The organism is Variovorax sp. P5_A3, from assembly GCF_056400665.1.
In genome coordinates, this window is sequence record NZ_JBFUKW010000004.1 from 223,919 (window position 1) to 335,012 (window position 111,094).

A 111,094-nucleotide genomic window follows, 5' to 3' on the forward strand; every position below is an offset into this window, starting at 1 on the left:
CGATGCCAAGCTGCGCGCGCAGACGCGGCTGGAGATCCAGAAACTCCATCGCGAGCTCGGCATTACCTCTCTCTTCGTGACGCACGACCAGGTCGAGGCCATGACGCTGGCTCAGCGCATCATCGTGATGAACGCAGGCGTGATGGACCAGTTCGGCACCCCGGAGGACGTGTATTCGCGGCCCGCGACCACCTTCGTCGCGAGCTTCATCGGATCGCCGCCGATGAATCTGCTGAGGCACGCGCCCGGGGTGCGGCCGGGCACGATCCTGGGCATTCGTCCGGAGCACATGACGCTTGATGCGAGCGGCTGGTCGGTGCAAGTCGAGCACGTCGAGTTGCTCGGCGCGGAGCGGCTGGTCTATGGCCGCATCGGCGAGGAGCCGGTGATCATGCGGATGGACGAGGGCCAGCCGCCGCCCGTCCCGGGTGACACGGTCAAGATCGCCGCGCGCCAGGACAAGCTGCACTGGTTCGACGCCGGTTCCGGCAAGCGCACGACATGAGCACGCAGGTGACAGCGTCCGATTGGCCCTATCCGCGCTGGATCGCGCATCGCGGCGCCGGCAAGCTCGCGCCCGAGAACACGCTGGCCGCCTTCCGGCTCGGCGCGGAATTCGGCTACCGCATGTTCGAATGCGACGCCAAGCTCAGCGCGGATGGCGTGCCTTTTCTCCTGCATGACAGCACGCTCGAGCGCACAAGCAACGGCCACGGTATTGCGGGCGATCAACCCTGGGCAAAACTTTCCCGCCTCGATGCGGGCGCCTGGCATTCGCGCCGCTATGCGGGCGAGCCGCTGGCCAGTCTTGAAGGGCTGATCCGCTTCTGCATCGCCAACAGCCATGCACTCAATATCGAGATCAAGCCCACGCCCGGGCTGGAGCGCGTGACCGGCGAGGCGGTGGCACGGCAAGCAGCACAACTGTGGACTGGCGCGTCCCTTCCGTCGCCCTTCCTGACATCGTTCGCGCCGGACTCGCTGCGCGGCGCGCTGGCAACGCAACCCGAACTGCCGCGCGGGCTGCTGCTCGACACACTGTGGGACGGGTGGCTCGACACGGCCACCCAACTCGGCTGCGCGGCGATCGTCTGCAACTACGCGCTGTGGGACGCGGCCACCGTCGCGCAAGTGCACGCGGCCGACATGCGCGCGCTGAGCTACACGGTGAACGACGACTGGGCCGTCCGGCACCTGGTCGCACTCGGCACCGACGGGATCATCACCGACCGCGTCGACAGGTTCGCCCCGGCGAGCTGAGCCTGCAGGCGCACCGTTTCGCCGCAGCATCGGGCCCTTTTATGATGAAGTCATGACTTGGCTCCAACGTCTCGCGGCCGTGCTGCTTGCTGCAATGCTTTGCGGCCCCGCGTTCGCCCAGGGAACTTCGCCCGAAGTCGCCCCCAGCGTCGCCGCCTTGCGGGCCCGTCTCGACAGCATTCCGAAAAGCGTCGAGAGCGACGAGAACGTCACAGTCCCAATCGCAAAGCTGCGGGACCTCAGCGCCGCCGTCGACAAGTTCATCGTCTCGCGCACGGGAGAGCTCAACGACCTCAACGCACGACTGGGAGAACTGGGTGCCGCCCCGGCCGCCGGCGCGGCAGCCGAGAACCCCGACATCACCCGTCGCCGCGATGCGCTGACCAAGGAGCGCAACGAGATCGATGCCGACATCCGGCTCGCACGGCTCGTGACAGTGGACGCCCAGCAACGGGCCAGCGACCTTCTGGCCAAGCGCCGGGCCGTCTTCGAGGCCCAGCTGACCGAACGCTCACGGTCGCCCCTCGGCATGGAGTTCTGGAGCGACATCGCCGACGCCTGGCCCTCCGACACCGAACGCCTGCGGGATCTCGGTGCCGAACTGAAGAAGGGCCTCGACGTCGCGCGACAACCGGCCCATGTCTCGGCTGTATTGATCAGTATCGTGGTGGCCTTGCTGGTCGCGTTGCTGGGTAACTGGGCTGCCGAGCGGACATTGACGCAACTGGCCGCGCGCGTCCTGCCGGGGGGGCGTCTTCGGCGTTCGCTGCTGGTGATCGCGATCGTCACGACCAACGTCCTGCTGGTCGGGTTGGCGGCGCAGGGCGTCTATGCGACTTTCGACGCCCATGGGATCTGGGGCGCGCAAACCCGCAAGCTCGGCCAGGCCGTCGTGCAGTCCAGCATCTTCATCGCGTTCGTGGTCGGCCTCGGACGCGCCTTGCTGTCCAACGGCAGGCCGACGTGGCGCCTGCCGCCGATCCCGGACGGCATGGCCTTGCGCCTGGCGCCCTTCCCGTGGCTGATGGCGCTGGTCGGGACGATGGCGTGGGCAACGTCGCAGGTGAACGCGGTGGTGGACGCCAGTTTTGCCGCTGTGGTCGGCGCTCATGTGATGACGGCCCTGACCCTCACCATCATGATCGGTGCGATGCTGCTGCGGCTGCGCGAACCCGTTGCCGCACCGGTCGAAGGCGTCAAGCCGCCCGCTTCCGACGCGACTGCGGCGACGGAAGTCGAGGAACGGCCGCTCTGGGTGGGCATCCTGCTGGGAGTAGTCGCGCTCGCGCTGGTCGTGATCTGGGTCCTGGTGGCCATCGGCTATGTCGCGTTGGCGAGCTTCCTGGCGAGCCAGCTCAACTGGACGTGCATCGTGGTGTCGGCGTTCTATGTGCTGTTCAAGTTCGCCGACGACCTGTTCATGGCCGTGGTGTCTTCGCGGAGCAATTTCGGACAGCGAATGCAGGCCAGCTTCGGACTGGAATCGCGCACCCTGGATCAGGCGGCGGTGGCGCTGTCCGGCCTGAGTCGCGTGGCGCTGTTCTTCTACATGGTGATTGCGCTGGCAGCCCCCCTGGGCACGAGCCCGGGAGAGGTGTTCCTGCGTAGCGGGAAGTTCGCCACGGGCGTCAAGGTCGGGGAACTCCAGCTCGTGCCGGGGGCGATCTTCAGCGCGGTGACCGTCCTGGTCGGCGGCTTCGTCGCTCTGCGCATCGTCAAGCGCTGGCTGGCGGGGCGCTTTTTGCCGAACACGGCGCTCGAGCCCGGCATGCAGAGTTCGATCACCACCCTGCTCGGCTATGTCGGCGGCATCGTGGTGGTCGCATTCACACTCTCGGCACTGGGCATCGGCATCGAACGCATCGCCTGGGTGGCGAGTGCGCTGTCGGTCGGTATCGGCTTCGGCTTGCAGGCCATCGTGCAGAACTTCATCTCGGGGCTGATCCTGCTCGCGGAGCGGCCGGTCAAGGTGGGCGACTGGGTGGTGCTGGGCACTGCGGAAGGGGATGTGCGGCGCATCAACGTGCGCGCGACGGAAATCCAGCTCGGCGACCGCTCGACGCTGATCGTGCCGAATTCGGAGTTCATCACGAAGACCGTGCGCAACATGACGCTTGCGAACGCCGAGGGCCGGGTTCTCATCCGCTTGCCGATGCCGCTGACTACCAATGCCAGCCGTGCGCGCGATGTGATGCTCGCGGCGTTCGCCAATCATCCGGGCGTATTGCCGACACCGGCGCCGACCGTCACGCTTGAAGGCATCGAGGTGGGCGTCCTGATCTTCCAGGCGATCGGCTACGTGCAGAGCCCGCGCCTGGCTGGCGGGGTTCGCAGCGATGTTCTCTTCTCGATGCTGGATGGCCTGCTAGCGGCCGACATGCCGTTGGCGGCCTATCCGGGCGTTCCGCCCGTGCCGGGAACGCCTGCCGCGCCGCCCGCCGCGGCCCCCGGCCCGGTGGGCCCCATCATGGCGTCCTAGCCGCGCCAAGCTCCTGCGATCAGCCACTGGCTGGTTGCGCACGCGACCACGAGGGCGACGTAGGTGGCCATTATCCCGTCGCGTCCGAAGACGAGCAGGCCGGCTGCCAGCACGGCAACACCAACTACGAAATTGATAGCGCCCTGCGCCCACCAGCCAGGGGCCTTGGGCGACCGCCGCATCGCGAATCGGCCCAGGATGGCACACAGGAAGCCGACCGCGAACGCGGGAGCAACGAAATTGAGAAGGTGGTCGAGGAGGTCCAGCGGGGCCATGGGAAACGTTGCGCAACGGGCAACCGGGGTGATCGCCGCCATGGCCACAGCCATTTTTCGGACGGCGAGCCGTCTGCGGGCTGCTGATTTTATAATCAGCGGCTATGTCAGTCTGGGCCCTTGGCTTGAACCACACGACCGCGCCGCTCGACCTGCGTGGTCGTTTTGCGTTCGCCATCGATCAGATCGCCCCGACACTGCATAGTTTGCGGCACTCGTTCGGGTCCAACCGGCACCCTTCCGTGGAGGCCGCGATCATCTCGACCTGCAACCGCACCGAGATCTACTGCGCCGCCGACCACCAGGCACTCGACCACACGGTCGACTGGCTGGCCCAAAGCGGCGGCGTCGCCCCGGCCCTCCTCCGATCGCACGCCTATGCGCTGCATGACGACCAGGCGGCACGTCACGCCTTCCGTGTGGCCAGCGGCCTCGATTCGATGGTGTTGGGCGAAGCCCAGATCCTCGGGCAGATGAAGGACGCCATCCGCGCCGCCGAGACCGCGGGTGCGCTGGGCAGCACGCTGAACCAGTTGTTCCAGCGCTCCTTCGCCGTGGCCAAGGAAGTTCGCACGGCCACCGAGATCGGCGCGCACTCCATCAGCATGGCGGCGGCGGCCGTTCGACTGGCCGGCCAGCTCTTCGAAGACCTGCAACGCACGCGCGTGCTGTTCGTCGGTGCCGGCGAGATGATCGACCTCGCGGTCACTCATTTCGCCGCGAAGCAGCCCAAGTCCATCGTCATTGCCAACCGCACGCTCGAGCGCGGCGAGAAACTGGCGTCCCGCTTCGGCGGCGAGGCCATGCGGCTCGCCGACTTGCCGGCACGGCTCGCCGAGTTCGACATCGTCGTGAGCTGCACCGCGAGCACATTGCCGCTGATCGGCCTCGGCGCCGTGGAACGCGCGCTCAAGCTTCGCAAGCACCGGCCGATGTTCATGGTCGATCTCGCCGTGCCGCGCGACATCGAGCCCGAAGTCAAGGCACTGGAAGACGTCTACCTCTACACGGTCGACGATCTCGCGCAGGTCGTGCAGCAGGGTCACGCCCACCGGCAGGCGGCCGTTGCACAGGCCGAAGTGATCATCGACGCCGGTGTGCAGAGCTTCATGCACTGGCTGGACCAGCGCGGTACCGTGCCGCTGATCCGCCAGCTCAACGCGCAGACCGACGAATGGCGCGCCACCGAACTGGCGCGCGCCCGCAAGCTGCTCGCCAAGGGCGAAAGCGTCGACGCCGTGCTGGAAGCGCTCTCCCGCGGCCTCACGCAGAAGATGCTGCACGGCGCCATGGCCGAGCTGCATGCCGGGGACGCCACCGCGCGCGAACATACGGCGCAGGCGATCTCGCGCCTCTTCCTCCGGACCGATCTCCGCGGCGACCAACGCAAAGAGTCCTAGCGACGCCCGTCGCTCCGGCGGCGCTGCCGCCATCCAGCATTTGCCGCACCCCTGCGGTCCGCCCCTTTCGCCATTCCATCGCCCTCGTGAAACCATTCCTGCGTCACCAACTCGAGCGCTACGCGCAACGCCTCGGCGAACTGGACTTCCTGCTTTCGCGGGAAGACATCATGTCCGACATGGCGCAGTACCGCACCATCTCGCGCGAGCATGCGGAGGTCACGCAGATCGCCGGCCGCTACCACCGATACGTGCAGCGAGAGGCCGATCTCGCCGGCGCGCGAGAGATGCTCGACGAGCCCGAGATGGCCGAGATGGCGCAGGAAGAAATCGCCGGTGCCGAGGCTGAGCTCGTCCAGCTCGAAGACGAGCTCCAGCGCTTGCTCCTGCCCAAGGACCCGGACGACGCGCGCAACGCCTTCCTCGAAATCCGCGCCGGCACGGGCGGTGACGAGTCAGCGCTCTTCGCCGGCGATCTCCTGCGGATGTACACACGCTATGCCGAACGCGCCGGCTTGCGCTGCGAGATCGTGAGCGAGAGCGAGAGCGAACTCGGCGGCTACAAGGAAGTGGTAGTGCGCATCGTGGGCGACGAGGTGTTCGGCAAGCTTCGCTTCGAATCCGGCGGCCACCGCGTGCAACGCGTGCCCGCCACCGAGACGCAGGGGCGCATCCACACCAGCGCCTGCACGGTCGCCGTACTGGCCGAGCCCGACGAGACGCAGGCGGTACAGATCAATCCGGCCGACCTGCGAATCGACACCTACCGGGCGAGCGGCGCGGGTGGGCAGCACATCAACAAGACCGATTCGGCCGTGCGCATCACGCACATTCCCACGGGGATCGTCGCTGAATGCCAGGACGACCGAAGCCAGCACCGCAACAAGGCCAAGGCCATGCAGGTGTTGTCGGCGCGCATCCAGGAGAAGGACCGCAGCGAACGCGCGGCCAAGGATGCTGCACTGCGCAAGGGACTGATCGGCAGCGGCGACCGGAGCGACCGCATCCGTACCTACAACTTCCCGCAAGGCCGGCTCACGGACCATCGCATCAACCTCACGCTCTACAAGCTGCTGGCCATCATGGAAGGCGACTTGGGCGACGTGCTGGCGGCGCTGCAATCGGCGCGCGAGGCCGAGCAGTTGGCGGAGCTCGAAGCCAGTCTGCCGGCGTGACATCCTCGGACACGCACTCGCCTTCGACCCCGGCCCGGATGCTGGCCGCGGCGACGGCCCTGGGGGTCGATCGCCTCGACGCCCAGCTGCTGCTGTTGCATGTACTAGGTCGTGCATCGAACGAGCGGGCATGGCTGCTGGCGCATGACACGGACGCGCTGGCGGACGAGGTGTGGCCCGCATTCGCACAGCTCTGCGCCCGACGCGCGACAGGCGAACCGGTGGCCTACCTGGTCGGCGAAAAGGAATTCCACGGGCTCGGACTGCAGGTCGACCGGCGGGTGCTGGTACCTCGGCCGGATACGGAAACGCTGGTCGAGTGGGCACTGCACTGCCTGGACGGCCGCAAGTCCCCCTCGGTGCTGGACCTCGGCACCGGCAGCGGCGCGATCGCGCTGGCAATCCAGCATGCGCGCCCGGACGCCCACGTCACGGCCGTCGACGCCAGCGCCGACGCACTGGCCGTCGCGAGCGCCAACGCCGCCCGGCTCGGGCTGCCCGTGCGCTTCGTGGAGGCCGACTGGCTGGGCGGCGCCGACACGGGTTACGACCTGATCGCCTCGAATCCGCCCTACATCGCTACCGGCGACTCCCATTTGCCGGCACTCCGCCACGAACCGCTCCAGGCGCTCGTATCCGGCGCCGATGGTCTCGACGACATCCGTCGCATCGTCCGGGCGGCACCGGCGCATCTGGCGGATGGCGGCTGGCTGATGCTCGAACACGGCTACGACCAGGCCGGCGCGGTACGCCGTCTGCTGACGGACCGAGGCTTCTCCGAAGCCCAAAGCCGCGACGACCTTGCCGGCATCGCGCGGTGCTCAGGCGGAATCTGGCGCACGGTGAAATAATCCGCGCAGCCCAATTTCCAGGAGTCCCCCATGTCCGAAGCCCAGCAACGCATTGACGACCTCGTCAAGACCAACGACCTCGTGCTCTTCATGAAAGGCAACGCGAGTTTCCCGATGTGCGGTTTCTCCGGCCGCGCGATCCAGATCCTCAAGGCCGTGGGTGTCGACACGCGAACACTGAAGACCGTCAATGTGCTGGAAGACGACGCCATCCGCCAGGGCATCAAGGAATACAGCAACTGGCCGACCATCCCCCAGCTCTACGTGAAGGGCGAGTTCGTCGGCGGTTCGGACATCCTGATGGAGATGTACGAATCCGGGGAGTTGCAGCAAATGCTCAACGCCAACCCCGCCTGACCCTCCCTGCCGCCAGACCATGAGCCACGATCACGGCGACCATGGGCGCGCGCATGACGAAGGCGCGTGGAAGCACGACGGGGTGCGGGTGATCCCGGGCAATCAGCTCGATACCAACACGGCGCAGACGCCGGGCATGAACCGGGCTGCTGCGATCAACTTCGCGCGGGTCGGTGCGCAGAAGCTCTGGGCCGGCACGGTGACCATCCATGCCAACGCCAAGACTGGTGCCCATCATCACGGTCATCTCGAATCGGTGATCTACGTTGTGCGGGGACGTGCCCGCATGCGCTGGGGCGAGCGTCTTGAGTTCACTGCCGAGGCCGGTCCGGGCGACTTCATCTATGTGCCGCCCTACGTGCCGCACCAGGAAATCAACGCCAGCGAGACGGAGGCGCTCGAGTGCGTGCTTTGCCGCAGCGACGGAGAAGCGGTGGCGGTCAACCTTGCCATCGAGCCGGTCGAGAAGCCCGAGTCGGTGCTTTGGGTCGATCCGACCCATCCTCACGGCGGTGTGTGACTGCGCCGCGACAGATTTTCAAAACCCTGGAAAGCGAGAAAACGTAGGCACCTGTCGAACCCGGGCACGGCTTATGCTGTCCAAAGCGTGTTCGAAACCGGAGGTGTCCATGGATTCCCGCAGTCTCGTCCCAGCGTCGCCGTCGTTCCAGCTGCCGGTGGCCAATCTACGCAGCGTGTTCCAGACACACGATGTCGAACGCAAGCTCGCCAAGCTCCCCGACCGCGACCACGAACACTTGCGGACCACCTACGAGCGCATGCTCGAACGTGGGCCCGACCGCTTCCAGGTCAAGCCCAGCGGCGTTCCCGAGATGGCCGCGCTCTACGCCCAGTTGCCCAACTTCACCGAAGTACTCGACGACGTCCGCCGCCATGTCGCCCTCGCGCAGGACAGCCGCGACGGCCTCGAAGTCACGCCGATGCTGCTGCTCGGCCCGCCCGGTATCGGCAAGACGCATTTCGCGAAGAAGCTGGCCGAATTGCTCGGCACGGGGATGTCGCTGGTGCCGATGAATTCGATGACTGCGGGGTGGTTGCTCTCCGGCGCATCCTCGCAGTGGAAGGGCGCCAAGCCCGGCAAGGTGTTCGAGGCACTGGTCGACGGTCAGTACGCGAACCCGGTGATGGTGATCGACGAGATCGACAAGGCCGGCGCCGACAGCCAGTACGACCCGCTCGGTGCGCTGTACAACCTGCTCGAGCATGACACCGCGCACGCCTTCGTCGACGAGTTCGCCGAAGTGCCCATCGACGCCAGCCAGGTGATCTGGATCACGACGGCGAACGACGAACGCAGCATTCCGGAGCCCATCCTGAACCGAATGAACGTGTTCGAGATCGAGGCGCCCTCGCCCGAGGCTGCTCGCCAGATCGCGCGGCAGCTTTACCTTTCGATTCGCAACGACCACGACTGGGGGCGGCTCCTGGCTGAAGAGCCTTCGGGCGACGTGCTCGACCATCTGGCCACACTTGCACCGCGCGAGATGCGCCGGGCGCTGATGACCGGCTTCGGCAACGCCCGCCTGGCCGGCCGCGACGAGGTTCGCGTCGACGACCTCCCGCGCGCCAACGTCGCCCGAAGCCGCATCGGATTCGTTCAATAGAAAGCGCCCCACGGGTCATGGCACCATGTCGGTCTTCATCGACCGACCCATGACCCTGACTCAAAGCCTGCTGGTCATCGTTGCACTGATCGCGACGAGCGCCTTTTTCTCTCTTGCTGAAATCTCCCTGGCCGCTTCCCGTCGCCTGCGCCTGCGCCAGATGGCGGACGAAGGTGACGCACGCGCGGAGCGGGTGATGCGCATCCAGGAACAGCCTGGCCACTATTTCACCGTCGTGCAGATCGGCCTCAACGCGGTGGCGATCCTGGGAGGCGTCGTCGGCGAAGGATCGCTCAGTCCCTATTTCGCGCGCTTCTTCGAGATGTGGCTCAGCGTGGAGGCATCGCAGAACGCCGCCTTCCTCGCGTCGTTTGTCACGATCATCGCGGTCTTCCTCGTGTTCGCGGACCTGTTCCCCAAGCGACTGGGCATGAGCAATCCGGAGAAGCTCGCCGTGCGCATGGTCGGACCGATGCAGGTCCTGATCACCACCTTCAAGCCGCTCGTCTGGCTGTTCACGACCTGCACGGACCTGCTGTTCAAGCTGCTCGGCATGCCGAGCCAGCGTGACGAGAAGATCACCTCGGCCGACATCCTCGCCATGACCGAAGCCGGCGCGCGCGCCGGCGTGCTCGCCGTGCGGGAGCAGCAGGTGATCGCCAATGTCTTCGAGCTCGATACGCGGCTGGTCAGCAGCGTGATGACGTCACGCGACCGCATCGCATGGTTCCTGCGGGACGACCCCGAGTCGGTCCTGCGTGCGCGCATCGTGGCCGAACCCTTTTCGGCCTACCCGGTCTGCGAAGGCGACATCGACCATGTGCTGGGCTATGTCGACGCCAAGGACATGTTCCAGCGCGTGCTGAGCGGGCAGCCGCTCTCCTTCGCCCAGGGCCTGCCGCTGCACAAGGCGCTGGTCGTCCCGGACCGGTTGTCGCTGACCGAGGTCCTCGAGCAATTCCAGCAGGCGCACGAGGACTTTGCGATCATCGTCAACGAATACAGCCTCGTGGTGGGCGTGATCACGCTCAACGACGTGATGAGCACGGTGATGGGCGACCTGGTCGGCGCGCAAGACGAGGAGCAACAGATCGTCAGGCGCGACGAGAATTCCTGGCTGATCGACGGCGTGACGCCCATCCAGGATGTGCAGCGCGCACTCGACATCGATGTGCTGCCCCACGGCGACGAATACGAGACGCTCGCCGGCTTCCTGATGGTGATGCTGCGCCGCGTGCCCAAACGGACCGACAGCGTGACCTGGGCGGGCTATACCTTCGAGGTGATGGACGTCGACAGTTTTCGGATCGACCAGGTGATGGTCACGCGCGTGGGCGCCGTGTCCAAGGGCTGAGGATCAATCCTCCAGCCGACGATCCTTGAACACCCAAAGGCGATGGTTGGCAAAGACGGCGTCGGGGTAAGGCGCCTTGCCACGGCTGCCGTTGTAGCGGCCGAGCGTCATGAAGAGGTCGCCCTGCTCGCGATCGAGGTAGTGCCTCAGGATCACGCAGCCGAATCGGAGGTTCGTCTGCATGTGGAACAGCTTGGACGGGTCGCCGTCGCCGATGACGCGCGTCCAGAAAGGCATCACCTGCATGTAGCCGCGTGCGCCGGCGCTGGAGACGGCGAACTTGCGGAAGTTGCTCTCCACTTGAACCAGGCCAAGCACAAGGCTGACGTCCAGACCGGACCTGCGAGCCTCGTACCAGACGGTCTGCAGGAATTCCTTGCGCGTCGGCCAGTCAGGCACCTTCTTCTTGAGTCGCTCGCTCATCTCGCCCAGCCAGCGCAGGTAGGCGAGCCGCGCCTCCGTGCTGCCGAACTCAGGCACGGGGGGCGCCTTGTTGTGGATCGCCGAGCTCAACGCGGTACGCACCGAGTCGATCAGCGGTTCCTCGATCTGGGCGCCGGCCAGGGCGCTGCGGGGCAGCATCAGGGACGCCACGCCTGCCGCGACACTGCCAAGGCACAGTCGCCGCGAAAGGCCGGACGCGCTCCCGTGCGTCGCCGTCAAGCTCATGCCGGAGCCAGCTTGCCGGCAATGAATTCGGCGATGCCCGCCGCAGGCACCTTGGTCGCGGCGGTGTCGCGACGGTGCTGGTATTCGAGCTGGCCTTCCTTGATGCCCCGGTCAGAGATCACGACGCGGTGCGGTACGCCGATCAGTTCCCAGTCGGCGAACATGGCGCCCGGGCGCTCGCCGCGATCGTCCAGCAGCACGTCGACGCCGGCCGCGAGCAGTTGCTCGTAGAGCGCCTCCGCCGCGGACTTGACCTCGGCGCTACGGTCCATGCCGATGGGGCAGACCACGACTGTGAACGGCGCGATCGCGTCGGGCCAGATGATCCCGCGCTCATCGTTGTTCTGCTCGATGGCGGCAGCGGGCAGCCGGGTGATGCCGATACCGTAGCAACCCATTTCGAGGAACTGGGGCTTGCCGGCTTCGTCGAGAAAGGTCGCATTCATGGGCTTGCTGTACTTGGTGCCGAGCACGAAGACGTGGCCGACCTCGATGCCGCGCTCGATCGCCAGCAGGCCCTTGCCGTCGGGAGAGCGATCGCCGGCCACCACGTTCCGGATGTCGGCCACCGCGTCGGGTTCCGGCAGGTCGCGGCCCCAGTTGACGCCGGTCATGTGGAAGTCGACCTCGTTGGCGCCGGTGATCCAGTCGACCATGACGGCCACCTCGCGATCAGCGACGATCTTCACGGACTGCTTCAGGTTGAGCGGTCCAAGGTAGCCGGGCTTGCAGCCGAAGTGATCCTCGATCTCGGTGATGGTCGCGAAGCGGAAACCCTTGTCCAGCCCCGGCACCTTGCTCACCTTGATCTCGTTCATGTCGTGGTCGCCGCGAACGAGCAGCAACCAGACCTCGGAGCCCCTGATGTTGCCTGCTGCGTCGACGACATCGGTTGCGAGGACCAGCGACTTCACGGTGGTCGACAGCGGCACGCCCAGCAGGGCGGCCACGTCTTCGCAGGTGCTCTTGCCCGGCGTCGGCGTCTTCGCGAGTGGTTGGGTGGCCGTGCCTCGCGGACCGGCTGGTGCGAGCGCCTCGGCCTTCTCCATGTTGGCAGCGTAGTCGCTGTCGGGGCAGTAGACGATCGCGTCCTCGCCGGTCGCGGCGATCACCTGGAACTCCTGGCTCACGTCGCCACCGATGGCGCCGCTATCCGCGGCGACGGCCCGGTAGCGGAGGCCGAAGCGGTCGAAGATCTTGCGGTACGCATCGGCCATGACCTGATAGCTGGCTTTCGCGGCATCGAGGTCGCGATCGAAGCTGTATGCGTCCTTCATGATGAACTCGCGCCCGCGCATCAGGCCGAAGCGCGGACGGCGTTCGTCGCGGAACTTGGTCTGGATCTGGTAGAAGTTCTTCGGCAGTTGCTTGTAGCTGCGGATCTCCTGGCGCGCTATGTCCGTCACGACCTCTTCGCTGGTCGGCTGGATGACGAAGGAGCGATCATGCCGATCCTTGATGCGCAGGAGTTCGGGCCCATAGGCCTGAAATCGGCCGGCTTCTTCCCAGATCTCGGCAGGCTGCACCACGGGCATGGCGAGTTCGACGGCACCTGCACGGTCCATTTCCTCCCGGACGATCGCCTCGACCTTGCGGATCACCCGCAGGCCCATCGGCATGTAGGTATAGATGCCGGTGCCGAGTTTCTTGATCATGCCGGCCCGCATCATGAGGCGATGGCTCGCGACTTCGGCATCGGCCGGCGCTTCCTTGAGGGTGGAGATAAAGAATCGGGAAGCTTTCATCGGTCGCGGGCAGAGGGTACGGGTAGCGGATGCTGGGGAGCAGGCCTTGACAGGACCTGGAACGGTCGCTTGCCGTGTGCAACCCGGCATGCATAATCGACTCAGTTCAAAAAATTGGGGTTTGATTATGCTCGACCGGGACGGCTTCAGGCCCAACGTCGGCATCATCCTGCTCAACCAGAGAAACCAGGTTTTCTGGGGTAAACGCATTCGCACCCATTCCTGGCAGTTTCCGCAAGGCGGCATCGATCGCGGCGAAAGTCCCGAGCAGGCGATGTTCCGGGAACTGCACGAGGAAGTAGGCCTCCACCCGGAGCATGTGCGCATCGTGGCCCGTACCCGTGACTGGTTGCGCTACGAGGTGCCGGATCGGTTCATCCGCCGTGACGCACGCGGCCACTACAAGGGCCAGAAGCAGATCTGGTATCTGCTGCAATTGATCGGTCACGACTGGGATCTGAACCTGCGTGCCACCGACCATCCGGAGTTCGACGCGTGGCGTTGGCACGACTATTGGGTCCCGCTGGACGTCGTGGTCGAATTCAAGCGCGGCGTCTACGAGATGGCGCTGACCGAACTCGCCCGCTACCTGCCTCGGCAGGATTTCCGCAACCGCTTCCTGCGCAGCAACGTGCGTGCTCGCGAATTCGAGCGCCATCCGCCGACTGCAGGCCATGAATCCCATTTCGAGTTGCCCCCCGGGGCAAGTTTCGACCCGAATCCCAATGCCTCTCATCCAGCGCCCGACCCCAGCGACCCTCTCCATCTGCAGCGCTAGGCGTGCTCTCGCCCTCGCTTTCGTCTGCTTGCTCGCTGCTTGCAGTTCGCAACCGAGGGACACCGACAACAAGGACTGGGCGCAAGCCGGATCGCCGCCGCTGCCGACCGTCACGGCCAAGGACGGCGAATGGAAGGAAAGCGAAGTTCCGCCTCCCCCTGCCTATGACGAAAAGAAGTTGCTCCCGATCGAGATGCCGCGCCATTTCAGTCTCCAGTACGGCATCGATCCGACCACTATCTCCGTGACGCGTGACGGTGTCGTCCGATATGTGATCGTGGCCAACAACAAGGCCGGCGGTGGAACCAACGCCTTCTACGAAGGCGTCCGGTGCGAGACTGATGAGGTGAAACAGTACGCCCGCTTCAACCAGGGAGCCTGGCATCACGTCTCGGACGCGGAATGGAAGCGCTTCAACGACCTCAACTCACGGTATGCCAAGGAATTGGCTTCGCAGGCGCTGTGCCGCGGCCATTCTGCCCGCCTGTCCGTGAACGATATGGTCCGGCAACTCAAGAATCCGATCCGAGAGGTCGAGTAGGCGCCTCGGACGCAGGTCAGCGACTGTCGGGCATCAGCACCATGTTGTCGCGATGGACCATTTCAGGCTCCGCGACATATCCCAGCAGGCGCTCGAACTCCGTTGACGGCTTGCGACACAACATCCGCGCCTCGGCGCTCGAGTAGTTGGCCAGGCCTCGGCCCAGTTCGGCGCCGCGCTCGTCGCGAATGGCGATCACGTCGCCGCGCGAGAACTCCCCTTCGACGGCTGTCATGCCGATCGGCAACAGGCTCTTGCCCTCTCCGCGCACCTTGGTCGCAGCGCCTGCATCCACCAGGACCGCCCCTCGCAACTGCAGATGATCGGCCATCCAGCGCTTGCGCGCCTGGTGCTTGGCCGTCTGGGCAATCAACAGCGTGCCGATGGGTTCGCCTCTCGTCAGACGCAACAGGGCGTTCGGCTCGCGTCCCCAGGCGATGACTGTCGATGCACCGGAGCCTGCCGCGCGCTTGGCCGCGAGGATCTTCGTGATCATGCCTCCGCGGCCGATGCTGCTGCCTGCACCGCCTGCCATCGCTTCGAGTGCCGGGTCTCCCGCAGCCGCCTCATGGACGAAGCGGGCGTCGGGATCCTTGCGCGGGTCGGCGGTGAAAAGGCCCTTCTGATCGGTCAGGATCACCAGCGCATCGGCCTCGACCAGATTGGCGACCAGTGCGCCCAGGGTGTCGTTGTCACCGAACTTGATTTCGTCGTTGACGACCGTGTCGTTCTCGTTGATCACCGGTACGACGCCGAGCGCGAGCAAGGTGACCAACGTGGAACGCGCATTCAGGTAACGCTCACGATCGGCGAGGTCCGCGTGCGTTAGCAGCACCTGTGCGCTGCCGATGCCGTTTTCACGCAGCTTGGTCTCGTAGATCTGCGCCAGCCCCATCTGGCCGACTGCGGCGGCCGCCTGTAGTTCATGGATCTCGTGAGGGCGTACACGCCAACCCAGCCGCTTCATGCCCTCGGCAATGGCACCGCTGGACACCATCACCACTTCGCGCCCATCCTGCACCAGCGTGGCGAGTTGTCGGCACCATTCGCCTATGGCGTTTTCGTCGAGGCCACGGCCTTCGTTGGTGACAAGGCTGGAGCCGACCTTGACGACGATGCGCCGTGCATCACGGAGGGCGCTGGAACCACTACTGGAAGTCATTTGAGCCTGTTGCGGTCGTGGAGTGCTGCAGGAATCGCTGTCTGGAGCGCCATTGAATGGCCCGGTGCTCAGGAAAAACGCGGATCGATCTCCGTCGGCGGCTGCTCGGCTACCTGCTCTGCCTTGACATGCTGGTAGATGGCCTGGACCAATGGCTCGCAGCCCTCGCGCGTCAGTGCCGAAATCTCGAACACCGGCCCCTTGAAGCGCTGCCGCTTGACGAAGTCCTTGACGCGCGCGGAGCGCTCATCCGTGGGCACCATGTCGAGCTTGTTCAGGACCAGCCAGCGCGGCTTCTCATACAGCGCCGCGTCGTACTTCTTGAGTTCGCCGACGATGGCCTTGGCCTGCGCGACGGGATCAACGCTCTCGTCGAACGGCGCCAGGTCGACCACATGGAGCAGCAGCCGGGTCCGCTGAAGATGGCGCAGGAACAGGTGCCCAAGGCCTGCGCCTTCGGAAGCGCCTTCGATCAAGCCGGGTAGGTCCGCAACGACGAAGCTTTGCTCCGGCCCGACGCGCACCACGCCGAGATTCGGGTGCAGTGTGGTGAACGGGTAGTCGGCGATGCGTGGGCGCGCATTGGAAATCGCACTGATGAGCGTCGACTTGCCGGCATTCGGCATTCCGAGCAGCCCTACGTCGGCCAGCACCTTCAGCTCGAGCTTGAGGTTCTTCTTTTCGCCAGGCCAACCGGGGGTCTTCTGGCGGGGCGCCCGATTGATAGCGCTCTTGAAGCGCATGTTGCCGAAGCCGCCATCGCCACCCTTCGCGATGGTGATCATTTCGCCCGGTGTCAACAACTCGTAGAGCACCTCGCCCGTCTCGGCGTCCGAGATAATTGTGCCGACGGGCATCTTCAGGGTGATGTCGTCGCCAGCGGCACCGAACATGTCCGAGCCCATGCCGTGTTGTCCGCGCTTGGCCTCATGGCGGCGCGAGAACCGGAAGTCGACCAGCGTGTTGAGATTCGAATCGGCCACGGCAAACACGTGACCGCCACGTCCACCATCGCCGCCGTTCGGCCCCCCGAATTCCTTGTACTTCTCATGGCGGAACGACACACAGCCGTTGCCACCGTCGCCAGCAGCAACGTCGATGAAGGCTTCGTCCACGAACTTCATGAGATGTCCAGTTTACAAATGAAGAAGCCCCGGCAAAGCGGGGCTTCGAAAAGATCGAAGTGACTGGCTCAGGCCGGGGTCACGTTGACCGTGTGCTTGTTGAGCGCACCCTTGGTACCGAACGACACGTGGCCGTCGACCAGGGCAAAGAGCGTGTGATCCTTGCCCACGCCGACATTGACGCCGGGGTGGAACTGAGTACCGCGCTGGCGCACGATGATCGAACCTGCGCTGATCAGCTCACCGCCAAATGCCTTCACACCGAGCATCTTGGGCTTCGAATCGCGCCCGTTTCGCGTTGAGCCGCCGCCTTTTTTCTGTGCCATGGAATCAGCTCCTTAGCCGGCGATCGCGCCAATTTGCAGTTCGGTGAACTGCTGGCGATGGCCTTGACGTTTCTGATAGTGCTTGCGACGGCGCATCTTGAAGATGCGAACCTTGTCGTGCTTTCCGTGCGACAGTACCGTGACTGTCACCGTTGCGCCGGACACCAGGGGTGTACCAACCTTGATTGCGCTGCCGTCGCCGACTGCGAGCACCTGGTCGATCACGATTTCCTGGCCTACGTCCGCAGCAATCTGTTCTACTTTGATTTTCTCGCCGGAAGCAACGCGATACTGCTTGCCACCGGTTTTTATGACCGCGTACATTTTGACCTCTTGAAATAAGATGGCTCTACGGCGAATTCCGCAGAGCCCTACATTCTAGCACGCGAGACGCCCCTCGAACCAGATGCCTTGGGCCGCTCCGCGTTGGCTGGGGCGGCCTCCCTATAATCTGCGACTTCCAGCCCCGCGCCATCGTCGCACTCCATGCAGCGCGCAAGCGCCCTTGTTTTGTCAGTTCCCGCCGCCGACACCTCCCCCGCCGCTGCCGTTCTGGCCCTCATCGCTGAAGACATGGCGGGGGTCGATCGCGTTATCGCCGACCGTCTCGATACTGGAGTGCCCCTGGTCCGCCAAGTATCCAGATACATCATTTCCGCTGGCGGCAAGCGGCTACGGCCGGCGTTGCTTCTTCTCATGGCGGGATCGCTAGGCTATCGCGGGGAGCAGCGATTCAACTTGGCAGCCGTCGTGGAATTCATCCATACCGCAACGCTGCTACACGACGACGTCGTCGATGAGTCCACTCTGCGCCGGGGCCGGCCGACCGCCAATGAGTCATTCGGAAACCCGGCCAGTGTCCTGGTCGGAGACTTCCTCTACTCCCGGGCTTTCCAGATGATGCTGGGTGCCAATGACGTCCGGATCATGGAAATCCTCGCGGACGCGACCAACGTCATCGCCGAGGGCGAGGTGCTGCAGCTGATGAACATGCACGACGCTTCTCTCGACGAGGAGGCCTACCTTCGCGTGATCCGCTCCAAGACTGCAAAGCTGTTTGAGGCGAGCACACGCCTCGCAGCGGTCCTGGCGGGAGCGTCGCCGGAAGTTGAACAGGCCTGCGCTACATATGGGCAGGCTCTTGGCACCGCCTTCCAGGTGATCGATGACGTGCTCGATTACGCCGGGGACGCCAACGAGACCGGCAAGAATGTGGGGGATGACTTGCGCGAGGGCAAGACCACGCTGCCGTTGATCCTCGCGATGCAAAGGGGCACACCGGACCAGCGCGATCTGATTCGCGCTGCCATCGAGGCGGGCGACGCGGCGCAATTACCCCAAGTTGTTGCCATCGTGCGCGAGACCGGCGCATTGGAAGCCACGCGGGCGGCGGCGGCGGCGGAAGCCCAACGCGCAATGGATGCACTTCGTGGTTTTCCTGCGAATTCGCACTCCGCCGGTTTGCTACAATTAGCGGCTCAGTTGCTTGAGCGACGCGCCTAAGTCACCACGAAGGACGACTCTCTTTTCTTGCAACCATCGGGGTGTAGCTTAGCCTGGTAGAGCGCTACGTTCGGGACGTAGAGGCCGGAGGTTCGAATCCTCTCACCCCGACCAGCCTTTTGGGGCTGTAATTGCCAAATGCTGCGCGCTCAAATGAGCCCGCAGCGGTTTACAGTCCTTAGGCGATCAGCGATGATCGTGAAGCAATTTTTCACGTCTCTTACATTCGTTGAATGGCCGCTGCCGAACCCCTAGTCAAAGAAAGCTCGTCGATCGCTCTTCCGGGCCTCGCACGTGCATTGGTCTCGGCTGGAAAGCTCCCCGCAAAAGTCGCCGAAGACATCTACCAGAAGTCCCTCAGCGGTCGCACCAGCTTTATCGCTGAACTGACCGGCACCGGTGCCGTGTCAGCGGCAGACCTGGCCCATACCCTCTCGAGTGCGTTCGGGGCACCGCTTCTGGATCTCGACGCCATCGACCCTCAGCGCCTTCCAAAGGACCTTCTCGACCCGAAGCTTTGTCAGGCCTATCGAGTCGTTGTGTTGAGCAAACGCAACAATCGTCTCATTGTTGCAACAGCTGACCCGTCCGATCAGCAGGCAGCAGAAAAAATCAAGTTTGCGTCCCAGATGGGCGTGGACTGGGTGATCGCGGAGTACGACAAGCTCTCCCGAATGATCGAAGCGGCAGCGGTCACCGCCTCCGAAACCATCGACAGCATCATCGGGGCCGAGTTCGAATTCGACGAGGTGTCGGCAGATACTGCCGGTGAAACCAACGACCCGGCCGTTGCCGAAGTCGAAGACGCACCGGTCGTCCGCTTCCTGCACAAGATGCTTCTCGACGCGTTCAGCATGCGCGCCTCGGACATCCACTTCGAGCCCTACGAGCACAACTACCGCGTGCGTTTCCGCATCGACGGCGAACTGCGCGAGATTGCCAGTCCGCCCACGGTCATCAAGGACAAGTTGGCGTCGCGGATCAAGGTCATCTCCCGGCTGGACATCTCCGAAAAGCGCATCCCGCAGGACGGGCGGATGAAGCTCAAGATCGGCCCCGATCGCGTGATCGATTTTCGGGTGAGTACCCTGCCGACCTTGTTCGGCGAGAAGATCGTGATTCGTATCCTCGATCCGAGCAGCGCGCGCCTCGGCATCGATGCGCTCGGCTACGATGCGGACGAAAAGGAACGCCTGCTCCAGGCGATCGGCCGCCCATACGGGATGGTGCTGGTGACCGGGCCTACCGGCTCCGGAAAGACGGTGTCGCTCTACACCTGTCTCAACCTGCTCAACAAGCCCGGCGTGAACATCGCCACGGCGGAGGACCCATCCGAAATCAACTTGCCCGGCGTCAACCAGGTCAATGTCAATGAACGGGCGGGCCTGACTTTCGCGACGGCACTGCGCGCCTTCCTACGGCAGGACCCCGACATCATCATGGTCGGCGAAATTCGCGACCTGGAGACCGCAGACATCTCGATCAAGGCCGCGCAAACAGGTCACCTGGTGCTCTCCACGCTGCATACCAACGACGCGCCGACAACGCTCACCCGGATGCGCAACATGGGCATCGCCCCTTTCAACATCGCTTCCAGCGTGATCCTGATCACCGCGCAGCGCCTCGCGCGCCGCTTGTGCACGGTGTGCCGGGCGCCGGTGGACTTGCCCAAGCAAGCATTGATCGATGCCGGCTTCAAGGCGCACGATGTCGACAACTCCTGGAAGCCCTATCACCCGGTCGGGTGTTCCGCATGCAACGGCGGCTACAAGGGTCGTGTAGGCATTTACCAGGTCATGCCGATCACCGAAGAGATCCAGAAGATCATTCTTCGTGATGGCAGCGCCCTCGATATCGCGCGGCAGGCCGAATCCGAAGGCATCCGCTCGTTGCGTCAGTCGGGCCTGAAGAAAGTCATGCAGGGGTTGACCTCACTAGAAGAAGTGCTTGCGGTCACCAACGAATAGCATTCAGAAGCGGAGATCCAATGGCAACGGCAGCAGCATCAAACCGGACCACCCTGAAGGAATACGTCTTCGAGTGGGAGGGCAAGGACCGCAACGGCAAGACGGTACGCGGTGAAGTCAGGGCAGCCGGCGAGAACCAGGTGCAGGCGGCACTCCGACGTCAGGGCGTGCTCACAACGAAGATCAAGAAACGGCGGATGCGCTCCGGCAAGGCGATCAAGCCGAAGGACATCGCAATCTTCACCCGTCAGCTGGCCACCATGATGAAGGCTGGCGTGCCCCTGCTGCAAGCCTTCGACATCGTGGGTCGCGGCAACGCGAATCCGAGTGTGGCGAAGTTGCTCAACGACATTCGAAGCGATGTGGAAACGGGCACTTCGCTGTCCTCCGCGTTTCGCAAGTTCCCGAAGTACTTCGACAGCCTCTACTGCAACCTGGTGGAAGCCGGCGAAGCCGCCGGTATCTTGGAAGACTTGCTCGATCGTCTTGCCACCTACATGGAAAAGACCGAGGCGATCAAGTCGAAGATCAAGTCGGCGCTGATGTATCCGACTTCGGTGGTCGTCGTGGCGTTCGTGGTGGTCGCGATCATCATGATTTTCGTGATCCCGGCGTTCAAGCAGGTGTTCTCTTCCTTCGGCGCGGACTTGCCGGCACCGACGCTGATCGTCATGGCCATCAGTGAATACTTTGTCTCCTACTGGTGGCTGATTTTTGGCGTGATTGGTGGTGGCGTCTACTTCTTCCTCCAGGCTTGGAAGCGCAACGAACGCGTGCAAAAGGTGATGGACCGCCTGCTTCTGCGCCTGCCGATTTTCGGCGCGCTGATCGACAAGTCGTGTGTGGCGCGTTGGACCCGGACGCTGGCGACCATGTTCGCCGCCGGCGTGCCGCTGGTCGAAGCCCTCGATTCGGTCGGCGGTGCTTCTGGCAATTCGGTGTATGCCGATGCCACCGTCAAGATCCAGCAGGAAGTCTCGACCGGGACCAGCCTCACGACAGCGATGACGAATGCCAACCTGTTCCCGTCGATGGTCCTGCAGATGACCGCCATCGGCGAAGAATCCGGCTCGATCGACCACATGCTCGGCAAGGCAGCTGATTTCTACGAGTCCGAAGTCGACGACATGGTCGCGGGCCTCTCGAGCCTGATGGAGCCCATCATCATCGTCTTCCTGGGCGTCATCATCGGCGGGATCGTGGTCTCGATGTACCTGCCCATCTTCAAGCTCGGCCAGGTCGTCTGATGCTCGTTTCGCAGGGGGTGGACGCCGCGCTGGCCGGCGTGCTGGGGCTCTTGATCGGCAGCTTTCTGAATGTCGTGATCTACCGCCTCCCGAAGATGCTGGAAGCGCAATGGGCGGTCGAATGCGCCGGCGCAGGTGGCGGGGAAGCCGCCGCGCCAACCGAACGATTCAACCTGATGGTGCCGCATTCGCGTTGCCAGAAATGCGGTCATGCAATTCGCTGGTACGAAAACATCCCGGTCCTGAGCTATCTCTTCCTTCGCGGCAAGTGCTCGTCGTGCAAGACGCCGATCAGCATGCGCTACCCGCTGGTCGAACTGGCGACCGGCGCGCTGTTCGCCTGGTGTGTCTGGCGCATGCCCGGTCAATTCGGCAGCGTGGCGTGGTGCGGCTTTGCGGCGGCACTCCTTGCCTTGGCGCTGATCGACTGGGACACCACCCTGCTGCCGGACGACATCACGCTTCCCTTGCTCTGGGCCGGCTTGCTCGCGTCCACGGCAGGCTTTACCGGCGTGCCCCTCGCCAGTGCCGTCTGGGGTGCCGTTGCAGGCTACGTCTCCCTGTGGGCCGTCTACTGGCTGTTCAAGCTGACCACGGGCAAGGAAGGCATGGGCTACGGCGATTTCAAGCTCTTCGCTGCTTTCGGCGCCTGGTTTGGATGGCAAGCGCTGGTCCCGATCGTCCTGATGGCATCGGTCATCGGCGTGATCGTCGGACTCGCTCTCAAATTCAGCAGCGGCTTGCGGGAAGGCGGCTACGTGCCCTTCGGTCCCTTCCTGGCGGGTGCCGGCTTCACGGCAATGCTCTTCGGCCCTGACGCGATCCTTCGCGTGGTCGGCCTCTGAGGGCCTGCGCACCATGCGCATCGGCCTGACCGGGGGCATAGGCAGCGGCAAGAGCACTGTCGCGAGGATGCTGGTCTCGCTCGGTGCCGCGCTGGTCGATACCGACGCGATTGCACGCTCCGTCGCCGAACCGCAGGGCGCCGCCATGCCAGCACTCGAAGCTGAATTCGGTCGATCGATCATTGCTCCGGATGGGGGTCTGGACAGGGAACACATGCGCGGCATCGTCTTCGCCGACGCCCAGGCCAGGAAGCGGCTCGAGGCGATCCTGCATCCGCTGATCGGCGCCGAGTGCGAGCGGCAGGCAGCCACTGCAGCCGCGGGGCAACCCATCGTGTTCGATGTGCCGCTGCTGGTTGAATCCAGACGCTGGCGCGCGATCGTCGATCGGGTGCTGGTGATCGACGCCAGCGAAGAGACCCAGCTCCACCGCGTCCTCGCGCGATCGGACTGGACGCCCGAGGCGGTTCGCGCAGTCATCGCGCAACAGGCCAGGCGCGACCAGCGCAGGGCAGCAGCCGATGCCGTGATCTTCAACGAGAACCTGACCCTCGCGGAACTGTCTCTGGATGTCCAGGTCTTGTGGCAGCGGTGGACAGGATTCGACGCGCGATAATCGTCGACCCCACCGGCCCGGGCGCCGGACAACAAGAATGCGGAGCGCAAACGGCCCCGCGAGCCAATTCCCCCAAAGATGCTCTTCAATTCGTACGCGTTCATCTTCTGCTTTTTCCCGATCGTCTTCTTCGGGTTCTTCCTGATCGCAAAGCAAAATGCGCGTGCAGCGGCCGGATTCCTCGCGCTGGCATCACTGTTCTTCTATGGCTGGTGGAGCGTCCAGGCGCTGCCGCTCCTGGTGGGATCCATCTGCTTCAACTACTGGGCCGGCCTGCGCCTGACCAAGGGTCCCGGGCGCACGGATGTCGGGCGAAAGCGCATGCTTGTCTTAGCGCTCGTGGTCAATCTGGGCGTCCTGGCAACCTTCAAGTACGCCAACTTCTTTGTCAGCAATGTGAACGACGGCCTCGCCGCAGCCGGCGTTTCACCGCTTCCGCTGCTCCACGTGGCCTTGCCGATCGGCATTTCCTTCTACACGTTCACGCAGATCGCCTTCCTGGTCGACTGCTGGCAGGACAAGGTGCACGAGCGCAGCTTCGTGCACTATGTGCTGTTCGTCACCTACTTCCCGCACCTGATTGCCGGACCGGTGCTCCATCACGCGCAGATGATGCCGCAGTTCGCCAATCCGGCGACGTACCGCATGGACCTGAACAAGGTATCGCTCGGCCTCGCGATCTTCGTTTTCGGCCTGGCCAAGAAGCTGCTCATCGGGGATCGGATGGGAGAGTACGCGGATCTGATGTTCACGGGCGTGCACAACGGCACGCTTCCGACGCTCTACACCTCATGGCTCGGCGTCATGGCCTATACGCTGCAGATCTACTTCGATTTCTCGGGCTACTCCGACATGGCCGTCGGCCTGTCGCTGTGCCTGGGTGTACAGCTGCCACTGAACTTCAATTCGCCGTACAAGTCGACCAACATCATCGAGTTCTGGCGCCGCTGGCACATATCACTGTCCACCTTCCTGCGCGACTACCTCTACGTGCCCCTGGGCGGAAATCGAAAGGGTCCGGCGCGCCGCTACCTGAACCTCTTCCTGACCATGCTCCTCGGGGGACTGTGGCACGGCGCCGCCTGGACCTTCGTGATCTGGGGCGCACTGCACGGCATCTTCCTGATGATCAATCACCTCTGGAATGCGAAGGTGCGCCGCAACGTGGCGCCCGGGCGCCTGGCTCGCGTGCTCGGCTGGTTCATCACCTTCATCTGCGTGATGATCGCCTGGGTGGTGTTCCGTGCCGAAAGCATGAACGCCGCGATGGACATCTACAAGGGCATGCTGGGAATGCACGGTACCGAGCTTGCAGCCTTCACTGAGTTCGGACCGGTTCCGATCCGAAAGCCGGAGTTCTTCCAGACCATGCTCGTGGGCCTGTTCATCTGCCTCGCCTTGCCGCCGACGATCACGTTGCAGCGCTGGGTGCCTCAGGCCCAGGCGCTCGCAGGCCGTCCGCGCGTTGCCCGGATCTTCACCGGACTGATGGCCCTTTCGACCGCCATCCTGCTCGGCCTTTGCGTATCGAGGTTGGGCTCCTACAGCCCGTTCCTTTATTTCCAGTTCTGATATGACGCCCGCAAAACTCTGGCTGCAGATTTTCCTGGCCGGCTTCGCCATCATCGTTGCCATGCTCGTAACCACCTTGGGCACGACAGTACCTTATGGCGATCTGTCCCGGATCGGCCAGATTTCTGACAACGAGTTCGGATGGCAACTCGCCCAGCCTCACGTCGAGCCGGAATACCTCCGCGCCTCGCCCGTCACCGACGCGGACATCCTCGTCATCGGAGACAGCTTTTCCATGACCTACCGTTGGCAATCTGTGCTGACGAAAGCGGGCTACCGCATCACGACGATCTACTGGGGCCAGATCGGCGAAGCGCTTTGCGAGGACTTCGATGCCTGGCTGGACCACGTCGGTTTTCGCGGCAAGCTGGTTGTGCTTGAAAGCGTCGAACGCTTGCTTGCGGACCGCGTGGCGAACACCGCGAATTGCGTGAAGATGAAAAAGCCATTCGAATACAAGACGGAGCCCTTCTTCAAGCCTATCGAACAGGTGCCCGGATTCGAGCTCAACTGGAAGGGCAAGCTCACCTCAGGCTACACCACCTACATGAATACGCGCAGCGCCAAGAAAACCCCTGGTGAAACCCTGGCGAGCAAGCAGACGTGGGCGCGCCCCGTGGTCGATGGCTGTGCCTACTTCAGCAATCGTCTGTGCAACAAGGCCCTGTTTTTCAGGGACGATGACGACAATGGCGAACTTACGCCGGAAATGGTCAAGCAGATGCGCGCCTTCACAGATGCTCACACCGCACGCACGATCATGTGGATGGTCATACCGAACAAGACGACGGTCTATGTCCAGCCGGATCATTCGAAAGATTTTGTGACGGCCTTCCGGCAATCGGGCCTCGGCCCCGAGCTGTTCAGCTTCGCCAAAGGGCAGAAGTCGAAGGTCCGTGACTTCTATTTTCCCAATGACACGCACATCTCGATGCACGGCCAGTTGGTCCTTGGACAGCGAATGCTGGAAGAGGTGCGCAAGATCCTGCCCGAGCCGCCCGCCAAGGCTTCTTGAAGCTATCATCCCGACCGGAAGCCGTCACGCGTGATTCTTTACGAGTACCCATTCAACGAGCGCATCCGGACCTATTTGCGGCTGGAGCACCTCTTTCGCCGGCTCGGCGAGCTGGTGCCTGCCGATTCGGCCCTCTTGCACCACTACGCACTCGTCACGATCTTCGAGATCATGGACGTGGCAGCGCGCGCGGACCTGAAGGCCGACGTGCTGAGGGATCTCGACAAGCACAAGAATGTGTTCAATAGCTATCGCGGGAATCCGGCGATCGCTGAAACGGTGCTCGACCAGGTCGTCAGCAAGCTGGAAAGCAATTTCACGACGCTCAACACGGTGCCGGGCAAGGCCGGCCAGGCGCTGACCGAGAACGAATGGCTGATGAGCATTCGAAGTCGCGCCAGCATTCCCGGCGGTACCTGCGAATTCGATCTGCCGGCCTACTACGCTTGGCAGAACCGCCGGGCTCCGGAGCGCAGAGCCGACCTCGAGCGCTGGTCGTCCACGCTTGCCCCGCTGGCCGAATCCATCTACCTGCTGCTCAAGCTGCTGCGTGATGCCGACGTGCCTTACAAGGTCATCGCAACAAAGGGACAGTTCCAGCAAACGCTGCCGCAAGGCCGAAGCTTCCAACTCTTGCGCTTGCGCATCGACCCGAAGCTCGGGCTGATCCCCGAAATCAGCGGCAATCGTTTGATGGTGTCGGTCCGGCTGATGCGACACGAGGCCGACGACCGACTTCACCACAGCACCGAAGACACACCTTTCGAACTCACTCTTTGCGCATGAGCGGCACCAACTCCTTCGGCGAGCGGATCGTGCGCTGTCCGGCGTGTGGTCACGACAGCGTCTATGCGCCGAGCAACCCCTACAGACCCTTCTGCAGTGCCCGTTGCAAGGGCATCGACCTCGGTGCGTGGGCGAGCGAAGAATTCAGGATGCCAGCCGAAGCGCCTCCGGACGACGATCCGTTCGGCGATCCCAAGCGACAGTAAGGGCCATCCGCGCCACAGCGCCGGCAACGACGCTCAGCGTGTCGATGGATCGGACAGTGCAGGCAGTCCGCGCTCGGCCGACAGCCACCCCAGGACCGGCATCGCCCCCGGTAGCACCGGTTCGACATCGAGTGGCAGTTGCTGCCAGCACATCGACTGACCTTCGCGCATTTCGAAATCGCCGTCCCAGGCTCTGACCTTGCACCAGTGCAGCCGCACCAGCGCATGCGGGTAGTCATGCTCGGTCACCTTCCAGACTTCGGCGCCCGCGATCGTGATGCCGAGTTCCTCATGCAGTTCGCGCCGCAAGGCCTGCTCGACCGTCTCGCCTGCCTCGATCTTGCCTCCAGGAAACTCCCAGTAGCCAGCGTACGGTTTCCCTTCGGGCCGGGTCGAAAGCAGGAGCGCGTCATCTTCGCGGATCAGGATGCCGACCGCGACTTCGGTGTGCTTGCGCGAATCCGTCATGGCAGGCCTCAGGCAGCAGCTCGCCCGGCGTAGTCGCGTGCGAACTGGTAGGCCACGCGTCCGCTGCGGGAGCCTCGCTCCAGCGCCCAGACCAGCGCCTCGGGCCTGGCGGCCTCGATCGCCTTGGCGTCGACGCCAAACGACGACAGCCATTGCGCGACGATCGTCAGGTATTCGTTCTGGCTGAACGGATAGAAGCTCACCCACAGGCCGAATCGCTCGGAAAGCGAAATCTTCTCCTCGATCACCTCGCCGGGATGCACTTCGCCGTCCTCGGTGTGGGTATAGCTGAGGTTTTCCTTCATGTACTCGGGCAACAGATGGCGCCGGTTGCTGGTCGCATAGATCAGCACGTTGGGCGACGCTGCTGCGATGGAGCCGTCAAGGATCGACTTGAGCGCCTTGTAGCCCGGCTCGCCCTCGTCGAAGCTCAAGTCGTCGCTGAAGACGATGAATTTCTCGGGCCGGTTCGAAACCACTTCGACGATGTCCGGCAGATCCGTGAGTTCGGCCTTGTCGACCTCGATGAGGCGCAGGCCTTGCGGCGCATAGGCCTGCAGGCAGGCGCGAATCAGCGACGACTTGCCGGTGCCGCGCGCACCTGTGAGCAAGACGTTGTTCGCCGGCTTGCCCTCGACGAACTGACGCGTATTGCGTTCGATCTTCTCTTTCTGGATGTCGATTTCCTTCAGCGCATCGAGCGGCATCGTCGCCACGTGCCGGACCGCCTCCAGCGTGCCGTGGCCCGAACTGCGGCGGCGGTAGCGCCAGGCGATGGACGCGTTCCAATCGGGTGGCGCCGACAGGGGCTGCGGAAGGATCGATTCGATGCGGCTGATCAGTTGCTCGGCTCGCTCGATCAGGCGTTCGAACTTCTCGTTCATGTCAGCGACCGCCCGGCCGCCCGAAGGGCGCTGAGCACCCCCTCGGGGGGCAGCGAGCAAAGCGAGCGTGGGGGCTTCATGATCGGTAGTCGGCGTTGATGGAGACGTAGTCGTGACTCAGATCGCAGGTCCAGACTGTGTCTGCGGCGTCGCCGCGACCCAGGCCGATGCGCACGGTGATTTCGCTTTGCTTCATCACGCGCTGACCGTCTTCCTCGCGGTAGGTCGGATTGCGCCCGCCTTTGACGGCCACATGCACATCGTCGAGATGCAGGTCGATGCCCGTCTGATCCAGGTCGGCGATGCCTGCGTAGCCGACGGCAGCCAGGATGCGACCGAGGTTCGGGTCGCTCGCATAGAACGCGGTCTTGACCAGCGGCGAATGCGCAACCGCGTAGGCCACCTGCCGGCACTCCGCCGTATCGCGCCCGCCTTCCACCCGGATCGTGATGAACTTGGTCGCCCCTTCGCCGTCGCGTACGATGGCTTGCGCCAATTGGCGCGCGACGCCCTGCATCGCTTCGAGCAATGCGCGCCCATCGGCGGATTCGAGCGAAATGATGGTGCCGTGGTCGGCCTTCTGCGTGGCAATGACCACGAAGGAATCGTTGGTCGACGTATCGCCGTCGATCGTCACCCGATTGAACGACGCGTCCGCCAGTGCCTTCGCGAGCGGTTGGATCAGCGACGCATCGACCTTCGCATCGGTGGCCATGAAGCCGAGCATCGTGGCCATGTTTGGCCGGATCATGCCGGCGCCCTTGCTGATGCCGGTGATCGTGACGGTGGCGCCGCCGATCTGCACCTGCCGGCTGAAAGCCTTGGGCACGGTGTCCGTGGTCATGATGCCCTCGGCGGCGCGCGCCCAGTTCGCGGGTGACGCATCGGCCAGGGCCGCTGGCAATCCCGCCTCGATCCGGTCGATCGGCAGCGGCTCCATGATCACGCCCGTGGAAAACGGCAGGATCTGTTCCGGCGCGAGATTGAGCTTGCGGGCAAGGGCGATACAGGTCGCTCGAGCGCGTGCCAACCCGTCCTCACCGGTCCCGGCGTTGGCGTTGCCTGTATTGATCAGCATGGCGCGGATGCCGAAGTTGGTGGCCAGATGGTCGCGGCAAAGCTGCACGGGCGCGGCGCAGAAGCGGTTCTGCGTGAAGACGCCGCCGACCACAGCGCCCTCATCGATCAGCACGACCGTCAAGTCCTTGCGATTGGGCTTGCGCACGCCAGCTTCGGCGACGCCGATGCGCACACCGGGAACCGCGTGCAACGCCGCGGGATCGGGAGCGGAAAGATTCACGGGCATGGATGAGTCCTGCTGGAGAATTTCAGGTGAGCTTGCCGTGGCACTGCTTGAACTTCTTGCCACTGCCGCAAGGGCAAGGGTCGTTGCGGCCGACGCGCGCAAAGGCGGCAGCGCCAGCACTCAAGCCGCCGGCGGCCTGTCGGCGCATGCTTTCTTCATCGACGCGAACTTCGACTTCGCCAGTTTCGGTGGGCGCGGTGTAGGTAATGTTCGCCACGTTTTCTCCGCGGCTTTCCATCGCCTCGGCGGCCTGTTCAAGCTGTTCGGTGGACTGCACGCGCACCGTCATGAGTTGACGGGTGACTTCGTTCTTGACCGAATCGAGCAGTTGGCCGAAGAGTTCGAAGGCCTCGCGCTTGTACTCTTGCTTGGGCTGCTTCTGCGCGTACCCGCGAAGATGGATGCCCTGGCGCAGGTAGTCCAGCGAGGCCAGGTGCTCGCGCCAATGCGTGTCGATGCTCTGCAGCAGGACCATGCGCTCGAACTGCGTGAAATTCTCCTGGCCGATGAGCGAGACCTTGGCGTTGAACGCGTCGTTGGCCGCGTTCACGACCTTCTCGACCACGTCTTCGTCGCCGATGGCAGTCGCGGCCTCGACTTCCTTGCGCAGTGGGATCTCGATATGCCACTCGTCGGCGAGCACCTTCTCCAACCCGGTGAGGTCCCATTGCTCCTCGACCGATTCGTTCGGAACGTATTGACGGACCAGGTCCCCGAAGCATCCCTCGCGCAACCCTTCGATCTGCGCTGTCAGGTCAGCGGCATCGAGGATGTCGTTGCGCTGCTGGTAGATCACCTTGCGCTGGTCGTTCGACACGTCGTCGTATTCGAGCAACTGCTTGCGGACGTCGAAGTTGCGTGCCTCGACCTTGCGCTGTGCGCTTTCGATGCTGCGCGTGACGATACCGGCCTCGATCGCCTCGCCGTCGGGCATCTTGAGGCGATCCATGATCGCCTTCACGCGGTCGCCCGCAAAGATGCGCATCAGCGGATCGTCCAGGCTCAGGTAGAAGCGCGAGGACCCCGGGTCGCCCTGGCGTCCGGAACGGCCGCGCAACTGGTTGTCGATGCGGCGCGATTCGTGCCGCTCGGTCGCGATGATGCGCAGGCCGCCCAGCGATTTCACGAACTCGTGGTCCTTGTCCCATTGAGCGCGCAGTTGGGCGATGTCGGCAGCCTTGGCCGCGGGCTCGAGCGCCTCGTTGGCCTCGACGGCTTCGATCGCCTTCTCGACATTGCCGCCGAGCACGATGTCGGTGCCACGGCCCGCCATGTTGGTGGCGATCGTGATCATCTTGGTCCGACCCGCCTGTGCCACGATTTCTGCTTCGCGCGCGTGCTGCTTGGCGTTGAGCACCTGGTGCGGCAGGTCGGCCTTCTCGAGCAGTCCGGCGATGATTTCGGAATTCTCGATCGACGACGTACCGACCAGCACGGGCTGACCTCGCTCGAAGCACTCGCGGATGTCCTGGATGGCCGCATCGTACTTTTCGCGGGTGGTCTTGTAGACCCGGTCCAGCTGATCTTCGCGCTTGCTCGGCCGATTGGGCGGGATGATCATGGTCTCGAGACCATAGATCTCCTGGAATTCATACGCCTCGGTATCGGCCGTGCCGGTCATGCCTGCGAGCTTGGCGTAGAGCCGGAAATAGTTCTGGAAGGTGATCGACGCGAGGGTCTGGTTCTCGGCCTGGATCTCGACGCCTTCCTTGGCTTCCACGGCCTGGTGCAGGCCATCGCTCCAGCGGCGGCCCGTCATCAGGCGGCCGGTGAATTCATCGACGATGACCACTTCGCCCTGCTGCACCACGTAGTGCTGGTCGCGGTGGTACAGGTGCCGTGCACGCAGCGCTGCGTTCAGGTGGTGCATCAGCGTGATGTTGGCCGGGTCGTAGAGCGAAGCGCCCTCGGGGAGCAACTTGAATTCCGACAGGATCTGCTCCGCCTTCTCATGGCCGTCTTCGGTCATGAACACCTGATGCGTCTTCTCGTCGACCGTGAAGTCGCCGGGCTTCGTGACGCCCTCGCCGGTGCGCGGATCGGCCTCCCCTTCCTGCCTGACCAGCAGCGGGACGACCTTGTTGATCGCCAGATACAGCTCCGTGTGGTCCTCGGCCTGGCCGCTGATGATGAGCGGCGTGCGCGCCTCGTCGATCAGGATGGAGTCCACCTCGTCGACGATGGCGTAGTTCAGCCCGCGCTGGACCCGGTCGCCCGGCTCGTAGACCATGTTGTCGCGCAGGTAGTCGAAGCCGTACTCGTTGTTCGTGCCGTAGGTAATGTCGCTGCCGTAGGCCTGCTGCTTTTCCTCGCGAGGCATCTGTGGCAAGTTGATGCCGACGCTGAGGCCGAGGAAGTTGTAGAGCCGACCCATCCATGTGGCGTCGCGACTGGCGAGGTAGTCGTTCACCGTCACCACGTGCACGCCCTTGCCGGTGAGCGCATTGAGGTAGACCGGAAGCGTCGCGGTCAGGGTCTTGCCCTCGCCCGTTCGCATTTCGGAGATCTTGCCGTTGTGGAGCGCCATGCCGCCCAGCAGCTGGACGTCGAAGTGGCGCATCTTCATGACCCGCTTGGACGCTTCGCGAACAGTGGCGAATGCCTCGGGCAGCAGGTCGTCGAGTGTCTCGCCCTTGGCGAAGCGATCCTTGAATTCCTGCGTCTTGGCACGCAGCGCGCCATCATCGAGCTTCTCGAAGGACGGCTCCAGCGCGTTGATGCGTTCAACCGTCTTGCGATACTGCTTCAGGAGCCGGTCATTGCGGCTGCCGAAAATTTGGGTCAGGAAGTTGGTGGCCATGAATGGAGATCGAAGCACACTCGCTGCATGCGACTGCTTCGACCGAAATCCCTAAGATAGACGAGAAGGAACTTGGGCGCGCTTTGCCGGAAAGCAAGCCGACCGGCCCGCAGGATTGCCGGCAAACCATTGATTTTAGCCGCCTTGTCCAAACCTCCCGACCGCAGATCTTTCCCCATGAACCGCCGCTTCAACGCCGTCACTTTGCTCGAGGCCACAGAGGGCTCGCCCACCCTCGCCGGCCTCGCCGCGCGCGCCCGCGAATCGGGCGAGCGCCTCGCCGCAGTGCAGGACTTGATCCCTCCCGAGATGCGTGCCGGCGTCAAGGCCGGCCCGGCAGAGGGCGACGTCTGGTGCCTGTTGGTCTACGGGAGTGCCGCTGCCGCCAAGCTGCGCCAGTTGGCCCCCGTGCTGCAGGCACGGCTCAAGTCCCGCGGATGGGATGTCGCGACGATCCGTATCAAGGTGCAATCGCGCCATTGAGCGCGGATCGTGCTGCGCGCTGCGTTCAGGCGGCGACGTCCAGGTTGCCGCTCGACGGATCCGCTCCCGCTGCGTAGGCCGCGGCCTGGCTGGCGGCAAGCTCGAAGGCGAGCGGTGCGGGGCTCGCCAACGGCTTGGCCGTCGTGCCATTCCAGAAGCCAACGTGCTCAATGTCGCTCATGTTCACGGTCTGGAGCGTCGTGGTCGTCACGACATGCGTGGTCGGATTGGTGATCGACTTGACCAGTTGCGCCAGCGTGCGATCCGCGTTCAGGCTCCACGTGGCACCTGCGACCGTCTTCAGGTAGACCGTGTCACTGCCTGCGCCACCGGTCACCGTGGCATCGCCGCCGAGGTAGTAGGCGTTCGTTCCGTCGCCGCCAAGGATCACGCTCTGACCCTTGGCAACGAAAGTGTCATCGGCGGCACTGCCGGCGAACTGGTCGAAGGCCATTCCGGTGGCCTTGGCGGTCGTGCCGTTCCAGTACCCGATGTGCTCGATCCCGGTCATGTCGACCGTGGACAACGTGGTGATCGTGACGACCTTCGTCTTCGGATCGGTGATGCTCTTCGTCAATGTGGCTTGTGTGCGATCGGCATTGAAATTCCAGACGGCGCCGGCAACCGTCTTCAGGTACAGCGTGTCGTCGCCTGAGCCGCCGACCACGGTCGCATTGCCGCCGACGTAGATCGCGTCGTTGCCATCGCCTGCATCGATTTCACCCTCGCCCTTCGCCACGAAGGTCTCGTTGCCTGACGTGCCGGTGAAGGCATCCCAGGCGCCACCCGTCGGCTTGGCGCTCGTACCGTTCCAGAAACCGATGTGCTCGATCCCCGTCATGTTCACCGTCTGGAGGGTCGTCGTTGTCACGACCTTGGTCTTGGGATCGGTCACGCTCTTGGTGAGAACGGCCTGTGTGCGATCGGCATTGAAGTTCCATGCCGCGCCCGCGACCGTCTTGAGGTAGATCGAGTCATCTCCCGACCCGCCGGTGACCGTTCCGCTGTCTCCGACGAAGAACTGGTTGATGCCGTCGCCACCGGACATTTCGCTCTTGCCCTTGGCTACGAAAGTGTCGTTCCCGGTGGTGCCGCTGAACTCGTCGTAGATGAAGGCACCCGTCCCCTTGATCGCCGTACCAGTCCCGGAGCCGCTCCAGAAGCCGACGTGTTCGATGCCGTCCAACGTCACCGTCGACAGGGTGGTGATCGTCGCGACCTTGGTGTTCGGGTCCGTGACGGTCTTCGTCAGCGTGGCCGTGGTGTGGTCGTCACTGAGCTTCCACACAGCGCCCGAGACGTTCTTCAGGTAGACGGTATCGCTCCCTGCACCGCCCGTGACAACGTCGTCAGCGCCGGTCAGGAAAAAGGCGTCGTCGCCGATGCCACCATCCAGATGGTTGCCTTCGCCATTCGACACGAAGGTGTCGTTGCCGCTTCCGCCCACCGCGGTCTGGATGTGGCTTCCAGTCGCGATCTTGACGTTGTTGATGCCGGTGTACGTCGGCGTTCCGAGCACCGACGAAATGGGCACGAGCTTGCCGTTGACCATCGTCTTCGTGGCCGTATAGGCGGCCTTCCCGCCGACGCTGGCGTATGCATCGTGGATGCCGATGCTGCTGAAGTTGCCCGCCCGAAGATCGACGATGTTGGTGCCCGTCTGGTTCGACAGGTCGATCGTGCTGTCCGTGTTGCTGCTCCAGATGGTCTGCGACATCGCCTGGCCGTCCGACCATGAGAAGTCCTGCGCCTCCGCGGTCCCCGGCGCGCCGTAGAGATACTGCAGCGCCATGATGTCGTTCGCCTGCAGGGTGTCGGGATTGATCGTCGATGTGACATACATCCCGCCGGCCTGCTTGATCTCCTTGACGTTGCTCGCGTCCTTGTACGACATGATCGTATTGCCGCGGTTGTCGCTCGCAGCCGGCAGGTAAGGACCTTGCGTTCCGCCGCCGCCTGCGTTGTAGTTGCCGGGATGCTTGAGTCCCAACGCGTGCGAGGTTTCATGGAGGATCACCTCCCAGGTGTAGCCGCCCTTGTCGGCGTTGGCATAGCTGCCCTGGTTGTTGGCCAGCATGACCGTCGACCCGACGGTCGCGTTGGGGTACGACGCATAGCCGGCGCTCGCGGCTTGCACGTTCGATCCGTACTTGATGTCACCGCCGGACGCCACTTCGGTGAAAGTGAGGCCTGCCACCGTCGAGACATAGGCAAGCGCGTCGCGCACCGCCTGCTTGTGCGTTTCGTCCAACGCCTGGAAGCCGCTGGCATCCGAACCGGACAAGCCGCTCGCGCTGTCGATGAAGCTGAACGTCAGTTCATGGCGCGCGACGGCGGAGGGAACCAGGCCACTCGCACCCGCCGTATGAAACCAGGCGCTACCACCTGCAAGCAGGGCATCGATGTTGATGTTGCCCGAAGGCTTGATCCTGTTGGTGTAGTCGACGGGCGCTGGCGCCGCGGCGACGGCAGCGGCTGACATTTGCGCACCAGCGGCGCTGATCGTGACGCTCGCGGCGGAAGGAGCAACGGGAGCCGCCTCGCTGTTCGCGAGCGCGGCCGGATTCGCCGCGGAGGTCCTGGTTGCTTCGGTGGCTGACGCCTCGTTTGCGTCCTGGATCCCTGCATTGAGCAGTTCCAGTCGCATCGACAAGGTGATGGAAGAAGTGGAGGACATGAAGATCGCCTTGAGGGGGTACCCCCGTTATCGGACGAACTTCCGGAATCTTTAGGCGGCCCCTCGCATTGAGCGGCCGCGACGATGCGCATCACAGTGCATTCGCGCCATGTAGCGCGGGGCACGACGGTCAAAGTTGAGCGATCACCAATCCAAGCGTGAGGACGAGCGACGTGCCGAAGATGACGAGTCCGACACGGCGGCGCCGATGGGTCAGCATCCACAGCGCCACGCCCGAGATCGACAGGAAGATCATGCTGCCTGCCAACGTATCGACAAGCAGGATCCATGCGACAGGCATTCCAACGCCCTTGTGCAGGTTGGTCAGTGTCGCGACGAAGCCGTTGCTCGTGGTCGTGACGCCGACGGACCGATTGCCGCGCCAGTAGTCGGCCTGCACGATGCTGTCGGGACCGCCGAAATTGAAGATCCAGCGTTCGGGTTGCATCAGAGGCTTCGCCGGCTCGGCCGCCTCGGCCGCGTCAACCGCCGGTGCGCGCTTGCCTTTCTCAGTCCACGCGACGGGTCTGGCTGGCTCGGTCCGCATGGAATTCGGCGGGCCGCTCTGGTTGAGCGCCACTTGCAACCAATCGGCCATTTCTTGTGCGTTGGCGGGCGCGGGTTCGGGCAAGGCCAACTGGGCGTTGATTCGTTGCTGCGCCATCGGCAACTTCAGCACGGCGCGGTGATTCAGCCAGATGCCCGCGGTGCCGAAGATCAATCCCAGGATCGCGCCCCACAGTCCGAACCAGCCATGCGTCTTGCGAATCCATTGAACGATCGTCGTGCGCCGCTGGTGCGAGCGGTTTCGGGCTTCGACGGAAATAGATGAAGTGAAAGCTGTCACGCCCGCGTCGGCGGCGCCGCCGTCAGGGTGCTGCGAGATGGCGTTTTCCATGTCGTATGCAAGCCCGAGCCAACTGGAGGCTCGAGAAACCGGGAACGATCTCGGGATTAGTGATGGTGCCGCTTGTCGGAATCGAACTGACGACCTACCGCTTACAAGGCGGTTGCTCTACCAACTGAGCTAAAGCGGCGGTGAGGGGGAATTTTAGCGGTGCGGCGTAGGCCGCAGCGCTCATTTGATCCGCTTGAGCGAGGGTCGCGATCCGCCGTTGGTCGGCGGACGCGGCGGGTCCTCGGGGTCGGTCGGCGTACCGCTGGCCTCCACGGCTTCTTCGGCGCCTTCGCCCGTCACGAGATGAACGATTTTGCTCGCGTCGCCCTCGGTGCCGCGCGACGCATCGCGCAATGGCGTGCGCGAAGCCGAGACCGAGGACGTGGGCGTTGCCGAGGCGGCTGGCGCTCCACCATCTGCCTGCGCGGGCGCGGGGGCCGGAAAGGCCATGCCCTGCCCGTTCTCCCGCGCGTAGATGGCAATGACCCGACCCACCGGCACGCTGATCTCGCGAGCCGTGCCGGCGAAACGCGCCTTGAATTCAATGAAATCGTTGCCCAGCTTGAGCGAACTGGTCGCATCGAAGCTGATGTTGAGCACGATCTCACCATTCTTGACGTACTCGCGCGGCACCTGGACGGTGTCGTCGACCTGCACAGCGACATAGGGCGTGAAGCCGTTGTCCGTGCACCACTCATACAGCGCCCGGATCAGGTAAGGGCGGGTTGAGGACGACTCGAGCGCATTGATCATGGCTGACTGCGCCGCAGGCTCACTTGCGCATGACCTTTTCGGACGGCGTCAGCGCTTCGATGTACGCGGGGCGCGAGAAGATGCGCTCGGCGTACTTCAGCAGCGGTGCGGCGTTCTTGCTGAGGTCGATGCCGTAGTAGTCCAGACGCCAGAGCAGCGGAGCGATCGCGACGTCGAGCATCGAGAAGTTGTCGCCCAGCATGTACTTGTTCTTGAGGAACACGGGCGCGAGTTGCGTCAGGCGATCGCGGATGTGCGAGCGCGCCTTTTCGAGCGCCTTCTCGTTGCCCTTTGTCGTGCGGTTTTCCAGTGTAGACACGTGCACGAACAGTTCCTTCTCGAAATTGAGCAGGAACAGGCGGACGCGCGCGCGGTCGACTGGATCGCCGGGCATCAGTTGCGGATGCGGGAAGCGCTCGTCGATGTACTCGTTGATGATGTTCGACTCGTACAGGATCAGGTCGCGCTCGACCAGGATTGGCACCTGGCCGTACGGGTTCATCACGCTGATGTCTTCAGGCTTGTTGTAGAGGTCGACATCGCGAATCTCGAAATCCATGCCTTTCTCGAACAGCACGAAACGGCAGCGATGTGAAAAAGGGCAGGTCGTTCCCGAATACAAGACCATCATGGCGAAAGGCTCCTAAAAATCAAAAAGAGTGGGTCGCGTTGGCAACCCACTCTGCGGGACCGGACGCTTGTGGCGACCGATCGGCATCGTATTACTTGACGTCTTTCCAGTACGAGGCATTCAAGCGCCAAACAAAGACCACTGCCATGACGAGGAACAACAGCACCCAGACGCCCACGCGGATGCGGGTGTTTTGCGCCGGTTCCGCCATCCATTGCAGATAGCTCACGAGGTCGCCCATTGCCTGGTCGTACTGCATTGGCGTCATGGTACCGGGCGTGAGTTGCTCCCAGCCCTTGAACACTTCGGTCTCATGGCCATGCGACTCGACCTTGTCGAAGATCGGACGGCGTTCGCCCTGGAGTTCCCACAGCACGTGCGGCATCGCGACAGCCGGGAATGCCAGGTTGTTCCAACCCGTTGCCTTCGTGTCGTCACGGTAGAAGGTGCGCAGGTAGGTGTAGAGATAGTCCGCGCCGGTGCCGCCATGGCCCGCACGCGAACGCGCCACCAGCGTCAGGTCGGGCGGAACGGTACCGAACCATTCCTTGGCCTGGCGCGGATCGATGTTCGCCTTCATCGTGTCGCCGACCTTGTCGGTCGTGAACAGCAGGTTGTCCTTGATCTGCTGTTCCGAGATGCCGATGTCCTGCAACCGGTTGTAGCGCATGAACGCCGCCGAGTGGCAGTTGAGGCAGTAGTTGACGAAGAGCTTGGCGCCGTTCTGCAGGGATGCCAGGTCATTGGTCCGGTTCGGTGCCTTGTCCCAGGCAATGCCTTCTTCCGAGGCGTGCGCGCCGGTGACGATGCCAAGCGCCGCGATCAACGTGAGGATCAGTTTCTTCATTCTTTTGCTCTCCCGGTCAATGCGCTGCGAAGGTCACGCGCTCGGGGACCGGCTTGAATTCACCGAGGCGGCTCCACCATGGCATCAACAGGAAGAAACCGAAATAGAACAGGGTGCCGACTTGCGACACGCGCTCGCCGATAGGCGACGGAGGCTGGACGCCAAGATAGGCCAGGACCACGAAATTGACGACGAACACGCCGTACAGGTACTTGTGCCAGCCCGGCCGATAGCGGATCGACTTGACCGGGCTGTGATCCAGCCAGGGCAGGAAGAACAGGATGATGACGGCGCCGCCCATGACGACCACGCCCCAGAACTTGGCGTCGATCGAGAGCATGAGCGCGGCGACGACGACCGCGGCCACCACGATCGCGGCCTTGACGAACTGGGGCACCCGCGCCTTCCAGACGCCGAAGCCCGCAGCAGCCACCACGCAGGCGATCAGCGCATACATCATCTCGCTCGTGATGGCCCGCAGCATCGAATAGAACGGCGTGAAGTACCAGACCGGCGCGATGTGGTTCGGCGTCTTCAGCGAATCGGCCGGAATGAAGTTGTTGTACTCCAGGAAGTAGCCGCCGGCCTCGGGTGCGAAGAAGATCACCGCCGAGAAGATCGTGAGGAACACCACCACGCCGAAGATGTCGTGCACCGTGTAGTACGGATGCGACGGGATGCCGTCCAGGGGATGGCCGTCGGGACCGCGGTTGGCCTTGATCTCGATGCCGTCGGGATTGTTCGAGCCCACTTCGTGCAGCGCGATCAGGTGTGCGACCACGAGGCCGAGCAGCACCAGCGGCACGGCGATCACGTGGAAGCTGAAGAAGCGGTTGAGCGTGGCATCGCTCACCACGTAGTCACCGCGGATCAGCAACGCGAGGTCCGGACCGACGAAGGGGATCGCGGAGAACAGGTTGACGATCACCTGCGCGCCCCAATAGCTCATCTGGCCCCAGGGCAGGAGGTAGCCCATGAAAGCCTCGGCCATCAGGCACAGGAAGATCGCGCAGCCGAAGATCCAGATCAGTTCGCGCGGCTTGCGGTAGCTGCCGTAGATCAGGCCGCGAAACATGTGCAGGTACACCACGATGAAGAAGGCGGACGCCCCCGTCGAGTGCATGTAGCGGATGAGCCAGCCCCAGGGCACGTCGCGCATGATGTACTCGACCGACGCGAAGGCCAGTGACGCGTCGGGCTTGTAGTGCATCACGAGGAAGATGCCGGTCACGATCTGGATCACGAGGACCAGCATCGCGAGCGAGCCGAAGATGTACCAGATGTTGAAGTTCTTCGGGGCGTAGTACTTGCCCCACTGGTCGTTCCAGAGCTTGGTCAGCGGGAAGCGGTTGTCGACCCAGTTGAGTGCCTTCTCGGTCGCGGGTGCGTTCGGGGAGATTTCCTTCAGTTCTGCCATGTCGTGGTTCTCCTCAGGCCTTCTTGTCGTCGCCGATCAGGAGGCGCGTGTCGGAGAGGTACATGTGCGGGGGCACCGGCAGGTTGTCCGGCGCAGGCTTGTTCTTGAAGACGCGGCCGGCCAGGTCGAAAGTCGACCCGTGGCACGGGCAGAGGAAGCCGCCTTCCCAGTTGTCGGGCAGCGAGGGTTGCGGACCGGCCTGGAACTTGTCCGTCGGCGAGCAGCCGAGGTGGGTACAGATACCGACGACCACCAAGACTTCGGGCTTGATCGACCGATGCTGGTTGCGGGCGTAGGGGGGCGTGAACTCTTCGGGATTGCGCTTGGACAGCGGATCGGCGAGCAGAGGATCGAGATTGGGGAGTTCGGCGACCTGGGCCGGCGAACGCTTCAGGATCCACACCGGCTTTCCGCGCCATTCGACCGTCATCTTCTCGCCCACTTGCAGGGCACTGATGTCGGCCTCGACCGGCGCACCGGCTGCCTTGGCTTTTTCGGAGGGCTGGAAGGAGCTCACGAACGGGACGGCCACCGCCACCCCGCCCACTGCGCCCGCACAACCTGATGCGATCAACCACGTCCGCTTGCTGGAGTCGATCCGGGGGCGGCCGGCGGTGCTGTCACTCATGGGGATCCTCAATGTTCTTCGCTAGGGGCTTGGGGTCAACCGACGATTGTAGCGGAGCGTAAGAAGTGAATTCAACGCGCCACGACCTCGCGGACGCAGGCGTTCCGCAGGGCTGCGGCGGCAAGGTCGCCCCCTATACTGGCCTGCGTTCAACAACCGCACATGAGAGGTACCCGACATGAGCTTTCTGAAGGAGTTCCGCGAGTTTGCCGTCAAAGGCAACGTGATCGACCTGGCGGTCGGCGTGATCATCGGCGCTGCCTTTGGCAAGATCGTCGACTCCTTGGTAAGCGACATCATCATGCCGATCGTCGGGCTGGTGTTCGGCAAGCTGGATTTCTCGAACCTCTACATCGTGCTGGGTCCGACGCCTTCAGGCGTGGCCAACAACCTGGCCGATCTCAAGAAGTCCGGGGCGCCGGTACTGGCATACGGCAACTTCATCACCATCGCCGTCAACTTCGTGATCCTGGCCTTCATCATTTTCCTGATGGTCAAGCAGATCAACAAGCTGAAGAAGAGCCAGGAGGCGGCCCCTCCACCTGCAACGCCCGAGGATGTCGTGCTGCTGCGCGAAATCCGCGACAGCCTCAAGCGCCCCTGACGCCCGCGAGCGACTTCGCCATCCTGATCGCCTCGATCAGGCTCGACGGGTCGGCCCGCCCCGTGCCTGCGATGTCGAAGGCAGTCCCGTGATCGGGACTGGTGCGCACCAGCGGCAGTCCGAGCGTGACGTTCACGCCCTTCTCCACGCCGAGGTACTTGACCGGGATCAGGCCTTGGTCGTGGTACATGGCGATCACCACGTCGAACTCGCCGGCGCCGTTCGCCCTGGCGCGCGCCCGCATGAAGATGGTGTCGGGTGCATGAGGCCCGTCGGCGGCGATGCCTTCGGCCCGCGCCGCCGCGATGGCCGGCACGATGATGTCGCGCTCTTCCGAACCGAACAGGCCACCCTCCCCCGCATGCGGGTTGAGGCCCGCAACGCCGATCCTCGGTGCCCGGCCCAACACGGCAGACAGTGCGCTGTGGGTGATCCGCAAGGTCTCGAGCACGCCATCGAAGGTCACTGCTTCGATCGCTTCGCGCAGTGACATGTGGATGCTCACGAGCACCGTCCGAAGCTCGTCGTTGGCGAGCATCATCCGGACCGGCACCTGGGCGACCGGGCGGCCGAGGTAGGCGGCGGCCTCGGCTTGGAGCAGCTCGGTGTGCCCGGGGAACGGGAACCCCGCGGCCGCCAGCGCTTCCTTGTGCAGTGGCGCGGTCACGATCGCAGCCACCTCGCCGCGCAGGGCCGCCCGCGCAGCCCAGACGACGCAGTCTCCGGCAATGCGCCCTGCAACGGCGCTGACCTGGCCCGTCGCAATCGCACCTTCAGGAGCTTCGACGACCTGCAGCACCGGAATGCAGCCCGGCGGCGCGCCGCCCACGTCAGTCGGCGACTCGATCACCGCCACTGGAAGCGCCGGCGCACCGGGTGCCGCAAGTGCCTGGGCGGCGCGCCTCATCGTGCCGACATCGCCGGCTACGAAGCATCCCTGCATGAGGCCGGCCGCGTCCCGGAACGCCTTGGCGATGATCTCGGGCCCGATGCCCGCCGGGTCGCCGAGCGTGATCGCGATGGGAAGCTGAACGCTGCTCACGCCGGGTTGTCGATGTCGATGAACTCGTGCGCCAGGCCGAGTTGCGCGGCCACATGGCCTGCGACTGCCTGTGCACCGTACCGTTCGGTGGCGTGGTGTCCGCATGCCAGGAAGGCGACGCCCAATTCACGTGCGTAGTGGGCCTGGGGCTCGGAGATCTCGCCGGTGATGAAGGCATCCGCGCCGGCCGCGATCGCGGCTTCGAAGTAGCTCTGCGCGCCGCCCGTACACCAGGCGATGCTTCGAATGGGTCGCGGGGCGCCTTCCACCAGCGTCACCGGCTTGCCGAGCGCCTTCTCCACGTGGGCGGCCAAGGCCTTGGCGCTCGTGAACCCTTCGCCGTTGTCCCGTCCGCCGATGAACCCAAGCTCCTGTTCGCCGAAACGTCCGGAGGAGCCGGGGCGCGCAGCGAGGCCCAAGCGCGCGCCGAGCTGCGCGTTGTTGCCGAGTTCGGGGTGCGCGTCGAGCGGCAGGTGATAGGCGAACAGATTGACGTCGTCTCCCAGCAGCAGGCCCAGTCGCTGGCGCATCCAGCCCGTGACCCGGCCGTCCTGGCCCCGCCAGAACAGACCGTGGTGGACGAAGATCGCATCCGCTTCGGCGCGAATGGCCGCCTCGATCAGCGCACGGCTCGCCGTGACGCCGGAGACGACCTTGCGCACCGTGGTGCGGCCTTCGACCTGCAGCCCGTTGGGTCCGTAGTCCTTGAAACGCTCGGGAGCAAGCAGCAGGTCGAACGCGTGGAGAAGTTCGTGGCGGGTCGTGCTCATCACGCCATTGTGGACCGGGCCGGCGTGGCCCGCATCGCATGGCCGCGCGACGCGAGGGGCAACAGGCCGAGCACGAAGCCCAGCACCGCGAGGGCACCGACGTAGTGGGCCGGCGCCATCGGATCCTTCTGCATTCAGAGCGTGAGGATAAGGGGCACGATACCGCCCAGGGGTCGTGCCAGATAGCCGGCGGCGAAGATGCCGAAGGTCTGCAGTTGGCGCAGCCAATCGGGCATGTCGGCGGGGAAGCACAGTGCGCCCAGCACCGTCGCGAAGAACACGTAGATGACGAAGTCATAGAACTCGAGCGCGCCCCCAAGGGCGGACAGGGCGAGCGTCTTGTAGTCGCGGGCGTCGAGCGCGCGCGCGGGCATCGATGGCGCGGGGGCGCCATCGTCAAGGGCTGGTGCAGTCATGCGCAATCGAAGAAAAGCAGAATGGAAAGACGAGGCGCTCCGGCTGCACGTCATCGAATTTCAGGGTTTCCACCTATCCCACGCCGCGAGTCCGGATCCGAAGCGGGCCAACCTCGTCGAGGTTCGGGTCACCGGGTCGCTGGGTCGCCGGGACCGTTGAGGGACAATCGGCTGTTTGGCGCTCCCGCGGGGTGAAGCGCTGTCGCTCAACGTCTTTTTCACGTCCTTCATGAAACGCACCTGGCTGCTGTTTGCCCAAGCCGTCACCGTCCTGCTCGCGGCCTATTTCGTCATTGCGACGCTCAAGCCCGAGTGGCTCAACCGTCGCGCAGGTTCGCTTGGCGGCGTTGTTGCGGTCATCGAGGCGCCGGCCACCAGCCCGAGCGCGGTCGCTCCGGGCAGCCTGAGCACCGCCGCCAAGAAGGCATCGCCTGCCGTGGTCAGCATCAACACCAGCAAGGCGGCGCAGCTTTCCCCTCGCAGCAACGATCCTTGGTTTCGCTTCTTCTTCGGTGACCAGGGGGCGGACCAGCCGCAGGTCGGACTGGGCAGCGGCGTGATCGTGAGTGCCGACGGCTACATCCTCACCAACAACCACGTCGTCGAAGGTGCGGACGAGATCAACGTCACGCTCAATGACAGCCGCCACACGCGCGGCAAGGTGATCGGCACCGACCCCGACACCGATCTCGCGGTGCTCAAGATCGAGCTCGACAAGCTGCCGGTGATCGTGCTGGGCAATTCCGACTCGCTCCAGGTGGGGGACCAGGTTCTCGCCATCGGCAATCCGTTCGGCGTCGGGCAGACGGTGACGGGCGGGATCGTCTCAGCGCTCGGGCGCAACCAACTCGGCATCAATACCTTCGAGAACTTCATCCAGACCGATGCGGCGATCAACCCCGGGAATTCGGGCGGCGCGCTGGTCGACGTGAACGGCAATCTCGAAGGCATCAACACCGCCATCTATTCCCGCTCCGGCGGCAGCCTGGGCATCGGCTTTGCCATTCCGGTGTCGACGGCCAAGCAAGTGCTGGAGGACATCGTGAAGTCGGGCAAGGTCACCCGTGGCTGGATCGGCGTGGAGCCGAACGACCTCTCGCCCGAGCTCGCCGAAACCTTCGGCGTCAAGGCCAGCGCCGGCGTGATCATCACGGGCGTCCTGCAGAACGGTCCAGCGGCGAAGGCCGGTGTTCGCCCGGGCGATGTCATCACCAGCGTGGGCGAAAAGAGCATCGGCAACGTGCAGGAACTCTTGACCGCGGTCGCCGGCCTCAAGCCGGGCAATGCGGCGCGCTTTGCACTGCAACGCGGCAGCGACAAGCTCGAACTGGACGTGACGCCGGGCCTGCGGCCCCGGTCACCGGTTCGGCGCGCGCAGAACGAAACCGAATAGGCGCAAAGCACGCCCGGACAACCCGGATCAAGGTTGCGCGGAATCCGCGCTTTCCTCGGGCGCCTTGGTGTACTTGGAGAAGTAGCGCGCACCGATGATGCCCACTTCGTACAGCAGGCACATCGGAATCGCCAGCGCGAGTTGCGAGACGACATCCGGCGGCGTCAGGATCGCCGCCACGACGAACGCGACCACGATGAAATAGCCGCGGAAGGACTTCAGCTTCTCGATGGTGACCATCTCGAAACGCACGAGCAGCATGACGACGATAGGCACCTGGAAGGCCACGCCGAACGCGATGTACAGCGACAGGATCGCTTCCACGTACGACGAGATATCGGGCGTGGCATTCACCGACGGCGGCGTGAATTTCTGGATGAAGCCGAACATCTTGTCCAGCACGAAGAACTGCACGAAGGCGATGCCCGCGTAGGCCAGCAGGCTTCCGAAGAAGATCAGCGGCAGCGCGAACTTCTTCTCGTGGCTGTAGAGGCCCGGCGCCACGAACATCCAGCACTGGTACATGAGCCAGGGCAGCGCCAGCAGCACGGCGGTCATCGCCAGCACCTTGAGCGGTACGAAGAACGGCGAGAACACGCCGATCGCGATCAGCTTCGCATCGGGCGGCATGTGGGCGCGAATCGGCACCGCGATCAAGTCGATCAGTCCGGCAGGACCGGGCCAGATGGCGAGCAGGATGCCGGCGACAACAAGGCCATAGATGCAATAGAGCAGGCGATCCCGCAGCTCCATCAGGTGCTGGACGAAAGGCTGCTCGGTGCCGGCCAGTTCGTCTTCTTTGTTCTTGTCGGTGGGATCGGCCATGTGGGGGCGCTGCGGGCGGGAAATGGATGCGCGCTGCGCGCAACCGGATCGGCGTTGCGGCTAGTTGATTTTGTGAGGGCGGTAACGGGCCACGCGCGCTGCCCCTGAAAGCGCCTTGGTGCGCACGCCGTTGCGCGCCTTGTACCACTGCGGGGTGGCGCCCTGCTTCAGGCGCCAGTTCTTGCGCGGGTGCTTGTATTCGGGATAGGAAGGCGTCGGCTCCGCCAGTTCGGAAAGCGTCTGGCCACTTTCGGAGAACTGCTTTTCGAAATCGCTGGCGCCAGACTGGATGCTGTGCTCGACATCGCGGGCAGCGTCCTGCACGGTGTCCTTCATCTTTCGCAATTCGTCGAGGTCCATCGAGCGATTGACCTCGGCCTTGACGTCGTTCACGTACCGTTGCGCCTTGCCCAGCAGGGTACCGACGGTACGCGCCACGCGCGGCAGCTTTTCCGGCCCGATGACGATCAGCGCAACCGCGCCGATCAGCGCAAGTTTCGAGATGCCGAGGTCGATCACGGATGCTGGCTCAGGACTTCTGACGCGCCTCGACGTCGATCGTCGACTTGTCGGTGGTGGCGTTGCCCGTCACCTGTGCGTTGGGAGCAACGGGTGCGTCGGGTGTCGAGCCGTCTTTCATGCCGTCCTTGAAGCCCTTGACCGCGCCGCCAAGATCCGAGCCCATGTTGCGCAGCTTCTTGGTGCCGAAAATCATCACGACGACGAGCAGCACGATCAGCCAGTGCCAGATGGAAAGTGAACCCATGGATTACTCCTGAAGAATGTGAACGATTTTAGTCGGCGGAATTGACCGCCCAGAAACGATGGCTATCGGCTTTCACCGGGAGCGCGGCGGAGCCAGTCACCCTCTCAACCAAGGTCTTGGGCCGCCCATGACGTGGACGTGGAGATGGTGGACTTCCTGTCCGCCCTCCGCACCCGTATTCACGACGATGCGAAAGCCGCCTTCCGGATACGGCCTGCAGCCCTGCTCCACCGCCAGCTTGGGCGCCAAGATCATGATCTTGCCCAGCAACGCGGCATCGTCGGCGGTGACCTGCGCCATCGACGGAATATGGCGCTTCGGCACGATCATGAAGTGAATCGGCGCCCACGGCGCGATGTCGTGGAAGACGAAAAGCTCGTCGTCTTCGTAGACCTTTCGCGAGGGAATCTTCCCTTCGATGATCTTGCAGAAGATGCAGTTCGGGTCAGAGGACATTGGAAGGCTCCATGGATCGGCCGGCATTCATTCGCACCATCCCCTTGACGATGCGATAGAGGAACCAGAGGGAAATCAGTCCCCAGGCGATCCAGCCGGGCACGAAGAGCAGCAGCCACAGCCATGAAGTCAGCACGTACAGCAGGCCGGCCCAGAGCACCGACCGGATGCGCCAGCTGAAGTGGGAAGCCTGCCACGTGCCCGCGGCGTCGTCGCGCTTGACGAGGTCGATCACCAGTGCGATCAGCAGCAGCCCGATGGAAGCCTGGGCACCCGGCAGCACAGCCCCCACCGCGACCACGAGGTGCAGGATGTAGCTGATCCAGCCCCAGGTCTTGAGCGAGTCATCGGGCTCGACGGTCACGATGTCGTTCGGCATGGTGTCCTCTCAGTCGTTGGAAGCTTCGCGATCCTGCGCCTTGCGCAGGGCCTTTTCCTCGATGCCGCTGGTGCCTTCGCGACGCTCCAGTTCCGCCACCACGTCGCGCGGCGCAAAGCCGTAGTGCGCGAGCGCCACCATGCTGTGGAACCACAGGTCCGCCACTTCGTTCACGACCTTCGTGCGGTCGCCGCCATGGTCTGCGTCCTTGGCGGCCATCACGACTTCGGTCGCTTCCTCGCCGATCTTCTTGAGGAAGGCATCGGGGCCGCGATGAAGCAGTCGCGCGACGTAGCTCTTGTCGGGGTCGCCGCCACGGGCGGGGAGCCGGCTTTCGATCACGGCGGCGAGGCGCGCCAGCGCGTCTTCGGCGTTGAGTTCGGGTGTGCTCATCTTGGGGACGATGTGTAGATTGAGTCGGGGTCTTTCAAGACCGGCTCCGTGACGATCCAACGCCCATCTTCGTATTTGCTGAAGAAGCAGCTGTGACGGCCCGTGTGGCAGGCGATACCCGGCTCATGGCCCTGCTGGGTGACCTTGAGCAATATGACGTCGTTGTCGCAGTCGATCCGGATCTCGTGAACGGTCTGGACGTGCCCAGACTCCTCGCCCTTGAACCACAGCTTTCCGCGAGACCGGCTGAAGTACACGGCGCGGCCCAGCTCGGCGGTCTTCGCGAGCGCTTCGCGGTTCATCCAGGCAAACATCAACACGTCGTTGCTGCCCCGCTCCTGCGCGATCACAGGCACGAGGCCGTTCGCATCCCACTTGACTTCATCCAACCAGTTCATCCGGCTATTGTCGGTCACAGCCGGACGGGAATGCCGCGCGCGGCCATTTGCCGCTTGGCCTCGCCGACGGTGAACTCGCCGTAATGGAAGATGCTGGCCGCCAGGACAGCATCGGCGCCGCCAGCCTGGATGCCATCCGCCAGATGTTCGAGACTGCCGACGCCGCCCGAGGCAATCACGGGCACGCTGACCGCATCGCTCACGGCGCGGGTGAGTTCGAGGTCGAATCCGCTCTTGGTGCCGTCTCGGTCCATGCTGGTCAGCAGGATCTCGCCGGCGCCGCGGCGCGCCATTTCGACGGCCCATTGCACTGCGTCGAGCCCGGTGTTCTTGCGGCCGCCATGGCTGTAGACATCCCAGCCGGGGCCGCGCGTCGCCGCGTCCTCGGCAGTTCGGCGCTTGGCGTCGATGGCCACCACGATGCACTGCGCGCCGTACTTGCCCGATGCATCCTCGATCACCCGAGGATTGGCGATGGCAGCGGAATTGAAGCTGGTCTTGTCCGCACCGGCGTTGAGCAGCCGGCGCACATCCGCGACGGTCCGCACGCCGCCGCCGACGGTCAAGGGAATGAAGACTTGGGAGGCCACCGCCTCGATGATGGGCAGAATCAGGTCGCGTCCGTCGCTGGTCGCCGTGATGTCCAGGAAAGTCAGCTCGTCGGCGCCCTGCGCGTTGTAGCGCGCCGCAATTTCGACCGGGTCGCCGGCATCCCGCAGTTCGACGAAATTGACGCCCTTGACGACACGGCCACCCGTGACGTCGAGGCAGGGAATGATGCGTTTGGCAAGCATGGGATTGTTCAGAAAGACATTCAGAGGACGTTGAGTTGCTGCCAGCCCTGCCATTGGCCGCCCGGCGCCAGCAGGACCGGCTCATCGATGCGGGCGGCCTCGACACAGAGCATGTGGCGCCAGCCGTCGTCGGGCAGATCCTCGAGCTTGGCGCTCAACACCGGCCCGGGGTTCCACACGACGGTTTCGGTGCAACTGGCGCTTTGCGAGATTTCCAGCGTGCCGGACGGCTGCACCAGGCGCAACGGGCGGGCGGGGGTGGCATACACGCTATCGAATTCCGCGCCGAAGCCGAGCGCCGGCGCCACTTCGACGTGGCGATCGTCGCGCACCGCATCCCATCGGTTGGCACCCTGCAGTCCTTCAAGCCGGGCTGTGGTGACTTCCTCCACGCGCAAATAGCTGTGCAAGGCCGCGGCGAAGGACCAGGGGCCACTCCCGGTGTTGTCGATGGTCAGGGCTATGCGCAACTGGCGCGGGCTCAGCGTGACGGAGAGCCGGGCGCGGAAAGAATGCGGCCAGATCGCCCGCGTGGCCTCGTTGGACTGGAGCGAAAGGACGAGCGTCCGCCGCCTGGCGTCACCCTCGTCCGATTCGGCCTGCCAGGCAATGTTGCGCACGAAACCGTGCTTGGGCAGCGGCCCGCGCATGTTGAACTGCGGCCAGCAGATCGGCACCCCGCCACGAATGGCGCTCTGGCCGTCGAAGCGCGCATCGGGGCTCAGGTAGAGCCGCTCCACGCCATCGGCCGTGGTCCAGGACAGCACATGGCCGCCGTGAAGGGCCACCGTGCAGCTGTCGCCCCCTGGAAGGGAGCTGCGCACTGCCGGCTGGCCGCGGAAGACGAGGGCTTGGAGGGACATGACCCGATTCTAGGTTTGGGCCGATTGGCATTGCAGCCGGCGCCTATTTCGCTTGAAATCACACCGGCACCCTCCAGAACTCGTTCCAAGGATCTCCCATGAAAAGAAAACTGCCGCCAGCCGCCTGGATCCTGATCGCGATGATCATCGGCATCGTGCTCGGCTACATGGTCTTCGTCAATTTCCCGGACAAGAAGAGCGCGACCGAAATCGCCGGCTACATCTCGATCATGTCGGACGTGTTCCTGCGGCTGATCAAGATGCTGATCGGGCCGCTGGTGTTCTCCACGCTCGTCGTCGGCATCGCGCACATGGGGGACGCCGCAGCGGTCGGACGCGTGTTCGGCAAGGCGCTGGGATGGTTCATCACGGCCTCGCTGGTCTCGCTCATCCTGGGGCTGATCATGGCGAACCTGCTGCAACCCGGGCACAACCTGGGCCTGCCGCTGCCGGACATCGGCTCCTCGGCCAACCTCGCGACCTCGAAGTTCACCCTCAAGGACTTCGTCGGCCACGTGGTTCCCAAGTCCTTCGTCGAGGCCATGGCCAACAACGAGATCCTGCAGATCGTGGTGTTCTCGATGTTCTTCGGCGTCGCGCTCGCCTCGCTCGGAGAAAAGGGAAAGACGCTGGTTGCCTCGATCGACGAACTCTCGCACGCGATGCTCAAGATCACCGGTTACGTCATGAAGCTGGCCCCGCTGGCGGTGATGGCCGCCATGGCCGCGACGGTAGCCACCAACGGTCTGCAGATCCTGGTCAAGTTCGCGGTCTTCATGGGCGGCTTCTACCTGAGCCTGTTCATCCTGTGGGGCGTGCTTGCCTTGGCGGGTTTCGTGTTCCTGGGGCCGCGCATCGTCAAGCTGCTGAGGCTCATCCGCGAGCCCTTCCTGCTGTCCTTTGCCACGGCCAGTTCGGAGGCTGCGTATCCGAAGATCCTCATCGCGCTCGACCGTTTCGGTGTCAAGCGCAAGATTTCCAGCTTCGTGATGCCCATGGGCTATTCCTTCAATCTCGACGGCTCGATGATGTATTGCACCTTCGCCGTGCTCTTCATCGCCCAGGCGTACGACATCCCGCTGACGATCGGCACCCAGATCACCATGCTGCTGATCCTGATGCTGACGTCCAAGGGGATGGCCGGCGTTCCGCGCGCTTCGCTGGTGGTGATCGCGGCCACGTTGAACCAGTTCAACATCCCCGAGGCGGGCCTGCTGCTGATCCTGGGCGTGGACACCTTCCTGGACATGGGTCGTTCGGCGACCAATGCGGTGGGCAACTCCATCGCTACGGCGGTCGTGGCCAAGTGGGAGGGCGAGCTGCTCACCGAAAGCGAGGCCGATGCGAACGCCCGCTCGATGGACGCGGAACTGGCCGCTACCCTCGCCCATCCCGCACACGCCTGAGACCATCATGCAACGTGTGCAGAAGCTGTCCATGCCCGCGGCGCTGCTTGCCGGGCTGCTCTGCCTGTCGTCCTGGGCGATCGCCCAGACGGAGCCCGTACCGGACGCGCCGGCGGCGCTGACCGGTACGCTCGCCAAGGTGCGCGAGTCCGGGGTCGTCACCATCGGCTACCGGGAATCCTCCGTGCCCTTTTCGTACCTGTCCGCCCGCAACGAGCCGATCGGCTATTCGATCGAACTGTGCAAGGCCGTGGTGGAGGCGATGAGCGACGCGGTGCACAAGACGCTGACGACGAAATGGGTGCCCGTGACTTCCGAGTCCCGCATGGACGCCGTGGCCAATGGCCAGGTCGATCTCGAGTGCGGGTCGACCACGAGCAACCTCGAACGCCAGAAACGCGTGAGCTTCTCGCCGACGATGTTCGTGTCGGGCACCAAACTGCTGGTCAGGAAGAGTTCGCCGGTCCGGTCCTTCACCGACCTGGCCGGCAAGACGGTCGCGGTGACCAGCGGGACCACCAACGAGAAGACGATGCAGGACCTGTCGGCTCGCTTCAAGCTCGGGCTGAACCTGGTGGCTTCACGCGACCACGCCGAATCGTTTGCGCTCGTGAAATCAGGAAAAGCCGACGCCTTCGCGACAGACGACGTGCTGCTGTACGGCTTGATCGCGCAGGACCGTGGCACGGCTGAGGGCCCGAGCGACTACTACGTGGTCGGCGACTTCCTGTCGTACGACCCGTATGGCGTGATGTACCGGAAGAACGATCCCCAGCTCAAGGCGGTCATCGACAGCACGTTCCACGACCTGGCCGAAGACGGAGAGATCGAGCGGCAGTACAAGCGCTGGTTCCTGCGGAAGCTGCCGTCCGGGACGAGCATCAACCTGCCCATGAGCCCCCAGCTCGAAACCATCATCCAGACGATGGCGATCAAATCCGAATAGGCGGCGGCACCGCCCCTTGAGCTACTGTTCAGCCAACTCGTCCGCGCGGGCTTGGGCGGCCGCGAAATCGAGGTCTCCCGAATAGATGGCCCGACCGCAGATCACACCTTCGATACCGTCGGGCTCGACGGCGCAAAGCCTGTCGATATCGGCCATGTTCGAGAGACCGCCAGATGCGATCACCGGGATGGTGAGCGCCTGGGCCAGCCTGACGGTGGCCTCGATGTTGATGCCCGAGAGCATGCCGTCACGGCCGATGTCGGTGTAGATGATCGACTCGACGCCGTAGTCCTCGAACTTCTTGCCCAGGTCGGCAACCTCGTGGCCGGTCAGCTTGCTCCACCCATCGGTCGCGACCTTGCCGTCCTTGGCGTCGAGACCGACGATGATGTGGCCGCCGAAGGCGCTGCAGGCGTCCTTCAGGAAGCCGGGGTTCTTGACTGCGGCGGTGCCGATGATCACGTAGCGCAGGCCGTCGTCGATGTAGCGCTCGATGGTGTCGAGGTCACGGATGCCACCGCCGAGCTGCACCGGAATGTCATCGCCCACTTCCCTCAGGATCGCCTTGATCGCCCCGTGGTTCTGCGGCTTGCCCGCGAAGGCGCCATTCAGGTCGACCAGGTGCAACCGCCGCGCGCCGGCCTCGAGCCACCTGCGCGCCATCGCGGCCGGGTCTTCGCTGAAAGTGGTGGACTGGTCCATGTCGCCTTGCTTGAGACGAACGCAGTGGCCATCCTTGAGGTCGATCGCAGGAATGAGGAGCATGGTGCGGGATTGCGTGGAACGAACGATGAAATCGCGGGGAGATCGAGCGGACGAACGGAAGTGGGTGGCGAAATGCGCGATCGTACTCAGATTCCGGCGGGCGCCGCAGGCGCAGGTCCGGGTCGAGCGGTCGATCCGTTCAAGGTGTCAGGGATTCCAGTGGAGGAAATTTCGATAGAGCTGCAACCCATGGTCCGCACTCTTCTCCGGGTGGAACTGGGTAGCAAAAATATTATCGCGTGCGACGGCAGCGGTAAAGCGCTCGCCGTATTCCGCCTCGCCGGCACTGTGGCTGGCGTCGTCCGGGCGGGCATAGAAGCTATGCACGAAGTAGAAGTAGCTCTGGTCGGGCACCCCGGCCCAGACCGGGTGGGGGCGCACCTGCCGCACCTGGTTCCAGCCCATCTGCGGCACCTTGTAGCGGCTGCCGTCCGGCTGGGTGCGGCCCGCCAGTTCGAACTTGCGGACATTGCCCGGGATCAGGCCCAGGCCGTCGGTCGGGCCCTCGTCGCTGTGCGACAGGAGCATCTGCATGCCGACGCAGACGCCGAACAAGGGTTTGCTGGCGGCCGCCTCGAGCACGGGCTCCAGCAGCCCGGAGTCGCGCAGTTCGCGCATGCAGTCGGGCATGGCGCCCTGCCCCGGCAGCACCACGCGCGTGGCCCGGCGCACGAGGGCCGGATCGGAAGTGACGAACACCTCCACCCCGACCTGGTCGGCCGCATGCTGGACCGCCTGCGACACCGATCGCAGGTTGCCCATCCCGTAGTCGACGACGGCAACGGTATTGCGGGTCATGGGATCAGAGCGACCCCTTCGTCGAGGGAATGACGCCGGCCGAACGCGGATCGAGCTCCAGCGCCGCACGCAGCGCCCTCGCGAAGGCCTTGAACACGGTTTCGCACTGGTGGTGCGCGTTAACGCCCTTGAGGTTGTCGATGTGCAGGGTGACGAAAGCGTGATTGACGAAGCCCTGGAAAAATTCGTAGGTGAGCTGGCTGTCGAAAGTGCCGATCATGCCGCTGGTGAAGGGCACGTCCATCACCAGGCCGGGGCGGCCGGAGAAGTCGATCACCACCCGGCTCAGCGCCTCGTCCAGCGGCACGTAGGCATGGCCGTAGCGCCGGATGCCCTTCTTGTCGCCCACGGCCTTGGCGACCGCCTGGCCCAGCGTGATGCCGACGTCTTCCACCGTGTGGTGGCCGTCGATGTGCAGGTCACCCTTGCAGTCGATGTCGAGGTCGATCAGCCCGTGGCGGGCGATCTGGTCGAGCATGTGGTCGAAGAAGCCGATGCCGGTCGACAGCTTCGCGCGGCCGGTGCCGTCGAGGTTGACCTGGACCGTGATCTTCGTTTCGGCCGTGTTGCGCGTGACCGACGCCACGCGCGCGGCGGCTGCGACGACTGCTTCGGGTGCCGTGAGGGTGTTCATAGTGAGGCTTCGAGTGCCGCGAGCATCCGCGTGTTCTCGTCGGCGGTTCCGACGGTCAGGCGCAGACAGTTCGCGAGCAGGGAATGCATTTTAGAAACGTTCTTGACCAGCACGCCGCGCGCCTTCATTCCCTCGAAGGCCTTTGTGGCATCGGGAACACGCACCAGGATCATGTTGGCGTCACTGGGCCAGCTCTTCACGCCGGGCAGGCGACCCAGCCCCTCGAAGATGCGGGTGCGCTGGCTCCGGATGTCGGCCGCCTGCCGCGCGAACACCTCGGCGTGCTCGAGGGCGAACAGCGCGCACTCGCAATTGAGCACGCTGATGTTGTAGGGCGGGCGGACCTTGTCGACCTCGGCGACCAGGGCGGCCGGGCCCATCATGTAGCCCAGGCGCACGCCGGCGAGGCCGAACTTGCTGAGCGTGCGCATCAGGAGCACATGGCCGTGGCGGGCCGCGCGGTCGATGTAGCTCTTGCCGGCGAAGGGCTGGTAGGCCTCGTCGATGACGACCAGGCCGCCCTGCGCACCCTGGGCATCGATGATCCTGTCGATCACGGCATCGTCCCAGAGGTTGGCGGTCGGATTGTTCGGGTAGGCCAGGTAGACGATGGCCGGCTTTTCCTGCGCGATGACGTCCAGCATGGCGCCCTCGTCCAGTTCGAAGTCGGCAGTGAGCGGCACGCCGACGAAGCGGAGGCCCTGGAGCTGGGCACTCATCGCGTACATCACGAATCCGGGGACTGGCGCGACGATTGCCGCGCCGGGCAGGTCGCAAGCCATCGCGAGAAGCGAAATCAGCTCGTCCGAGCCGTTGCCGAGCATCAGCCCGAAGCCTTCCGGCATGGCGGAGTGCGCAGCGAGGGCACGCTGCAGGTCGGCGCCGCGGTCGCCCGGATAGCGATTGATCGCGAGGGCGCCCAGGCGCTGGCCGAGCGCCGACTGCAGCTCGGCGGGCAAGCCGTAGGGGTTCTCCATCGCGTCGAGCTTGATCAGGCCGCGTGCATCCTGCACGGCGTAGGCGTGCATGGACTGCACGTCGGCGCGGATGCGGCCGAGCGCAAGGGGGGTGGCGGTCTTGGAGGTCATGGATTCAGGGGTTGCAGCGGTAGCTGTTGCGCAGTGCGGACGAGACGACGAGTTGCACCGGCATGTCGGCTTCGTAGTTGTCGGCGTTGCGCGTCAGTTCGGACTGGTAGAGGGAGCGGGCCATCGCGGGCTCGAGTTTCCGGCCATTGATGCAGAAAGGCGGCTTCTGGCCCGCGCGCTGTGCCGCCTCGCTGGCCTCTCGCAGGCCTTCCACCACGCCGACGAGATAGTAGTTGGCGTAGAGCTTGCCGTCTTTCTCATTGGCCTCCAGGGTCCGCATTTCACGAATGGTCATGGCCTGCGCGCTCGCGGCCCCGGCCAGGAGGATCAGCAGCAGCCCCAGGCGGTCGAATCGGATTCGCATCACAGCACCATCCTCCGGCACCTTCAGCGCAATCTCATGCGTGCCGCCTCGGCGTGTGCGGCGAGACCCTCGCCTTCGGCCAGGGTCACCGCGATACGCCCGAGCACCTGTGCGCCGGACTCGCTCACCTCGATGAGGCTCGATCGCTTCTGGAAATCGTAGACGCCCAGCGGCGAGCTGAAGCGCGCCGTCCCGCTCGTAGGCAGCACGTGGTTGGGGCCTGCGCAGTAGTCGCCCAGGCTCTCGCTGGTGTAGGCGCCGAGGAAGATCGCGCCGGCATGCTTGAGCAGCGGCTCCCAGCGGTGCGGGTCGCGGCTGCTGACTTCCAGGTGTTCCGGGGCGATGCGGTTGCTGATCTCGCAAGCCTCTTCCATGCTGCGGGTCTGGATCAGCGCGCCGCGCCCGCTGAGCGAGGCCGCAATGATCCCGGCGCGCGGCATCGAGGGAAGGAGCTGGTCGATTTGCTGCTGCACGCTCTGGATGTAGTCGGCGTCGGGGCACAGCAGGATGCTCTGTGCCAGCTCGTCGTGTTCGGCCTGGCTGAACAGGTCCATCGCCACCCATTCGGGCGGCGTGGTGCCGTCAGCCAGCACCAGGATCTCGCTCGGCCCGGCGATCATGTCGATCCCGACGGTGCCGAAGACCCTGCGCTTGGCGGCTGCGACGTAGGCATTGCCGGGGCCCGTGATCTTGTCGACGGCCGGAATGGTCATCGTGCCATAGGCCAGTGCTGCCACTGCCTGTGCGCCCCCGATAGTGAACGCGCGCGTCACGCCGGCAACATGCGCCGCCGCCAGCACCAGTGGATTCTTCTCGCCGCCCGGTGTCGGCACGACCATGATGATCTCGCCGACACCCGCCACGTGCGCCGGAATCGCGTTCATCAGCACGCTGGAGGGATAGGCGGCCTTGCCGCCAGGCACGTAGATGCCGACGCGATCGAGCGGCGTGACCTTCTGGCCCAGCAGGGTGCCGTCTTCGTCGCGGTAGCTCCAGCTTTCGCCGCTCGCCTTCTTCTGGGCCTCGTGGTAGCTGCGCACGCGACGGGCGGCGGCTTCGAGCGCGTCGCGCTGTACGGCGGGCAGCGACTCGAAGGCGGCGCGCAGTTCAGCCGCCGTGAGTTCGAGCGCGTTCATGCCGGCCGCGTCGAGCCGGTCGAAGCGGCGCGTGTACTCCAGCACCGCTTCGTCGCCGCGACGCTGCACATCCACCAGGATGTCGGCGACCACCTGCTCGATCGCCGCATCCGCCTCGGCGGACCAATGCAGGCGCGCCTTGAAATCGGCCTCGAAGGTCGCCGATGTGGTGGAAAGTCGGGCGGGAGCAGCTTTCAGGTTCATCGCACGTGCCGGGATCAAGAAGTGGGGATGGCCGAGGCGAAGGCGTCGACGATGCGGCGGATCGCCTCTCGCTTGAGCTTGAGCGCGGCCTGATTGACCACCAGGCGCGCGCTGATGTCCATGATGCGTTCGACTTCGACGAGGTGGTTGGCCTTGAGGGTGTTTCCCGTGGAGACAAGGTCGACGATCGCGTCCGCCAGGCCCGTAAGCGGCGCGAGTTCCATGCTGCCGTAGAGCTTGATCAGGTCGACGTGGACGCCCTTGCTCGCGAAGAAATCGCGCGCCAGGCCGACGTACTTCGTCGCCACCTTGATGCGCGAGCCCTGCTTGACGGCCGACGCGTAGTCGTAGTCGGCGCGGACCGCCACGCTGAGGCGGCAGGCCGCGATGCGGAGGTCGAGCGGCTGGTAGAGGCCCTGGTTGCCGTGTTCGAGCAGCACGTCGAGCCCGGTGACGCCCAGGTCGGCGCCGCCGTACTGCACGTAGGTGGGCACGTCCGAGGCGCGGACCAGCACGACCCGCACGTCCGGACGCGTGGTCGCGAGGATCAGCTTGCGCGATTTCTCCGGGTCTTCGGTCACCTCGATGCCGGCCGCAGCCAGCAAGGGCATCGTCTCCTCGAAGATGCGGCCCTTCGAGAGCGCCAGCGTGATCACGGCTGGACCTCGGCGGGGCCCGCCACGCGTTCGATGTCGGCGCCCAGGCCGCGCAGCTTGGCTTCCATCCGGTCGTAGCCGCGGTCGAGGTGGTAGATGCGATCGACCAGCGTTTCGCCCTCGGCCACGAGACCGGCGATAACCAGGCTGGCCGAGGCGCGCAGGTCCGTCGCCATCACGGTCGCACCAGAGAGCTGCGTGACGCCTTCGATCACCGCCACCTTGCCGTCGGTCTGGATCCTGGCGCCCAGGCGGAGCATCTCGTCGACATGCATGAAGCGGTTCTCGAAGATGGTCTCGGTCACGGTCGAGGTGCCCTCGGAGATCACGTTGAGCGCCATGAACTGCGCCTGCATGTCGGTGGGGAAGCCCGGGTATTCCGTAGTGCGGAAGGTTTGCGCCTTGAGGCGACCCTCGCTCCGCACGCGGATGCCGTCCTCCAGCGCCGTCACGCTCGCGCCGGCGGCACGAAGCTTTTCGATCACGGCATCCAGATGGTCGGCACGCCCGTGCTTCAGGACGACGTCGCCGCCCGTGGCTGCAACGGCGCACAGGAACGTGCCCGCCTCGATCCGGTCGGCGACCACCTGGTGCGTGCAGCCAGTCAGCTTCTCCACGCCCTGGATGTGGATGCGGCTGGTGCCGTGCCCTTCGATCTTCGCGCCCATGGCAATCAGCATTTCGGCCAGGTCGCCGATCTCCGGTTCCTGCGCGGCGTTTTCCAGGACGGTCTCGCCCTCGGCCAGCGCGGCGGCCATCAGGAAGTTCTCGGTGCCGGTGACCGTGACCATGTCGGTCGTGATCCGGGCGCCATGGAGGCGTCGGCGTCCGCCGCCGATGCTGGCCACCATGTAGCCGTGCTCGACCACGATGTCTGCGCCCATGGCCTGAAGGCCCTTGATGTGCTGGTCGACTGGCCTGGAGCCGATGGCGCAGCCACCCGGCAAGGACACCTTGGCCCTCCCGAAACGGGCCAGCAGCGGACCGAGCGCCAGGACCGATGCACGCATCGTCTTGACCAGCTCATAGGGTGCCTCGGGCACTTCCAGCGAGCGCGCATTGATGCGCACGGTGCCGTTGTCATCGCGCTCGGCGGCGACACCCATGTTGTGCACCAGCTTGAGCATGGTCGCAACATCCTTGAGCCGCGGCACGTTGTGCAGGATGACGGGCTGGTCGGTCAGCAGCGCTGCGCACAGCTCGGGCAATGCGGCGTTCTTGGCGCCGGAAATGAGTACCTCGCCGCGAAGCTTGCGCCCGCCGCGAATCAGAAGTTTGTCCATGAAGAATCCGGAGGTCTAGCGGGAGGGCGAGGAAGTCTGGTCTGCCCATTCGGCGGGCGTGAAGGTTTTCATCGAGAGCGCATGCACTTCGTCGGTATGCATTTTCGCACCGAGGGTGGCATAGACGCGCTGATGCCGCTGGATGGCGCGCTTGCCCTCGAACTCGGGGGAGACGATGGTGGCGTACCAGTGGCGGCCGTCGCCTTCGAGCGCGATGTGGTCGCACGCGAGGCCCGCCTCGATGATCGATTGAAGTTCTTCGGCAGTCATAGGAAAGTTATCCGCGGATCTTGTAGCCAATGCGAAGAAGATGCACAGCGATCGCGCTCACCACCAGCCAGGCGCTGCCGACGATCGCAAGGCTCGTCCAGGGCGAGACGTCGCTGACGCCGAAGAAGCCATAGCGGAAGCCGTCGATCATGTAGAAGAACGGGTTCAGATGGCTGACGGCCTGCCAGAAAGGCGGCAGGGAGCCGATCGAATAAAACACGCCCGACAGGAAGGTCATCGGCATGATCAGGAAATTCTGGAACACGGCCATCTGGTCGAACTTCTCGGCCCAGAGCCCTGCGATCAACCCCAGCGTGCCCAGGATCGCCGCTCCGAGGAACGCAAAGACCACGATCCACAACGGCGACACGAAGCCCGGCATCGCGAACAGCGCCGTGACGACGAACACGCCCAGGCCCACGGCCAGTCCACGCACGATCGACGAACCCACGTAGGCGAAGAACCAGCCCCAGTGCGACAGCGGCGTGAGCAGCACGAACACCAGGCTGCCCATGATCTTGCTCTGGATGATCGATGACGAACTGTTGGCAAATGCGTTCTGCAGCACGCTCATCATCACGAGGCCGGGCACCAGGAACGCGGTATAGCTGACCGTGCCGTAGACCTTCACGTGGTCCTCGAGCACGTGGCCGAACACCATCAGGTAGAGCAGCGCCGTGAGCACGGGTGCGCCGACGGTCTGGAAGCCGACCTTCCAGAAGCGCAGCGTCTCCTTGTAGAGCAAGGCGCGCCAACCCAAAGCGTTGATCATCATCTGGAGACCTCCAAAGGCGTCTGCTCGCCCGCCATGAGGTCGATGAAGACATCCTCCAGGTCGGCCTTGCGCATTTCGACGTCCTCGACATCCAGGCCCGCCTCGCGGATCGCGGCGAGCAGTTGCTCGACCTCGAGCGCATTCTGCGCGGGCAGTTGAACGATGCGGCCGGTGATGCGGGCATGCTGCGCGATCGCCCACGGCAGCATGCCGTCGGTCTTGAAGCGCAGCACGTTGCTGGCCGCCGACCGGAGCAGTTCGCTGGTGCGGTCCAGCGCGATCACGCGGCCCTGCTTGAGCATGGCGATGCGGTGGCACAGCGCCTCGGCCTCTTCCAGGTAGTGGGTGGTCAGCAGCACGGTGCTGCCTTGCTTGTTGAGCTTGGCCACGAATTGCCACAGCGTCTGGCGCAATTCCACGTCGACGCCGGCCGTGGGTTCATCGAGCACGATCACCGGGGGCTTGTGGACCAGCGCCTGCGCGACCAGCACGCGGCGCTTCATGCCGCCGGATAGCTGGCGCATGTTGGCGCTGGCCTTGTCGGCCAGACCCAGGCTTTGCAGCAATTCGTCGATCCAGGCGTCGTTGTTCTTGATGCCGAAGTAGCCCGACTGGATGCGCAGCGCTTCGCGAACGTTGAAGAAGGGATCGAAGACAAGCTCCTGCGGAACGACGCCGAGCTGTCGGCGCGCCTGCGCGTATTGCTTTTGGACGTCGAAGCCATGGACGCTGATCGAGCCTGCGCTGGGGCGGGACAAGCCCGCGAGCATGCTGATCAACGTGGTCTTGCCAGCGCCGTTGGGTCCGAGGAGACCGAAGAACTCGCCCTCTTCGATCTGGAAGCTGACTTCATCGACCGCTCGCAGGCCCGGGTTTCCCTGGGCCCGTTGCTGGCGTGAGGCTGGATAGGTCTTGGAGACCGATTGAAAGGAGATCGCGGGCATGGGAGGCCGCGATTTTACGGGCCCGTTGCCTGGGTCAGGGCGCGGCGGGCAAAAGGCCTGCCACGCCGTACAGCGAAGCGAGCTCCCGCAAGCGGGATGGAAGCCCCTTCACCGCGAACCCCCGGCCCATCGCCTTCGAGTCGCGCCGGCATTCCAGCAGCACCGCCAGCGCCGAGGAATCGAACTGGACCAGCGCGCTGGCGTCGACCACCGTGGAGGTGTCCGTCTGTCCGCCAAGCCCGTGCTGGAGCATGTGGACGCAGGCGGGCGCTTCGTCGTGCGTCAGTTTCGGCGGCAGGACCAGCATCGGGTCAGCTCTTGCCGTTGGACTTGTTGCGCGCCGCCAGCGCAGCGATCAGGCCATCGATGCCCTTGGCATTGATCTGCTGCGAGAACTGCGTGCGATAGGTATCGACCAGCCAGACCCCCAGGACGTTGATGTTGTAGATCTTCCAGCCTGCACCATCACCCGGCGTCTTTTCGAGCCGGTAGTCGAGTTGGACCGGATCGCCCGAGCCTCGGACTTCGGTTCGGACGAGGACTTCCTTGTCGTCGAGCGAGCCACGGAATGGCCGCACGCTCACGGTCTGGTCGCTGACCTGATCGAGCGCCCCGGCATAGGTGCGCACGAGCAGTGTCTTGAACTCTTCCTGGAGGCGCTGTTGCTGCTCCGGCGTGGCCTGGCGCCAGGCCGGACCAACCGCGGAGGAGGTCATGCGCTGGAAGTTCACGTTGGGCATGATCTTCGTGTCGACCAGCACCATGATCTTGCCGATGTCACCGGCCTTGATCGACTTGTCCGCCTTGATCGTCTCCAGCACGTCGGTCGAGATGCGCTTGACCAGTGCATCGGGTGTTTCATCCGCCGCGTGCGCAGGCCGCACGTAGGAGACGGCGGCACCGGCGAGCAGGAGCCCTGCCATCGCCAGGCGGCCGAAGGTGCGGCGTTGAAGGATCTGGTTCATCGATTGATTCCCTTGTATCTGTTTCCAAGTCGGGCGACTTGACGGATTGGAGGCAGCCCGAGCGCGAAGGGTTCCACCCTTCGCTGGACCCCCTGCAACCGAATGCAAGAAGCCCGATCCTAGTTTCCGTCGTCGGGCAGGTCACCGTCGTGGACTTCATTGCGCCTTCTCGCAAGGAAGGCATCGCGCGTGAACGAATAGCGATCGAGCGCGGCATCGTCGAGCAATGCGCTTGCCCGCAAGAGCTTGGACCGGATGTCCACAAGGCGAAGTGCGTACATCGAATTGCGCCACGGAATGTCGTTGATGTAGTACACCGGATCGCCATGCACATCCACGATGAGCGCACTGGCATCACGCACCGTCGAAGGACCGAGCAGCGGAAGAACCAGGTACGGGCCACTCGGCACGCCCCAGCGCCCCAGCGTCTGGCCGAAATCCTCGTAGTGACGATCGATGCCGAGTTCGGTGGCGACATCCAGGATACCGCCGAGTCCGAAGACGGTGTTCACGTTCAGGCGCATGAATGTCTGTGCGCTGTCCTGCAGCTTGAGCTGCGCCACGCTGTTGGCGAAGCTCCAGACGTCCGTCAGGTTGCTGAAGAAGTTGTTGACGCCCGTGCGTATCGGTGAAGGCAACACCTTCTGATAGACCGTCGCGACCGGCCGCAGGACCGCATCGTCGACGGTATCGTTGAAGCGGGCCACCTGGCGGTTGAGCGGCTCGAGGGGGTCTGCGGGATTGGCGTTCGGGCCCGTGGCGCATCCCGTCATCAGGATGAGTGCGCCAACAGCCAATACCCAGCGCAGACCGGCGGTCCTGAACGACAGGGCAAGAGAAGTTCGTGGTTTCATTTCTTGTTGGAGTTACCGGACGGCGAACTTCCATCGGCCGCCTTGCTGTAGAGAAACTGACCGATCAGGTTCTCCAGCACGACCGCCGACTGTGTCGCGGTGATGACGTCGCCAGCCTGGAGGTTCTTCTCGTCGGCACCCGCCTCTATGCCGATGTACTGCTCCCCGAGCAGGCCGCTGGTCAGGATCTTGAGCGAGCTGTCCTTGGGGAAACTGTATCGGCTTTGCAGCGCAAGGGTAACGCTCGCCTGGTAGTTCTTGTCATCGAACGTGATCGATTCGACGCGCCCGACGACCACGCCGGCGCTCTTGACTGCCGTCTGCGGCTTCAGGCCGCCGATATTGTCGAAGCGCGCGGTCACCGGGTAGGTCTTCTGGAAGTTGAGGCTCAGGAGATTGGCCGACTGGAGCGCGAGAAAGAGCAGCGCCGCAGCGCCGATCAGCACGAACAGGCCGACCCAGATGTCATTGTTGGAACGTTGCATGTGTACTCTCTGATCGATTTTTAGATGCTGAACATCATCGCCGTCAGCAGGAAGTCGAGCCCGAGCACCGCGAGCGACGCCACGACCACGGTTCGGGTCGTGGCGCGCGAGACGCCTTCGGGCGTCGGTTGCGACTGGTAGCCCTCCAGCAGCGCAATGAAGGTGACCGTGAGCCCGAAGACGATGCTCTTGACGACACCGTTGCCGACATCTCGCCACACGTCGACGCCGCCCTGCATCTGTCCCCAGAACGCGCCCGGATCGACCCCGAGCATCAGGACGCCGACGACGTAACCGCCCATCACGCCCACCGCGCTGAACACGGCGGCCAGCAGCGGCATGGTGATCACGCCTGCCCAGAAACGCGGCGCGAGGATGCGCTGGACCGGGTCGACCGCCATCATTTCCATGGCGCTCAGTTGCTCGCCGGCCTTCATGAGGCCGATCTCCGCCGTCAGCGAGGTACCCGCACGGCCGGCAAAGAGCAGTGCTGCCACGACAGGCCCGAGTTCTCGCACGAGGCTGAGGGCCACCAGCAGGCCCAGTGCTTCGGACGAGCCGTACCGCTGCAACGTGTAGTAGCCCTGGAGGCCGAGAACGAACCCGACGAAGAGACCCGACACCGCAATGATCGCGAGCGAGTAGTTGCCGAGGAAGTGGATCTGGTCACGAACAAGGCCGAAGCGGCGCAGGGCGTTGGCGCCGCGGAAGACGAGACGCAGGAACAGTCGCGCACCCAGCCCAAGATCGGCCAGCTTGCTGCGCACCGCGAAACCGACGTCCGAAGGTTTGTACCAGCTCATGCACGGCCCCCTTCGCCGTTGCCGAAATCGTCCTCGACACCCACGGCGGGGTAGTGAAAATGCACGGGCCCATCGGGCAGCGCATTCACGAACTGATGGACCAGCGGATCGGTGCTCTGCCGCACTTCGTCCGGCCTGCCCTGGGCGGCGATGCCGCCATTGGCAAGGATGATCACGTGATCGGCGATCCTGAAAGTCTCTTCGAGGTCGTGTGAAACGACGATGCTTGTGAGCCCCAGCGTGTCGTTTAGCTGCCGGATCAGCCGCGCCGCCGTGCCGAGCGAAATGGGATCGAGCCCGGCGAAGGGTTCGTCATACATCACCAGATCGGGGTCGAGCGCGATGGCCCGCGCCAGCGCCACGCGCCGCGCCATGCCGCCGGACACCTCGCTCGGCATCAATTCGCGTGCGCCACGCAGTCCGACGGCGTCGAGCTTCATCAACACGATGTCGCGGATCAGCGCTTCCGGCAGTTTGGTGTGCTCCCGCAACGGAAACGCGACGTTGTCGAACACGCTCATGTCGGTGAAGAGCGCCCCGAACTGGAACAGCATGCCCATCCGGCGCCGCGCGGCGTAGAGCGCATCGGCATCGAGCTTGCCCACGTCCTGGCCGTTGACGAGCACCTCGCCGCGCTGCGCACGCAGCTGGCCACCGATCAGGCGCAGGACCGTGGTCTTGCCGCCGCCAGAAGCACCCATGAGCGCCGTCACCTTGCCACGCGGCACGGCGAACGAGACGCCATCGAGAATCGCGCGTGCACCATAGCCGAAAGCGACCTTGCGAAACTCGATGAGGGAATTGGCGGGAGATGTGTCCATGGCAATGAAAAAAGCCGGGGCGCCTTCAGGCATCCCGGCTCGCGGTAACACACAATGATACGGGAAGCGCGAACCCGTGCCCGCGCGGGAAGTTTCCCGATTCGCGGGCATCCGTGTCCCGCAGCCCCCAGGACGTCAACGCGGCAGGTCGCTGAATCCCATCAGGAATTCGTCCACGGCGCGTGCCGCCTGGCGTCCTTCGCGGATCGCCCAGACCACCAGCGATTGTCCGCGGCGGATGTCGCCTGCAGCGAACACCTTCGGCACATTGGTCGCATAGCCGCCGACGAAATCAACAGTGGCCTTGGCATTGCCGCGCGCGTCCTTGGCGACACCGAAGGCGTCGAGCACGTTGCCGACCGGGCTCACGAAGCCCATCGCCAGCAGCACGAGGTCCGCTTTGAGTATCTGCTCGCTGCCGGCCACCTCGACCATCTTCCCGTCCTTCCACTCCACGCGGACGGTCTTCAGGCCGGTGAGTTTGCCTTTCTCGCCCATGAATTCCTTGGTCGAGATTGCGAACTCGCGCTCGCAGCCTTCTTCGTGGCTGGAACTCGTGCGCAGCTTGTAGGGCCAATAGGGCCAGGTCAGCGGGCGGTTCTCTTCTTCGGGTGGTTGCGGCAGCAGTTCGAACTGCGTGACGCTCACGGCGCCGTGGCGATTGCTGGTGCCGACGCAGTCGGAGCCCGTATCGCCGCCACCGATCACGATCACATGCTTGCCGTCGGCGCGGAGCTGGCCCTTGACCTTGTCGCCGGCGTTGATCTTGTTCTGCTGCGGCAGGAACTCCATCGCGAAATGGATGCCGTCGAGATCGCGGCCAGGCACCGGCAGGTCGCGCGATTGCTCCGCGCCGCCGGTCAGCAGCACGGCATCGAACTCCTTGTCGAGCTGCTCGGGCGTGACGATTTCCTTGGCCCAGTTCGTGACCTTGGAGCCCTTGCCCAGCGGATCCTTGGCAGCGCCGACCATCACGCTGGTCCGGAAGCTCACGCCTTCGGCCTTCATCTGCTCGACGCGGCGATCGATGTGCACCTTCTCCATCTTGAAGTCGGGGATGCCGTAGCGCAGCAGGCCGCCGATACGGTCGTTCTTCTCGAACAGCGTCACGTCGTGGCCGACGCGCGCCAGTTGCTGCGCCGCCGCCATGCCGGCCGGCCCGGAACCGACGACCGCGACCTTCTTGCCGGTCTTGTGCTTGGCCGGCCTCGCAGCCACCCAGCCTTCGTCCCATGCGCGGTCGATGATCGCGTGCTCGATCGACTTGATGCCGACCGGGTCGTCATTCACGTTGAGCACGCAGGCCGCCTCGCAAGGCGCGGGGCAGATGCGGCCGGTGAATTCAGGGAAGTTGTTGGTCGAGTCGAGCACGACGAAAGCGCTCTGCCAGTCGCTGCGATAGACCAGGTCGTTGAAATCCGGAATGATGTTGTTGACAGGGCAGCCGCTGTTGCAGAACGGCGTGCCGCAGTCCATGCAACGCGCGCCCTGCACCTTGGCCTGCGCCTCGTCGAGCCCGACGACGAATTCCTTGTAGTGCTTGACCCGCTCGTCGACGGGCTTGTAGCCCTCCTCGATGCGCTCGTGCTCCATGAACCCGGTGATTTTTCCCATCGTGCTGTCCTCTGTTCTTCGTTGTTGCGGCTGTCAGACGGCTGCCACCGGCTTGGCGGCCGTGGCGGCGTGCGGCTCCATGCCCGCGTGCGCGTTGTTGCCGCTGCTGGTGAGCTCGACCTCGCGGTCATGGATCTCGGCCAGTGCGCGCTTGTATTCGTTCGGGAAGACCTTGACGAACTTCGTCCGCGAAATGGCCCAGGTGTCGAGCAGCTCGCGCGCACGCTTGCTGCCGGTCCAGCGGTGGTGGTCTTCCAGCAGCTTTCTGAGTTGCGCCTCGTCGGTCTCGCCTTCATGCCACACCTTGCGATGCACGCTCGCGGCCTGCTCGGCGGAAGTCAGCACCTTGTCGAGCGACACCATCGAGAGGTTGCAGCGCGAGGCGAACTGGCCGTCCTCGTCATAGACGAAGGCGACGCCGCCGCTCATGCCGGCGGCGAAGTTGCGACCGGTCTTGCCGAGCACAGCGACTGTTCCGCCAGTCATGTACTCGCAGCCATGGTCACCCGTGCCTTCGACCACGGCGGTCGCGCCCGACAGACGGACGGCGAAGCGCTCGCCCGCCACGCCGCAAAGGTAGGCTTCGCCGGTGGTCGCGCCGTAGAGCGCGGTGTTGCCGACGATGGTGTTGCGCGTGGCCTCGCCGCGGAAGTCCAGGCTCGGTCGCACCACGACGCGGCCGCCCGACAGGCCCTTGCCGGTGTAGTCGTTGGCATCGCCGATCAGGTACAGCGTGATGCCACGTGCCAGGAAGGCGCCGAAGGACTGGCCGCCCGTGCCCTCGAGCTGGATGCGGATGGAGTCGTCGGGCAGGCCTTGGGGATGGACCTTGGTCAACGCGCCCGAGAGCATGGCGCCGACGGAACGGTTTACGTTGCGCGCCACCTCGATGAACTGGACCTTCTCGCCCTTGTCGATGGCCGGACGCGAACGCTCGATGAGCTTGTTGTCCAGGCTCTTCTCCAGCCCGTGGTCCTGGTTCTCGACGTGGAAGCGGGGCACATCGGCCGGCACGTTCGGTTGTGCGAAGAGGCGGCTGAAGTCCAGGCCGCGCGCCTTCCAGTGCTCGATGCCCTGCTTGGTGTCGAGCAGGTCGGCACGGCCGATGAGGTCGTCAAACTTGCGCACGCCCAGTTGGGCCATGATCTGGCGAACTTCCTCGGCGACGAAGAAGAAGAAGTTGACCACGTGCTCGGGCTTGCCCGAGAACTTCTTGCGGAGCACCGGGTCCTGCGTGGCCACGCCCACCGGGCAGGTGTTGAGGTGGCACTTGCGCATCATGATGCAGCCCTCGACCACCAGCGGGGCCGTCGCGAAGCCGAACTCGTCGGCGCCGAGCAGCGCGCCGATGGCGACGTCGCGGCCGGTCTTCATCTGGCCATCGGCCTGCACGCGGATGCGGCCGCGGAGGCGGTTGAGCACCAGCGTCTGTTGCGTCTCTGCAAGGCCGATTTCCCACGGGCTGCCCGCGTGCTTGATCGACGACCAGGGCGAAGCACCGGTGCCGCCGTCATGGCCGGCGATCACAACGTGATCGCTCTTGCACTTGGCGACGCCGGCCGCGATCGTGCCCACACCCACCTCGCTCACCAGCTTGACGCTGACGCTCGCGTGCGGCGCGACGTTCTTGAGATCGTGGATCAGCTGAGCCAGATCCTCGATCGAATAGATGTCGTGGTGCGGCGGTGGCGAGATCAGGCCGACGCCAGGCACCGAATAGCGCAACTGGCCGATGTAGTTGGAGACCTTGCCACCCGGAAGCTGGCCGCCTTCACCGGGCTTCGCGCCCTGCGCCATCTTGATCTGCAGTTGGTCGGCGGACGCGAGGTACTCGGCCGTGACACCGAAGCGGCCCGACGCAACCTGCTTGATCTTCGAACGCAGCGAGTCACCATCCTTCAACGGAAGGTCGACTTCGACGTTGGCTTCGCCGATCACGCTCTTGAGCGTGTCACCCACCTTGATGGGGATGCCCTTGAGCTCGTTGCGGTAGCGATTCGGGTCTTCGCCGCCTTCGCCGGTGTTGCTCTTGCCGCCGATGCGGTTCATGGCGACGGCCAGCGTCGAATGCGCTTCGGTGCTGATGGAGCCGAGCGACATCGCGCCCGTGGCGAAACGCTTGACGATTTCGCTTGCGGGCTCGACCTCGTCGACGGGAATCGCCTTCGCAGGATCGATCCTGAACTCGAACAGGCCGCGCAGCGTGAGATGGCGGCGGTTCTGGTCGTTGATGATCTGCGCGTATTCCTTGTACGTGTTGAAGTTGTTGGCACGCGTGCTGTGCTGGAGCTTGGCGATCGCGTCGGGCGTCCACATGTGCTCCTCGCCCCGTGTGCGCCAGGCGTACTCGCCGCCAGCATCGAGCATGTGGGCGAGCACCGGGTCGTCGCTGAAAGCGGCCTTGTGCATACGGATCGCTTCCTCGGCAATCTCGAAGACGCCGATGCCTTCCACCCGGCTCGCGGTGCCGGTGAAGTACTTCGCGACAGTGCCGCTGTTGAGGCCGATGGCCTCGAACAGCTGCGCGCCGCAGTAGCTCATGTAGGTGCTGACACCCATCTTCGACATGATCTTGGACAGGCCCTTGCCGACCGCCTTCACGTAGTTGTAGATGGCCTTTTCCGCGCTCAGGTCGCCGGAGAGGTCTTCGTGCATGGCAGCCAGCGTTTCCATGGCCAGGTACGGATGCACCGCTTCCGCGCCGTAGCCCGCCAGGACGCCGAAATGGTGGACTTCGCGGGCCGAGCCCGTTTCGACCACGAGGCCGGCGGTGGTCCGCAGGCCTTCACGCACGAGGTACTGGTGGATGGCCGACAGCGCCAGCAACGCCGGGATCGCGACCTGCGTCGGGCCGACCGCCCGATCGCTCACGATCAGGATGTTGTGGCCGCCCTTGATGGCATCGACCGCTTCGGCGCACAGCGAAGCCAGCTTGGCCTCCACGCCCTCGTCGCCCCAGCCGAGCGGGTAGGTGATGTCCAGCGTGTAGCTCTTGAACTTGCCCTGCGTGTACTTGCCGATGTCGCGCAGCTTCGCCATGTCGGCAAAGTCGAGGATCGGCTGGCTCACTTCGAGCCGCATGGGCGGGTTGACCTGATTGATGTCCAGCAGGTTCGGCTTCGGGCCGATGAAGGAGACGAGCGACATCACGATCGCCTCGCGGATCGGGTCGATCGGCGGGTTCGTCACCTGCGCGAACAACTGCTTGAAGTAGTTGTAGAGCGGCTTGTTCTTGTTGGACAACACGGCCAGCGGGCTGTCGTTGCCCATGGAACCGATGCCTTCTTCGCCGGCCGCGGCCATCGGGCTCATCAGGAACTTGATGTCTTCCTGCGTGTAGCCGAATGCCTGCTGGCGATCGAGCAGGCTGACCTGGCTCGGCGGCGCCTGCACCGTCTCGGCCTCGACGCTGTCGAGCTTGATGCGCAGGTTCTCGATCCACTGCTTGTAGGGCTTGCCGTTGGCGAGGGTCGCCTTGACCTCCTCGTCGTCGATCATGCGGCCCTGTTCGAGGTCGATCAGGAACATCTTGCCGGGCTGCAGGCGCCACTTGCGCACGATCTTCTGCTCGGGCACGGGCAGCACGCCGGATTCGGAACCCATGATGACGAGGTCGTCGTCCGTCACGCAGTAGCGCGAGGGGCGCAGGCCGTTTCGGTCGAGCGTGGCGCCGATCTGGCGGCCGTCGGTGAACACGATCGAGGCGGGGCCGTCCCACGGCTCCAGCATGGCGGCGTGGTATTCATAGAAGGCGCGACGGCGCGGGTCCATCGTCGCGTGCTGCTCCCACGGCTCGGGAATCATCATCATCACGGCCTGGCTGATCGGGTAGCCGGCCATGGTGAGGAGCTCGAGGCAGTTGTCGAAGGTCGCGGTGTCGGACTGGCCGGGGAAGCTGATCGGATAGAGCTTCTGCAGGTCCGCACCAAGGACGGGCGAGGACATGACGCCTTCGCGCGCCTTCATCCAGTTGTAGTTGCCCTTGACGGTGTTGATTTCGCCGTTGTGCGCGACATAGCGGTACGGGTGGGCCAGCGGCCACTCGGGAAAGGTGTTGGTCGAGAAGCGCTGGTGTACCAGGCCCAAGGCCGAAACGCAGCGCTTGTCTTGCAAATCGAGATAGTAGGTGCCAACTTGGTCGGCCAGCAGCAGGCCCTTGTAGACCACCGTGCGGCTCGACATGCTCGGAACGTAGTATTCCTTGCTGTGCTTCAACTTCAGGCGCTGGATGTTCGCGCTCGCGGTCTTGCGGATGACGTAGAGCTTGCGCTCCAGGGCGTCCTGAACGATCACGTCGTTGCCGCGTCCGATGAACACCTGGCGCAACAGGGGCTCCTTGGCACGCACGTTCGGCGACATGGGCATTTCGCGGTTGACCGGCACGTCCCGCCAGCCGAGGAGCACCTGACCTTCGGCCTTGATGGCGCGCTCCATTTCCTGCTCGCAGGCTTCGCGCGAGGCGTGCTCCTTGGGCAGGAAGATCATGCCGACGCCGTATTCGCCAGGCGGCGGGAGTGCGACGCCCTGCTTGGCCATTTCTTCGCGGTACAGCAGATCGGGCAGCTGGATCAGGATGCCGGCACCGTCGCCCATCAGCTTGTCGGCGCCCACCGCGCCGCGGTGATCGAGATTCTCGAGAATCTTCAGGCCCTGCAGCACGATGGCGTGGCTCTTTTCGCCCTTGATGTGAGCGACGAAGCCGACGCCGCAGGCATCGTGTTCGTCAGCAGCGGAATAAAGACCGTGTTCTTGGAGATGCTGGATCTCGGCAGCCGTCGTCATGGGCGTGCTCCTTCAGTTTTCGCAGGGAAAAGGAGCATATTGCTTTGCACAAATAATGCCAAATGGATTAAATGGGGTCAGATCAATATTAAATTCCGATTGGATTGCTCGGATTTTAAATGGGGACACATCAAAAACATGAGCACGATACTGAGGTGCCATAAGTCTCCCGGCAGGTTCTCTACTCGACCCGTCGGGTCGGCGGCCGCCCCGGACGGGCCTTGAGCACGCGCCGCTCCGTGGTTTTCTGTAACGAATGGAGAAAATCCCGGTCGCCAACGGCCCAGCCACGCAGCGTGGCGTCGGTCAACACGGCGTAATCGGCACCCGAGATGCCGTTCTGCACCAATTCGGCATATGCGGCCTCACGCGCGAAGGGCGTGTTGCCGAGTCCCCAGTAAAGGGGATGGGGAGTCAGGAACTTGTCGTGACGCAATCCGGCGTAGTGCCCGTGGCTGGACCAGGGATAGTCGCGCGCCTCGGCCACCATGCCGGCTCGAACCGGGTTGAGGTCGATGTAGGCCATGCATGGCAGCAGGTAGCGCTCGGTCTGGATCAGGGTTGATCTGTAGCGCCCTTCCCACAAGGTGCCGGTCCGTCCGTGCCGGCCATTGAAATACCGCACGTAGCGCCGCCCGACAGCCTGCATCCATTGCGGCAGTCCGTCCGCCGTCGAAGGCGTCGCAAGCAGGTGGAAATGGTTGTCCATCAGCACGTACGCGTGCAAGGCGACGGCAAATCGTGCCGCGTTCTCGCCGAGCAGGCTCAGGAAGAACTCGCGGTCATCGCGATCAACGAAGACCGCTTGCCGGTTGTTGCCGCGCTGGATGACGTGGTGCGGGTGATCGGCCAGCGTGAGACGAGGCAGGCGTGCCATGACGTGAACGGGCGCGAAGGCTCAGGGCAGCCGGAAGCGCGTCTCCAACAGCGACTCCAGTCCGAACTGGGCTAGCAATTCGCGGAGCCGCGCTGCCGCACTGTCTTTTTGCTGCCCGGTGTGGCGAGCGATGATGAGTTCGTTCTTCATGCTGTGCTCCCAGCCCACCAGTTCGGTCACCGTGACTTGGTAGCCGTTGGCCTCGAGGTAGAGGCAGCGCAGCACGTTGGTCAGTTGGCTGCCGATCTCTCGCGTGTGCAGCGGATGGCGCCACAACTCCGCCAGTGGCGTGCGAGACAGCGCGAGCGCCTTCGTCTGGCGCAGGCAGGCGGCAACCTCGGCCTGGCAGCAAGGCACCAGGACCATGAAGCGTGCCTTTTTCGCAAGGCCGAAAGCGATCGCGTCGTCCGTCGCGGTGTCGCACGCATGGAGCGCAGTCACGACGTCGATCCGGGCCGGCATGGCGGACGCATTGGCCGACTCGGCCACGGTCAGGTTGAGGAAGGACATGCGGTCGAATCCCAGTCGTTCGGCCAGCAAGCGCGACTTTTCAACGAGGTCCGCGCGCGTCTCGATTCCGTACACATGCCCGCCACCGCGTTCCCGGAAGAACAGGTCATAGATGATGAAGCCCAGGTACGACTTGCCGGCACCGTGATCGGCAAGCGTCGCGTTCGCACCGTCTCCCGGCAACTCGCGAAGAAGCTTCTCGATGAACTGGAACAGGTGATAGACCTGCTTGAGCTTGCGGCGCGAGTCCTGGTTGAGCCGGCCCTCTCGCGTGAGGATGTGCAATTCCTTGAGCAACTCGACCGACTGGCCGGGGCGCAGTTCGCTCATGACCTCCGCTTCGGCTTTCGCGGCCTTGGCCAACTTGCTCATTGCGCCCCGCCTCCAGGCCCGACGTCGAGGGCGGTCCAACCTGCCTCGCCCAGCGCCTCCAGTGTCTCGATGTTTCGACCGAAGATGGCTTCGGCATCGGGGAAGGCATCGACGGCGCGGCTCACGCTGTCCTCGCGCAGCAAGTGAAGCGTGGGATACGGTGCACGATTGGTCGCATTGGTGATGTCGTCGGCGTCGGTGCCGGCGAACTGGAAACGGGGATGGAAGGTCGCGAGTTGAAACTGGCCTTCGTAGCCCTCGCGCGCGAGTCGTCGTTCGGCACGCGCCGCGAGATCATTGAAGTCCAGAAAGTCGGCCAAGGTGTTGGGCGCGATCAAGAGTGTGGTGTCACGCTCGACCGGCTCGCATTCGGCCAGCGCGTCCGCTTCTGCGAGCAGTGCATCGATCAGGGCGCCCTCTTCGCTCGGCAGGTAGACGGCGTAGTGCACCTGCCCCCGGACATGAACCGCCTTGGCAAAGGGACAAAGATTCAGGCCGATCACCGCGCGCTCCAGCCAACGCCGCGTGTCGGCCTCGGCCTGGGTTGATGAAATGGTCACCGTGTTCATGCGACGCCCCTTCGAGCGATGACGGGCGACAGTCGCGCTGCGAGCGCCATACCGACCAGCGAGCATGCAAGCGTGATGACCCAGGTCCATTGCCATCCCCCCATCCGATGCGCGATCCAGGCAACGAGCGGCGGCGCGATGAACTGACCCAGCGACGATGCCTGCTGCATCATGCCGACGGTCGTGGACACGGTGGAAGGGCCCGGCGCGAGCCGCACGCTCAACATGAACAGCGTCGCCGGCACGACACCCCCGCCCAGCGAGAACATGCACACGGCGAGGTAGCGCAGCGCCGGCGGCAGGCTGAGTGCATCGTGGGGGTGGCCAAGTTGCGCAAAGGCGGCCACGCTGCCCAGCGCCATGACGACGAAGCCCCAGCGCAGCAGGCGATCCGGTGCCACGCCTCGCTGAAGGAGGCGGCCACCCGTCACGTTGCCGATGATGTTGGCGGCCGCTGCCAATGCGGTCAGCGCCGCGCTCCAGCCCACGGGTACGCCAGCATCGGCGTAGATGGCTGGCAGGAACCCGATCACCGCCATCCATTGCGAAGAGTAGACGGCGAAGGCGAGTGCCAGCGTCCACGGCCCGCCAGCACCGACAGTGGCACGCAGGCGCAATGACCAGCCGTCAGCCGACGCGGTCGCCTGCCGCCGGGTCTTGTCGCCGGGCACCGCCAGTGCCACCCAGATTGCTGCCGCCCCGGAGACGACGCCGAGCGCCCACCACCAACCTTGCCAGCCTGCCGAATCGATCAGCGCCGGCCCCAGCAACAGGGCCAATGCCACGCCCAGTGGCATGTACGCACCCCACATCCCGAGCGCCGCCTTCTCCGCACCGGGAGGCGTCATGGCGCGAACCAGGCCAGGGCCGGGCATCACCGCCAGCAGAAATCCAAGTCCTTCGAGCGCACGCAGCGCGAGCAACCACGGCAGAGCCTTTGCGCCGTCAGTGATCCAGACGCCCACCAATCCGCCGAGAACGCTCGCGAGCGAGACGAGCGTCAACCCCGCCAGCATGCTGCGCCGCAAGCCGATGCTGTCTGCTGCCAGGCCGATGAAGATGCCGAGCGTCATGCCTGCCACCTGGATCAGGGACAACAGGAAGCCCGCTTCGACGAGTCCGATGCCCAGACCGGATTGCAGCGCCGGCACCGCGGGCGGCAGCTTGCCGATATGCAATGCCGCGGCAACGCCCGCAGCGACAACAGCCAGCGCGGCGACGGGAATGCGAGCCTGCGGGATCGATGTGCCGTTCATTGAATCCACCGACGCCCCGTGAGGCGTTCGGATTCGCGGATCGCGAATCGATCGGTCATGCCGGCAATATAGTCCGCCACCGTGCGATGCCGGTCCATGCGCTGTCCATAGCCCTCCGGCATCTCCGCCGCATTGGCCAGGTACGCATCGAACAATGCGCGAACCACCCCTTGCGCCTGATCGGCAGTCCGCACCACGCGCTCGTGCCGATACAGGTTGCCAAAAAGGAAGCGCTTGAGCTCGGTGGATTCGGCTCGCATGGTCTCGCTGAAAAGCACCAGCGGCGTCGAACGGCGCGCCGCATCGGCGTCGATCGGTGCGACGGCTTCGAGGGCACTGCGCGTCGCGTCGATCACGTCGTACACCTGGGCGCTGAGCATTCGCCGGATCGCTTCATAGAGCACTCGCCGCCCCTGCAACTGCGGATACTCTGCCAGTGTCTCGCGACAATAGCGGTCGAACAAGGGCACCTCGCTCACACGCTCGATGCTGATCAATCCTGATCTCACCCCGTCGTCGATGTCGTGTGCGTTGTAGGCGATCTCGTCGGCAAGGTTGCACAACTGCGCTTCGAGCCCGGGTTGGGTGCGGTCACAGAAGCGTCGCCCGACGCCGCCCGGCTCCGCCGCCTCGATGCGCTCGGCGTTGGCGCGCGAACAATGCTTGAGGATGCCCTCGCGCGTCTCGAAGCTCAGGTTGAGGCCATCGTATTGCGGGTAGCGCTGTTCGAGTTCGTCCACGACACGCAGGCTCTGCAGGTTGTGTTCGAAGCCGCCGTGATCCCGCATGCAATCGTCGAGCGCGTCTTGCCCGGCGTGCCCGAACGGGGTGTGCCCCAGGTCGTGCGCCAGGGCGATCGCCTCCACCAGATCCTCGTTGAGCTGGAGTGAGCGCGCAATCGAGCGACCTAGCTGCGCGACCTCGAGCGAATGGGTCAGTCGCGTCCGGAACAGGTCACCTTCGTGGTTGAGGAACACCTGTGTCTTGTAGACCAGCCTGCGGAACGCCGTCGAATGCACGATGCGATCGCGGTCGCGCTGGAACGCGTCGCGCGTCGGTGCCGGCGGCTCGGGGTGCCTGCGTCCGCGCGACACGGCGGGATCGGATGCGTAGGGCGCGAGATTCAGGCGGAACAACATTGCGCAAGCACCTCGCGCACCATCGCTTCGGGCGCGCCTCGCACGACGGCCGAGCCCGGCTTGTCGATCACCACGAAGCGGATCTCGCCGCCTTCCGACTTCTTGTCGATGCGCATCAGTTCGAGATAGCGTTCGGCGCCGAGCGCAGGCGCGATCACGGGAAGACCGGCGCGAAGAATCAGCGCGGTCAGCCGTTGCACGAAGGCCGCGTCGATGCCGCCCAAGCGCTGCGACAGGTGCGCGGCCAAGACCATGCCGCAACCCACGGCCTCGCCATGGAGCCACTCGCCATAGCCCAGACCCGACTCGATCGCATGTCCGAAGGTATGGCCGAAGTTGAGAATCGCGCGAAGGCCCGCCTCCCGTTCGTCCTGGCCGACGACCGCAGCCTTGATCTCGCAGCTTCGCTTGACGGCATGCGCCAGCGCCGATGGTTCGCGCGCGACAAGGGCGTCGATGTGGTCTTCGATCCACGTCATGAAGGCCATGTCGTAGATGGGGCCGTACTTGATGACTTCGGCCAGCCCGGCGCTCAGTTCGCGCGGCGGCAGGCTTGCCAGCGTCGCCAGGTCGCACAACACGAGTTGCGGCTGGTAGAACGCGCCGATCATGTTCTTGCCCAGCGGATGGTTGATGGCTGTCTTGCCGCCGACCGAGGAATCGACCTGCGCCAGCAAGGTGGTCGGGACCTGGACGAAAGGCACGCCGCGCATGTAGCTCGCGGCGGCAAAGCCGGTCATGTCGCCAACGACCCCGCCGCCCAGCGCGAACAGGACGGTCTTGCGGTCGCTGCCGTGACCCAGCAGGGCGTCGAAGATCAGGTTGAGCGTCTGCCAGTCCTTGTGCGCCTCGCCGTCGGGCAATTGGAGCACGTGCACCTGGCGGAAGCGTCCGGCGAGCGCCGTACGCAGCGTCTCGGCGTAGAGGGGGGCAACGGTGATGTTGGTGACGATCAGGGCCGTTGCCGCTGACGGCAAGGCCGCGAAGTTGCCCGGATCTCCGAGCAGGTCGCTGCCGATCAATATCGGGTAGCTGCGCTCGCCGAGCTGGATCTCGACGCGTTCAGTGGGGATGGCCAATCGCATGGCCCCGAGTTTAGGTCCATGCCGCCACGGCCCGGTTCACTCCGGCAGATCCCCTTCGGGACCGGGCGAAGCGATGCCGGCCAGTTCCAGTTGCATGACGATGAAGTTCACCAGCATGGCGACGGTGGGACGGCCCGTTTCGACCACGTCATGGGCCGTGGCGCGATACAACGGATCGCGCGCGTCATAGAGTTCGCGCAGCCGCCCCAGGGGATCTGCGACCTGCAACAACGGACGTTTCACGTCGTGTCGCAGGCGGCGGAAGAGTTCCTCGGGCGCCGAACGCAGGTAGATCACGTGGAAGCTGGAGTGCAATTGCGTCCGGTTGACCTCGCGCAAGACGGAACCGCCACCCGTCGCCACCACGCCATGGGGCGTCGCGGCCAACTCCGAGATGACTGTCTGCTCCAGATCGCGGAAGCTGGCCTCGCCCTCCCGCTCGAAGAAATCCCGGATCGAGCAGCCGATCCGGTCCTCGATCACATGATCGCTGTCGATGAAGGGAAGCTGCAGGCGCTGCGCAAGGCGCCGGCCTACCGCGGATTTGCCGGCGCCGGGCAAGCCGACGAGTGCGACCGCCATGCTATTGCCCCGTCGCGGACGGGCGCGGAATGGCGGGGCTCTGGGGGCTGGTGCGCGAGTCGATGGTTTGCATAGAAGATGCAAAAGATAGCATCCCGGATGACCGGGAGCCGAATGTACAAAGGCCTCCGGGTGCCGAAGCATCCGGAGGCCTCGGGCGGCGATGGCGCCGCCGCTGCCTGGAACTACTTGGCGTAGTTCACCGTCAGCCGTTGCTTCGTCACGATGCCGTCCACGCTGAATTCGACGTCGAACTGGGCCTGCGCAGTGTTACCCGTGCCAGTGCACGCATTGGTCGGCAACGCGCTCAGGTCGAGTTCGAAGTCCAGCCCAACACGGCTCGGCACCGGATTGAGCAGATCCGAGACTGGCGACGCTGACTTCAGCGTGGCCTTCAACCCCGACGTCACCGGCTTGATGGCGATCGTCGTGCCCGCCGCCGGCGGGAAGTTGGCAGGCGTGCCTACGAAGTACGAGAACGTCTGGGCCGCGCAACCGTTCGCATTCACAGTCGTGACTGGCACTCCATTGGTGCTGGCATTGAATACGTCGAGCAACGCTGCATCAACCATGCGGAACAAGAGCTGCTTGCCAATCGCCGTGCCATCCCCCAATTGGGTGGTCGCGGTCACCGTTGCCGGCATGCCATCCGCAGGCCGCGGATCCTGCACGAGGTAATCCACAGAGCATGCACCGCCCGATGTCACGCAGCCACCGCGAGTCGAAGTACCCACCACGCCATAGTCGGCGGTGAAGACGATCGGCACGCCGTCTGCCACGGGATTGCCGTTGGCGTCTCGAACCCGGACCGTGACAGTCGACTTGTCGCCCGTCTTGTTGAGATTCAGGTTGTACTTGCTCGCAGACATGTCGAAGCCCGATTGGGTCGCCACGCCGGTGGTCACGGTCAGTTGGTCCGATTGTGTACTGATGGTCTTGCCGTCGATGGTGGCCTTGACGACCACTGCCGTGGCAACGCTCTTCGAGGAAACCGTTGTCACCACCACACCGTCCGAATCGCTGGTCGCGGTCGGAATATTCAAGGTCACGTTCGCGGCCGGCGTGACCGAGAAAGTCGCGGCAGCGCCCTTCACCGGACTGTTGTTCGAGTCCACGATCCGGAACCGGAGGGTCGCGGATTCCAGTCGGCCGTTGCCGCCCGAGCCCTTGAGGACGATCGAGCTGTCCGCCGGATTGACGTCGAGGAAGTTGATGGCGCTCGCCAGGATCTGCGGATCGGTCGTACCGCTCGAAGGCGCGCTGGTAATCGCGATGGCCTTTTGCGAGGTGACCGCCACACCAGCGACCATCCCAGCCGCGGCCACGGCCGTCGCGCCCGTGTTCGACGAGGAGGCCGCACGGATTTCCACCACGGCCGTGCCGGTGGCGTCCGTCAGCGCCGTCTTGGAGGCCGGGGAATAGGTCAAAAGCGACCCGCCGGCTTCGCTGAAGGTAACGATGGCCCCGGGCACCGGCGCGCCCTTGGCATCCTTGAGCACCGCCTTGACCTGCGCGATCTCCACGCCGGAGATGGACGTGGTCGAAGCACCGCTTCCATTGAACACGTCGACCGTGACCTTCGCCGCAGCGGCCGCCGGGGCCTGGTCGGTCGAGCCGCCAGATCCAGTACCCGTGGCGGGTGGCGTCGCGGGAGGCAGGCCCGGACTGCCGCCGCCGCCGCACGAAATCAATGCACCCGCGACCAGCGCGACGGCCAGGATATTCCTATAACTCATCAGTTCCCTCAAACTTCGTATTGATTTGGTATTTGCCGGATCAGCGAGCCGCATTGCGGTCGGTGATCATCTTCGGCGTGATGAAGACGAGCAGTTCCGTCTTGTTGGCCGTGCGATTCCGCGTACGGAAGAGCGCACCGACATACGGAACTTCCCCAAGCACCGGAATGCGCGACTCATCGACCGATTCGGTCAATTCGAAGATGCCGCCGATGACCACCGTGCCGCCGTTCTCGACCAGCACTTCGGTTTGCACATGCTTTGTATTGATGGCGAAGCCGGCCGTCGTAGGTTGACCAACGGTGTCCTTGTTGACGTCGAGCGTCAGGATGATGTTGCCCTCGGGGGTGATCTGAGGGGTCACCTCGAGTTTCAGATTGGCCTTGCGGAATGCAATGGAGGTCGCACCGCTCGACGTCGCTACCTGGTAGGGAAGCTCCGTGCCCTGCTCGATCAGCGCCTTGGTCTGATCGGCCGTGACCACGCGAGGACTCGACACCACTTTGCCCTTGCCGTCAGCTTCCAACGCCGAGATTTCCAGGTTCAAGAGTCTGGACAGGCTCGAGTTGAAGAGCGAGATCGCAAAGGTACCTGCTGCGTTGCCGTTCCCTGAGACACCCGTCGAGGGCAGATTCACGAAGTTGGAATTCGTGAAGATCGTCGTCGCCGTGGGCTGGTTCTGGAACTGGCCGTTGACCACCGGATTGGGCGTGATGATCGGGTTCGCGCCGATCGTGTTGTTCTGGTTGATGGCACCGCCGCCGAGCTTGACACCCAGCGATTTGCCGAAGGTATCTGCGGCTTCGACGATGCGCGCCTCGATCATGACCTGCCGGACCGGGACATCCAGCTTCTGGATCAGTTCAGCGACCTGCGTCAGACGCGAAGGGATGTCCGAAACGAAGAGCTGGTTGGTACGCGATTCGGCGATCACGCTGCCGCGCGGGCTCAGGATGCGCGACGCCGTGCCGGCACCGCCACCGCCGGCGGCAGCGGCGCCCGTACCCGTCAGGCCCTGCGCAATCGCAACCGCCTTCGTGTAGTTGAGTTGGAACGACTGCGTGCGGAGCGGCTCCAGATTCTGGATGGCAGCCTGCGCCTCGAACTCGAGCTTTTCCTTGGCGTTGATTTCGTCCTTGGGCGCAATCCAAAGGACGCTGCCGTTCTTGCGCATGCCGAGGTTCTTGGCCTGCAGGATGATGTCCAACGCCTGGTCCCAGGGCACGTCCTTCAGACGCAGCGTGAGCGCACCCGTCACCGAGTCGGAAGTCACGATGTTGAAGTTGGTGAAGTCGGCGATCACCTGGAGCAGCGAGCGGATCTCGATGTTCTGGAAGTTCAGCGAGAGCTTCTCGCCGGTGTAGCCCACGCCCTGCGTCAGCTTGGTCGGATCGACCTTGCGGGGGCGGACTTCGACCACGAACTGGTTTTCGCTCTGGTAGGCGCTGTGCTCCCAGTCGCCCTTGGGCTCGATGACCATCCGCACGCGATCGCCGGCTTGCTGCGTTGTCACCACCTGGACGGGCGTGCCGAAATCCGAGACGTCGAGCCGGCGGCGCAGGCCCTCCGGCAAAGTCGACTTGGTGAACTCGACGACGAGGTTCTTGCCTTGCTGGCGAATGTCGACACCCACCTGGTTGTTGGCCAGGTCGACGATCACGCGGCCGGTGTTGTCCGAACCGAGCCGGAAATCCACATCGCGCAACGGCAACATGTCGCGGTTCCGGTTCTCCGCGAACGCCTGCGGCATCGAAGACACCAGGGCCGCACCAGCCACGGGCTCCAGCGAGACCAGCAGCGACTTGCCCTGGATCTCGGTCTTGTACGCCGTCGCCTGCTTGAGATTCATCACGAGCCGCGTGCGTTCACCGGCCTGGACCACGTTCACCGAGCGCAGATTGCCCTGGTTGATTTCGATCGCCGAGCGACCGATCGCATTGGTCACACCCGGGAAATCGAGCGCAACGCGTGCGGGTGACTGGATGGCAAAGCCTGTCGGCGGCGCGGCGAGCGGCTGGGTGAAGTCGATCCGGATGACCTCGGCGCCCGACTGCATCGAACTGGTCACCGATTCGATGGCATTCTGGGCATGAACGACAGCCGCCGCGCTCAACGCGAGGACAGCCGCACCGGCAACGCGCAGCCAGCGTGCGAACATTGATTTTTGTAGATTCATTTCGTCCTCTCTTGCAACTGCAGCGTCGCCACGCGTTCAATCCATTCACCGGCGGCGTCCTGCACGATTTCACGCAAGGCGAGTTCGGTTTCACCGATACGGGTGATGCGCCCGTAATTGAGTCCCAGATAGTTGCCTACGCGGACCTGATAGAGCAGCTTGTCGACACTGACCAGGGCGACCGGCTGTCCATTGCGGTTCAGGCTGCCCACCATGGCCATCGAATCGAGCGGGAAAGCCTCCAGGGCTTCCTTGCGGCGCGTGAGTTCCGGCGCGATCAGGCCAGAGGTACTGGGCTGGCTCGAGTCGCGGCGCAATGCCTGCGTGAGCTTCTGCATATTGAACGGCTCGATCACGGCGCCTTCCGTGTAGGCCTGCGGCGTGAACTTCTTCGGCTCCGTGATGGGCGGCACCGTGGGGCGAACCTGCGCCCTCTGGTCGGCCATCCAGTGCTGGAGGTCTCCCTCCTCGGAGCCGAAGCAGCCGCTCAGGCTGGCCGCGGCCACGCCGAGCCAGAGAAATCTGAGCGATCTCATTTCTTCTTTGCTCCAGCGGCAGCACGCTTCTGCATGGCTTGCTCTTCCTCATCCAGATATCGGTAGGTCCTGGCCGTGGCGTCCATGACCAGGTTCCCGTCCTTCTGCGGCGCCACAGACAGATTGTTCAGGGTCACGATGCGGGAGAGGTTCGCCACGTCCGCGGCAAAGGCACCCATGTCGTGATAGCGACCCGTCACGCGCACGGCGATCGGAAGCTCGGCGTAGTAGTCCTTGACGGACACCTGACCCGGGCGGAACAGCTCGAACTGCAGGCTGCGCCCGAGCCCTGCCTGATTGATGTCCGACAGCAGGGCGTCCATCTCGGCCTTGCTCGGCAGCTGCTTCTCAAGCAGCGTGACGTACTGCTGCACCTGCTCGCGCTGCTTCTTCAGCAATTCGAGATTGGCGGCCTGCGCGACCTTCTTCTGGTAGTCCGCGCGAAGGGTGACTTCCTTGGCACGCTCGGCCTCGAGTTCGTCGTTCGAATTGGTGAGCCAGACGAACCACAAGGCCACGAGCACGATCGCCGCGACCGCGATGCACAGGGCATAGCGCGGCGCCGAGGGCCAGGACGCCGGATCATTGGGATTGAGGCCCTGGAACTGTTGACCGAAGCGCCGCAGGGCGACCGTCGGGTCGAACTTCGGGGATGCGCGTTTGGTTGCCATGATGAACGCCTACCCTTTGGCTGCCGGTGCCGCAGGCTTGCCTGGCGCTGCGGCTTTCTGCGCGTCGGTGGGTCGTTTGAGACCGATGCGCATCGTGAAGTTCGCGACGCGACGCTGGTCGCGAGGACTCAGGCTGACGCTGCTGGAGGTGATTTCGACGAGCTCCGGCTTGACCAGCCAAGGGCTGTTGTTTCCGAGATTGCGAAGCAGCTCGGACACGCGCTCGTTGGACTGCGCCATGCCCTGCAGGGTCACCGTCTGGTTGTCCTGCTTCATGCTGGTCAGGTAGACGCCATCGGGCAGTTGCCGGACCAATTCGTTGAGCAGGTGCACGGGCATATTGCGATCGCCCTGCAGGTCCTCGACCGCCTGCTGCCTTGCCCTCAAGGCGGCGATCTCGGCCTGCAAGGTCGAGATCTCCTTGATCTCCGCCTCGAGCTTGGTGATCGCCGACTGCAGGATGCCGTTCTTCGACTGCTGGCTGGAGATCTGGGCCTGGAACCACAGGAACGCCATCCCCGCGATCACACCGCCGAGCACCGCGGAGAAACCGAGCGTGGCGTAGAAGGTCTCGCGCCGGCGCTTGCGCGCGGCTTCCCTGTGCGGGAGCAGGTTGATCAGGATCACTGCAGAAACCTCCGCATCGCCAGGCCGCACGATGTCAGATAGGACGGCGCTTCGCGTCGAACTTTCTTCTCACGAATTCCACTGCCAATTTCCATTCCGTCGAACGGATTGACGAGCGAGCAGGCAAACGACGTCTGACGCGTTACGGCGCTGGTCAATCCGGGCAACGCGGCCGAGCCACCCGCCAGCAACACGTAGTCGACGCGATTGTGCGGCGTGCTGGTGAAGAAGAACTGGAGCGCTCTCGCAATTTCCTGGGCGATGCTTGCCACGAAAGGCTTGAGGACACCCGATCCATAGTCGTCAGGCAGTTCCCCGCTCCGCTTCTTGGCTTCGGCCTCCTCAGCGGAGAAGCCGTACTGGCGCACGATCAGTTGCGTGAGCTGCGCGCCGCCGAACGCCTGGTCCCGGTCGTAGAGCACTTCCTGGTTGCGCAGGACCTGCATGCTGGTCGTGAAGGCACCCACTTCGAAGAGTGCGACCACTGCGTCGCGCCCCTGGCTGGGAAGCTGCTCGATCAGGCGCGCCGTCGCCAGGCGCGATGCATAGGATTCGACATCCAGTATCACGGCCTTGAGACCCGATGCTTCGGCCAAGCCCTGGCGATCCTGGACCTTTTCCTTGCGGGACGCGGCGATCAGTACCTCGACGTCGCCCGCCGAATTGGCGCTCTGCCCGATCACGCAGAAATCGAGGCTGACCTCGTCCAACGAGAAGGGGATGTATTGATTGGCTTCGGACTCGACCTGGATTTCGAGTTCCTGTTCGCTCATGCCGCCCGGCAGGACGATCTTCTTGGTGATGACAGCGGACGGCGGCAGCGCCAGTGCGACATTCTTGGTGCGCGTGCCGCTCTTGCGGACGACACGACGGACCGCCTCGGCGACCTCGTCGAACTTCTCGACGTTGCCGTCGGTGATCCAGCCGCGCTCGAGGGGCTCGATCGCACACCGCTCGAGTACCAGCTTGCCGCTCGCGTCACGGCCAAGCTCGACCAGCTTGACACTGGACGAACTGACGTCCAACCCGAGCAGAGGCGCGGGCTGACGGCGAAACAACGATCCCAGAGCAGTCAAGTTCGATCCCATCCGTTTGTAACGATTGGAAAAATATGCGAGTGGTTGCATGCTAGCAGCAAGGCACAACGCCAACCAAGCGGCGAATCCCCACTGCAGCGCCAATCGTTGTCAAAAGTCGACGTAACGGTTCCGATCTGCAACTTACGTCACAAATAAGAGTACTTGGGTCCTAACTGCTACGAACGGACCGTCTCCAGGACCTGCGTTTTTATAATGGGCGAAGACTCCAACAGCCTCAATGCCCGAAACAACTCGACCCAAAGGGCCATCCAAGGCCCCCCCTTCCAAACGCCCTGCCTGGCTCACTTGGCTGATGCGCATCGTATTGTGGGGTCTCGGGATCGCTGCAGCGGGCGTCATCGCAGTCGTTTGCGTGATCGCGGTCGCTCTGGCGGTCGCCTATCCGAACCTGCCCGACATTTCCGAGCTTTCCGACTACCGGCCCAAGTTGCCGCTGCGGGTCTTCTCGTCCGAAGGCATCCTGATCGGCGAGTTCGGCGAAGAGCGCCGCAATCTCACGCCCGTCTCCACCATTCCGAAGGTGATGAAGGACGCCGTCCTCGCAGCGGAGGATGCCCGCTTCTACGACCACGGTGGCGTCGACTACAAGGGCATGCTGCGCGCCGGTCTCGCGAACCTGAACCGCGTCAAGAGCCAGGGCGCCTCCACCATCACGATGCAGGTGGCGCGGAACGTCTACCTGAGTTCCGAGAAGACCCTGACGCGCAAGATCTACGAAGTCCTTCTGACCTTCAAGCTGGAGCACCTGCTCACGAAGGACCAGATTCTGGAGATCTACCTGAACCAGATCTATCTCGGGAACCGGGCCTACGGCTTCGCGGCCGCATCCGAAGCCTATTTCGGCAAGCCACTGTCCGATATCACGATCGCGCAGGCGGCGATGCTGGCAGGGCTGCCGAAGGCGCCCGGCGCCAACAATCCGGTCAACAACCCTGCGCGCGCACGTGGACGGCAGCTCTACGTGATCGACCGCATGCAGGAAGCCGGCTTCATCACGGCCGAACAAGCGGCGGAGGCCAAGAAGGAAGAACTCCACCTGCGCGACGCCGCGGACCCGACCCGACTGCACGCCGAATACGTCGCCGAGACCGTGCGGCAACTGATGTATGCCCAATATGGCGACAGCACGTACACGCGCGGGCTCAAGGTCTACACCACCCTTGTCGCGGCCGACCAGGCTGCGGCGTACAAGGCCTTGCGCAAGGGCATCATGGACTACGAGCGCCGCCAGATCTATCGCGGCCCCGAAAAGTTCGTCGACTTGCCCACCAACCCGAAGGAGCTTGACGAGGCGGTCGATGACGCGCTCGCCGAACACCCCGACAACGGCGACGTGATCTCGGCTGTGGTGCTGAAGGCGACCCCCAAGGAGATCAATGCGGTTCGCGCCAACGGCGATGAGATCCAGATCGTCGGCGACGGTCTCAAGCCCGCGCAATCGGGGCTGTCCGACAAGGCACCGCCCAACATCAGGATCCGCCGAGGCGCCGTGATTCGGGTCGCCAAGACGCCGAAGGGCACATGGGAGATCACGCAACTCCCCGAGGTGGAAGGTGCATTCGTCGCCATGGACCCGCGCGATGGCGCGGTGAAGGCGATGATCGGTGGCTTCGATTTCGACAAGAACAAGTTCAACCACGTCACGCAGGCATGGCGCCAGCCGGGATCGAGCTTCAAGCCCTTCATCTATTCGGCTGCACTCGAAAAAGGCTTCACGCCCGGGACAGTGATCAACGACGCACCCTTGTTCTTCGACGCGGGCACGACCGGCGGACAGCCGTGGGAGCCGAAGAACTACGACGGAACCTTCGAGGGCCCGATGTCCATGCGACGCGCCCTGATGAAGTCGAAGAACATGGTCTCGATCCGCATCCTGCAATCGATCGGCACGCGCTATGCGCAGGACTGGATCACCAACTTCGGCTTCGAGCGCGAAAAGCATCCCGCCTACCTGCCGATGGCGCTGGGCGCCGGATCGGTGACGCCGATGCAGATGGCGACCGCCTACTCGGTGTTCGCCAACGGCGGCTACCGCGTCAATCCCTACCTCGTGACCCGCGTGACCGACCACAAGGACAAGGTGCTGGTCGACAAGCAGCCGCCCCTGCTCAACGAAACGTTGCGCGCGATCCCTCAACGCAATGCGTACATCATGGACAGCCTGTTGCAATCCGTCGCAAGCGGCGGCACGGCGGCCAAGGCGCAGGCCACTCTCAAGCGCACGGACATCTACGGCAAGACCGGGACCACCAACGATTCGCTCGACGCATGGTTCGCCGGCTTCCAGCCGACCATGACTGCGGTGGCGTGGATGGGCTACGACACGCCACGCAAGCTCGGCGACAAGGAGACGGGTGGCGGCTTGAGCCTGCCGATCTGGATCACGTACATGGAAACGGCCATCAAGGGCGTTCCGGTGGCCGAGGTGCCTGCGCCTGCGGGCGTAGTCAACGTCGGCGGCGAGTGGTACTACGACGACTACGCGCCGGGTCGCGGTGTCGCGGTGCTGGGTGTCGAGGCCGGACCGACGCCGCCGGCGGAAGCGGTCGCGGGAGCGCCTATCAGTGCTGCGCCACCGCCAGAAGAACGCAACAAGATCCTCGACCTCTTCCGTAACTAGTCGAGTGTGTCAGTCGGCCGCGAATTCAAGCGGCTGTCCGGCTTGCAACGACGCCTCGCGCGACAGGTTGCCGAAGAATTCCTCGCTCGTCTTGGTGTCGACCCAGGCATTGCCGTCGTGTCGATAGTGGTAGCCGCCGGAGCGAGCGGCCAACCAGATTTCCTGCAACGGTTTTTGCAGATTGACGATCAACTGGCTTCCGTTGCCGAAGGTGATGGTGATCATGCCGCCCACGCGCTGGTTGTCGATGTCGACGTCCGTCGCGTCGTTGATGCGATCGCAGCCTCGTTCGATCGCTGCAAGCACTGCTTCCGCGCGGTCCATGTACTCAGGGTCGGTCATTACAATTTCGCCATGTTGAATGTTCGCCAAATTCTAGTGAGCGCCGTTGGCCTCGCGCTCGTTGGGGTCAGCCTGACGGCCTGCGGCCAGAGGGGCGCGCTCTACTTGCCGACCGGGCCTGGCGCAAAGGATCGCGCAACGCTTCCCGAACTGTTGATTCCCGGCGGCAAGCCCGCCTCCGATGCTGCGGGCACGCCTGCACAACCCGGACAACCTGGACAATCAACGAATCCCTCCAACAGTGCGCCCGCCAAGAACGGGGACGCGAAATGAACACCACTGCCCGTCTTCCCGGCCATCCTCATGTCGCTCGCAAGGACGGCGTCCTGCACGTCGAGGGTCAGTCGCTGGCTTCGCTCGCCCACGAACACGGCACGCCCCTGTTCGTGTATTCGAAGCAGTGGATGCTCGACGCGCTGGCCGCCTACCAGCGTGGTTTCGAAGGTCGCGACGCCATGGTCTGCTATGCGATCAAGGCCAATTCCTCGCTGGGCGTCCTGCGCGTCTTTGCCGAAGCAGGCTGCGGCTTCGATATCGTCTCGGGCGGCGAACTCGCGCGCGTGCTGGCAGCGGGCGCAGATCCGGCCAAGGTCATTTTTTCCGGCGTCGGCAAGACGCGCGGGGAGATGCGCCAGGCGCTCGCCGCAGGCATCGCATGCTTCAACGTGGAGAGCGAAGCCGAGATCGACGTGCTCAACGCTGTCGCGCTCGAGGAAGGCCAAGTCGCGTCGATCAGCGTGCGCATCAACCCCAATGTCGACCCGAAAACGCACCCGTACATCTCGACGGGCCTGAAGGGCAACAAGTTCGGCATCGCGCACGACCGCGCGGTGGCCATCTACCAGCATGCGGCGTCGCTGAAGGGCCTGAAGGTGGTCGGCATCGACTGTCACATCGGTTCGCAGATCACGGACGCCTCGCCCTACCTCGAGGCGCTGGAACGCGTGCTCGACCTGGTCGAGGCCATCGAGAAGGCCGGCGTTTCCCTGCACCATCTGGATTTCGGTGGCGGCCTCGGCATCGACTACAACGGCGATACGCCGCCTGCTGCCGATGCGCTCTGGTACCAGTTGCTCGCGCGCCTCGACGCGCGGGGATTCGGCCAGCGCCGACTGATCGTGGAGCCCGGTCGCTCGTTGGTCGGCAATGCGGGCGTGTGCGTGACCGAAGTGCTCTACACCAAGCCCGGCGAGGACAAGAACTTCTGCATCGTGGATGCGGCGATGAACGACCTGCCGAGGCCGGCGATGTACCAGGCCTTTCACCAGATCGTCCCCGTCGCTGCAGAGCGGACCGATGCGAGCGCTGTCACCTACGACGTCGTGGGCCCCATTTGCGAAAGCGGCGACTGGATCGGCCGCGACCGCTCGCTGAAAGTGGCTTCGGGTGATTTGCTGGCTGTTCTGTCCGCGGGCGCTTATTGCATGGCAATGGCCAGCAACTACAACACGCGCGGCCGTGCCGCAGAGGTGCTGGTGAGCGGCGAGCGTGCCAGCCTGATTCGTCGCCGGGAGACCATCGACGACCAGTTGCTCAGCGAGCGGTTCGGCGACTGAGCGCGACCGCTCGCCCGGTCACTTGGTCAGTTGAGTCCGGGCTGCCAGCGGCACTGCAGCCTTCTGCTTGCTGGCGAAGTTCCACAGACGCCAGCCCAGGAGAACGGCGACGATCGCAGCGTAGACGAACACTTCGGCGAAGTTGTTCTTCCCCGCGCGCATCCAGAAGAAGTGCAGCAGCCCCAGTCCGGCAATGACATACACCAGCTTGTGAAGCGCCTGCCAACGCTTCGCGCCCATCGCCTTGATGGCCCGGTTGAACGAGGTTGCCGCCAGGGGCGTCAACAGGACGAAAGCGGAGAAGCCGACAAGGATGAACGGACGCTTGGCGATGTCCTTGGCAATGTCCTGAACCTCGAAGCCCATGTCGAACCAGCTGTAGCTCAGCAGATGCACGACGACGTAGAAGTAGGCGAACAAGCCCAACATTCGCCTGAAGCGCGCGAGCGCATTGGTCTTGGTGATCACGCGCAGCGGCGTGACGGCCAGCACGATGCAGATGAAGCGAAGCGTCCAGTCGCCCGTCGAGCGGATCAGGTGTTCGGCCGGGTTGGCGCCCAAACCGTCCGTGAGCGCAGCGTAGAACAGCCATGCAAACGGCAAAAGACACAACACGAACACCACCGGCTTCGCCGCCGGGTGCATCAGGAGCTTGTTCAAGACAGACTCCGAGTCAGTAGAACTTCTTCAGGTCCATGCCCGCGTAGAGCTGGCCGACCTGCGCTTCGTAGCCGTTGAACATCTGTGTCTTGGTGCGTTTGGCGAACAGGCCGCCTCCATCGCCGATGCGGCGCTCGGTTGCCTGACTCCAGCGCGGATGGTCGACATTCGGGTTCACGTTCGAATAGAAGCCGTACTCCTGCGCCGCTGCCTTGTTCCAGGCCGTGCCGGGTTCCTTCTCGACGAAACGGATCTTGACGATCGACTTGCCGCTCTTGAAGCCGTACTTCCACGGCACCACGATGCGCACCGGCGCACCGTTCTGGTTGGGCAGCACTTCGCCGTACATGCCGAAGGTCAGCAGCGTGAGCGGATGCATCGCCTCGTCCATGCGCAATCCTTCTGCATAGGGCCAATCCAGGACGCGCGATCCGACGAAGGGCATGGTCTTGGGGTCGGCCAGCGTGACGAACTCGACGTACTTGGCATTGCCCTGCGGCTCGACCTTCTTGATGAGTTCGGCCAGCGAATAGCCCACCCACGGGATCACCATCGACCACCCCTCGACACACCGAAGCCTGTAGATGCGCTCTTCCTGCGCGCTCAGCTTGATCAGGTCCTCGATGGCGAACTTGCCGGGCTTCTTGACCAGGCCTTCAACCTCGACCGTCCACGGTTTGGTCTTGAGCGTGCCGGCGTTCTTGGCCGGGTCGGCCTTGTCGGTGCCGAACTCGTAGTAGTTGTTGTAGGTGGTCACGTCCTTGTAGTCGCTGACCTTTTCCATGGTCTGCGCGCCAGGCACGGCAGACTTCGCCCCCGGCAGCGGCGCGAGCTTTCCCGGTGCCGCAGCCTGCGCCAGCGCGTCGCGCGCTGCCCATGACGCCATGGCCGCACCGGCCGCGCCGCTGGCCAGCCACTTGAGCATGTCGCGACGACCTTCGTAGACGCCTTGCGGCGTGATTTCGCTCGAACGGGGATGAATGAAGCCGTTGTCACGGGACTGAATCAACATCGCTTGCCTTTCGCCTGAATTGCTGTGTACCCAGTTGAGTTCGTTGCCAACGATCATTCGGTTACGCGAAAAACGCGCCGTCGGTTCAGTTCATCGCAAAACTTCCGCGCAGGGGCGCCTACAGGGTGCCGTAGCTGTGCAGCCCGCTCAGGAACATGTTGACGCCCAGGAAGGCAAAGGTCGTCACCGCCAGCCCGCCCAGCGCCCACCATGCCGCCACCGTACCTCGCAGCCCTTTCACCAGCCGCATGTGCAGCCAGGCCGCATAGTTGAGCCACACGATGAGTGCCCAGGTCTCCTTGGGATCCCAGCTCCAGTAGCCACCCCACGCGTCCGCCGCCCACAACGCCCCGAGCACGGTGGCAATCGTGAAGAAGGCGAAACCGACGGTGATGGACTTGTACATCACGTCATCCAGCACCTCGTTGGCCGGCAGCCGGGCCGCGATGCGCTTGCGTCCCAGCAGGATGCCCGCCGCGATGAATGCCGAGATCGCTGCATAGACGACCCAATAGCTGCCGCCGGCTTCCTGCACGCGCTGGCGGAACGCCACCGGCACGAAGCACAGCGCCACGCCCAGCAGCCAGATCGGCGTGAGCTTGTACCAGCGCGTCTCGTTCGCCTGCTCCTTGATGAGATACGCAAACGCCACCATCGCGGCCAGCGAGAAAGTGCCGTAGCCGATGAAGTTGGCCGGCACATGCAGCTTCATCCACCAGCTTTGCAGCGCCGGCACCAGCGGCTGGATCTCGTGGGCTTCGCGCACCAGCGTGTACCAGAGCAGAAACCCGACCGCCGCGCTCACCACCAGCATCACGAAGGCGCCCAGAGAGCGCGTGCCATAGCGCGATTCGAAGTAGAGATAGAAAGTCGCCGTCAGCCAGCAGAACAGGACGAACACTTCGTAGAGATTGCTGACCGGAATGTGGCCGATGTCCGGCCCGAGCTGATGGCTTTCGTACCAGCGCACCATGGTGCCGATCAGGGCCATGGTGACGGCCACCCACGCGAGCCGGGAGCCGATCAGGTCCATCGCATCGCCCTGCCTGCCGCCGAAGAAGCCGATCCAGTAGAACAGCGTGCTCATGAAGAAGAGGACACTCATCCAGAGGATGGCCGACTGGCTCGACAGGAAATACTTGAGCCAGAACACCGAGTCGGCGCGCGCCAGGTCACCCTGGTAGGACGCGATCGCCAGCAGCGCCGCGCAGGCGACCACGATCGCCAGCACCCGCAGCGGGCGCCAGAACCAGCCGAGCCAGATCGCCGCCGGCATGGTCGCGACCAGGATGGTCTTCTCGTAGTAGTCCATCGACGCGGCATAGCGCGAGAAGGCAAAGAGCCCGCCCGCCACCACCAGGACCGCGAAGACCCAGTCGAAGGCATTGCGGCGCGAAAGCCAGCTGTCGTTGAGCGTGAGGGTGGTGGTGGTCATGACGCCGTATCTTTCCTGATGGCGAGCAGCTTGTCCTTGAGGTGCTCGAATTCGCGGTCACTGTCGATGGTCTTGCGATTGACCGAAAAGGCCATGGTGGCCGTCGTGCCGCGCGGGTGGGCTACGTCCTTCGCCAGCCAGACCCACAGCCTGCGTTCGCGCACGTACAGCATCGCAAAAATGCCGATGATCAGCAACAGGCAGCCCAGGTAGACGATGTTCTTGCCCGGCGCGCGAGCGACCTGGAACACGCTGGCTTGCACCTGCTTGAAGTCCGTCATCATCAACGCCACCGGTGCGGGATAGAAATGGGCGTCGCTGATGGCCAGCACGGCCTGTGTAAGGAAGGCCTGCGACTTCTCGTCCGCAGGCAGCGCCGCCAGACCGGCCTTCTCGCGGCTCACGTTGAGCACTTCGAACAGCACGTCGTTGAGGATGCGCACCAGCACCGACCCTGCGCGCTCGCGTTCCGCTTCGGGGACATTGGCCTCCATGAATTCCGCAATGGCCTGCCAGCCGCCGGTGCTGACGGCATCGGCCTTGGCGCGCTCCGATCCGGCGAAGAGAGCGAGTGCGCGCGAGGCCGAGGCGCGGAGCTGGTTGGCGAGCTCGGGGCGCTTCGGGTCGGTCGCGCGGGCGACGTAGCGATCGACGGCGCGCACGCGGGAATCGGCGTCCGCCAACGTCGCACGCATGCGCACGAAGGCATCCATGGATCCCTGCTCGTCGGCCGGCACGCGCAGATAGCGGAACGGCTCCTCCGGCCGCTCGCGCATGCCGAGCAGGAAGACCGGTTGGCCGTCCCCAGTGTCAACCGGCACCATGTAGTTCTGATATTCGCGGGCTTGCCCGGCGGCGTCGCGCAGCTTGTAGCCGATGCTCGGTCCGATGTTGCGCAGCACCTTGGGCTTGTTGGTCTTGTTGGCCGCACCCAGGCGCGATTCGAGGCTGCTGTGCAGGTCGACCTTTCGCACGTCGGCACCGCTCGTCTGGGGACCACCGGCGCTTTCGCCGAAATTCTCGACATTGATCACGCGCAGCGCGGTGTATTCCAGCGTGAGCCTGTCGGTCCCGTTGGTGATCTCGGAGGTGCCGCCGATCGTGCCCTCGATCTCGAAAGGCTTGGCCGCGGCGGCCATCGGCACCGCCTTGAGCTTCACGCTCGACCCGCCGTCGTCGAAGCTCGACTGGTAGATCTCGATGCCCTTGTAGCTCGCAGGGTGGTTCACCTCGATGCGCGCCGGAATCTCCTTTCCCGTTTCGCGATCGTGCAGCACGACTTCGCTCGCGAACAGCTTGGGCATGCCGGTCGAGTAGTAGTCGACGATGAACTTCTTCAACTCGATGGAGAACGGAAGCTCCTGCAGCAGCACGCCATCGGCCTGGTTCAGGATGGCAACGCTCGATTGCGCACCCTCGGGCACCAGGATGTTGCCGCGGAAGGTCAGGTTGTTGGGCGACAGGCGGTGCTGCGGCGGCACGTCCGCGATGAGGCCGCCGCCGGTGTAGACGCTCTTGCCGTTGAACCACGTCTGTGCGCGCACCACCAGGTCGCCGTCCAGCAGCCCGCCGATGCACACCAGCACGATCGCGCTGTGCGCAGCGATGTAGCCGAGCTTGTGTGCTCCGCCCGCGCGTGCCGCCACCATCCAGCCGTCGCCATCGCGGTGCTGGAGCTTGACCTTCCAGCCGCCGGTCGCCAGCAACTGCCCGATGCGGTTGGCCGCGGTGTCCGGCGTTTCGTCGAGCACGGCCTGGGCCCGCTGGCCGAAGGCCCTGAGGCTCTGTGCCCGGATCCCCTCCTTGAAGTTCTTCAGGTCCGAGAGGATGTGCGGCGTGTTGCGGGCGATGCACAGCGACGTGCTGATCACCAGGAAGGTCAGGATCAGCAGGAACCACCAGGCGCTGTAGATCGTGTCGAGCCGTGCCGCGCGAAACACCTCGGCCCAGAAGGGTCCGAACTGGTTGATGTAGTTGTTGATGGGCTCGTGCTGCTTGAGCACGGTGCCGATGATCGATGCGATGCAGATGATCGTCAGCAGCGCGATCGCGAAGCGCATCGACGAAAAGAGCTCCACCGCCGCGCGGACCACTGGGGGACCGCGACGGACTCGAAGGCCGTGGGTGGAAACTGACATGAAGGGCGAATCGTGGGAAGCAAAAAGGCGGGCCATCCTTCCTGGATCGGCCCGCCTTGTTTGGGGTTTGTTATTGGCGGTTAGTTCATGCTGAACCGCCGTGGATCAGCGCAGGCCGGCAATGTAGTCGGCCACCGCCTTGATCTCGCGATCGTTGAGCTTGGCCGCAACACCGTGCATTTGCGGGGAGTTCAGGCGCACATCGTCGCGGAACATGACCAGTTGCGCGGCCGTGTAGTCGGCGTGCTGGCCGCCGAGGCGCGGGTACTGCGCAGGAATGCCGGCCCCGTTGGGGCTGTGACAGCCGGCGCAGGCCGGGATCTGGCGTTCGGCGATGCCGCCGCGGAAGATGCGCTCGCCCAGGGCGACCAGGTCCTTGTCCTTGGAATAGCCGGTCTTGATCTTCTTGGAGCCGACGAACCAGGCGATGTTGCGCATGTCTTCTTCGGACAGGCCTGCGACCATCGGTTTCATGATCGCGCTCTTGCGCTTGCCGGACTGGAAGTCCTGCAGTTGCTTGAAGATGTATTCGGGATGCTGCTGCGCCAGCTTGGGGTTTGTCGCGATGGCCGAGTTGCCGTCGGCGTTGTGGCAAGAGGCACAGCTTACGCTGTTGGCCGGCGCCGTATTGAAGAGGATGTCGCCCTTGGCCGGATCAGGCTTGGCCGCCTTGGGAGGCGCTTCGGCTGCCGGTTTGGCGGCATGCTCGTCGGCTGCGAAGCTGGCACTGGCGGCGATGCCCAACAGGGCTGCAAGCAGAAAATGGGCAAACAACTTCATATCGGGGGGGTGGATTTATGGCGCAAAACCCGGCGATTCTACAATGGCGCCCCGTTCCGAAAGCTCATCGATGACCACCCCGCCGCGCAAGCCGGCCGCACCCTCCTCCCGCCCGGCGCCCGCCGTGGACCCCGCGGCCGCCGAACGCGCCCGCATCGCCCGAGGCTGGCTGCACACCGCCCATTTCCTCACCAGCGCACCTCAATTGGAGCACTTGCCGGCGCTCGACCTGCCGGAGATCGCCTTCGTGGGCCGCTCCAACGCCGGCAAGTCGACGGCGATCAACACGCTCACGCAACAGACCCGCCTGGCCTTCGCATCGAAGACGCCCGGCCGTACGCAGCACATCAACCTGTTCGGCGTCGGCAAGCAGAAGGTGGACGATGCCGTGCTGGCCGACCTCCCGGGCTACGGCTACGCCGCCGTGCCTCGGGAAGCCAAGCTGCGCTGGCAGCGCGTGATGGGCAACTACCTGATGACGCGCGAGAACCTGCGCGGCGTCGTGCTGATGTGCGACCCGCGCCATGGATTGACCGAGCTGGACGACATCCTCCTGAACGTCATCCGTCCCCGGGTCGAACAGGGGCTCAAGTTCCTGGTGTTGCTGACCAAGGCGGACAAGCTCACGCGCTCGGACGGCGCCAAGGCGCTGTCGATTGCGCGACTGCAGGCCGGCGGCGGCGAGGTCAAACTGTTCTCGGCCCTGAAACTGCAGGGCGTGGACGAGGCGGCCGAACTGCTTTGGCGCTGGGCGCATCCGCAGGACGCCCAGCCCGCGGAGCCCCCGGCGCAGATCGACGCGCAGGGCTGAGGGAACGACAACGGCGACTCTCCCTCTGCCCGAAGCGATGCAACCAGCAAGAAGGAGACAACCCGTGATCGAGACTTTCACCCGCCAGCTTCCCAACGGCACGACCCTGAGTTGTCGCGCCACCGGCACGCCGGGACGCCCCTTGATGGTCTTCCTGCACGGCTTTCCCGAAGCCGCGTTCATCTGGGACGAACTGCTGGAGTACTTCGCGCAGCCCGAGCATGGCGGCTTTCGCTGCATCGCGCCCAACCTGCGCGGCTTCGAGAAATCGAGTTCGCCCACCGAGGTGTCGGCCTACCGCGCGCACCTGCTCGTCCAGGACGTCGCCGAACTCGCAGCGAGCGAGAACCCGGATGGCAGGATCGAGGTCCTGGTGGCGCACGACTGGGGTGGTGCCTTCGGCTGGGGTTACGGGAACCAGCACGGCGACAGGCTCGGCAGGTTGGTCATCATCAATTCGCCGCACCCCGGCACCTTCACGCGCGAGTTGCTGAACAACCCGGCGCAGCAGGCCGCGAGCGCCTACATGAACTTCCTTGCCCGGCCCGACGCCGAGGCGCTGCTCTCTGCCGACGACTACCGGCGGATGTGGCCCTTCTTCACCTTGATGAAGGCGGGCGCAGACGGATTCGGCTGGCTCACTGAAGACGTGAAGAACAAGTACCGCGAAGTCTGGAACGCAGGGCTGACCGGCGCCTGCAACCTCTATCGCGTCACGCCGATGAAGCCGGCCGCTCCGGGCGGGCCGGCACCCCAGATTCCGACCCTGCCGCGCGAACGGCTGACGGTCGCGGCGCCCACCTTCGTCCTTTGGGCGCTCGACGATGCGGCACTCCTGCCGGGCCTCCTCGAAGGCCTCGAGGACTACGTCCCGAAACTCGACCTCAAGAAGGTGCCCGGTGCAACGCACTGGCTGATTCACGAACAACCGCAGTTCGTTGCCAGCGAGATCGAAGCCTTCGTGCGGCGAACTCAGTAGATCGAGGAATCGCCTTCCGGGCGAGTCTTGAAGCGACGGTGGACCCAGTAGTACTGCGAAGGCATCGCGTCGATGTAGCCCTCCAGGCGCTGGTTCATCAACGTGGTGTCGGCGATCACGTCATCCGTCGGGAAGTTCTTCCAGGACTCCAGAACCTCGATCTCGTAGCCATCCCTGGTGAGCTTCGAGACCACCGGCACTACCTTGGCCCGGCCCAGCCGCGCGAAGCGCGACAGCGATGGCACGGTGGCGGCTTGCACGCCGTAGAACGGCACGAAAACGGTTTGGTCGCGCCCGAAGTCCATGTCGGGCAGCAAGTACAGCAATCCGCCCTTGCGCAGTCCCGCAACGATCGGCTTGATGCCATCGACGCGATTCAGGGTGATCACGTTGCCGAAGCGCTTCCGCCCTTCGCGGATCCACTCGTCGATCATGGGATCGCGCTGGGTCGTGTAAATGGTGGTCGACGGGCGCGCGGTGTGCATGGTCAATGCCGTCGCAGCCGCATCGAGGCCGTAGAAATGCGGCGCGAAGAGGATCATCGGTTCTTGCCCGTTGGCGATCTCGTCGATCTCCCTGGCGGCCCCGACGACCTTGAGCCGCCGCGCCACCACGTCTTCCGGCGCATGCCAGAGCCAACTGCGGTCGAGCCAGGATTGCGCCACGAAGACGAAGGTCTCGCGCGCAATGCGGCGGCGCTCGGCGACCGACTTCTCGGGGAAGCACACAGCCAGGTTCGCATCCACCACGCGCCGGCGAGGCACCGCCGCCACGTGAAGCACTGGTCCGAGCAATGCGCCGAAGCCCCGCACCAGTGGCAGCGGCACGTGCGCCAACGTACGCATGAAGGCGATGCCGAGTCTCGAGCTCAGGCTCACGAGGCCACCTCGGCTTCCGCTTCGGCGCGCGGCTGCTTGTAGCGCGCGTAGTCCCACACGTACTGGCCTGGCAGGCGGCGAATCAACCTCTCGATGCCTTCGTTCATCGCGGTCGCCGCGGCTTCGGGCGAGGCTTTCGAGTCGCTCATCGCGGTGCCGTCGAAGGCCTCGAAGCGGATGGCGTAGCCGGCGCCGCGCGGCAGCCGCTCGCACACGCCGAGGAACACGCGAGCCCCGGTCTGCTGCGCGAGGCGCGGCAGCAGCGTCATCGTGTAGGCCGGTCGGCCGAAGAACGGTGCCCAGACGCCCTGCCCCAGCGGCGGCACCTGGTCTGGCAGCAGGCCGGTGTAGCCGCCATTGCGCAACGTGCGGATCAGGCCGCGCACGCCGGCCACCGTGGTCGGCAAGGTCTGCAAGCCGGGTCGGTCGCGGGAACCTGCGATCAGTTCGGCCATGAACTTCTTGCGCGCCGGCCGAAACAGGGCGGTGATCGGCCCGTAAGCCTCGAAGAAGCGCTCGCCGACCGCCTGCCCGAAGGTCTCCCAGCTGCCGAGATGCGGCGAAACGAGGATCACGCCCTTGCGCGCGGCCAGCGCGGCCTCGAACGCCTCGACGCCTTCCCAGCGGACGATTTTCGGCAGCAGGCTTTCGCCCTGTGGGCGTGCCCACACCCAGGGGAGCTCTCCCACCATCGCACCGGCGGCGGTGATCGCGGGGCGGTATTGCGCCGGGGTGAATCCGGCGGCCTCGGCGTTTTCCCGGAAACGCCGACGATAGGCCGGTGCCATCCACCAGACCAGCCAACCCAGGCATCCGCCGACCGCGTGCATCAGGGGCAGCGGCAATCGGGCAAGCCAACGGAACAGAGAAATCATCAAGGCAAGGGGAGGGGTGAAATCAGGACGCGCGCGCAGCGTACAGCGCGGCTCGAATAGAATGCAAATTGTCGCTGAGTTATGGAACTACTTGCAGGGCGACGTTAAACAACTCTGCTAAAGCGTTCGCCAAAGCTCCATCCGGGTTGGCAACGCGCCAATCGAACCTGCATGGAGTTTCATCAAATGGCGAACGACTTCCTCTTCACTTCCGAATCCGTGTCCGAAGGCCATCCCGACAAGGTGGCGGACCAGATCTCCGACGCGATTCTCGATGCGATCTTTGCGCAAGACCCGCGCTCGCGCGTCGCGGCCGAGACGCTGACCAACACCGGCCTGGTGGTGCTCGCAGGCGAGATCACGACGAACGCGCACGTCGACTACATCCAGGTCGCGCGCGACACCATCAAGCGCATCGGCTACGACAACACCGACTACGGCATCGACTACAAGGGCTGCGCCGTCATGGTCTGCTACGACAAGCAGTCCAACGACATCGCGCAGGGCGTGGACCACGCGAGCGACGACCACCTCAATACCGGCGCCGGCGACCAGGGCCTGATGTTCGGCTACGCCTGCGACGAGACGCCCGAGCTCATGCCCGCGCCGATCTACTACGCCCACCGGCTCGTGGAGCGCCAGGCCCAGTTGCGCAAGGACGGCCGCCTGCCTTTCCTGCGCCCCGACGCCAAGAGCCAGGTCACCATGCGCTACGTGGACGGCAAGCCGCACAGCATCGACACCGTCGTGCTCTCCACGCAGCACCACCCCGACCAGAGCGAGACGCCGACCAAGATGAAGGCCTCGTTCAACGAAGCCATCATCGAAGAGATCATCAAGCCCGTGCTGCCCAAGGAGTGGCTCAAGGAAACGCGCTACCTGATCAACCCGACCGGCCGCTTCGTTATCGGCGGCCCTCAGGGCGACTGCGGCCTGACCGGCCGCAAGATCATCGTCGACACCTATGGCGGCGCCTGCCCGCACGGCGGCGGCGCTTTCTCGGGCAAGGACCCGAGCAAGGTGGACCGCTCGGCCGCCTATGCAGCCCGCTACGTGGCCAAGAACATCGTGGCCGCCGGCCTCGCCCGCCAGTGCCAGATCCAGGTCGCCTACGCGATCGGCGTGGCCAAGCCGATGAACGTGACGGTCTACACCGAAGGCACGGGCGTGATCCCGGACGACAAGATCGCCGCGCTGGTCCAGGAGCACTTCGATCTTCGCCCCAAGGGCATCATCCAGATGCTCGACCTGCTGCGCCCGATCTACGGCAAGACGGCAGCGTACGGTCACTTCGGGCGCGAAGAGCCCGAGTTCACCTGGGAAAGCACGGCCAACGCCGCCGCCCTGCGCGCCGCTGCCGGCCTCTGAGGCCTTTTCGGCGCTGAATCAGGAAGGTCTGCGCAGCAACGCGCAGACCTCCTCGTCGCTGGTCTGGCCGAAGTCCTCGTACCAGAGGCCGACCGCGCGGAAGTGTTCGGGCGTGAAGACGCAGATGACCTCGTCAGCGACTGCGCCCACGCTCTGCACGGCCTCCCGCGAAGCCACGGGCACGGCCACTACGATGCGCTGAGGCTGCCCCGCCCGCGCCGCCTTGACGGCGGCACACATGGTGGCTCCGGTGGCGAGGCCGTCATCGATCAGCAGCAACACCCGGTCAGCGAGCGACAGCGGCAGCCGCTCGCCGCGGTACAGGCGCTCGCGGCGCGCCAACTCGACCTGCTCGCGCGCCACCACGGCCTCGATGGCCTTCTCCGACACCGGCCAGGCGTCGAACTGTTCGCCCATGACGCGCACGCCCCCGGATGCGATCGCGCCCATTGCGAATTCCTCCTGGCCCGGAAAGCCGAGCTTGCGCACGACCAGCACATCGAGCGGTGCGCCCAGTGCCACGGCGACTTCCCATGCGACAGGCACACCGCCACGCGGCAGTCCGAGCACCAGCACCTCCGGGTGCCCGCGCCAGGCGCCGAGCGCAGTCGCGAGCTTGCGGCCCGCATCACGTCGATCCTTGAATTCCATCCGCGCTCCTTGCAGTCGGAATTCAGAAACGATACGCCGCTCCCATGCCCACCGTCCAGTTGCGCCCGGGAGCCGGCTCGAAGTAACGGGCATTGCCTTCGTTGACGATGACCGACCCGATGTATTGCTTGTCGAAGAGGTTGTCGATGCGCGCGAAGGCGTTGAATTCCCAACGCTCCCAGCGCTTCACATAGCCCGCGAACAACGCGACCACTCCGTAGCCCGGCACGCTGACGGTGTTGCGGTCATTCGCCTGGATGCTCCCGAGCGCGCGCAGTTCCGCGCCCACTCGCCATCCTTCGGGCGGCGCCCAGCCGTACGAGGCGAAGAAGGACTGCGGCGCAATCCCCGGGATGCGATTGCCCGCAGGCACAAAACTGTTCGCGTTGCACGGCACCGTCGAACAGAAGGCATCGCTGTACCGCGCGTTGAGCCAGGTGTAGGCCAGTTGCGTGCGCCAGTGATTGACGGTCTCGTGCTGCCAGGCCAGTTCGAAGCCCTCGCGCTTGGTGCGTCCCGCGTTCTGGAAGGTGGCGCGGCCGCCGACGTTGGTGGCGGTCACGATCTCGTCGTCCGTGCGCGTCTCGAACAGCGCCGCCGTGAGCAGGCCACCCGCCAGGCGCGCCTTGGCGCCGACTTCCACGCTGTCGTTCGTCGCGGGCTGCAGCGCGAAGTTGAGGCCACCCTGGCCATCGGGGCGGTACGAGAGCTCGTTCAATGTCGGCGTCTCGAAGCCCCGGCCCACCGACGTGTAGAAGGCCAGGTCCTGCGTGGCCTGGTAGCGCAGCGAGGCCACCGGCAGCGTCTCGCCATAGCCGGCGCTGCCGCTGTCGTTGCGGTTCGCGCCGACGATGTAGTGGTCCGTCGAATCGAAGTCGACATTGCTGCGTCGCACACCGGCTTCGAGCGTCCAGCGCTCCGCCAGGCGCCAGGTGGCTTGCAGATAGGGGTCGAGGTTGTCGACCTTGTTGGTCTCGTTGCGACGCAATCGGCCCTGTACCCCCAGGATGGGATTCGCTACCGGGCCGATGAAGTTCTCGTAGCCGGTGCGTTGCTCGCGAAGGTCGTCGTAGGCCAGGCCGGCCACCAGTTCGAAGGGACGGCCGGCCAGTTGCATGACGGAGGTCCAGCGCAGGTCGAGGCCGCCGTAGTCGCGCGACAGGCCGATCACGCCGCCCGCGCTCAGCGGGTTCACCTGCGCCGACGGCGGAATGGCCTGGTACTGCGTGGTCTTGCGTTCGCCGCCATAGACCATGAGCCGCAACGCGTTGTTGGCGTCGATGGGGCGCTCGTACAGCATGCCGACCTGCGTCTGGTCCACGGTCTTGCGCGTGTTGAACTGGTTCGCGACCGCCGCGCTGCGCGGGTCCAGCGCGTATTGCTCCACGGTGAGTCCCAACGGATCCTGGGCGCTCAGGTGCACGCTGTTGAGGATGAACGACAGCCGGCCGCCGTCGTCGAGGTTGATGCCCAGCTTGCCGTTGACGATGTTGCGCTCCGCCGCGCTGTGGTCGCGGTAGCCGTCGGTCTCGAAGTGGCTTCCGCTCAGCAGGTAGTCGACGGCACCGGAAGATCCGCCCACCGTCGAGCCGATGCGGGTCGTGCCGAAGCTGCCCGCGGCCAGCGAGAAGCCCAGCTTCGGAGGTCCTTCGCCGGTCTCGGTGAAGGACTGCACGACGCCGCCTGAGGAGTTGCCGTACAGCGCGGAGAAGGGCCCGCGCAGGACCTCGACGCGGTCGAGCGAGCCGATGTCGATGTTGGAGGTCTGCCCCTGCCCGTCCGGCAAGGTGGCCGGGATGCCGTCGACATAGATCCGAATCCCGCGCACGCCGAAGGTGGAGCGCGCGCCGAAGCCGCGGATCGAGAGTTGCAGGTCCTGGGCCATGTTCTGCCGGTTCTGGATCTGCAGGCCGGGCACCGCATTCAGGCCTTCGGACAGTTGCGATTGCAGCCGCATGTCGCGAATGTCTGCGCCTTCGACGCGGCTGACCGAACCGGCGACATCGAACAGCGGTTCCGCCCCGCGCGGCGTTGTCACGGTGACTTCGCCCAGCGTCGGGACGGCCCCGACATCCTGCGCCTGGATGGAAGATGAGACTGCGATCAACAGACAGGCGACGGCGGCGCGAGATTTCATGCCGGCGATTCTGCTTGGCGGCCAGGCCCCCGATCGAAGGGCAAGACCCTATGGCGCCACAGCCCGAGCCGCCACTAGGGATGTCGCGGCGGCCGGAACCAGCCGTACCAGATTCCCACCGCCAACGGAATTCCGAGCGCGACCCACGCCAATGCGTCGCCGAACCCGCCATCGCTGAACAGCGCCGATACGAGGCCCACGATGGTCAGCAGGCCCAGCACGATCGGCCAGCCCCACAGGCGCCAGAAATGACCGTGCGGCTTCGCATGCCCGCTCATGTGCCCGCCTTGGCCGCCGCAGTCGGCTGCGTCAGCGGCGCGGACGCACCGTGTTCATCCCCGTCCCGACGCACAGCGGCCGGCGCCGTGTTGCCGCGCTTGAGCCACAGGTAGAGGCCGCTGCCCAGCACGACGATGGTGGCGACGTCGAGAAGCGCCCACAGGATCTGCATTGGCATGCCGCCGTAGTCGCCGAAATGCAGCGGCTGGGACACCAGAAGACCCGTCAGGTACCAGGGGAGCCTGGGGCTGGCCGTGATCTCGTTGGTCTGCGCATCGACCAGCACCGGCTGCAGCAACCGCGACGTGAACGGCTCGTTGCCGCGCAGGAAGACGGTGTTGTGGTGCGGACTCGAGAACGAAGTCCCCGGAAAGGCGATGAACGCCAGCTTCATCCCCGGCGCGCTCTGCAGCGCCACATCCAGTGAATTCTGCACGGGACCGCGCTCCGCCATCGGCACCGTGGGCTGCCCCTGATAGGGCTTGAGCAAGGCGCTGAGCTGGTCGTACTGCCAGTACTTGACGATGAGATCGGCCCAGGTGTTGATCATCCCGGTCGCGCCCACCGTGAAGGCCCAGACCAGGGTCACGATGCCGAGCAGGTTGTGCAGGTCCAGCCACTTGAGGCGCGGGCGTCGTTCGCGCCGCACGGTGCCGAACTCCAGCTTGCGCATGAAAGGCGAATAGAGCACCACGCCGGAGACGATCGCCACCAGCAACAACAGCCCCATGAAGCCGAGGAACAGCTTGCCCGGCAGCCCCGCGAACAGGTCGACATGCAGCTTCAGCACCACGAACATGAAGCCTTCGTCCGTCTTCGGATGCGCCAGCACCTCGCCGGTGCGCGCATCGACAGCGACCTGCTTGAAGTTGTCCGTCGGCTCGGGCGTCGGAGTGAGCGTGACGAACCAGACGGCGTCGTCATCCTCCTCCTGCGAGACGAACTGCACGATGCGGTCCGGATGCTGCGCCTTCGCCACTTCGAGCACGCGGTCGAGGCTCACGCGCGGCGTACCCGCCGGCATCCTGGGCGCTTCGACCTCGGTGCCCAGCAAATGGCCGATCTCGTGGTGAAAGATCAACGGCAGCCCCGTGATGCACAGGAGCAGCATGAACACGGTGCAGACGAGGCTGCTCCACTTGTGGACCCAGGCCCAGGTCTTGATTCGTCGGCTGTTCACAGCGGCCTGGTGCCTCCGGAGGTCATGCGCATCGGATAGATTTTTTCATTGCAATTGACAGCGATTCTCATCTAAATCAGGGTCGACCCTGAAACCCGGGACGAATCCAGGTGCATTCCACGGGCCGGCTACGATCCGCTGCCCGCATAGCCCAGCGGGCCTCACGCCCCAATGCCCAGACCCTTCGCGCTGCCTGCTTTCCTCACCCGTTGCGTGGCGCTTGCGTTGGTCTGCCTGCTTTGCGCCTGCGCCGGCTTGCCTTCGCACACGGTCGCGCCGTACAGCCCGGCCGTCACGGCCTCGCCTGCCACGGAACTTGGAAAGCTCACCGCCTCTTTCTACGAGCAGCCCGACGGCGTATCGGGCGCGCGAGTGATGCCGCAGGGCGCGATCGCGCTGGATGCAAGGCTGACGCTGATCCGCCACGCCCAGACTTCGCTGGATCTGCAGTACTACCTGCTCGGCAACGACAAGACCGGCAAGCTGATCCTTCGCGAGTTGCGCGACGCAGCCCGGCGCGGCGTTCGCGTGCGACTGCTTCTCGACGATTTCTACACGACCCGGCTCGATCCCCTGCTGCTCGGCCTGGCGGCCGAACCGAATGTCGATATCCGCCTGTTCAACCCCTTCGTCTCGGGGCGCGATCACTCGACGACCCGCTGGGTCAGCTTCGCGGCCGATTTCAGGCGGCTCAACCACCGGATGCACAACAAGCTCTTCGTCGCCGACGGCGTGGTTGCCATCGTCGGCGGACGCAACCTCGCGGACGAATACTTCCTGCGCAGCGCCGGCGCCAATTTCATCGACCTGGACATGCTCGCCGCCGGTCCCGTCGTGACCGAACTCGAGACCATCTTCGACAACTACTGGAACAGCGAAGTCGTCTACCCGCTCCACGACATCGTTGCATCATCGGAATCGCCCGAAGCGTTGCGCGCTCGCTTCGACGCCCTGGCGTCGACGTCGGAGGCACCACCGCCCGAGCCCCCACCCGAAACCGACATGTTCGGCGACTTGCCGGTCAGCGCGGCCATCGCGCAGGGCAAGCTGGAACTGATTCCGGCGCGCGCCAACGCCGTGGCCGACTCTCCCTCCAAGGCGCTGCGCGTGGACGACGTCGACATCCTCCAGCGCCGCCCGCCCACCGTGGCCGAGCGCATGCGTGCGTTGCTCGACCTCGCGAAGTCCGACATCAACATCATCACGCCGTACTTCCTCCCGGGCGACGAGGGCATGGACCACATCGCGCGTCTGCGTGCGCGCGGCATCCGGATCACCGTTGCCACCAATTCCCTGGCCGACACGGACGAGCCGCTCGTCAACATCAACTACAACAACTTCCGCGTCGAGATGCTGAGGATGGGCGTCACGCTGTACGAAGTGAGTTCCGAGCAGATCAAGCGCAGCCTCAACCTGCGCAAGGTGTTCCGCCAGTCGCGCGGGCGCCTGCACGCCAAGCTCGCGCTGATCGACCGCGAATGGGCGCTCGTCGGCTCGCTGAACTTCGATCCGCGCTCGGCCCACATCAACACCGAACTGGGCGTGCGCTTCGAAAGCTATGAAGTCGCGCACAGGCTGCTCGACGCGTTCCAGGTCGACAACGTCGAAAGCGCCTACGAAGTTCGCCTCAAGCGGGACACCAACCAGATCCAGTGGGTGACCACGGACGGCGAGAACGTCGTCCTCGACGAGGAACCGGACGCGAATGCGCTGGTGCGACTGAAGCTGCTCCTCTTCTCGTGGTTCGTGCCGAGCGATCTGCTTTGAAACGTCCGGCTTCGGCGAACGTCACGCCCTCGAATCAATGATTGTGGCGAGGCTGAGTGCCGGCCACGCCGCGATACTTGATCGCCAGTTCCATGCAAGCGCCCGACTCGAGTTGCCCGACTGTCGCGCGATAAATCTCTTGCCATGGCGTCTGGCTCGGTCGGATCGACGGCGTCCCTTCGTCCTTGCGGCGAGCGATTTCCTCATCGGACACCAGCATGTCGCATTGTCCGGCGGTGAGGTCGATGCGGACGACATCTCCGGTGCGCAGGTACGCCAGCCCGCCGCCGACGGCGCTCTCGGGCGACGCGTTGAGAATCGACGGACTGTCCGATGTCCCCGACTGCCGCCCATCGCCCAAGGTGGGAAGGCTGGTGATCCCGCGCTTGAGCAACGCATCCGGCGGCTGCATGTTCACGACTTCAGCCGACCCGGGCCAGCCGACGGGTCCCGCACCGCGGATCACGAGGATGCAGTTCTCATCGACGGCGAGCGCAGGGTCATTGATTCGTGCGTGATAGTCGTCGGAGTCCTCGAACACGATGGCCCGGCATTCGAACTTTCCCTCCGCGCCCGGACGACTCAGGTAGCGCGCGCGAAACTCTTCGGAGATCACGCTGGTCTTCATGATCGCAAAGTCGAACAGATTGCCGCTCAGGACGAGAAACCCTGCCTGACTCTTGAGAGGACGCGCGAACTCGCAAATCACGTCCCGATTCACGCTTTGCCGACCTTCGAGGTTCTGATCCATCGTCATGCCTGTGACAGTCGGGCGCGCGCTGCGCAACAGACCCGCTTGCTGGAGTTCCCACATCACGGCCGGAACGCCTCCCGCACGATGAAAGGCCTCGCCCAGGTACTTGCCCGCCGGTTGCATGTTCAACAACAGCGGCACATCGAAGCCGAACTCGGACCAGTCACTCGGACGCAATTCCACGCCCGCATGACGCGCCATGGCCATGAGGTGCGGCTGCGCGTTGGTGGAGCCGCCGATCGCGGAATTGACAACGATCGCATCGAGAAACGAATCCCGCGTGAGGATCGAAGAGGGCCGCCTGTCCTCGAACGCCAACTCGACAATGCGGCGTCCAGTTTCATAGGCCATTTGCCCTCGCTCCCGGTAGGGTGCGGGAATCGCGGCACAGCCGGTCAATGACAGGCCCAGCGCCTCCGCCAGCGCGTTCATGGTCGAAGCGGTGCCCATGGTGTTGCAGTGCCCCACCGACGGCGCCGACGCCGTGGCGATATCCATGAACTTGGCCTCGTCGATCTGGCCGGCGGCCAGCAACCGCCGACTCTTCCAGATCGCTGCCCCGGAGCCCACGAGTTCCCCTTCGAACCAGCCGTCCAGCATCGGGCCGCCGGACAGCACGATCGTCGGAATGTCCACGGTCGCCGCGGCCATGACCTGAGACGGCGTCGACTTGTCGCAACCCGTCGTCAGCACGATGGCATCGATCGGGTAGCCATGCAGGATCTCGACCAGCGCCATGTAGGCCAGGTTGCGGTCGATGGCCGCCGTCGGACGCCTGCAGTTCTCGAAAGTCGGATGCACGGGGAATTCCATCGGAATGCCTCCGGCGTCGCGGATGCCGTCGCGCACGCGCTTTGCGAGTTCCAGGTGAACGCGATTGCACGGGTTCAGATCGCTTCCGGATTGCGCGATCCCGACGATGGGTCGGCCGGAGCGCAGTTCTGCCGGCGTGACGCCGTAGTTCATGAAGCGCTCGAGATAGAGCGCCGTCAGGTCGATGTGATCGGGGTTGGCGAACCAGTCTTGCGATCGAAACCGGCGAGCGGGGCGGGTACCTTCCTTCATGCGCCGTGCCAGCCCGCGTCCACGAAGTACTCGCGCCCGGAACATCGGGCCGCATCGTCCGACGCGAGAAAGAGCGCCATCGCCGCAACATGCTCAGGGTCGATGCGTTGCTGCAGACACTGCGCCGCCACGACCTTCGCCTCACTCTCGGGCGATTGCCACAGCTTCATCTGGCGGGGCGTCCGCACGGCGCCTGGAACGATGCAGTTGACCCGGATGTTGAATCCCCCCAGGTCCCGTGCCAATCCCTTGGTCAGCCCCTCGATGCCGGCCTTGGCGGTCATGTAGATCGACAGACTGGGCAGCGCCAGGTGCCACGAGATGGAGCCGAGGTTCAGGATCACGCCTCCGCCCGCAGCACGCATTCCGCTCGAGACAGCCTGCGCGCAGAAGTACTGGTGCCTCAAGTTGACGGCGATCCGCTGGTCCCAGTAGTCCGTTGTCACGGCACCAATCTCGTGCCGGTCGTCATTCGCCGCGTTGTTGACGAGGACGTTGATCGGTCCCCCCGATGCCTCGATCGCCGCGAAGGTTGCCTGGACGTCCTGGATTTCGGTCAGGTCGCACCTGTGAAAGACAGGCGGATGCACGGCGTCGCCGAGCTTCGCTTGCAACGCACGGCCTTCCGAGTCGGCAATGTCCAGAAAGAACACCTTGGCGCCTTGCCGGGCGAAGGCCTCGACCATGGCCGCGCCGATGCCGGAGCCCCCGCCGGTGATGACGACTCGCTTGCCCGCGAGGCTCGGGTAGATGGCAGACATTGATAAGTCCTTTTGTTGATCCGGTCGTGCCTCAGGCAACGGCAATGCCGCGGGAGGAAAGATTCCGGTAGAGAGCCCGGACCCCGAAGGTCCAGGGCGCGATGACGTCGGAGCGTTGCACGTGATTGATCAACGCGCCCAGCGACGGCGTGGAGATCGTCACGCGGTCCCCGAGGCGGTGGGTGAAGCCTTCGCCCTTGGCCCCCCGGTCCTGGATGGGAGAGAACATCGTGCCGAGGAACAGGAAGAAGCCGTCCGGATACTGGTGGTGCCGACCGCAGGTCTGCCGCACCAGGTCCGCGGGGTCGCGGCTGATCTCGGCCATGCGGCTGGACCCTTCCAGCCTGAAGCCGTCCTCCTGCCCTTCGATGACCAGGCTCACGGTGGCCGCGCGGATGGTGTCCAGCGTGAAGCCCTCGTCGAAGAGACGCACGAACGGTCCGATGGCACAGGAGCCGTTGTTGTCCTTGGCCTTGCCCAGCAACAGGGCGCTGCGGCCCTCGATGTCCCGAAGGTTGACGTCGTTGCCCAGCGTCGCGCCAACGATCTGCGAGCGGCTGTTGACCGCCAGCACGATCTCGGGCTCGGGGTTGTTCCACGACGAGGTCGGATGCAGTCCGACGTCCTCGCCGAATCCGACGGCCGACATCGGTTGCGATTTCGAGAACACTTCGGCATCGGGGCCGATTCCGACCTCCATGTACTGCGACCAGCTGCCCTGGCGCATGAGCTCACGCTTGAGTGCCTCCGCTTCGGAAGAGCCTGGTCGAATGGCGGACAAGTCCGATCCGATGGTGCGCTGGATGTCTTCACGGATCTGCTCGGCTCTCGCGGCATCGCCGCCGGCCTGCTCCTCGATGACGCGCTCCAGCAGGCTCACGGCGAAAGTGACGCCACATGCCTTGATCGCCTGCAGATCGCATGGGGCCAGGATTCTCTCGGCGCCAGTGTTCTTCGAGGCACGCATCGCCTTGTCCAGCCAACTGGCGACATCGCCCAGGGGATCACCGGGACAAGTGCGAGCGAATTCCAGCAGGTCTTCTCGGTCCAGAAGATCCGATACCGTGGGCGCGGAGGCTGTGATGTCAAAGACCTGCCCCTCGCGAACCACGACGACGCAAGGGCCGTTGACATCGGCTTCACGCCAGACGCGGCCCACCAGCAAGGCGCTCGATACGTCATCGGGAAGAAGTGGGGGAGTGAAAGTCGATGGCATTCTGAAGTCCTGAATTCAGCGAGAGGAACCGTGGTGTCAGCGCGCAGCCCAAAGCATGCCGCGCTCGAAGATCGTGCGCATCTGCGGCACCTCGAACTCCTTGGCGACATGGCCGAGCGCGCTGTAGAACACCCGCCCTTGCCCGTGCCGGCGCTTCCACACCACCGGCATCACGACGCCATCGATCCACGGCGCATGTTCTCCAGTGAACTTCGTCGTCGCCAGCACCTCGTTGGATGGGTCGACGTGCATGTAGTACTGCTCCGAGCGATAGTCGAAGTCGCCGATGCCCTTCATCACCGGGTCGTCCGGCCGGGCGACGTTGACGCGGAAGTCGATGACGTTGCCGGGGTGAGCGACCCATTGACCTCCAGTCATGAACTGGTAGTCGACCGCCTCGCGAAAGGCGTCGCACATCCCGCCATGAAAACCTGCGAGGCCGACGCCGTCACGCACGGCCTGGGTCAGGTTGGAGAGCTCGTCCTTTTCGATCTTCGCCATCGTGATGATCGGAACGATCAGGCTCAGGTCCTTGATGGCCGGGTCCGAGAACGCCTTCGTCGAGTCTTCGACACGGACCTTGAAGCCGTGCTCCGCCAACATGGCCGAAACGATCTTCGCGCCTTGTTCGGGCTCGTGCCCACTCCAGCCGCCCCACACAATCATGGCTTCACGCATTTGAATTGCCTTTTCAGTTCACGGATGGGTTCAGCCGAGGGCGCCCGCCGAGAATGCGGTCGGCAGTATCTGCGGCCGCTCGGGCTTGGTCTCGATGCTCACGTGGCGGCCGAGTCGCGACGAAGTCTCGAACGCCTCCATCACTTCGAGCACATGAAGGGCCAGTTCGCCCGACGCACGGTGCGGGCGGTTGGTTCGAATGGCATGCGCCATGTCGGCCACGCCGATGCTTCGGTAGTTCCCGTCCCCGTAGGCATGTCCGATGGGCTGATCAGCCCACTCCTGCCCGGCTTGCGCGAGTTGGATCGTTCCGCCGAAGTAGTTCGGGTCCGGCACGATCATGCTGGCCTCGGTGCCGTAGAGCTCGATGGGCACGTGCCGGTGCTTCGGCACGTCGAAGCTGGTGGCGATCGAAACGATGGCGCCTGAAGCGAACTCCATCGTGCCGGCGACATGGGTGGCCACCTCGACATCTATCCTCGTGCCCTTGAGCGGCTCGCTGGTGATGAGGCGTTCGCTGCGCACGCGCGAGGTCAACCCGGAGACGCGCGCGA

General features: G+C 64.4%; 112 protein-coding genes, 2 tRNA genes and 1 pseudogene (2 of these 115 cut by a window edge). 34 read left to right on the forward strand and 81 right to left on the reverse strand.

The window, feature by feature from the left end; all coding sequences use genetic code 11:
* The 3 genes in view from ugpC to AC1D3B_RS08525 are tightly spaced (at most 52 nt apart) and all read left to right on the forward strand, a layout consistent with a single transcriptional unit that may run on beyond the window.
* Positions 1-505 carry the 3' portion of a sn-glycerol-3-phosphate ABC transporter ATP-binding protein UgpC gene (ugpC, locus tag AC1D3B_RS08515; RefSeq protein WP_478190219.1) on the forward strand. The gene continues 503 nt to the left of window position 1, outside the view, so the window shows 505 of its 1,008 coding nt (coding positions 504-1,008); the start codon falls outside the window, past its left edge; the stop codon is at positions 503-505.
* Positions 502-1,260, forward strand: a complete 759-nt coding sequence (ugpQ, locus tag AC1D3B_RS08520; protein WP_478190220.1) for a glycerophosphodiester phosphodiesterase — start codon at positions 502-504, stop codon at positions 1,258-1,260. The genes ugpC and ugpQ overlap by 4 nt, the downstream gene beginning before the upstream one ends.
* Positions 1,261-1,312: 52 nt before the next feature.
* A complete protein-coding gene (locus tag AC1D3B_RS08525; RefSeq protein ID WP_478190221.1) occupies positions 1,313-3,739 on the forward strand; it encodes a DUF3772 domain-containing protein in 2,427 nt (808 codons plus the stop codon).
* Here AC1D3B_RS08525 and AC1D3B_RS08530 read toward each other — a convergent pair.
* A complete protein-coding gene (locus AC1D3B_RS08530) occupies positions 3,736-4,014 on the reverse strand; it encodes a hypothetical protein (protein ID WP_478190373.1) in 279 nt (92 codons plus the stop codon). The two genes, AC1D3B_RS08525 and AC1D3B_RS08530, sit on opposite strands and share 4 nt — an antisense overlap.
* A 104-nt stretch (positions 4,015-4,118) precedes the next feature.
* Here AC1D3B_RS08530 and hemA point away from each other — a divergent pair, with 104 nt between their 5' ends.
* From hemA to paeA, 7 genes are all read left to right on the forward strand, one after another.
* The gene (gene hemA, locus AC1D3B_RS08535) at positions 4,119-5,414 is read left to right on the forward strand and encodes a glutamyl-tRNA reductase (protein ID WP_478190222.1); all 1,296 of its coding nucleotides are present in this window, start codon (positions 4,119-4,121) and stop codon (positions 5,412-5,414) included.
* A gap of 86 nt (positions 5,415-5,500) precedes the next feature.
* A complete protein-coding gene (gene prfA, locus AC1D3B_RS08540) occupies positions 5,501-6,589 on the forward strand; it encodes a peptide chain release factor 1 (RefSeq protein ID WP_478190223.1) in 1,089 nt (362 codons plus the stop codon).
* A 38-nt stretch (positions 6,590-6,627) separates the two neighbouring features.
* A complete protein-coding gene (prmC, locus tag AC1D3B_RS08545) occupies positions 6,628-7,440 on the forward strand; it encodes a peptide chain release factor N(5)-glutamine methyltransferase (protein ID WP_478190374.1) in 813 nt (270 codons plus the stop codon).
* Positions 7,441-7,470: 30 nt separating this feature from the next.
* Positions 7,471-7,797 (forward strand): Grx4 family monothiol glutaredoxin, encoded by a 327-nt coding sequence (gene grxD, locus AC1D3B_RS08550; RefSeq protein ID WP_478190224.1) that lies wholly within the window; start codon positions 7,471-7,473, stop codon positions 7,795-7,797.
* 19 nt (positions 7,798-7,816) lie between these two features.
* Positions 7,817-8,317, forward strand: a complete 501-nt coding sequence (locus AC1D3B_RS08555) for a cupin domain-containing protein (protein WP_478190225.1) — start codon at positions 7,817-7,819, stop codon at positions 8,315-8,317.
* A gap of 109 nt (positions 8,318-8,426) precedes the next feature.
* Positions 8,427-9,422, forward strand: a complete 996-nt coding sequence (locus tag AC1D3B_RS08560) for an AAA family ATPase (protein WP_478190226.1) — start codon at positions 8,427-8,429, stop codon at positions 9,420-9,422.
* A gap of 49 nt (positions 9,423-9,471) precedes the next feature.
* Positions 9,472-10,776, forward strand: a complete 1,305-nt coding sequence (gene paeA / locus AC1D3B_RS08565; protein ID WP_478190227.1) for a polyamine export protein PaeA — start codon at positions 9,472-9,474, stop codon at positions 10,774-10,776.
* Positions 10,777-10,779: 3 nt separating this feature from the next.
* Here the strand turns inward: paeA and AC1D3B_RS08570 are convergent, their stop codons facing one another.
* Both AC1D3B_RS08570 and AC1D3B_RS08575 read right to left on the reverse strand, forming a co-directional pair.
* On the reverse strand, positions 10,780-11,445 hold the full coding sequence (locus tag AC1D3B_RS08570; RefSeq protein WP_478190228.1) for a lytic transglycosylase domain-containing protein: 666 nt from the start codon (positions 11,443-11,445) through the stop codon (positions 10,780-10,782).
* Positions 11,442-13,190: a proline--tRNA ligase gene (locus AC1D3B_RS08575; protein ID WP_478190229.1), complete on the reverse strand. Its 1,749-nt coding sequence runs from the start codon at positions 13,188-13,190 to the stop codon at positions 11,442-11,444. Before AC1D3B_RS08575 ends, AC1D3B_RS08570 begins: the two co-directional genes overlap by 4 nt.
* Positions 13,191-13,317: 127 nt before the next feature.
* On the opposite strand from AC1D3B_RS08575, the gene AC1D3B_RS08580 reads away from it, so the two are divergent.
* Positions 13,318-13,968 carry an RNA pyrophosphohydrolase gene (locus tag AC1D3B_RS08580; RefSeq protein WP_478190375.1) on the forward strand — a complete coding sequence of 217 codons (651 nt, stop codon included), beginning with the start codon at positions 13,318-13,320 and terminating at the stop codon, positions 13,966-13,968.
* Positions 13,969-13,996: 28 nt separating this feature from the next.
* Complete coding sequence (locus AC1D3B_RS08585) at positions 13,997-14,509, forward strand: CNP1-like family protein (RefSeq protein WP_478190230.1); 513 nt, start codon at positions 13,997-13,999, stop codon at positions 14,507-14,509.
* A 16-nt stretch (positions 14,510-14,525) separates the two neighbouring features.
* On the opposite strand, the gene proB is transcribed toward AC1D3B_RS08585, so the two are convergent.
* The 4 genes from proB to rplU all read right to left on the reverse strand — a co-directional run bounded on the left by proB (position 14,526) and on the right by rplU (position 17,445).
* Positions 14,526-15,671 (reverse strand): glutamate 5-kinase, encoded by a 1,146-nt coding sequence (gene proB / locus AC1D3B_RS08590; RefSeq protein WP_478190231.1) that lies wholly within the window; start codon positions 15,669-15,671, stop codon positions 14,526-14,528.
* A gap of 68 nt (positions 15,672-15,739) precedes the next feature.
* Complete coding sequence (gene cgtA, locus AC1D3B_RS08595) at positions 15,740-16,795, reverse strand: Obg family GTPase CgtA (protein ID WP_478190232.1); 1,056 nt, start codon at positions 16,793-16,795, stop codon at positions 15,740-15,742.
* A 68-nt stretch (positions 16,796-16,863) separates the two neighbouring features.
* Positions 16,864-17,121, reverse strand: a complete 258-nt coding sequence (rpmA, locus tag AC1D3B_RS08600) for a 50S ribosomal protein L27 (protein WP_093105745.1) — start codon at positions 17,119-17,121, stop codon at positions 16,864-16,866.
* 12 nt (positions 17,122-17,133) lie between these two features.
* Positions 17,134-17,445 (reverse strand): 50S ribosomal protein L21, encoded by a 312-nt coding sequence (gene rplU / locus AC1D3B_RS08605; protein WP_077001508.1) that lies wholly within the window; start codon positions 17,443-17,445, stop codon positions 17,134-17,136.
* Positions 17,446-17,607: 162 nt separating this feature from the next.
* Here rplU and AC1D3B_RS08610 point away from each other — a divergent pair, with 162 nt between their 5' ends.
* From AC1D3B_RS08610 to AC1D3B_RS08655, 10 genes are all read left to right on the forward strand, one after another.
* Entirely contained in the window at positions 17,608-18,624 is a 1,017-nt protein-coding gene (locus AC1D3B_RS08610) for a polyprenyl synthetase family protein (protein WP_478190233.1), read from the forward strand.
* Between the two features lie 37 nt (positions 18,625-18,661).
* Positions 18,662-18,738, forward strand: a tRNA-Pro gene (locus tag AC1D3B_RS08615).
* Positions 18,739-18,857: 119 nt separating this feature from the next.
* Positions 18,858-20,591, forward strand: a complete 1,734-nt coding sequence (pilB, locus tag AC1D3B_RS08620; RefSeq protein WP_478190234.1) for a type IV-A pilus assembly ATPase PilB — start codon at positions 18,858-18,860, stop codon at positions 20,589-20,591.
* 20 nt (positions 20,592-20,611) lie between these two features.
* On the forward strand, positions 20,612-21,838 hold the full coding sequence (locus AC1D3B_RS08625) for a type II secretion system F family protein (RefSeq protein WP_478190235.1): 1,227 nt from the start codon (positions 20,612-20,614) through the stop codon (positions 21,836-21,838).
* Positions 21,838-22,683 carry a prepilin peptidase gene (locus tag AC1D3B_RS08630; RefSeq protein ID WP_478190236.1) on the forward strand — a complete coding sequence of 282 codons (846 nt, stop codon included), beginning with the start codon at positions 21,838-21,840 and terminating at the stop codon, positions 22,681-22,683. The genes AC1D3B_RS08625 and AC1D3B_RS08630 overlap by 1 nt, the downstream gene beginning before the upstream one ends.
* Before the next feature lie 13 nt (positions 22,684-22,696).
* Positions 22,697-23,299: a dephospho-CoA kinase gene (gene coaE / locus AC1D3B_RS08635; protein ID WP_478190237.1), complete on the forward strand. Its 603-nt coding sequence runs from the start codon at positions 22,697-22,699 to the stop codon at positions 23,297-23,299.
* 78 nt (positions 23,300-23,377) lie between these two features.
* The gene (locus AC1D3B_RS08640; RefSeq protein ID WP_478190238.1) at positions 23,378-24,871 is read left to right on the forward strand and encodes an MBOAT family O-acyltransferase; all 1,494 of its coding nucleotides are present in this window, start codon (positions 23,378-23,380) and stop codon (positions 24,869-24,871) included.
* Position 24,872: 1 nt separating this feature from the next.
* Positions 24,873-25,886 (forward strand): hypothetical protein, encoded by a 1,014-nt coding sequence (locus AC1D3B_RS08645; protein ID WP_478190239.1) that lies wholly within the window; start codon positions 24,873-24,875, stop codon positions 25,884-25,886.
* A 30-nt stretch (positions 25,887-25,916) separates the two neighbouring features.
* Entirely contained in the window at positions 25,917-26,672 is a 756-nt protein-coding gene (zapD, locus tag AC1D3B_RS08650) for a cell division protein ZapD (protein WP_478190240.1), read from the forward strand.
* Positions 26,669-26,878: a DNA gyrase inhibitor YacG gene (locus AC1D3B_RS08655; RefSeq protein ID WP_478190241.1), complete on the forward strand. Its 210-nt coding sequence runs from the start codon at positions 26,669-26,671 to the stop codon at positions 26,876-26,878. The genes zapD and AC1D3B_RS08655 overlap by 4 nt, the downstream gene beginning before the upstream one ends.
* Before the next feature lie 33 nt (positions 26,879-26,911).
* Here the strand turns inward: AC1D3B_RS08655 and mutT are convergent, their stop codons facing one another.
* From mutT to secA, 4 genes are all read right to left on the reverse strand, one after another.
* A complete protein-coding gene (gene mutT, locus AC1D3B_RS08660; RefSeq protein ID WP_478190242.1) occupies positions 26,912-27,346 on the reverse strand; it encodes an 8-oxo-dGTP diphosphatase MutT in 435 nt (144 codons plus the stop codon).
* A gap of 8 nt (positions 27,347-27,354) precedes the next feature.
* A complete protein-coding gene (locus tag AC1D3B_RS08665; RefSeq protein WP_478190243.1) occupies positions 27,355-28,230 on the reverse strand; it encodes an ATP-binding protein in 876 nt (291 codons plus the stop codon).
* A gap of 76 nt (positions 28,231-28,306) precedes the next feature.
* Entirely contained in the window at positions 28,307-29,536 is a 1,230-nt protein-coding gene (gene argJ, locus AC1D3B_RS08670; protein WP_478190244.1) for a bifunctional glutamate N-acetyltransferase/amino-acid acetyltransferase ArgJ, read from the reverse strand.
* Positions 29,537-29,558: 22 nt separating this feature from the next.
* The gene (gene secA, locus AC1D3B_RS08675; RefSeq protein ID WP_478190245.1) at positions 29,559-32,336 is read right to left on the reverse strand and encodes a preprotein translocase subunit SecA; all 2,778 of its coding nucleotides are present in this window, start codon (positions 32,334-32,336) and stop codon (positions 29,559-29,561) included.
* Positions 32,337-32,513: 177 nt separating this feature from the next.
* On the opposite strand from secA, the gene AC1D3B_RS08680 reads away from it, so the two are divergent.
* On the forward strand, positions 32,514-32,819 hold the full coding sequence (locus tag AC1D3B_RS08680; RefSeq protein ID WP_478190246.1) for a hypothetical protein: 306 nt from the start codon (positions 32,514-32,516) through the stop codon (positions 32,817-32,819).
* A gap of 25 nt (positions 32,820-32,844) precedes the next feature.
* Here AC1D3B_RS08680 and AC1D3B_RS08685 read toward each other — a convergent pair whose 3' ends face one another.
* The 8 genes from AC1D3B_RS08685 to petA all read right to left on the reverse strand — a co-directional run bounded on the left by AC1D3B_RS08685 (position 32,845) and on the right by petA (position 40,670).
* Positions 32,845-35,496, reverse strand: a complete 2,652-nt coding sequence (locus AC1D3B_RS08685; protein WP_478190247.1) for a M12 family metallo-peptidase — start codon at positions 35,494-35,496, stop codon at positions 32,845-32,847.
* Positions 35,497-35,626: 130 nt separating this feature from the next.
* Complete coding sequence (locus AC1D3B_RS08690) at positions 35,627-36,394, reverse strand: PepSY-associated TM helix domain-containing protein (RefSeq protein WP_478190248.1); 768 nt, start codon at positions 36,392-36,394, stop codon at positions 35,627-35,629.
* 63 nt (positions 36,395-36,457) lie between these two features.
* Positions 36,458-36,533, reverse strand: a tRNA-Thr gene (locus AC1D3B_RS08695).
* A gap of 41 nt (positions 36,534-36,574) precedes the next feature.
* Complete coding sequence (locus AC1D3B_RS08700; protein ID WP_478190249.1) at positions 36,575-37,147, reverse strand: ClpXP protease specificity-enhancing factor; 573 nt, start codon at positions 37,145-37,147, stop codon at positions 36,575-36,577.
* Between the two features lie 19 nt (positions 37,148-37,166).
* Positions 37,167-37,778, reverse strand: a complete 612-nt coding sequence (locus AC1D3B_RS08705) for a glutathione S-transferase N-terminal domain-containing protein (RefSeq protein ID WP_007835362.1) — start codon at positions 37,776-37,778, stop codon at positions 37,167-37,169.
* A 91-nt stretch (positions 37,779-37,869) separates the two neighbouring features.
* The gene (locus AC1D3B_RS08710; protein ID WP_478190250.1) at positions 37,870-38,625 is read right to left on the reverse strand and encodes a cytochrome c1; all 756 of its coding nucleotides are present in this window, start codon (positions 38,623-38,625) and stop codon (positions 37,870-37,872) included.
* Between the two features lie 16 nt (positions 38,626-38,641).
* Positions 38,642-40,042 (reverse strand): cytochrome b, encoded by a 1,401-nt coding sequence (locus AC1D3B_RS08715; protein WP_478190251.1) that lies wholly within the window; start codon positions 40,040-40,042, stop codon positions 38,642-38,644.
* Positions 40,043-40,055: 13 nt separating this feature from the next.
* Positions 40,056-40,670 (reverse strand): ubiquinol-cytochrome c reductase iron-sulfur subunit, encoded by a 615-nt coding sequence (gene petA / locus AC1D3B_RS08720; RefSeq protein WP_478190252.1) that lies wholly within the window; start codon positions 40,668-40,670, stop codon positions 40,056-40,058.
* Between the two features lie 178 nt (positions 40,671-40,848).
* Between petA and mscL the strand changes: the two genes are divergently transcribed.
* Entirely contained in the window at positions 40,849-41,274 is a 426-nt protein-coding gene (gene mscL / locus AC1D3B_RS08725) for a large conductance mechanosensitive channel protein MscL (RefSeq protein ID WP_478190253.1), read from the forward strand.
* On the opposite strand, the gene pdxA is transcribed toward mscL, so the two are convergent.
* The 4 genes and pseudogenes from pdxA to AC1D3B_RS08745 all read right to left on the reverse strand — a co-directional run.
* Positions 41,261-42,316 carry a 4-hydroxythreonine-4-phosphate dehydrogenase PdxA gene (pdxA, locus tag AC1D3B_RS08730; RefSeq protein WP_478190254.1) on the reverse strand — a complete coding sequence of 352 codons (1,056 nt, stop codon included), beginning with the start codon at positions 42,314-42,316 and terminating at the stop codon, positions 41,261-41,263. The two genes, mscL and pdxA, sit on opposite strands and share 14 nt — an antisense overlap.
* The gene (locus tag AC1D3B_RS08735) at positions 42,313-43,086 is read right to left on the reverse strand and encodes a Nif3-like dinuclear metal center hexameric protein (protein ID WP_478190255.1); all 774 of its coding nucleotides are present in this window, start codon (positions 43,084-43,086) and stop codon (positions 42,313-42,315) included. Before AC1D3B_RS08735 ends, pdxA begins: the two co-directional genes overlap by 4 nt.
* Entirely contained in the window at positions 43,086-43,220 is a 135-nt protein-coding gene (locus AC1D3B_RS08740) for a hypothetical protein (RefSeq protein WP_478190256.1), read from the reverse strand. Before AC1D3B_RS08740 ends, AC1D3B_RS08735 begins: the two co-directional genes overlap by 1 nt.
* Positions 43,221-43,241: 21 nt before the next feature.
* Positions 43,242-43,502: pseudogene (locus AC1D3B_RS08745) on the reverse strand (MFS transporter); the annotation flags it as partial.
* A gap of 229 nt (positions 43,503-43,731) precedes the next feature.
* Here AC1D3B_RS08745 and AC1D3B_RS08750 point away from each other — a divergent pair.
* Complete coding sequence (locus AC1D3B_RS08750; protein WP_478190257.1) at positions 43,732-44,895, forward strand: trypsin-like peptidase domain-containing protein; 1,164 nt, start codon at positions 43,732-43,734, stop codon at positions 44,893-44,895.
* A 27-nt stretch (positions 44,896-44,922) separates the two neighbouring features.
* Here AC1D3B_RS08750 and tatC read toward each other — a convergent pair whose 3' ends face one another.
* The 9 genes from tatC to AC1D3B_RS08795 all read right to left on the reverse strand — a co-directional run bounded on the left by tatC (position 44,923) and on the right by AC1D3B_RS08795 (position 49,769).
* Entirely contained in the window at positions 44,923-45,720 is a 798-nt protein-coding gene (gene tatC, locus AC1D3B_RS08755; protein WP_478190258.1) for a twin-arginine translocase subunit TatC, read from the reverse strand.
* 60 nt (positions 45,721-45,780) lie between these two features.
* Positions 45,781-46,239, reverse strand: a complete 459-nt coding sequence (gene tatB, locus AC1D3B_RS08760; RefSeq protein ID WP_286567606.1) for a Sec-independent protein translocase protein TatB — start codon at positions 46,237-46,239, stop codon at positions 45,781-45,783.
* A gap of 10 nt (positions 46,240-46,249) precedes the next feature.
* Positions 46,250-46,486: a Sec-independent protein translocase subunit TatA gene (gene tatA, locus AC1D3B_RS08765; protein ID WP_478190259.1), complete on the reverse strand. Its 237-nt coding sequence runs from the start codon at positions 46,484-46,486 to the stop codon at positions 46,250-46,252.
* A gap of 96 nt (positions 46,487-46,582) precedes the next feature.
* On the reverse strand, positions 46,583-46,942 hold the full coding sequence (locus tag AC1D3B_RS08770; RefSeq protein ID WP_478190260.1) for a histidine triad nucleotide-binding protein: 360 nt from the start codon (positions 46,940-46,942) through the stop codon (positions 46,583-46,585).
* Complete coding sequence (locus AC1D3B_RS08775; RefSeq protein ID WP_435516339.1) at positions 46,932-47,321, reverse strand: DUF4870 family protein; 390 nt, start codon at positions 47,319-47,321, stop codon at positions 46,932-46,934. The genes AC1D3B_RS08770 and AC1D3B_RS08775 overlap by 11 nt, the downstream gene beginning before the upstream one ends.
* A 9-nt stretch (positions 47,322-47,330) precedes the next feature.
* The gene (locus tag AC1D3B_RS08780) at positions 47,331-47,714 is read right to left on the reverse strand and encodes a phosphoribosyl-ATP diphosphatase (RefSeq protein ID WP_478190261.1); all 384 of its coding nucleotides are present in this window, start codon (positions 47,712-47,714) and stop codon (positions 47,331-47,333) included.
* Complete coding sequence (hisI, locus tag AC1D3B_RS08785; protein WP_478190262.1) at positions 47,711-48,112, reverse strand: phosphoribosyl-AMP cyclohydrolase; 402 nt, start codon at positions 48,110-48,112, stop codon at positions 47,711-47,713. The genes AC1D3B_RS08780 and hisI overlap by 4 nt, the downstream gene beginning before the upstream one ends.
* A gap of 14 nt (positions 48,113-48,126) precedes the next feature.
* Complete coding sequence (gene hisF / locus AC1D3B_RS08790; protein WP_478190263.1) at positions 48,127-48,906, reverse strand: imidazole glycerol phosphate synthase subunit HisF; 780 nt, start codon at positions 48,904-48,906, stop codon at positions 48,127-48,129.
* A gap of 20 nt (positions 48,907-48,926) precedes the next feature.
* On the reverse strand, positions 48,927-49,769 hold the full coding sequence (locus AC1D3B_RS08795) for a D-hexose-6-phosphate mutarotase (RefSeq protein ID WP_478190264.1): 843 nt from the start codon (positions 49,767-49,769) through the stop codon (positions 48,927-48,929).
* A 98-nt stretch (positions 49,770-49,867) separates the two neighbouring features.
* On the opposite strand from AC1D3B_RS08795, the gene AC1D3B_RS08800 reads away from it, so the two are divergent.
* Both AC1D3B_RS08800 and AC1D3B_RS08805 read left to right on the forward strand, forming a co-directional pair.
* Positions 49,868-51,175 (forward strand): dicarboxylate/amino acid:cation symporter, encoded by a 1,308-nt coding sequence (locus tag AC1D3B_RS08800; protein WP_478190265.1) that lies wholly within the window; start codon positions 49,868-49,870, stop codon positions 51,173-51,175.
* Positions 51,176-51,182: 7 nt separating this feature from the next.
* Complete coding sequence (locus AC1D3B_RS08805; RefSeq protein WP_478190266.1) at positions 51,183-52,121, forward strand: amino acid ABC transporter substrate-binding protein; 939 nt, start codon at positions 51,183-51,185, stop codon at positions 52,119-52,121.
* Between the two features lie 21 nt (positions 52,122-52,142).
* Here AC1D3B_RS08805 and hisA read toward each other — a convergent pair whose 3' ends face one another.
* The 32 genes from hisA to AC1D3B_RS08965 all read right to left on the reverse strand — a co-directional run bounded on the left by hisA (position 52,143) and on the right by AC1D3B_RS08965 (position 84,574).
* Positions 52,143-52,886: a 1-(5-phosphoribosyl)-5-[(5-phosphoribosylamino)methylideneamino]imidazole-4-carboxamide isomerase gene (hisA, locus tag AC1D3B_RS08810; RefSeq protein ID WP_478190267.1), complete on the reverse strand. Its 744-nt coding sequence runs from the start codon at positions 52,884-52,886 to the stop codon at positions 52,143-52,145.
* 147 nt (positions 52,887-53,033) lie between these two features.
* Complete coding sequence (hisH, locus tag AC1D3B_RS08815) at positions 53,034-53,684, reverse strand: imidazole glycerol phosphate synthase subunit HisH (protein WP_478190268.1); 651 nt, start codon at positions 53,682-53,684, stop codon at positions 53,034-53,036.
* A 4-nt stretch (positions 53,685-53,688) separates the two neighbouring features.
* Positions 53,689-54,318 (reverse strand): imidazoleglycerol-phosphate dehydratase HisB, encoded by a 630-nt coding sequence (gene hisB, locus AC1D3B_RS08820; protein WP_478190269.1) that lies wholly within the window; start codon positions 54,316-54,318, stop codon positions 53,689-53,691.
* Positions 54,315-55,406 carry a histidinol-phosphate transaminase gene (gene hisC / locus AC1D3B_RS08825; RefSeq protein ID WP_478190270.1) on the reverse strand — a complete coding sequence of 364 codons (1,092 nt, stop codon included), beginning with the start codon at positions 55,404-55,406 and terminating at the stop codon, positions 54,315-54,317. Before hisC ends, hisB begins: the two co-directional genes overlap by 4 nt.
* 4 nt (positions 55,407-55,410) lie before the next feature.
* Positions 55,411-55,770, reverse strand: coding sequence for a hypothetical protein (locus tag AC1D3B_RS08830; RefSeq protein ID WP_478190271.1), 360 nt, complete (start codon positions 55,768-55,770; stop codon positions 55,411-55,413).
* 23 nt (positions 55,771-55,793) lie between these two features.
* A complete protein-coding gene (gene hisD, locus AC1D3B_RS08835; protein WP_478190272.1) occupies positions 55,794-57,110 on the reverse strand; it encodes a histidinol dehydrogenase in 1,317 nt (438 codons plus the stop codon).
* A 14-nt stretch (positions 57,111-57,124) separates the two neighbouring features.
* Complete coding sequence (gene hisG, locus AC1D3B_RS08840) at positions 57,125-57,766, reverse strand: ATP phosphoribosyltransferase (protein WP_478190273.1); 642 nt, start codon at positions 57,764-57,766, stop codon at positions 57,125-57,127.
* Positions 57,763-59,049 (reverse strand): UDP-N-acetylglucosamine 1-carboxyvinyltransferase, encoded by a 1,287-nt coding sequence (gene murA, locus AC1D3B_RS08845; protein WP_478190274.1) that lies wholly within the window; start codon positions 59,047-59,049, stop codon positions 57,763-57,765. Before murA ends, hisG begins: the two co-directional genes overlap by 4 nt.
* Positions 59,050-59,064: 15 nt before the next feature.
* Positions 59,065-59,319: a BolA family protein gene (locus AC1D3B_RS08850; protein ID WP_478190275.1), complete on the reverse strand. Its 255-nt coding sequence runs from the start codon at positions 59,317-59,319 to the stop codon at positions 59,065-59,067.
* Between the two features lie 7 nt (positions 59,320-59,326).
* On the reverse strand, positions 59,327-60,091 hold the full coding sequence (locus AC1D3B_RS08855) for an ABC transporter permease (protein WP_478190376.1): 765 nt from the start codon (positions 60,089-60,091) through the stop codon (positions 59,327-59,329).
* The gene (locus tag AC1D3B_RS08860; RefSeq protein ID WP_478190276.1) at positions 60,091-61,038 is read right to left on the reverse strand and encodes an ABC transporter ATP-binding protein; all 948 of its coding nucleotides are present in this window, start codon (positions 61,036-61,038) and stop codon (positions 60,091-60,093) included. Before AC1D3B_RS08860 ends, AC1D3B_RS08855 begins: the two co-directional genes overlap by 1 nt.
* 34 nt (positions 61,039-61,072) lie before the next feature.
* The gene (locus AC1D3B_RS08865; protein WP_478190277.1) at positions 61,073-61,345 is read right to left on the reverse strand and encodes an STAS domain-containing protein; all 273 of its coding nucleotides are present in this window, start codon (positions 61,343-61,345) and stop codon (positions 61,073-61,075) included.
* A gap of 4 nt (positions 61,346-61,349) precedes the next feature.
* Entirely contained in the window at positions 61,350-62,003 is a 654-nt protein-coding gene (locus tag AC1D3B_RS08870; RefSeq protein ID WP_478190278.1) for an MlaC/ttg2D family ABC transporter substrate-binding protein, read from the reverse strand.
* A gap of 119 nt (positions 62,004-62,122) precedes the next feature.
* Entirely contained in the window at positions 62,123-62,857 is a 735-nt protein-coding gene (locus AC1D3B_RS08875; protein WP_478190279.1) for an MlaA family lipoprotein, read from the reverse strand.
* The gene (gene mlaD, locus AC1D3B_RS08880; RefSeq protein WP_478190280.1) at positions 62,854-63,342 is read right to left on the reverse strand and encodes an outer membrane lipid asymmetry maintenance protein MlaD; all 489 of its coding nucleotides are present in this window, start codon (positions 63,340-63,342) and stop codon (positions 62,854-62,856) included. Before mlaD ends, AC1D3B_RS08875 begins: the two co-directional genes overlap by 4 nt.
* 20 nt (positions 63,343-63,362) lie before the next feature.
* Positions 63,363-64,145, reverse strand: a complete 783-nt coding sequence (gene mlaE, locus AC1D3B_RS08885) for a lipid asymmetry maintenance ABC transporter permease subunit MlaE (protein WP_478190281.1) — start codon at positions 64,143-64,145, stop codon at positions 63,363-63,365.
* Positions 64,142-64,999, reverse strand: a complete 858-nt coding sequence (locus AC1D3B_RS08890) for an ABC transporter ATP-binding protein (protein WP_478190282.1) — start codon at positions 64,997-64,999, stop codon at positions 64,142-64,144. The genes mlaE and AC1D3B_RS08890 overlap by 4 nt, the downstream gene beginning before the upstream one ends.
* A gap of 102 nt (positions 65,000-65,101) precedes the next feature.
* On the reverse strand, positions 65,102-66,580 hold the full coding sequence (locus AC1D3B_RS08895) for a glutamate synthase subunit beta (RefSeq protein ID WP_478190283.1): 1,479 nt from the start codon (positions 66,578-66,580) through the stop codon (positions 65,102-65,104).
* 33 nt (positions 66,581-66,613) lie between these two features.
* Positions 66,614-71,362, reverse strand: a complete 4,749-nt coding sequence (locus AC1D3B_RS08900; RefSeq protein WP_478190284.1) for a glutamate synthase-related protein — start codon at positions 71,360-71,362, stop codon at positions 66,614-66,616.
* Between the two features lie 181 nt (positions 71,363-71,543).
* Positions 71,544-72,239: a transposase gene (locus AC1D3B_RS08905; RefSeq protein WP_478190285.1), complete on the reverse strand. Its 696-nt coding sequence runs from the start codon at positions 72,237-72,239 to the stop codon at positions 71,544-71,546.
* A 21-nt stretch (positions 72,240-72,260) separates the two neighbouring features.
* Positions 72,261-73,121 carry a class I SAM-dependent methyltransferase gene (locus AC1D3B_RS08910; RefSeq protein ID WP_478190286.1) on the reverse strand — a complete coding sequence of 287 codons (861 nt, stop codon included), beginning with the start codon at positions 73,119-73,121 and terminating at the stop codon, positions 72,261-72,263.
* Positions 73,118-73,690, reverse strand: coding sequence for a DUF1415 domain-containing protein (locus AC1D3B_RS08915; protein ID WP_478190287.1), 573 nt, complete (start codon positions 73,688-73,690; stop codon positions 73,118-73,120). Before AC1D3B_RS08915 ends, AC1D3B_RS08910 begins: the two co-directional genes overlap by 4 nt.
* Positions 73,687-74,946: an MFS transporter gene (locus tag AC1D3B_RS08920; RefSeq protein ID WP_478190288.1), complete on the reverse strand. Its 1,260-nt coding sequence runs from the start codon at positions 74,944-74,946 to the stop codon at positions 73,687-73,689. The genes AC1D3B_RS08915 and AC1D3B_RS08920 overlap by 4 nt, the downstream gene beginning before the upstream one ends.
* The gene (locus tag AC1D3B_RS08925; protein ID WP_478190289.1) at positions 74,943-76,085 is read right to left on the reverse strand and encodes a deoxyguanosinetriphosphate triphosphohydrolase; all 1,143 of its coding nucleotides are present in this window, start codon (positions 76,083-76,085) and stop codon (positions 74,943-74,945) included. The genes AC1D3B_RS08920 and AC1D3B_RS08925 overlap by 4 nt, the downstream gene beginning before the upstream one ends.
* Positions 76,070-77,170 (reverse strand): 3-dehydroquinate synthase, encoded by a 1,101-nt coding sequence (gene aroB / locus AC1D3B_RS08930; protein WP_478190290.1) that lies wholly within the window; start codon positions 77,168-77,170, stop codon positions 76,070-76,072. The genes AC1D3B_RS08925 and aroB overlap by 16 nt, the downstream gene beginning before the upstream one ends.
* A 36-nt stretch (positions 77,171-77,206) precedes the next feature.
* The gene (locus AC1D3B_RS08935) at positions 77,207-77,752 is read right to left on the reverse strand and encodes a shikimate kinase (RefSeq protein ID WP_478190291.1); all 546 of its coding nucleotides are present in this window, start codon (positions 77,750-77,752) and stop codon (positions 77,207-77,209) included.
* Positions 77,753-77,937: 185 nt separating this feature from the next.
* Positions 77,938-79,488: an Ig-like domain-containing protein gene (locus AC1D3B_RS08940; RefSeq protein WP_478190292.1), complete on the reverse strand. Its 1,551-nt coding sequence runs from the start codon at positions 79,486-79,488 to the stop codon at positions 77,938-77,940.
* 40 nt (positions 79,489-79,528) lie between these two features.
* The gene (locus AC1D3B_RS08945; RefSeq protein ID WP_478190293.1) at positions 79,529-81,664 is read right to left on the reverse strand and encodes a type IV pilus secretin PilQ; all 2,136 of its coding nucleotides are present in this window, start codon (positions 81,662-81,664) and stop codon (positions 79,529-79,531) included.
* Entirely contained in the window at positions 81,661-82,200 is a 540-nt protein-coding gene (locus tag AC1D3B_RS08950; RefSeq protein WP_478190294.1) for a pilus assembly protein PilP, read from the reverse strand. The genes AC1D3B_RS08945 and AC1D3B_RS08950 overlap by 4 nt, the downstream gene beginning before the upstream one ends.
* Entirely contained in the window at positions 82,197-82,871 is a 675-nt protein-coding gene (locus tag AC1D3B_RS08955; RefSeq protein WP_478190295.1) for a type IV pilus inner membrane component PilO, read from the reverse strand. Before AC1D3B_RS08955 ends, AC1D3B_RS08950 begins: the two co-directional genes overlap by 4 nt.
* 9 nt (positions 82,872-82,880) lie before the next feature.
* Complete coding sequence (locus tag AC1D3B_RS08960) at positions 82,881-83,498, reverse strand: PilN domain-containing protein (protein WP_478190296.1); 618 nt, start codon at positions 83,496-83,498, stop codon at positions 82,881-82,883.
* Positions 83,495-84,574, reverse strand: coding sequence for a pilus assembly protein PilM (locus AC1D3B_RS08965; RefSeq protein ID WP_286567952.1), 1,080 nt, complete (start codon positions 84,572-84,574; stop codon positions 83,495-83,497). The genes AC1D3B_RS08960 and AC1D3B_RS08965 overlap by 4 nt, the downstream gene beginning before the upstream one ends.
* Positions 84,575-84,815: 241 nt before the next feature.
* On the opposite strand from AC1D3B_RS08965, the gene AC1D3B_RS08970 reads away from it, so the two are divergent.
* Positions 84,816-87,218, forward strand: coding sequence for a penicillin-binding protein 1A (locus AC1D3B_RS08970; protein ID WP_478190297.1), 2,403 nt, complete (start codon positions 84,816-84,818; stop codon positions 87,216-87,218).
* 9 nt (positions 87,219-87,227) lie between these two features.
* Here AC1D3B_RS08970 and cyaY read toward each other — a convergent pair whose 3' ends face one another.
* A complete protein-coding gene (gene cyaY, locus AC1D3B_RS08975) occupies positions 87,228-87,560 on the reverse strand; it encodes an iron donor protein CyaY (RefSeq protein WP_478190298.1) in 333 nt (110 codons plus the stop codon).
* A gap of 12 nt (positions 87,561-87,572) precedes the next feature.
* On the opposite strand from cyaY, the gene lptM reads away from it, so the two are divergent.
* Together lptM and lysA are read left to right on the forward strand one after the other, a co-directional pair.
* A complete protein-coding gene (lptM, locus tag AC1D3B_RS08980; RefSeq protein WP_478190299.1) occupies positions 87,573-87,833 on the forward strand; it encodes an LPS translocon maturation chaperone LptM in 261 nt (86 codons plus the stop codon).
* Positions 87,830-89,116, forward strand: coding sequence for a diaminopimelate decarboxylase (lysA, locus tag AC1D3B_RS08985; RefSeq protein WP_478190300.1), 1,287 nt, complete (start codon positions 87,830-87,832; stop codon positions 89,114-89,116). The genes lptM and lysA overlap by 4 nt, the downstream gene beginning before the upstream one ends.
* Positions 89,117-89,134: 18 nt before the next feature.
* Here lysA and AC1D3B_RS08990 read toward each other — a convergent pair whose 3' ends face one another.
* From AC1D3B_RS08990 to AC1D3B_RS09010, 5 genes are all read right to left on the reverse strand, one after another.
* Entirely contained in the window at positions 89,135-89,776 is a 642-nt protein-coding gene (locus AC1D3B_RS08990; RefSeq protein WP_478190301.1) for a protein-methionine-sulfoxide reductase heme-binding subunit MsrQ, read from the reverse strand.
* A 13-nt stretch (positions 89,777-89,789) separates the two neighbouring features.
* Positions 89,790-90,788 carry a protein-methionine-sulfoxide reductase catalytic subunit MsrP gene (msrP, locus tag AC1D3B_RS08995; RefSeq protein ID WP_478190302.1) on the reverse strand — a complete coding sequence of 333 codons (999 nt, stop codon included), beginning with the start codon at positions 90,786-90,788 and terminating at the stop codon, positions 89,790-89,792.
* Positions 90,789-90,906: 118 nt separating this feature from the next.
* The gene (gene ccsB / locus AC1D3B_RS09000) at positions 90,907-92,223 is read right to left on the reverse strand and encodes a c-type cytochrome biogenesis protein CcsB (protein ID WP_478190303.1); all 1,317 of its coding nucleotides are present in this window, start codon (positions 92,221-92,223) and stop codon (positions 90,907-90,909) included.
* Positions 92,220-94,361 (reverse strand): cytochrome c biogenesis protein ResB, encoded by a 2,142-nt coding sequence (locus tag AC1D3B_RS09005; protein WP_478190304.1) that lies wholly within the window; start codon positions 94,359-94,361, stop codon positions 92,220-92,222. The genes ccsB and AC1D3B_RS09005 overlap by 4 nt, the downstream gene beginning before the upstream one ends.
* Before the next feature lie 105 nt (positions 94,362-94,466).
* Positions 94,467-95,141 carry a c-type cytochrome gene (locus AC1D3B_RS09010; protein WP_478190305.1) on the reverse strand — a complete coding sequence of 225 codons (675 nt, stop codon included), beginning with the start codon at positions 95,139-95,141 and terminating at the stop codon, positions 94,467-94,469.
* Positions 95,142-95,211: 70 nt separating this feature from the next.
* On the opposite strand from AC1D3B_RS09010, the gene yihA reads away from it, so the two are divergent.
* Both yihA and AC1D3B_RS09020 read left to right on the forward strand, forming a co-directional pair.
* On the forward strand, positions 95,212-95,952 hold the full coding sequence (gene yihA / locus AC1D3B_RS09015; protein WP_478190306.1) for a ribosome biogenesis GTP-binding protein YihA/YsxC: 741 nt from the start codon (positions 95,212-95,214) through the stop codon (positions 95,950-95,952).
* 64 nt (positions 95,953-96,016) lie between these two features.
* The gene (locus AC1D3B_RS09020; protein ID WP_478190307.1) at positions 96,017-96,931 is read left to right on the forward strand and encodes an alpha/beta fold hydrolase; all 915 of its coding nucleotides are present in this window, start codon (positions 96,017-96,019) and stop codon (positions 96,929-96,931) included.
* Here the strand turns inward: AC1D3B_RS09020 and AC1D3B_RS09025 are convergent.
* Both AC1D3B_RS09025 and AC1D3B_RS09030 read right to left on the reverse strand, forming a co-directional pair.
* Positions 96,925-97,809 carry a lysophospholipid acyltransferase family protein gene (locus tag AC1D3B_RS09025; RefSeq protein ID WP_478190308.1) on the reverse strand — a complete coding sequence of 295 codons (885 nt, stop codon included), beginning with the start codon at positions 97,807-97,809 and terminating at the stop codon, positions 96,925-96,927. The genes AC1D3B_RS09020 and AC1D3B_RS09025 overlap by 7 nt on opposite strands.
* On the reverse strand, positions 97,806-98,684 hold the full coding sequence (locus AC1D3B_RS09030) for a lysophospholipid acyltransferase family protein (RefSeq protein ID WP_478190309.1): 879 nt from the start codon (positions 98,682-98,684) through the stop codon (positions 97,806-97,808). Before AC1D3B_RS09030 ends, AC1D3B_RS09025 begins: the two co-directional genes overlap by 4 nt.
* Positions 98,685-98,870: 186 nt before the next feature.
* Here AC1D3B_RS09030 and metK point away from each other — a divergent pair, with 186 nt between their 5' ends.
* Positions 98,871-100,052, forward strand: a complete 1,182-nt coding sequence (gene metK / locus AC1D3B_RS09035) for a methionine adenosyltransferase (protein ID WP_028249298.1) — start codon at positions 98,871-98,873, stop codon at positions 100,050-100,052.
* 18 nt (positions 100,053-100,070) lie between these two features.
* Here metK and AC1D3B_RS09040 read toward each other — a convergent pair whose 3' ends face one another.
* From AC1D3B_RS09040 to AC1D3B_RS09055, 4 genes are all read right to left on the reverse strand, one after another.
* Positions 100,071-100,703, reverse strand: a complete 633-nt coding sequence (locus AC1D3B_RS09040) for a phosphoribosyltransferase (RefSeq protein ID WP_478190310.1) — start codon at positions 100,701-100,703, stop codon at positions 100,071-100,073.
* Between the two features lie 22 nt (positions 100,704-100,725).
* Positions 100,726-102,840, reverse strand: a complete 2,115-nt coding sequence (locus AC1D3B_RS09045; protein ID WP_478190311.1) for a TonB-dependent receptor domain-containing protein — start codon at positions 102,838-102,840, stop codon at positions 100,726-100,728.
* A 74-nt stretch (positions 102,841-102,914) separates the two neighbouring features.
* Positions 102,915-103,118, reverse strand: a complete 204-nt coding sequence (locus AC1D3B_RS09050) for a hypothetical protein (RefSeq protein WP_478190312.1) — start codon at positions 103,116-103,118, stop codon at positions 102,915-102,917.
* The gene (locus tag AC1D3B_RS09055) at positions 103,115-104,299 is read right to left on the reverse strand and encodes a PepSY-associated TM helix domain-containing protein (RefSeq protein WP_478190313.1); all 1,185 of its coding nucleotides are present in this window, start codon (positions 104,297-104,299) and stop codon (positions 103,115-103,117) included. The genes AC1D3B_RS09050 and AC1D3B_RS09055 overlap by 4 nt, the downstream gene beginning before the upstream one ends.
* A 171-nt stretch (positions 104,300-104,470) precedes the next feature.
* Between AC1D3B_RS09055 and AC1D3B_RS09060 the strand changes: the two genes are divergently transcribed.
* Positions 104,471-106,066 (forward strand): phospholipase D family protein, encoded by a 1,596-nt coding sequence (locus AC1D3B_RS09060; protein ID WP_478190314.1) that lies wholly within the window; start codon positions 104,471-104,473, stop codon positions 106,064-106,066.
* Positions 106,067-106,100: 34 nt separating this feature from the next.
* Here the strand turns inward: AC1D3B_RS09060 and AC1D3B_RS09065 are convergent, their stop codons facing one another.
* The 5 genes in view from AC1D3B_RS09065 to AC1D3B_RS09085 are tightly spaced (at most 36 nt apart) and all read right to left on the reverse strand, a layout consistent with a single transcriptional unit that may run on beyond the window.
* Positions 106,101-107,885, reverse strand: coding sequence for an IlvD/Edd family dehydratase (locus AC1D3B_RS09065; RefSeq protein WP_478190315.1), 1,785 nt, complete (start codon positions 107,883-107,885; stop codon positions 106,101-106,103).
* Positions 107,882-108,646 (reverse strand): D-xylose 1-dehydrogenase, encoded by a 765-nt coding sequence (gene xylB, locus AC1D3B_RS09070; protein ID WP_478190316.1) that lies wholly within the window; start codon positions 108,644-108,646, stop codon positions 107,882-107,884. Before xylB ends, AC1D3B_RS09065 begins: the two co-directional genes overlap by 4 nt.
* Positions 108,647-108,677: 31 nt before the next feature.
* Positions 108,678-109,862, reverse strand: a complete 1,185-nt coding sequence (locus AC1D3B_RS09075; RefSeq protein WP_478190317.1) for a fumarylacetoacetate hydrolase family protein — start codon at positions 109,860-109,862, stop codon at positions 108,678-108,680.
* 36 nt (positions 109,863-109,898) lie between these two features.
* On the reverse strand, positions 109,899-110,540 hold the full coding sequence (locus tag AC1D3B_RS09080; RefSeq protein ID WP_478190318.1) for a ThuA domain-containing protein: 642 nt from the start codon (positions 110,538-110,540) through the stop codon (positions 109,899-109,901).
* Between the two features lie 30 nt (positions 110,541-110,570).
* Positions 110,571-111,094, reverse strand: the end of a protein-coding gene (locus AC1D3B_RS09085; protein WP_478190319.1) for a Gfo/Idh/MocA family protein. The gene runs 574 nt beyond the window's last position; only the last 524 of its 1,098 coding nucleotides appear in the window; its start codon lies beyond the right edge, outside the window; it ends in the stop codon at positions 110,571-110,573.

Excerpts from the sequence above, each read along its gene's own strand:
- msrP (WP_478190302.1), bottom strand. The coding sequence starts at position 90,788 with ATGTTGATTCAGTCCCGTGACAACGGCTTCATTCATCCCCGTTCGAGC.
- AC1D3B_RS08795 (WP_478190264.1), bottom strand. The coding sequence starts at position 49,769 with ATGTCCCTCCAAGCCCTCGTCTTCCGCGGCCAGCCGGCAGTGCGCAGC.
- AC1D3B_RS08915 (WP_478190287.1), bottom strand. The coding sequence starts at position 73,690 with ATGAACACGGTGACCATTTCATCAACCCAGGCCGAGGCCGACACGCGG.
- AC1D3B_RS09045 (WP_478190311.1), bottom strand. The coding sequence starts at position 102,840 with ATGAAATCTCGCGCCGCCGTCGCCTGTCTGTTGATCGCAGTCTCATCT.
- AC1D3B_RS08940 (WP_478190292.1), bottom strand. The coding sequence starts at position 79,488 with ATGAGTTATAGGAATATCCTGGCCGTCGCGCTGGTCGCGGGTGCATTG.
- mutT (WP_478190242.1), bottom strand. The coding sequence starts at position 27,346 with ATGACGGATTCGCGCAAGCACACCGAAGTCGCGGTCGGCATCCTGATC.
- AC1D3B_RS08715 (WP_478190251.1), bottom strand. The coding sequence starts at position 40,042 with ATGGCAGAACTGAAGGAAATCTCCCCGAACGCACCCGCGACCGAGAAG.
- AC1D3B_RS08910 (WP_478190286.1), bottom strand. The coding sequence starts at position 73,121 with ATGAGCAAGTTGGCCAAGGCCGCGAAAGCCGAAGCGGAGGTCATGAGC.
- ccsB (WP_478190303.1), bottom strand. The coding sequence starts at position 92,223 with ATGACCACCACCACCCTCACGCTCAACGACAGCTGGCTTTCGCGCCGC.
- AC1D3B_RS08530 (WP_478190373.1), bottom strand. The coding sequence starts at position 4,014 with ATGGCCCCGCTGGACCTCCTCGACCACCTTCTCAATTTCGTTGCTCCC.
- AC1D3B_RS08750 (WP_478190257.1), top strand. The coding sequence starts at position 43,732 with ATGAAACGCACCTGGCTGCTGTTTGCCCAAGCCGTCACCGTCCTGCTC.
- AC1D3B_RS08800 (WP_478190265.1), top strand. The coding sequence starts at position 49,868 with ATGAAAAGAAAACTGCCGCCAGCCGCCTGGATCCTGATCGCGATGATC.
- AC1D3B_RS09010 (WP_478190305.1), bottom strand. The coding sequence starts at position 95,141 with ATGAAGTTGTTTGCCCATTTTCTGCTTGCAGCCCTGTTGGGCATCGCC.
- AC1D3B_RS08775 (WP_435516339.1), bottom strand. The coding sequence starts at position 47,321 with ATGCCGAACGACATCGTGACCGTCGAGCCCGATGACTCGCTCAAGACC.
- AC1D3B_RS08740 (WP_478190256.1), bottom strand. The coding sequence starts at position 43,220 with ATGCAGAAGGATCCGATGGCGCCGGCCCACTACGTCGGTGCCCTCGCG.
- AC1D3B_RS08780 (WP_478190261.1), bottom strand. The coding sequence starts at position 47,714 with ATGAGCACACCCGAACTCAACGCCGAAGACGCGCTGGCGCGCCTCGCC.
- lptM (WP_478190299.1), top strand. The coding sequence starts at position 87,573 with ATGTTGAATGTTCGCCAAATTCTAGTGAGCGCCGTTGGCCTCGCGCTC.
- AC1D3B_RS09080 (WP_478190318.1), bottom strand. The coding sequence starts at position 110,540 with ATGCGTGAAGCCATGATTGTGTGGGGCGGCTGGAGTGGGCACGAGCCC.
- lysA (WP_478190300.1), top strand. The coding sequence starts at position 87,830 with ATGAACACCACTGCCCGTCTTCCCGGCCATCCTCATGTCGCTCGCAAG.
- proB (WP_478190231.1), bottom strand. The coding sequence starts at position 15,671 with ATGACTTCCAGTAGTGGTTCCAGCGCCCTCCGTGATGCACGGCGCATC.
- prmC (WP_478190374.1), top strand. The coding sequence starts at position 6,628 with ATGCTGGCCGCGGCGACGGCCCTGGGGGTCGATCGCCTCGACGCCCAG.
- AC1D3B_RS08640 (WP_478190238.1), top strand. The coding sequence starts at position 23,378 with ATGCTCTTCAATTCGTACGCGTTCATCTTCTGCTTTTTCCCGATCGTC.
- hisF (WP_478190263.1), bottom strand. The coding sequence starts at position 48,906 with ATGCTTGCCAAACGCATCATTCCCTGCCTCGACGTCACGGGTGGCCGT.
- AC1D3B_RS08705 (WP_007835362.1), bottom strand. The coding sequence starts at position 37,778 with ATGATGGTCTTGTATTCGGGAACGACCTGCCCTTTTTCACATCGCTGC.
- AC1D3B_RS08630 (WP_478190236.1), top strand. The coding sequence starts at position 21,838 with ATGCTCGTTTCGCAGGGGGTGGACGCCGCGCTGGCCGGCGTGCTGGGG.
- AC1D3B_RS08680 (WP_478190246.1), top strand. The coding sequence starts at position 32,514 with ATGAACCGCCGCTTCAACGCCGTCACTTTGCTCGAGGCCACAGAGGGC.
- AC1D3B_RS08575 (WP_478190229.1), bottom strand. The coding sequence starts at position 13,190 with ATGAAAGCTTCCCGATTCTTTATCTCCACCCTCAAGGAAGCGCCGGCC.
- AC1D3B_RS09040 (WP_478190310.1), bottom strand. The coding sequence starts at position 100,703 with ATGGAATTCAAGGATCGACGTGATGCGGGCCGCAAGCTCGCGACTGCG.
- hisC (WP_478190270.1), bottom strand. The coding sequence starts at position 55,406 with ATGACCTCCAAGACCGCCACCCCCCTTGCGCTCGGCCGCATCCGCGCC.
- AC1D3B_RS08945 (WP_478190293.1), bottom strand. The coding sequence starts at position 81,664 with ATGAATCTACAAAAATCAATGTTCGCACGCTGGCTGCGCGTTGCCGGT.
- argJ (WP_478190244.1), bottom strand. The coding sequence starts at position 29,536 with ATGCCCGTGAATCTTTCCGCTCCCGATCCCGCGGCGTTGCACGCGGTT.
- hisD (WP_478190272.1), bottom strand. The coding sequence starts at position 57,110 with ATGAACCTGAAAGCTGCTCCCGCCCGACTTTCCACCACATCGGCGACC.
- coaE (WP_478190237.1), top strand. The coding sequence starts at position 22,697 with ATGCGCATCGGCCTGACCGGGGGCATAGGCAGCGGCAAGAGCACTGTC.
- tatC (WP_478190258.1), bottom strand. The coding sequence starts at position 45,720 with ATGGCCGATCCCACCGACAAGAACAAAGAAGACGAACTGGCCGGCACC.
- pilB (WP_478190234.1), top strand. The coding sequence starts at position 18,858 with ATGGCCGCTGCCGAACCCCTAGTCAAAGAAAGCTCGTCGATCGCTCTT.
- AC1D3B_RS08895 (WP_478190283.1), bottom strand. The coding sequence starts at position 66,580 with ATGGGAAAAATCACCGGGTTCATGGAGCACGAGCGCATCGAGGAGGGC.
- AC1D3B_RS08830 (WP_478190271.1), bottom strand. The coding sequence starts at position 55,770 with ATGCGAATCCGATTCGACCGCCTGGGGCTGCTGCTGATCCTCCTGGCC.
- AC1D3B_RS08555 (WP_478190225.1), top strand. The coding sequence starts at position 7,817 with ATGAGCCACGATCACGGCGACCATGGGCGCGCGCATGACGAAGGCGCG.
- AC1D3B_RS08925 (WP_478190289.1), bottom strand. The coding sequence starts at position 76,085 with ATGTTGTTCCGCCTGAATCTCGCGCCCTACGCATCCGATCCCGCCGTG.
- AC1D3B_RS09065 (WP_478190315.1), bottom strand. The coding sequence starts at position 107,885 with ATGAAGGAAGGTACCCGCCCCGCTCGCCGGTTTCGATCGCAAGACTGG.
- AC1D3B_RS08560 (WP_478190226.1), top strand. The coding sequence starts at position 8,427 with ATGGATTCCCGCAGTCTCGTCCCAGCGTCGCCGTCGTTCCAGCTGCCG.
- aroB (WP_478190290.1), bottom strand. The coding sequence starts at position 77,170 with ATGCGATTGGCCATCCCCACTGAACGCGTCGAGATCCAGCTCGGCGAG.
- mscL (WP_478190253.1), top strand. The coding sequence starts at position 40,849 with ATGAGCTTTCTGAAGGAGTTCCGCGAGTTTGCCGTCAAAGGCAACGTG.
- hisB (WP_478190269.1), bottom strand. The coding sequence starts at position 54,318 with ATGAACACCCTCACGGCACCCGAAGCAGTCGTCGCAGCCGCCGCGCGC.
- AC1D3B_RS09060 (WP_478190314.1), top strand. The coding sequence starts at position 104,471 with ATGCCCAGACCCTTCGCGCTGCCTGCTTTCCTCACCCGTTGCGTGGCG.
- AC1D3B_RS08665 (WP_478190243.1), bottom strand. The coding sequence starts at position 28,230 with ATGAACGAGAAGTTCGAACGCCTGATCGAGCGAGCCGAGCAACTGATC.
- hisA (WP_478190267.1), bottom strand. The coding sequence starts at position 52,886 with ATGCTCCTCATTCCTGCGATCGACCTCAAGGATGGCCACTGCGTTCGT.
- AC1D3B_RS08690 (WP_478190248.1), bottom strand. The coding sequence starts at position 36,394 with ATGGAAAACGCCATCTCGCAGCACCCTGACGGCGGCGCCGCCGACGCG.
- AC1D3B_RS08685 (WP_478190247.1), bottom strand. The coding sequence starts at position 35,496 with ATGTCCTCCACTTCTTCCATCACCTTGTCGATGCGACTGGAACTGCTC.
- tatA (WP_478190259.1), bottom strand. The coding sequence starts at position 46,486 with ATGGGTTCACTTTCCATCTGGCACTGGCTGATCGTGCTGCTCGTCGTC.
- hemA (WP_478190222.1), top strand. The coding sequence starts at position 4,119 with ATGTCAGTCTGGGCCCTTGGCTTGAACCACACGACCGCGCCGCTCGAC.
- AC1D3B_RS09075 (WP_478190317.1), bottom strand. The coding sequence starts at position 109,862 with ATGCCATCGACTTTCACTCCCCCACTTCTTCCCGATGACGTATCGAGC.
- AC1D3B_RS08970 (WP_478190297.1), top strand. The coding sequence starts at position 84,816 with ATGCCCGAAACAACTCGACCCAAAGGGCCATCCAAGGCCCCCCCTTCC.
- AC1D3B_RS08710 (WP_478190250.1), bottom strand. The coding sequence starts at position 38,625 with ATGAAGAAACTGATCCTCACGTTGATCGCGGCGCTTGGCATCGTCACC.
- AC1D3B_RS08900 (WP_478190284.1), bottom strand. The coding sequence starts at position 71,362 with ATGACGACGGCTGCCGAGATCCAGCATCTCCAAGAACACGGTCTTTAT.
- murA (WP_478190274.1), bottom strand. The coding sequence starts at position 59,049 with ATGGACAAACTTCTGATTCGCGGCGGGCGCAAGCTTCGCGGCGAGGTA.
- hisH (WP_478190268.1), bottom strand. The coding sequence starts at position 53,684 with ATGACCCGCAATACCGTTGCCGTCGTCGACTACGGGATGGGCAACCTG.
- AC1D3B_RS09030 (WP_478190309.1), bottom strand. The coding sequence starts at position 98,684 with ATGATTTCTCTGTTCCGTTGGCTTGCCCGATTGCCGCTGCCCCTGATG.
- AC1D3B_RS08905 (WP_478190285.1), bottom strand. The coding sequence starts at position 72,239 with ATGGCACGCCTGCCTCGTCTCACGCTGGCCGATCACCCGCACCACGTC.
- AC1D3B_RS09050 (WP_478190312.1), bottom strand. The coding sequence starts at position 103,118 with ATGAGCGGGCATGCGAAGCCGCACGGTCATTTCTGGCGCCTGTGGGGC.
- AC1D3B_RS08700 (WP_478190249.1), bottom strand. The coding sequence starts at position 37,147 with ATGATCAATGCGCTCGAGTCGTCCTCAACCCGCCCTTACCTGATCCGG.
- paeA (WP_478190227.1), top strand. The coding sequence starts at position 9,472 with ATGACCCTGACTCAAAGCCTGCTGGTCATCGTTGCACTGATCGCGACG.
- metK (WP_028249298.1), top strand. The coding sequence starts at position 98,871 with ATGGCGAACGACTTCCTCTTCACTTCCGAATCCGTGTCCGAAGGCCAT.
- ugpQ (WP_478190220.1), top strand. The coding sequence starts at position 502 with ATGAGCACGCAGGTGACAGCGTCCGATTGGCCCTATCCGCGCTGGATC.
- AC1D3B_RS08770 (WP_478190260.1), bottom strand. The coding sequence starts at position 46,942 with ATGTCCTCTGACCCGAACTGCATCTTCTGCAAGATCATCGAAGGGAAG.
- AC1D3B_RS08875 (WP_478190279.1), bottom strand. The coding sequence starts at position 62,857 with ATGAAACCACGAACTTCTCTTGCCCTGTCGTTCAGGACCGCCGGTCTG.
- AC1D3B_RS08870 (WP_478190278.1), bottom strand. The coding sequence starts at position 62,003 with ATGAACCAGATCCTTCAACGCCGCACCTTCGGCCGCCTGGCGATGGCA.
- hisI (WP_478190262.1), bottom strand. The coding sequence starts at position 48,112 with ATGAACTGGTTGGATGAAGTCAAGTGGGATGCGAACGGCCTCGTGCCT.
- yihA (WP_478190306.1), top strand. The coding sequence starts at position 95,212 with ATGACCACCCCGCCGCGCAAGCCGGCCGCACCCTCCTCCCGCCCGGCG.
- grxD (WP_478190224.1), top strand. The coding sequence starts at position 7,471 with ATGTCCGAAGCCCAGCAACGCATTGACGACCTCGTCAAGACCAACGAC.
- petA (WP_478190252.1), bottom strand. The coding sequence starts at position 40,670 with ATGAGTGACAGCACCGCCGGCCGCCCCCGGATCGACTCCAGCAAGCGG.
- mlaE (WP_478190281.1), bottom strand. The coding sequence starts at position 64,145 with ATGAGCTGGTACAAACCTTCGGACGTCGGTTTCGCGGTGCGCAGCAAG.
- cgtA (WP_478190232.1), bottom strand. The coding sequence starts at position 16,795 with ATGAAGTTCGTGGACGAAGCCTTCATCGACGTTGCTGCTGGCGACGGT.
- AC1D3B_RS08850 (WP_478190275.1), bottom strand. The coding sequence starts at position 59,319 with ATGACTGCCGAAGAACTTCAATCGATCATCGAGGCGGGCCTCGCGTGC.
- AC1D3B_RS08955 (WP_478190295.1), bottom strand. The coding sequence starts at position 82,871 with ATGGCAACCAAACGCGCATCCCCGAAGTTCGACCCGACGGTCGCCCTG.
- rpmA (WP_093105745.1), bottom strand. The coding sequence starts at position 17,121 with ATGGCACAGAAAAAAGGCGGCGGCTCAACGCGAAACGGGCGCGATTCG.
- AC1D3B_RS08920 (WP_478190288.1), bottom strand. The coding sequence starts at position 74,946 with ATGAACGGCACATCGATCCCGCAGGCTCGCATTCCCGTCGCCGCGCTG.
- secA (WP_478190245.1), bottom strand. The coding sequence starts at position 32,336 with ATGGCCACCAACTTCCTGACCCAAATTTTCGGCAGCCGCAATGACCGG.
- AC1D3B_RS08610 (WP_478190233.1), top strand. The coding sequence starts at position 17,608 with ATGCAGCGCGCAAGCGCCCTTGTTTTGTCAGTTCCCGCCGCCGACACC.
- AC1D3B_RS08950 (WP_478190294.1), bottom strand. The coding sequence starts at position 82,200 with ATGAGATCGCTCAGATTTCTCTGGCTCGGCGTGGCCGCGGCCAGCCTG.
- AC1D3B_RS08890 (WP_478190282.1), bottom strand. The coding sequence starts at position 64,999 with ATGCCTGAAGGCGCCCCGGCTTTTTTCATTGCCATGGACACATCTCCC.
- cyaY (WP_478190298.1), bottom strand. The coding sequence starts at position 87,560 with ATGACCGACCCTGAGTACATGGACCGCGCGGAAGCAGTGCTTGCAGCG.
- AC1D3B_RS08645 (WP_478190239.1), top strand. The coding sequence starts at position 24,873 with ATGACGCCCGCAAAACTCTGGCTGCAGATTTTCCTGGCCGGCTTCGCC.
- xylB (WP_478190316.1), bottom strand. The coding sequence starts at position 108,646 with ATGTCTGCCATCTACCCGAGCCTCGCGGGCAAGCGAGTCGTCATCACC.
- AC1D3B_RS08570 (WP_478190228.1), bottom strand. The coding sequence starts at position 11,445 with ATGAGCTTGACGGCGACGCACGGGAGCGCGTCCGGCCTTTCGCGGCGA.
- rplU (WP_077001508.1), bottom strand. The coding sequence starts at position 17,445 with ATGTACGCGGTCATAAAAACCGGTGGCAAGCAGTATCGCGTTGCTTCC.
- AC1D3B_RS08935 (WP_478190291.1), bottom strand. The coding sequence starts at position 77,752 with ATGGCGGTCGCACTCGTCGGCTTGCCCGGCGCCGGCAAATCCGCGGTA.
- AC1D3B_RS08580 (WP_478190375.1), top strand. The coding sequence starts at position 13,318 with ATGCTCGACCGGGACGGCTTCAGGCCCAACGTCGGCATCATCCTGCTC.
- AC1D3B_RS08655 (WP_478190241.1), top strand. The coding sequence starts at position 26,669 with ATGAGCGGCACCAACTCCTTCGGCGAGCGGATCGTGCGCTGTCCGGCG.
- AC1D3B_RS08860 (WP_478190276.1), bottom strand. The coding sequence starts at position 61,038 with ATGCCCGCGATCTCCTTTCAATCGGTCTCCAAGACCTATCCAGCCTCA.
- AC1D3B_RS08855 (WP_478190376.1), bottom strand. The coding sequence starts at position 60,091 with ATGATCAACGCTTTGGGTTGGCGCGCCTTGCTCTACAAGGAGACGCTG.
- AC1D3B_RS08865 (WP_478190277.1), bottom strand. The coding sequence starts at position 61,345 with ATGCTGGTCCTGCCGCCGAAACTGACGCACGACGAAGCGCCCGCCTGC.
- AC1D3B_RS08625 (WP_478190235.1), top strand. The coding sequence starts at position 20,612 with ATGGCAACGGCAGCAGCATCAAACCGGACCACCCTGAAGGAATACGTC.
- AC1D3B_RS08805 (WP_478190266.1), top strand. The coding sequence starts at position 51,183 with ATGCAACGTGTGCAGAAGCTGTCCATGCCCGCGGCGCTGCTTGCCGGG.
- mlaD (WP_478190280.1), bottom strand. The coding sequence starts at position 63,342 with ATGCAACGTTCCAACAATGACATCTGGGTCGGCCTGTTCGTGCTGATC.
- AC1D3B_RS08525 (WP_478190221.1), top strand. The coding sequence starts at position 1,313 with ATGACTTGGCTCCAACGTCTCGCGGCCGTGCTGCTTGCTGCAATGCTT.
- AC1D3B_RS09005 (WP_478190304.1), bottom strand. The coding sequence starts at position 94,361 with ATGTCAGTTTCCACCCACGGCCTTCGAGTCCGTCGCGGTCCCCCAGTG.
- AC1D3B_RS08735 (WP_478190255.1), bottom strand. The coding sequence starts at position 43,086 with ATGAGCACGACCCGCCACGAACTTCTCCACGCGTTCGACCTGCTGCTT.